Annotated in this window: 176 protein-coding genes (1 of these 176 cut by a window edge); 38 read left to right on the top strand and 138 right to left on the bottom strand. The window is 33.9% G+C overall.

What is annotated here, in order from left to right:
- From Q9R36_RS08100 to Q9R36_RS07890, 43 genes are all read right to left on the bottom strand, one after another.
- Positions 1–708, bottom strand: partial view of a DNA polymerase gene (locus Q9R36_RS08100; RefSeq protein WP_311224882.1) — the beginning only. It extends 1,593 nt beyond the left edge of the window; the window shows 708 of its 2,301 coding nt (coding positions 1–708); the start codon lies at positions 706–708; its stop codon lies beyond the left edge, outside the window.
- Between the two features lie 17 nt (positions 709–725).
- Complete coding sequence (locus Q9R36_RS08095) at positions 726–2,414, bottom strand: DHH family phosphoesterase (protein WP_311224881.1); 1,689 nt, start codon at positions 2,412–2,414, stop codon at positions 726–728.
- A 7-nt stretch (positions 2,415–2,421) separates the two neighbouring features.
- Positions 2,422–3,480 (bottom strand): DNA primase, encoded by a 1,059-nt coding sequence (locus Q9R36_RS08090; protein ID WP_311224880.1) that lies wholly within the window; start codon positions 3,478–3,480, stop codon positions 2,422–2,424.
- A gap of 14 nt (positions 3,481–3,494) precedes the next feature.
- Positions 3,495–4,997 (bottom strand): DnaB-like helicase C-terminal domain-containing protein, encoded by a 1,503-nt coding sequence (locus tag Q9R36_RS08085; RefSeq protein WP_311224879.1) that lies wholly within the window; start codon positions 4,995–4,997, stop codon positions 3,495–3,497.
- A gap of 12 nt (positions 4,998–5,009) precedes the next feature.
- Positions 5,010–5,606, bottom strand: a complete 597-nt coding sequence (locus Q9R36_RS08080; RefSeq protein ID WP_311224878.1) for a hypothetical protein — start codon at positions 5,604–5,606, stop codon at positions 5,010–5,012.
- Positions 5,607–5,670: 64 nt separating this feature from the next.
- The gene (locus Q9R36_RS08075) at positions 5,671–6,804 is read right to left on the bottom strand and encodes an AAA family ATPase (protein ID WP_311224877.1); all 1,134 of its coding nucleotides are present in this window, start codon (positions 6,802–6,804) and stop codon (positions 5,671–5,673) included.
- 13 nt (positions 6,805–6,817) lie between these two features.
- Positions 6,818–7,738, bottom strand: a complete 921-nt coding sequence (locus tag Q9R36_RS08070) for an NUMOD3 domain-containing DNA-binding protein (RefSeq protein WP_311224938.1) — start codon at positions 7,736–7,738, stop codon at positions 6,818–6,820.
- Between the two features lie 66 nt (positions 7,739–7,804).
- The gene (locus Q9R36_RS08065; RefSeq protein WP_311224876.1) at positions 7,805–9,151 is read right to left on the bottom strand and encodes a hypothetical protein; all 1,347 of its coding nucleotides are present in this window, start codon (positions 9,149–9,151) and stop codon (positions 7,805–7,807) included.
- Between the two features lie 30 nt (positions 9,152–9,181).
- Positions 9,182–9,538, bottom strand: coding sequence for a hypothetical protein (locus tag Q9R36_RS08060; protein ID WP_311224875.1), 357 nt, complete (start codon positions 9,536–9,538; stop codon positions 9,182–9,184).
- Positions 9,539–9,670: 132 nt separating this feature from the next.
- Positions 9,671–9,931: a hypothetical protein gene (locus tag Q9R36_RS08055; protein WP_311224874.1), complete on the bottom strand. Its 261-nt coding sequence runs from the start codon at positions 9,929–9,931 to the stop codon at positions 9,671–9,673.
- Between the two features lie 44 nt (positions 9,932–9,975).
- Entirely contained in the window at positions 9,976–10,185 is a 210-nt protein-coding gene (locus tag Q9R36_RS08050) for a hypothetical protein (RefSeq protein ID WP_311224873.1), read from the bottom strand.
- A gap of 1 nt (position 10,186) precedes the next feature.
- On the bottom strand, positions 10,187–10,555 hold the full coding sequence (locus Q9R36_RS08045; RefSeq protein ID WP_311224872.1) for a hypothetical protein: 369 nt from the start codon (positions 10,553–10,555) through the stop codon (positions 10,187–10,189).
- A 20-nt stretch (positions 10,556–10,575) separates the two neighbouring features.
- Entirely contained in the window at positions 10,576–10,806 is a 231-nt protein-coding gene (locus tag Q9R36_RS08040) for a hypothetical protein (RefSeq protein ID WP_311224871.1), read from the bottom strand.
- A gap of 40 nt (positions 10,807–10,846) precedes the next feature.
- Positions 10,847–11,467, bottom strand: a complete 621-nt coding sequence (locus Q9R36_RS08035; protein ID WP_311224870.1) for a DUF4230 domain-containing protein — start codon at positions 11,465–11,467, stop codon at positions 10,847–10,849.
- A gap of 39 nt (positions 11,468–11,506) precedes the next feature.
- Positions 11,507–11,797, bottom strand: coding sequence for a hypothetical protein (locus tag Q9R36_RS08030; RefSeq protein WP_311224869.1), 291 nt, complete (start codon positions 11,795–11,797; stop codon positions 11,507–11,509).
- Positions 11,798–11,855: 58 nt separating this feature from the next.
- The gene (locus tag Q9R36_RS08025; protein WP_311224868.1) at positions 11,856–12,713 is read right to left on the bottom strand and encodes an RNA ligase family protein; all 858 of its coding nucleotides are present in this window, start codon (positions 12,711–12,713) and stop codon (positions 11,856–11,858) included.
- 39 nt (positions 12,714–12,752) lie between these two features.
- On the bottom strand, positions 12,753–13,133 hold the full coding sequence (locus tag Q9R36_RS08020; protein WP_311224867.1) for a hypothetical protein: 381 nt from the start codon (positions 13,131–13,133) through the stop codon (positions 12,753–12,755).
- 33 nt (positions 13,134–13,166) lie between these two features.
- Positions 13,167–13,715, bottom strand: a complete 549-nt coding sequence (locus Q9R36_RS08015; protein WP_129612417.1) for a hypothetical protein — start codon at positions 13,713–13,715, stop codon at positions 13,167–13,169.
- Between the two features lie 15 nt (positions 13,716–13,730).
- Positions 13,731–13,928, bottom strand: a complete 198-nt coding sequence (locus tag Q9R36_RS08010; protein ID WP_129612418.1) for a hypothetical protein — start codon at positions 13,926–13,928, stop codon at positions 13,731–13,733.
- A complete protein-coding gene (locus Q9R36_RS08005; RefSeq protein ID WP_129612419.1) occupies positions 13,925–14,125 on the bottom strand; it encodes a hypothetical protein in 201 nt (66 codons plus the stop codon). Before Q9R36_RS08005 ends, Q9R36_RS08010 begins: the two co-directional genes overlap by 4 nt.
- Before the next feature lie 40 nt (positions 14,126–14,165).
- Positions 14,166–14,459, bottom strand: coding sequence for a hypothetical protein (locus tag Q9R36_RS08000; protein ID WP_311224866.1), 294 nt, complete (start codon positions 14,457–14,459; stop codon positions 14,166–14,168).
- A gap of 63 nt (positions 14,460–14,522) precedes the next feature.
- Positions 14,523–14,669 (bottom strand): hypothetical protein, encoded by a 147-nt coding sequence (locus Q9R36_RS07995; RefSeq protein WP_311224865.1) that lies wholly within the window; start codon positions 14,667–14,669, stop codon positions 14,523–14,525.
- A 65-nt stretch (positions 14,670–14,734) separates the two neighbouring features.
- Complete coding sequence (locus tag Q9R36_RS07990) at positions 14,735–15,151, bottom strand: hypothetical protein (protein WP_311224864.1); 417 nt, start codon at positions 15,149–15,151, stop codon at positions 14,735–14,737.
- Between the two features lie 50 nt (positions 15,152–15,201).
- The gene (locus Q9R36_RS07985; RefSeq protein ID WP_311224863.1) at positions 15,202–15,396 is read right to left on the bottom strand and encodes a hypothetical protein; all 195 of its coding nucleotides are present in this window, start codon (positions 15,394–15,396) and stop codon (positions 15,202–15,204) included.
- A gap of 331 nt (positions 15,397–15,727) precedes the next feature.
- On the bottom strand, positions 15,728–16,009 hold the full coding sequence (locus Q9R36_RS07980) for a hypothetical protein (RefSeq protein ID WP_311224862.1): 282 nt from the start codon (positions 16,007–16,009) through the stop codon (positions 15,728–15,730).
- Between the two features lie 44 nt (positions 16,010–16,053).
- Positions 16,054–16,296, bottom strand: coding sequence for a helix-turn-helix domain-containing protein (locus Q9R36_RS07975; RefSeq protein ID WP_311224861.1), 243 nt, complete (start codon positions 16,294–16,296; stop codon positions 16,054–16,056).
- Between the two features lie 50 nt (positions 16,297–16,346).
- On the bottom strand, positions 16,347–16,670 hold the full coding sequence (locus Q9R36_RS07970) for an IDEAL domain-containing protein (RefSeq protein ID WP_311224860.1): 324 nt from the start codon (positions 16,668–16,670) through the stop codon (positions 16,347–16,349).
- The gene (locus tag Q9R36_RS07965) at positions 16,657–16,812 is read right to left on the bottom strand and encodes a hypothetical protein (protein WP_311224859.1); all 156 of its coding nucleotides are present in this window, start codon (positions 16,810–16,812) and stop codon (positions 16,657–16,659) included. Before Q9R36_RS07965 ends, Q9R36_RS07970 begins: the two co-directional genes overlap by 14 nt.
- Before the next feature lie 96 nt (positions 16,813–16,908).
- Positions 16,909–17,064, bottom strand: coding sequence for a hypothetical protein (locus tag Q9R36_RS07960; RefSeq protein WP_311224858.1), 156 nt, complete (start codon positions 17,062–17,064; stop codon positions 16,909–16,911).
- A gap of 1 nt (position 17,065) precedes the next feature.
- Positions 17,066–17,329, bottom strand: a complete 264-nt coding sequence (locus tag Q9R36_RS07955; RefSeq protein ID WP_311224857.1) for a hypothetical protein — start codon at positions 17,327–17,329, stop codon at positions 17,066–17,068.
- Positions 17,319–17,558: a hypothetical protein gene (locus Q9R36_RS07950; protein ID WP_311224856.1), complete on the bottom strand. Its 240-nt coding sequence runs from the start codon at positions 17,556–17,558 to the stop codon at positions 17,319–17,321. The genes Q9R36_RS07955 and Q9R36_RS07950 overlap by 11 nt, the downstream gene beginning before the upstream one ends.
- A gap of 45 nt (positions 17,559–17,603) precedes the next feature.
- The gene (locus Q9R36_RS07945; protein ID WP_311224855.1) at positions 17,604–17,936 is read right to left on the bottom strand and encodes a hypothetical protein; all 333 of its coding nucleotides are present in this window, start codon (positions 17,934–17,936) and stop codon (positions 17,604–17,606) included.
- Between the two features lie 34 nt (positions 17,937–17,970).
- Complete coding sequence (locus Q9R36_RS07940; RefSeq protein ID WP_311224854.1) at positions 17,971–18,186, bottom strand: hypothetical protein; 216 nt, start codon at positions 18,184–18,186, stop codon at positions 17,971–17,973.
- 31 nt (positions 18,187–18,217) lie between these two features.
- Positions 18,218–18,475, bottom strand: coding sequence for a hypothetical protein (locus Q9R36_RS07935; protein ID WP_311224853.1), 258 nt, complete (start codon positions 18,473–18,475; stop codon positions 18,218–18,220).
- 20 nt (positions 18,476–18,495) lie between these two features.
- A complete protein-coding gene (locus Q9R36_RS07930; protein ID WP_311224852.1) occupies positions 18,496–18,720 on the bottom strand; it encodes a hypothetical protein in 225 nt (74 codons plus the stop codon).
- An 18-nt stretch (positions 18,721–18,738) separates the two neighbouring features.
- Positions 18,739–18,993, bottom strand: coding sequence for a hypothetical protein (locus tag Q9R36_RS07925; protein WP_311224851.1), 255 nt, complete (start codon positions 18,991–18,993; stop codon positions 18,739–18,741).
- A gap of 183 nt (positions 18,994–19,176) precedes the next feature.
- On the bottom strand, positions 19,177–19,347 hold the full coding sequence (locus tag Q9R36_RS07920) for a hypothetical protein (RefSeq protein WP_311224850.1): 171 nt from the start codon (positions 19,345–19,347) through the stop codon (positions 19,177–19,179).
- Positions 19,348–19,384: 37 nt separating this feature from the next.
- A complete protein-coding gene (locus Q9R36_RS07915) occupies positions 19,385–20,314 on the bottom strand; it encodes a hypothetical protein (protein WP_311224849.1) in 930 nt (309 codons plus the stop codon).
- 48 nt (positions 20,315–20,362) lie between these two features.
- The gene (locus Q9R36_RS07910) at positions 20,363–20,962 is read right to left on the bottom strand and encodes an HNH endonuclease (protein ID WP_311224848.1); all 600 of its coding nucleotides are present in this window, start codon (positions 20,960–20,962) and stop codon (positions 20,363–20,365) included.
- 97 nt (positions 20,963–21,059) lie between these two features.
- Positions 21,060–21,509 carry a ribonuclease HI gene (rnhA, locus tag Q9R36_RS07905; protein WP_311224847.1) on the bottom strand — a complete coding sequence of 150 codons (450 nt, stop codon included), beginning with the start codon at positions 21,507–21,509 and terminating at the stop codon, positions 21,060–21,062.
- Positions 21,502–21,807 carry a hypothetical protein gene (locus Q9R36_RS07900; RefSeq protein ID WP_311224846.1) on the bottom strand — a complete coding sequence of 102 codons (306 nt, stop codon included), beginning with the start codon at positions 21,805–21,807 and terminating at the stop codon, positions 21,502–21,504. Before Q9R36_RS07900 ends, rnhA begins: the two co-directional genes overlap by 8 nt.
- A 426-nt stretch (positions 21,808–22,233) precedes the next feature.
- Positions 22,234–22,419: a hypothetical protein gene (locus tag Q9R36_RS07895; protein WP_311224845.1), complete on the bottom strand. Its 186-nt coding sequence runs from the start codon at positions 22,417–22,419 to the stop codon at positions 22,234–22,236.
- 304 nt (positions 22,420–22,723) lie between these two features.
- Complete coding sequence (locus Q9R36_RS07890; protein ID WP_311224844.1) at positions 22,724–22,948, bottom strand: hypothetical protein; 225 nt, start codon at positions 22,946–22,948, stop codon at positions 22,724–22,726.
- A 229-nt stretch (positions 22,949–23,177) separates the two neighbouring features.
- Between Q9R36_RS07890 and Q9R36_RS07885 the strand changes: the two genes are divergently transcribed.
- Positions 23,178–23,399 carry a helix-turn-helix domain-containing protein gene (locus Q9R36_RS07885; protein ID WP_311224843.1) on the top strand — a complete coding sequence of 74 codons (222 nt, stop codon included), beginning with the start codon at positions 23,178–23,180 and terminating at the stop codon, positions 23,397–23,399.
- 335 nt (positions 23,400–23,734) lie between these two features.
- Here Q9R36_RS07885 and Q9R36_RS07880 read toward each other — a convergent pair whose 3' ends face one another.
- From Q9R36_RS07880 to Q9R36_RS07860, 5 genes are all read right to left on the bottom strand, one after another.
- A complete protein-coding gene (locus tag Q9R36_RS07880; RefSeq protein ID WP_311224842.1) occupies positions 23,735–24,748 on the bottom strand; it encodes a phage lytic cycle repressor MrpR family protein in 1,014 nt (337 codons plus the stop codon).
- A gap of 22 nt (positions 24,749–24,770) precedes the next feature.
- A complete protein-coding gene (locus Q9R36_RS07875; protein ID WP_311224841.1) occupies positions 24,771–26,102 on the bottom strand; it encodes a DNA sulfur modification protein DndB in 1,332 nt (443 codons plus the stop codon).
- An 85-nt stretch (positions 26,103–26,187) separates the two neighbouring features.
- A complete protein-coding gene (locus Q9R36_RS07870; RefSeq protein WP_311224840.1) occupies positions 26,188–27,660 on the bottom strand; it encodes a zinc-ribbon domain-containing protein in 1,473 nt (490 codons plus the stop codon).
- Between the two features lie 19 nt (positions 27,661–27,679).
- A complete protein-coding gene (locus Q9R36_RS07865; protein WP_311224839.1) occupies positions 27,680–28,711 on the bottom strand; it encodes a tyrosine-type recombinase/integrase in 1,032 nt (343 codons plus the stop codon).
- Positions 28,701–28,862, bottom strand: coding sequence for a hypothetical protein (locus tag Q9R36_RS07860; protein WP_311224838.1), 162 nt, complete (start codon positions 28,860–28,862; stop codon positions 28,701–28,703). The genes Q9R36_RS07865 and Q9R36_RS07860 overlap by 11 nt, the downstream gene beginning before the upstream one ends.
- Before the next feature lie 269 nt (positions 28,863–29,131).
- Between Q9R36_RS07860 and Q9R36_RS07855 the strand changes: the two genes are divergently transcribed.
- Both Q9R36_RS07855 and Q9R36_RS07850 read left to right on the top strand, forming a co-directional pair.
- On the top strand, positions 29,132–29,956 hold the full coding sequence (locus Q9R36_RS07855) for an ATP-dependent DNA ligase (RefSeq protein WP_311224837.1): 825 nt from the start codon (positions 29,132–29,134) through the stop codon (positions 29,954–29,956).
- A gap of 129 nt (positions 29,957–30,085) precedes the next feature.
- Entirely contained in the window at positions 30,086–30,307 is a 222-nt protein-coding gene (locus tag Q9R36_RS07850; RefSeq protein ID WP_311224836.1) for a hypothetical protein, read from the top strand.
- Between the two features lie 774 nt (positions 30,308–31,081).
- On the opposite strand, the gene Q9R36_RS07845 is transcribed toward Q9R36_RS07850, so the two are convergent.
- From Q9R36_RS07845 to Q9R36_RS07815, 8 genes are all read right to left on the bottom strand, one after another.
- The gene (locus Q9R36_RS07845) at positions 31,082–31,237 is read right to left on the bottom strand and encodes a hypothetical protein (protein ID WP_311224835.1); all 156 of its coding nucleotides are present in this window, start codon (positions 31,235–31,237) and stop codon (positions 31,082–31,084) included.
- A 50-nt stretch (positions 31,238–31,287) separates the two neighbouring features.
- The gene (locus Q9R36_RS07840; RefSeq protein WP_311224834.1) at positions 31,288–31,647 is read right to left on the bottom strand and encodes a hypothetical protein; all 360 of its coding nucleotides are present in this window, start codon (positions 31,645–31,647) and stop codon (positions 31,288–31,290) included.
- 38 nt (positions 31,648–31,685) lie between these two features.
- Positions 31,686–31,883, bottom strand: coding sequence for a hypothetical protein (locus Q9R36_RS07835; RefSeq protein WP_311224833.1), 198 nt, complete (start codon positions 31,881–31,883; stop codon positions 31,686–31,688).
- Entirely contained in the window at positions 31,880–32,071 is a 192-nt protein-coding gene (locus Q9R36_RS07830) for a hypothetical protein (protein ID WP_311224832.1), read from the bottom strand. The genes Q9R36_RS07835 and Q9R36_RS07830 overlap by 4 nt, the downstream gene beginning before the upstream one ends.
- Positions 32,068–32,259 (bottom strand): hypothetical protein, encoded by a 192-nt coding sequence (locus Q9R36_RS07825; protein WP_311224831.1) that lies wholly within the window; start codon positions 32,257–32,259, stop codon positions 32,068–32,070. Before Q9R36_RS07825 ends, Q9R36_RS07830 begins: the two co-directional genes overlap by 4 nt.
- Before the next feature lie 30 nt (positions 32,260–32,289).
- Entirely contained in the window at positions 32,290–32,613 is a 324-nt protein-coding gene (locus Q9R36_RS26120) for a DUF3920 family protein (protein WP_396137109.1), read from the bottom strand.
- Between the two features lie 162 nt (positions 32,614–32,775).
- Positions 32,776–32,964 (bottom strand): hypothetical protein, encoded by a 189-nt coding sequence (locus Q9R36_RS07820; RefSeq protein ID WP_311224830.1) that lies wholly within the window; start codon positions 32,962–32,964, stop codon positions 32,776–32,778.
- Positions 32,965–32,989: 25 nt separating this feature from the next.
- Positions 32,990–33,187, bottom strand: a complete 198-nt coding sequence (locus tag Q9R36_RS07815; RefSeq protein WP_311224829.1) for a hypothetical protein — start codon at positions 33,185–33,187, stop codon at positions 32,990–32,992.
- A 77-nt stretch (positions 33,188–33,264) separates the two neighbouring features.
- On the opposite strand from Q9R36_RS07815, the gene Q9R36_RS07810 reads away from it, so the two are divergent.
- Positions 33,265–33,603 carry a helix-turn-helix domain-containing protein gene (locus Q9R36_RS07810; RefSeq protein WP_129612450.1) on the top strand — a complete coding sequence of 113 codons (339 nt, stop codon included), beginning with the start codon at positions 33,265–33,267 and terminating at the stop codon, positions 33,601–33,603.
- 2 nt (positions 33,604–33,605) lie between these two features.
- Here Q9R36_RS07810 and Q9R36_RS07805 read toward each other — a convergent pair whose 3' ends face one another.
- The 14 genes from Q9R36_RS07805 to Q9R36_RS07740 form a co-directional block, all read right to left on the bottom strand.
- Positions 33,606–33,782 (bottom strand): hypothetical protein, encoded by a 177-nt coding sequence (locus tag Q9R36_RS07805; protein WP_311224828.1) that lies wholly within the window; start codon positions 33,780–33,782, stop codon positions 33,606–33,608.
- A complete protein-coding gene (locus tag Q9R36_RS07800; protein WP_311224827.1) occupies positions 33,782–34,003 on the bottom strand; it encodes a helix-turn-helix transcriptional regulator in 222 nt (73 codons plus the stop codon). The genes Q9R36_RS07805 and Q9R36_RS07800 overlap by 1 nt, the downstream gene beginning before the upstream one ends.
- A 138-nt stretch (positions 34,004–34,141) precedes the next feature.
- Positions 34,142–34,603 (bottom strand): hypothetical protein, encoded by a 462-nt coding sequence (locus Q9R36_RS07795; RefSeq protein ID WP_311224826.1) that lies wholly within the window; start codon positions 34,601–34,603, stop codon positions 34,142–34,144.
- Positions 34,604–34,633: 30 nt separating this feature from the next.
- Positions 34,634–34,894, bottom strand: a complete 261-nt coding sequence (locus Q9R36_RS07790; protein ID WP_311224825.1) for a hypothetical protein — start codon at positions 34,892–34,894, stop codon at positions 34,634–34,636.
- 36 nt (positions 34,895–34,930) lie between these two features.
- Positions 34,931–35,383, bottom strand: a complete 453-nt coding sequence (locus Q9R36_RS07785) for a macro domain-containing protein (protein WP_311224824.1) — start codon at positions 35,381–35,383, stop codon at positions 34,931–34,933.
- Positions 35,380–36,123 carry a tRNA(His) guanylyltransferase Thg1 family protein gene (locus Q9R36_RS07780; protein ID WP_396137105.1) on the bottom strand — a complete coding sequence of 248 codons (744 nt, stop codon included), beginning with the start codon at positions 36,121–36,123 and terminating at the stop codon, positions 35,380–35,382. The genes Q9R36_RS07785 and Q9R36_RS07780 overlap by 4 nt, the downstream gene beginning before the upstream one ends.
- A 32-nt stretch (positions 36,124–36,155) precedes the next feature.
- Complete coding sequence (locus Q9R36_RS07775; RefSeq protein WP_253617694.1) at positions 36,156–36,332, bottom strand: hypothetical protein; 177 nt, start codon at positions 36,330–36,332, stop codon at positions 36,156–36,158.
- Between the two features lie 340 nt (positions 36,333–36,672).
- Positions 36,673–36,879 carry a hypothetical protein gene (locus Q9R36_RS07770; RefSeq protein WP_311224823.1) on the bottom strand — a complete coding sequence of 69 codons (207 nt, stop codon included), beginning with the start codon at positions 36,877–36,879 and terminating at the stop codon, positions 36,673–36,675.
- A 141-nt stretch (positions 36,880–37,020) separates the two neighbouring features.
- A complete protein-coding gene (locus Q9R36_RS07765) occupies positions 37,021–37,167 on the bottom strand; it encodes a hypothetical protein (protein WP_311224822.1) in 147 nt (48 codons plus the stop codon).
- A gap of 28 nt (positions 37,168–37,195) precedes the next feature.
- Positions 37,196–38,341 carry an AimR family lysis-lysogeny pheromone receptor gene (locus Q9R36_RS07760; protein WP_311224821.1) on the bottom strand — a complete coding sequence of 382 codons (1,146 nt, stop codon included), beginning with the start codon at positions 38,339–38,341 and terminating at the stop codon, positions 37,196–37,198.
- Between the two features lie 351 nt (positions 38,342–38,692).
- Positions 38,693–39,124, bottom strand: a complete 432-nt coding sequence (locus Q9R36_RS07755; protein WP_311224820.1) for a helix-turn-helix domain-containing protein — start codon at positions 39,122–39,124, stop codon at positions 38,693–38,695.
- 4 nt (positions 39,125–39,128) lie between these two features.
- The gene (locus Q9R36_RS07750; protein WP_311224819.1) at positions 39,129–39,275 is read right to left on the bottom strand and encodes a hypothetical protein; all 147 of its coding nucleotides are present in this window, start codon (positions 39,273–39,275) and stop codon (positions 39,129–39,131) included.
- A 39-nt stretch (positions 39,276–39,314) separates the two neighbouring features.
- A complete protein-coding gene (locus Q9R36_RS07745) occupies positions 39,315–39,635 on the bottom strand; it encodes a type II toxin-antitoxin system HicB family antitoxin (protein ID WP_311224818.1) in 321 nt (106 codons plus the stop codon).
- Positions 39,636–39,683: 48 nt separating this feature from the next.
- A complete protein-coding gene (locus tag Q9R36_RS07740) occupies positions 39,684–40,373 on the bottom strand; it encodes a helix-turn-helix domain-containing protein (protein ID WP_311224817.1) in 690 nt (229 codons plus the stop codon).
- A 149-nt stretch (positions 40,374–40,522) separates the two neighbouring features.
- On the opposite strand from Q9R36_RS07740, the gene Q9R36_RS07735 reads away from it, so the two are divergent.
- Positions 40,523–40,684, top strand: a complete 162-nt coding sequence (locus Q9R36_RS07735; RefSeq protein WP_311224816.1) for a hypothetical protein — start codon at positions 40,523–40,525, stop codon at positions 40,682–40,684.
- A gap of 43 nt (positions 40,685–40,727) precedes the next feature.
- On the opposite strand, the gene Q9R36_RS07730 is transcribed toward Q9R36_RS07735, so the two are convergent.
- From Q9R36_RS07730 to Q9R36_RS07680, 11 genes are all read right to left on the bottom strand, one after another.
- On the bottom strand, positions 40,728–40,904 hold the full coding sequence (locus Q9R36_RS07730) for a hypothetical protein (RefSeq protein ID WP_311224815.1): 177 nt from the start codon (positions 40,902–40,904) through the stop codon (positions 40,728–40,730).
- Complete coding sequence (locus Q9R36_RS07725) at positions 40,897–41,217, bottom strand: helix-turn-helix domain-containing protein (protein ID WP_311224814.1); 321 nt, start codon at positions 41,215–41,217, stop codon at positions 40,897–40,899. Before Q9R36_RS07725 ends, Q9R36_RS07730 begins: the two co-directional genes overlap by 8 nt.
- 36 nt (positions 41,218–41,253) lie before the next feature.
- The gene (locus tag Q9R36_RS07720) at positions 41,254–41,451 is read right to left on the bottom strand and encodes a hypothetical protein (RefSeq protein ID WP_311224813.1); all 198 of its coding nucleotides are present in this window, start codon (positions 41,449–41,451) and stop codon (positions 41,254–41,256) included.
- Between the two features lie 57 nt (positions 41,452–41,508).
- Entirely contained in the window at positions 41,509–41,634 is a 126-nt protein-coding gene (locus Q9R36_RS07715; RefSeq protein ID WP_311224812.1) for a hypothetical protein, read from the bottom strand.
- The gene (locus Q9R36_RS07710; protein WP_311224811.1) at positions 41,635–41,838 is read right to left on the bottom strand and encodes a hypothetical protein; all 204 of its coding nucleotides are present in this window, start codon (positions 41,836–41,838) and stop codon (positions 41,635–41,637) included.
- A gap of 64 nt (positions 41,839–41,902) precedes the next feature.
- A complete protein-coding gene (locus Q9R36_RS07705; protein WP_311224810.1) occupies positions 41,903–42,058 on the bottom strand; it encodes a hypothetical protein in 156 nt (51 codons plus the stop codon).
- A 29-nt stretch (positions 42,059–42,087) separates the two neighbouring features.
- The gene (locus tag Q9R36_RS07700; RefSeq protein WP_311224809.1) at positions 42,088–42,297 is read right to left on the bottom strand and encodes a hypothetical protein; all 210 of its coding nucleotides are present in this window, start codon (positions 42,295–42,297) and stop codon (positions 42,088–42,090) included.
- A gap of 33 nt (positions 42,298–42,330) precedes the next feature.
- The gene (locus Q9R36_RS07695; protein ID WP_311224808.1) at positions 42,331–42,657 is read right to left on the bottom strand and encodes a hypothetical protein; all 327 of its coding nucleotides are present in this window, start codon (positions 42,655–42,657) and stop codon (positions 42,331–42,333) included.
- A gap of 33 nt (positions 42,658–42,690) precedes the next feature.
- On the bottom strand, positions 42,691–42,978 hold the full coding sequence (locus tag Q9R36_RS07690; protein WP_311224807.1) for a hypothetical protein: 288 nt from the start codon (positions 42,976–42,978) through the stop codon (positions 42,691–42,693).
- A gap of 28 nt (positions 42,979–43,006) precedes the next feature.
- Positions 43,007–43,300 carry a hypothetical protein gene (locus Q9R36_RS07685; protein ID WP_311224806.1) on the bottom strand — a complete coding sequence of 98 codons (294 nt, stop codon included), beginning with the start codon at positions 43,298–43,300 and terminating at the stop codon, positions 43,007–43,009.
- 133 nt (positions 43,301–43,433) lie between these two features.
- Positions 43,434–43,613: a hypothetical protein gene (locus Q9R36_RS07680; protein ID WP_101549977.1), complete on the bottom strand. Its 180-nt coding sequence runs from the start codon at positions 43,611–43,613 to the stop codon at positions 43,434–43,436.
- Positions 43,614–43,790: 177 nt separating this feature from the next.
- On the opposite strand from Q9R36_RS07680, the gene Q9R36_RS07675 reads away from it, so the two are divergent.
- Entirely contained in the window at positions 43,791–43,964 is a 174-nt protein-coding gene (locus tag Q9R36_RS07675) for a DUF8096 family protein (protein WP_311224805.1), read from the top strand.
- 27 nt (positions 43,965–43,991) lie between these two features.
- Here Q9R36_RS07675 and Q9R36_RS07670 read toward each other — a convergent pair whose 3' ends face one another.
- The 40 genes from Q9R36_RS07670 to Q9R36_RS07475 form a co-directional block, all read right to left on the bottom strand.
- Entirely contained in the window at positions 43,992–44,159 is a 168-nt protein-coding gene (locus Q9R36_RS07670; RefSeq protein WP_180827331.1) for a hypothetical protein, read from the bottom strand.
- A 17-nt stretch (positions 44,160–44,176) separates the two neighbouring features.
- Positions 44,177–44,323 (bottom strand): hypothetical protein, encoded by a 147-nt coding sequence (locus Q9R36_RS07665; RefSeq protein WP_311224804.1) that lies wholly within the window; start codon positions 44,321–44,323, stop codon positions 44,177–44,179.
- Between the two features lie 53 nt (positions 44,324–44,376).
- A complete protein-coding gene (locus Q9R36_RS07660; protein ID WP_311224803.1) occupies positions 44,377–44,616 on the bottom strand; it encodes a hypothetical protein in 240 nt (79 codons plus the stop codon).
- A 30-nt stretch (positions 44,617–44,646) separates the two neighbouring features.
- The gene (locus Q9R36_RS07655; RefSeq protein WP_311224802.1) at positions 44,647–45,081 is read right to left on the bottom strand and encodes a hypothetical protein; all 435 of its coding nucleotides are present in this window, start codon (positions 45,079–45,081) and stop codon (positions 44,647–44,649) included.
- Positions 45,082–45,110: 29 nt separating this feature from the next.
- The gene (locus Q9R36_RS07650; RefSeq protein ID WP_311224801.1) at positions 45,111–45,380 is read right to left on the bottom strand and encodes a hypothetical protein; all 270 of its coding nucleotides are present in this window, start codon (positions 45,378–45,380) and stop codon (positions 45,111–45,113) included.
- Positions 45,381–45,555: 175 nt separating this feature from the next.
- Positions 45,556–46,044 (bottom strand): hypothetical protein, encoded by a 489-nt coding sequence (locus Q9R36_RS07645; RefSeq protein WP_311224800.1) that lies wholly within the window; start codon positions 46,042–46,044, stop codon positions 45,556–45,558.
- A 65-nt stretch (positions 46,045–46,109) separates the two neighbouring features.
- Positions 46,110–46,292 (bottom strand): hypothetical protein, encoded by a 183-nt coding sequence (locus Q9R36_RS07640; RefSeq protein ID WP_311224799.1) that lies wholly within the window; start codon positions 46,290–46,292, stop codon positions 46,110–46,112.
- A gap of 37 nt (positions 46,293–46,329) precedes the next feature.
- The gene (locus Q9R36_RS07635; RefSeq protein ID WP_311224798.1) at positions 46,330–46,830 is read right to left on the bottom strand and encodes a hypothetical protein; all 501 of its coding nucleotides are present in this window, start codon (positions 46,828–46,830) and stop codon (positions 46,330–46,332) included.
- A gap of 38 nt (positions 46,831–46,868) precedes the next feature.
- On the bottom strand, positions 46,869–47,072 hold the full coding sequence (locus Q9R36_RS07630) for a hypothetical protein (protein ID WP_311224797.1): 204 nt from the start codon (positions 47,070–47,072) through the stop codon (positions 46,869–46,871).
- 558 nt (positions 47,073–47,630) lie between these two features.
- The gene (locus Q9R36_RS07625; RefSeq protein WP_311224796.1) at positions 47,631–47,843 is read right to left on the bottom strand and encodes a hypothetical protein; all 213 of its coding nucleotides are present in this window, start codon (positions 47,841–47,843) and stop codon (positions 47,631–47,633) included.
- Between the two features lie 29 nt (positions 47,844–47,872).
- Entirely contained in the window at positions 47,873–48,139 is a 267-nt protein-coding gene (locus Q9R36_RS07620) for a hypothetical protein (RefSeq protein ID WP_311224795.1), read from the bottom strand.
- A gap of 29 nt (positions 48,140–48,168) precedes the next feature.
- Positions 48,169–48,312 carry a hypothetical protein gene (locus tag Q9R36_RS07615; protein ID WP_483861644.1) on the bottom strand — a complete coding sequence of 48 codons (144 nt, stop codon included), beginning with the start codon at positions 48,310–48,312 and terminating at the stop codon, positions 48,169–48,171.
- A gap of 38 nt (positions 48,313–48,350) precedes the next feature.
- Positions 48,351–48,509: a hypothetical protein gene (locus Q9R36_RS07610; protein ID WP_253617733.1), complete on the bottom strand. Its 159-nt coding sequence runs from the start codon at positions 48,507–48,509 to the stop codon at positions 48,351–48,353.
- Positions 48,510–48,536: 27 nt separating this feature from the next.
- Entirely contained in the window at positions 48,537–48,737 is a 201-nt protein-coding gene (locus Q9R36_RS07605; RefSeq protein ID WP_311224793.1) for a hypothetical protein, read from the bottom strand.
- Positions 48,738–48,771: 34 nt separating this feature from the next.
- A complete protein-coding gene (locus Q9R36_RS07600; protein ID WP_101549998.1) occupies positions 48,772–49,149 on the bottom strand; it encodes a hypothetical protein in 378 nt (125 codons plus the stop codon).
- 37 nt (positions 49,150–49,186) lie between these two features.
- The gene (locus tag Q9R36_RS07595; protein ID WP_311224792.1) at positions 49,187–49,438 is read right to left on the bottom strand and encodes a hypothetical protein; all 252 of its coding nucleotides are present in this window, start codon (positions 49,436–49,438) and stop codon (positions 49,187–49,189) included.
- 192 nt (positions 49,439–49,630) lie between these two features.
- Positions 49,631–49,825, bottom strand: coding sequence for a hypothetical protein (locus Q9R36_RS07590; RefSeq protein ID WP_311224791.1), 195 nt, complete (start codon positions 49,823–49,825; stop codon positions 49,631–49,633).
- A gap of 59 nt (positions 49,826–49,884) precedes the next feature.
- A complete protein-coding gene (locus Q9R36_RS07585) occupies positions 49,885–50,046 on the bottom strand; it encodes a hypothetical protein (RefSeq protein ID WP_180827336.1) in 162 nt (53 codons plus the stop codon).
- Positions 50,047–50,168: 122 nt separating this feature from the next.
- Positions 50,169–50,363 (bottom strand): hypothetical protein, encoded by a 195-nt coding sequence (locus tag Q9R36_RS07580; protein ID WP_311224790.1) that lies wholly within the window; start codon positions 50,361–50,363, stop codon positions 50,169–50,171.
- Between the two features lie 298 nt (positions 50,364–50,661).
- Entirely contained in the window at positions 50,662–50,850 is a 189-nt protein-coding gene (locus Q9R36_RS07575; RefSeq protein ID WP_311224789.1) for a hypothetical protein, read from the bottom strand.
- Positions 50,851–50,862: 12 nt separating this feature from the next.
- Entirely contained in the window at positions 50,863–51,123 is a 261-nt protein-coding gene (locus Q9R36_RS07570) for a helix-turn-helix domain-containing protein (RefSeq protein WP_311224788.1), read from the bottom strand.
- Between the two features lie 151 nt (positions 51,124–51,274).
- Positions 51,275–51,538, bottom strand: coding sequence for a helix-turn-helix domain-containing protein (locus Q9R36_RS07565; RefSeq protein ID WP_311224787.1), 264 nt, complete (start codon positions 51,536–51,538; stop codon positions 51,275–51,277).
- Between the two features lie 55 nt (positions 51,539–51,593).
- A complete protein-coding gene (locus Q9R36_RS07560; protein ID WP_311224786.1) occupies positions 51,594–51,758 on the bottom strand; it encodes a hypothetical protein in 165 nt (54 codons plus the stop codon).
- 19 nt (positions 51,759–51,777) lie between these two features.
- Positions 51,778–51,969, bottom strand: coding sequence for a hypothetical protein (locus tag Q9R36_RS07555; RefSeq protein ID WP_311224785.1), 192 nt, complete (start codon positions 51,967–51,969; stop codon positions 51,778–51,780).
- A gap of 85 nt (positions 51,970–52,054) precedes the next feature.
- Positions 52,055–52,264: a hypothetical protein gene (locus tag Q9R36_RS07550; protein WP_311224784.1), complete on the bottom strand. Its 210-nt coding sequence runs from the start codon at positions 52,262–52,264 to the stop codon at positions 52,055–52,057.
- Entirely contained in the window at positions 52,254–52,448 is a 195-nt protein-coding gene (locus Q9R36_RS07545; RefSeq protein ID WP_311224783.1) for a hypothetical protein, read from the bottom strand. The genes Q9R36_RS07550 and Q9R36_RS07545 overlap by 11 nt, the downstream gene beginning before the upstream one ends.
- A gap of 292 nt (positions 52,449–52,740) precedes the next feature.
- Positions 52,741–53,088 carry a hypothetical protein gene (locus Q9R36_RS07540; RefSeq protein ID WP_311224782.1) on the bottom strand — a complete coding sequence of 116 codons (348 nt, stop codon included), beginning with the start codon at positions 53,086–53,088 and terminating at the stop codon, positions 52,741–52,743.
- 279 nt (positions 53,089–53,367) lie between these two features.
- Positions 53,368–53,715, bottom strand: coding sequence for a YgiT-type zinc finger protein (locus tag Q9R36_RS07535; RefSeq protein WP_311224781.1), 348 nt, complete (start codon positions 53,713–53,715; stop codon positions 53,368–53,370).
- A gap of 13 nt (positions 53,716–53,728) precedes the next feature.
- A complete protein-coding gene (locus Q9R36_RS07530) occupies positions 53,729–53,920 on the bottom strand; it encodes a hypothetical protein (protein ID WP_311224780.1) in 192 nt (63 codons plus the stop codon).
- Positions 53,921–54,151: 231 nt separating this feature from the next.
- Complete coding sequence (locus Q9R36_RS07525; RefSeq protein WP_311224779.1) at positions 54,152–54,343, bottom strand: hypothetical protein; 192 nt, start codon at positions 54,341–54,343, stop codon at positions 54,152–54,154.
- A 307-nt stretch (positions 54,344–54,650) separates the two neighbouring features.
- Entirely contained in the window at positions 54,651–54,869 is a 219-nt protein-coding gene (locus Q9R36_RS07520) for a hypothetical protein (protein WP_311224778.1), read from the bottom strand.
- Between the two features lie 66 nt (positions 54,870–54,935).
- Positions 54,936–55,085, bottom strand: a complete 150-nt coding sequence (locus Q9R36_RS07515; protein ID WP_311224777.1) for a hypothetical protein — start codon at positions 55,083–55,085, stop codon at positions 54,936–54,938.
- A 405-nt stretch (positions 55,086–55,490) separates the two neighbouring features.
- Positions 55,491–57,092: a DNA N-6-adenine-methyltransferase gene (locus tag Q9R36_RS07510; RefSeq protein WP_311224776.1), complete on the bottom strand. Its 1,602-nt coding sequence runs from the start codon at positions 57,090–57,092 to the stop codon at positions 55,491–55,493.
- Between the two features lie 66 nt (positions 57,093–57,158).
- Positions 57,159–59,027 (bottom strand): LPD29 domain-containing protein, encoded by a 1,869-nt coding sequence (locus tag Q9R36_RS07505; protein ID WP_311224775.1) that lies wholly within the window; start codon positions 59,025–59,027, stop codon positions 57,159–57,161.
- A gap of 157 nt (positions 59,028–59,184) precedes the next feature.
- A complete protein-coding gene (locus tag Q9R36_RS07500; protein ID WP_311224774.1) occupies positions 59,185–59,379 on the bottom strand; it encodes a hypothetical protein in 195 nt (64 codons plus the stop codon).
- 72 nt (positions 59,380–59,451) lie between these two features.
- Positions 59,452–59,619, bottom strand: coding sequence for a KOW domain-containing RNA-binding protein (locus Q9R36_RS07495; RefSeq protein ID WP_311224773.1), 168 nt, complete (start codon positions 59,617–59,619; stop codon positions 59,452–59,454).
- Between the two features lie 175 nt (positions 59,620–59,794).
- Positions 59,795–59,956 (bottom strand): hypothetical protein, encoded by a 162-nt coding sequence (locus tag Q9R36_RS07490; RefSeq protein ID WP_311224772.1) that lies wholly within the window; start codon positions 59,954–59,956, stop codon positions 59,795–59,797.
- A 149-nt stretch (positions 59,957–60,105) separates the two neighbouring features.
- Positions 60,106–60,408 carry a hypothetical protein gene (locus tag Q9R36_RS07485; RefSeq protein ID WP_311224771.1) on the bottom strand — a complete coding sequence of 101 codons (303 nt, stop codon included), beginning with the start codon at positions 60,406–60,408 and terminating at the stop codon, positions 60,106–60,108.
- An 84-nt stretch (positions 60,409–60,492) separates the two neighbouring features.
- Positions 60,493–60,762 (bottom strand): hypothetical protein, encoded by a 270-nt coding sequence (locus Q9R36_RS07480; RefSeq protein ID WP_311224770.1) that lies wholly within the window; start codon positions 60,760–60,762, stop codon positions 60,493–60,495.
- Positions 60,759–61,064: a hypothetical protein gene (locus tag Q9R36_RS07475; RefSeq protein WP_311224769.1), complete on the bottom strand. Its 306-nt coding sequence runs from the start codon at positions 61,062–61,064 to the stop codon at positions 60,759–60,761. The genes Q9R36_RS07480 and Q9R36_RS07475 overlap by 4 nt, the downstream gene beginning before the upstream one ends.
- 265 nt (positions 61,065–61,329) lie before the next feature.
- Here Q9R36_RS07475 and Q9R36_RS07470 point away from each other — a divergent pair, with 265 nt between their 5' ends.
- Entirely contained in the window at positions 61,330–61,743 is a 414-nt protein-coding gene (locus Q9R36_RS07470) for a YopX family protein (protein ID WP_311224768.1), read from the top strand.
- On the top strand, positions 61,740–63,062 hold the full coding sequence (locus Q9R36_RS07465; protein ID WP_311224767.1) for an ISL3 family transposase: 1,323 nt from the start codon (positions 61,740–61,742) through the stop codon (positions 63,060–63,062). The genes Q9R36_RS07470 and Q9R36_RS07465 overlap by 4 nt, the downstream gene beginning before the upstream one ends.
- Positions 63,063–63,295: 233 nt before the next feature.
- Here the strand turns inward: Q9R36_RS07465 and Q9R36_RS07460 are convergent, their stop codons facing one another.
- From Q9R36_RS07460 to Q9R36_RS07450, 3 genes are all read right to left on the bottom strand, one after another.
- Positions 63,296–64,813, bottom strand: a complete 1,518-nt coding sequence (locus Q9R36_RS07460; RefSeq protein WP_311224766.1) for a TOTE conflict system archaeo-eukaryotic primase domain-containing protein — start codon at positions 64,811–64,813, stop codon at positions 63,296–63,298.
- Positions 64,814–65,061: 248 nt separating this feature from the next.
- Positions 65,062–65,214: a hypothetical protein gene (locus Q9R36_RS07455; protein WP_311224765.1), complete on the bottom strand. Its 153-nt coding sequence runs from the start codon at positions 65,212–65,214 to the stop codon at positions 65,062–65,064.
- A gap of 508 nt (positions 65,215–65,722) precedes the next feature.
- Positions 65,723–65,899 (bottom strand): hypothetical protein, encoded by a 177-nt coding sequence (locus Q9R36_RS07450; RefSeq protein ID WP_311224764.1) that lies wholly within the window; start codon positions 65,897–65,899, stop codon positions 65,723–65,725.
- Between the two features lie 414 nt (positions 65,900–66,313).
- Here Q9R36_RS07450 and Q9R36_RS07445 point away from each other — a divergent pair, with 414 nt between their 5' ends.
- Positions 66,314–67,663, top strand: coding sequence for a hypothetical protein (locus Q9R36_RS07445; protein ID WP_311224763.1), 1,350 nt, complete (start codon positions 66,314–66,316; stop codon positions 67,661–67,663).
- A gap of 1,033 nt (positions 67,664–68,696) precedes the next feature.
- On the opposite strand, the gene Q9R36_RS07440 is transcribed toward Q9R36_RS07445, so the two are convergent.
- From Q9R36_RS07440 to Q9R36_RS07380, 13 genes are all read right to left on the bottom strand, one after another.
- Positions 68,697–69,044 (bottom strand): hypothetical protein, encoded by a 348-nt coding sequence (locus Q9R36_RS07440; protein WP_311224762.1) that lies wholly within the window; start codon positions 69,042–69,044, stop codon positions 68,697–68,699.
- A 40-nt stretch (positions 69,045–69,084) separates the two neighbouring features.
- Positions 69,085–69,759 carry a hypothetical protein gene (locus Q9R36_RS07435; protein WP_311224761.1) on the bottom strand — a complete coding sequence of 225 codons (675 nt, stop codon included), beginning with the start codon at positions 69,757–69,759 and terminating at the stop codon, positions 69,085–69,087.
- A gap of 29 nt (positions 69,760–69,788) precedes the next feature.
- Positions 69,789–70,967, bottom strand: coding sequence for a ParB/RepB/Spo0J family partition protein (locus tag Q9R36_RS07430; RefSeq protein ID WP_311224760.1), 1,179 nt, complete (start codon positions 70,965–70,967; stop codon positions 69,789–69,791).
- 298 nt (positions 70,968–71,265) lie between these two features.
- Positions 71,266–71,940: a hypothetical protein gene (locus tag Q9R36_RS07425; RefSeq protein ID WP_311224759.1), complete on the bottom strand. Its 675-nt coding sequence runs from the start codon at positions 71,938–71,940 to the stop codon at positions 71,266–71,268.
- Positions 71,933–74,128, bottom strand: a complete 2,196-nt coding sequence (locus tag Q9R36_RS07420; RefSeq protein ID WP_311224758.1) for an AAA family ATPase — start codon at positions 74,126–74,128, stop codon at positions 71,933–71,935. Before Q9R36_RS07420 ends, Q9R36_RS07425 begins: the two co-directional genes overlap by 8 nt.
- Positions 74,129–74,132: 4 nt before the next feature.
- Positions 74,133–74,321, bottom strand: coding sequence for a helix-turn-helix domain-containing protein (locus tag Q9R36_RS07415; protein ID WP_311224757.1), 189 nt, complete (start codon positions 74,319–74,321; stop codon positions 74,133–74,135).
- A gap of 230 nt (positions 74,322–74,551) precedes the next feature.
- On the bottom strand, positions 74,552–76,804 hold the full coding sequence (locus Q9R36_RS07410; RefSeq protein ID WP_311224756.1) for an FtsK/SpoIIIE domain-containing protein: 2,253 nt from the start codon (positions 76,802–76,804) through the stop codon (positions 74,552–74,554).
- Positions 76,805–76,819: 15 nt separating this feature from the next.
- Positions 76,820–78,082, bottom strand: coding sequence for a hypothetical protein (locus Q9R36_RS07405; protein ID WP_311224755.1), 1,263 nt, complete (start codon positions 78,080–78,082; stop codon positions 76,820–76,822).
- Positions 78,083–78,430: 348 nt separating this feature from the next.
- A complete protein-coding gene (locus Q9R36_RS07400) occupies positions 78,431–78,613 on the bottom strand; it encodes a hypothetical protein (RefSeq protein ID WP_129612497.1) in 183 nt (60 codons plus the stop codon).
- Positions 78,614–78,695: 82 nt separating this feature from the next.
- Complete coding sequence (locus tag Q9R36_RS07395) at positions 78,696–79,121, bottom strand: helix-turn-helix domain-containing protein (RefSeq protein ID WP_311224754.1); 426 nt, start codon at positions 79,119–79,121, stop codon at positions 78,696–78,698.
- A gap of 219 nt (positions 79,122–79,340) precedes the next feature.
- Entirely contained in the window at positions 79,341–79,931 is a 591-nt protein-coding gene (locus tag Q9R36_RS07390) for a M23 family metallopeptidase (protein WP_311224753.1), read from the bottom strand.
- Between the two features lie 187 nt (positions 79,932–80,118).
- Positions 80,119–81,240, bottom strand: a complete 1,122-nt coding sequence (locus Q9R36_RS07385; protein ID WP_311224752.1) for an FtsZ/tubulin family protein — start codon at positions 81,238–81,240, stop codon at positions 80,119–80,121.
- Positions 81,240–81,524: a hypothetical protein gene (locus tag Q9R36_RS07380; RefSeq protein ID WP_311224751.1), complete on the bottom strand. Its 285-nt coding sequence runs from the start codon at positions 81,522–81,524 to the stop codon at positions 81,240–81,242. Before Q9R36_RS07380 ends, Q9R36_RS07385 begins: the two co-directional genes overlap by 1 nt.
- Positions 81,525–81,723: 199 nt before the next feature.
- Here Q9R36_RS07380 and Q9R36_RS07375 point away from each other — a divergent pair, with 199 nt between their 5' ends.
- The 28 genes from Q9R36_RS07375 (at position 81,724) to Q9R36_RS07240 (ending at position 104,785) form a co-directional block, all read left to right on the top strand.
- Complete coding sequence (locus Q9R36_RS07375) at positions 81,724–81,960, top strand: helix-turn-helix domain-containing protein (protein WP_311224750.1); 237 nt, start codon at positions 81,724–81,726, stop codon at positions 81,958–81,960.
- A gap of 125 nt (positions 81,961–82,085) precedes the next feature.
- Complete coding sequence (locus Q9R36_RS07370) at positions 82,086–82,280, top strand: hypothetical protein (protein WP_311224749.1); 195 nt, start codon at positions 82,086–82,088, stop codon at positions 82,278–82,280.
- 48 nt (positions 82,281–82,328) lie between these two features.
- Positions 82,329–82,598, top strand: a complete 270-nt coding sequence (locus tag Q9R36_RS07365; RefSeq protein ID WP_311224748.1) for a hypothetical protein — start codon at positions 82,329–82,331, stop codon at positions 82,596–82,598.
- A 147-nt stretch (positions 82,599–82,745) separates the two neighbouring features.
- Complete coding sequence (locus tag Q9R36_RS07360; RefSeq protein ID WP_396137108.1) at positions 82,746–85,322, top strand: hypothetical protein; 2,577 nt, start codon at positions 82,746–82,748, stop codon at positions 85,320–85,322.
- Positions 85,323–85,566: 244 nt separating this feature from the next.
- Positions 85,567–85,860: an HU family DNA-binding protein gene (locus tag Q9R36_RS07355; protein ID WP_311224746.1), complete on the top strand. Its 294-nt coding sequence runs from the start codon at positions 85,567–85,569 to the stop codon at positions 85,858–85,860.
- A gap of 88 nt (positions 85,861–85,948) precedes the next feature.
- Complete coding sequence (locus Q9R36_RS07350; protein WP_311224745.1) at positions 85,949–87,184, top strand: PhoH family protein; 1,236 nt, start codon at positions 85,949–85,951, stop codon at positions 87,182–87,184.
- 95 nt (positions 87,185–87,279) lie between these two features.
- Positions 87,280–87,471 (top strand): YonK family protein, encoded by a 192-nt coding sequence (locus Q9R36_RS07345; RefSeq protein WP_311224744.1) that lies wholly within the window; start codon positions 87,280–87,282, stop codon positions 87,469–87,471.
- A gap of 8 nt (positions 87,472–87,479) precedes the next feature.
- Positions 87,480–88,703, top strand: a complete 1,224-nt coding sequence (locus tag Q9R36_RS07340) for a hypothetical protein (protein ID WP_311224743.1) — start codon at positions 87,480–87,482, stop codon at positions 88,701–88,703.
- A 72-nt stretch (positions 88,704–88,775) separates the two neighbouring features.
- Positions 88,776–89,351: a ClpP family protease gene (locus Q9R36_RS07335; RefSeq protein WP_311224742.1), complete on the top strand. Its 576-nt coding sequence runs from the start codon at positions 88,776–88,778 to the stop codon at positions 89,349–89,351.
- A 273-nt stretch (positions 89,352–89,624) separates the two neighbouring features.
- Positions 89,625–90,509, top strand: coding sequence for a hypothetical protein (locus Q9R36_RS07330; RefSeq protein WP_311224741.1), 885 nt, complete (start codon positions 89,625–89,627; stop codon positions 90,507–90,509).
- Complete coding sequence (locus Q9R36_RS07325) at positions 90,509–92,350, top strand: terminase large subunit domain-containing protein (RefSeq protein WP_311224740.1); 1,842 nt, start codon at positions 90,509–90,511, stop codon at positions 92,348–92,350. The genes Q9R36_RS07330 and Q9R36_RS07325 overlap by 1 nt, the downstream gene beginning before the upstream one ends.
- A gap of 30 nt (positions 92,351–92,380) precedes the next feature.
- On the top strand, positions 92,381–93,967 hold the full coding sequence (locus tag Q9R36_RS07320; RefSeq protein WP_311224739.1) for a hypothetical protein: 1,587 nt from the start codon (positions 92,381–92,383) through the stop codon (positions 93,965–93,967).
- 5 nt (positions 93,968–93,972) lie between these two features.
- Entirely contained in the window at positions 93,973–94,107 is a 135-nt protein-coding gene (locus Q9R36_RS07315) for a hypothetical protein (RefSeq protein WP_311224738.1), read from the top strand.
- Between the two features lie 37 nt (positions 94,108–94,144).
- Positions 94,145–95,623: a hypothetical protein gene (locus tag Q9R36_RS07310; protein WP_311224737.1), complete on the top strand. Its 1,479-nt coding sequence runs from the start codon at positions 94,145–94,147 to the stop codon at positions 95,621–95,623.
- Positions 95,624–95,675: 52 nt separating this feature from the next.
- A complete protein-coding gene (locus tag Q9R36_RS07305) occupies positions 95,676–96,125 on the top strand; it encodes a hypothetical protein (protein ID WP_311224736.1) in 450 nt (149 codons plus the stop codon).
- A 57-nt stretch (positions 96,126–96,182) separates the two neighbouring features.
- A complete protein-coding gene (locus Q9R36_RS07300) occupies positions 96,183–97,187 on the top strand; it encodes a hypothetical protein (protein WP_311224735.1) in 1,005 nt (334 codons plus the stop codon).
- 70 nt (positions 97,188–97,257) lie between these two features.
- Positions 97,258–97,989, top strand: a complete 732-nt coding sequence (locus Q9R36_RS07295; protein WP_311224734.1) for a hypothetical protein — start codon at positions 97,258–97,260, stop codon at positions 97,987–97,989.
- A 16-nt stretch (positions 97,990–98,005) separates the two neighbouring features.
- Positions 98,006–98,494, top strand: a complete 489-nt coding sequence (locus Q9R36_RS07290) for a hypothetical protein (protein WP_311224733.1) — start codon at positions 98,006–98,008, stop codon at positions 98,492–98,494.
- Entirely contained in the window at positions 98,487–99,161 is a 675-nt protein-coding gene (locus Q9R36_RS07285; RefSeq protein ID WP_311224732.1) for a hypothetical protein, read from the top strand. The genes Q9R36_RS07290 and Q9R36_RS07285 overlap by 8 nt, the downstream gene beginning before the upstream one ends.
- Positions 99,162–99,164: 3 nt before the next feature.
- Positions 99,165–99,662, top strand: coding sequence for a hypothetical protein (locus tag Q9R36_RS07280; RefSeq protein ID WP_311224731.1), 498 nt, complete (start codon positions 99,165–99,167; stop codon positions 99,660–99,662).
- Positions 99,659–100,378, top strand: a complete 720-nt coding sequence (locus Q9R36_RS07275) for a hypothetical protein (protein ID WP_311224730.1) — start codon at positions 99,659–99,661, stop codon at positions 100,376–100,378. The genes Q9R36_RS07280 and Q9R36_RS07275 overlap by 4 nt, the downstream gene beginning before the upstream one ends.
- Before the next feature lie 49 nt (positions 100,379–100,427).
- Positions 100,428–101,183, top strand: coding sequence for a hypothetical protein (locus Q9R36_RS07270; RefSeq protein ID WP_311224729.1), 756 nt, complete (start codon positions 100,428–100,430; stop codon positions 101,181–101,183).
- Positions 101,184–101,361: 178 nt separating this feature from the next.
- Positions 101,362–101,802 carry a hypothetical protein gene (locus Q9R36_RS07265; protein ID WP_311224728.1) on the top strand — a complete coding sequence of 147 codons (441 nt, stop codon included), beginning with the start codon at positions 101,362–101,364 and terminating at the stop codon, positions 101,800–101,802.
- Positions 101,802–101,963, top strand: a complete 162-nt coding sequence (locus Q9R36_RS07260) for a hypothetical protein (RefSeq protein WP_311224727.1) — start codon at positions 101,802–101,804, stop codon at positions 101,961–101,963. The genes Q9R36_RS07265 and Q9R36_RS07260 overlap by 1 nt, the downstream gene beginning before the upstream one ends.
- Before the next feature lie 57 nt (positions 101,964–102,020).
- Positions 102,021–102,542: a hypothetical protein gene (locus tag Q9R36_RS07255; RefSeq protein WP_311224726.1), complete on the top strand. Its 522-nt coding sequence runs from the start codon at positions 102,021–102,023 to the stop codon at positions 102,540–102,542.
- 15 nt (positions 102,543–102,557) lie between these two features.
- Positions 102,558–102,989 carry a hypothetical protein gene (locus Q9R36_RS07250; RefSeq protein ID WP_311224725.1) on the top strand — a complete coding sequence of 144 codons (432 nt, stop codon included), beginning with the start codon at positions 102,558–102,560 and terminating at the stop codon, positions 102,987–102,989.
- 11 nt (positions 102,990–103,000) lie between these two features.
- Positions 103,001–104,008, top strand: a complete 1,008-nt coding sequence (locus Q9R36_RS07245) for a tyrosine-type recombinase/integrase (protein WP_311224724.1) — start codon at positions 103,001–103,003, stop codon at positions 104,006–104,008.
- Positions 104,009–104,161: 153 nt separating this feature from the next.
- Complete coding sequence (locus Q9R36_RS07240; RefSeq protein ID WP_311224723.1) at positions 104,162–104,785, top strand: hypothetical protein; 624 nt, start codon at positions 104,162–104,164, stop codon at positions 104,783–104,785.
- Positions 104,786–105,000: 215 nt separating this feature from the next.
- Here the strand turns inward: Q9R36_RS07240 and Q9R36_RS07235 are convergent, their stop codons facing one another.
- Positions 105,001–105,459 carry a helix-turn-helix domain-containing protein gene (locus Q9R36_RS07235; protein WP_311224722.1) on the bottom strand — a complete coding sequence of 153 codons (459 nt, stop codon included), beginning with the start codon at positions 105,457–105,459 and terminating at the stop codon, positions 105,001–105,003.
- Between the two features lie 154 nt (positions 105,460–105,613).
- Here Q9R36_RS07235 and Q9R36_RS07230 point away from each other — a divergent pair, with 154 nt between their 5' ends.
- Positions 105,614–105,820, top strand: coding sequence for a hypothetical protein (locus tag Q9R36_RS07230; protein ID WP_311224721.1), 207 nt, complete (start codon positions 105,614–105,616; stop codon positions 105,818–105,820).
- Positions 105,821–105,862 lie beyond the last annotated feature (42 nt).

The following is a 105,862-nucleotide window of genomic DNA, read 5'->3' as shown; positions in this document are numbered from 1 at the left end:
TAGTTTTTCAATCTCTTCTGGAATCTTAAGCCACCTTTGCTTTCTTTCCCTTGTAAATTGATCCATCTCATTTCTCTTTTTTACTTTATAAGCTTCCTTTATTTTGCCAAGCCCCCACCCTATTTCTTTATAAGGTTTCAGCAATTCTTTTAGGATTGCTCGTTTTACATCATTAATCCTTTTTAATTCCTTTTTAACTTCCTTTTCAAATTCAGCAGCTCTGGGGTCAATGTACTTTTCCGATACCTTTTTAAGTCCTAACATATCCCCTCCGTCCCTCGCTGAAACTGCATCAAAAGACATTCTACAAATACCCATAGTATCAGAAATATTTTTCAGTCCATATACTATTTCTTCATCTAAACCTCCATTAATCAGCATGTGAAGGTCGTATTTTACGTTATGCCCCACAAGCATTTTTAACGATCTTGACATCTTTATCACCATATAAAGAAGATCAAGATTGTGCTTGAAGGCAAAAACTCTTCCTTTAAGATTTTCCTTTTGCTTTTCTTTTGGTAACATCCATCCAAAAACCCACATAAAAGGCTTATCCTTCTTAATATGCAGCCCAGTAGTCTCTGAGTCAAATACTCCAAGTTTAGGTTTATCTTCATCATAAAGCTTTTCTATTTCACTGAAGCTACTGACTAAATGCTTCTCATACTTAGCCGTAATTTCTGTTTCTAGCTTTGGTTTGATAATCAACTTCTCACCTCATTTACTTAAAACAATAGTCTATCAGTTACCTTATAATCCACAATTTCTATTTGTGGAGTTTTATTTCCATTCCATTCATTAATTGAGCATTTACCAATTACATCGAGGTAAAATGTTTCACCTAAATCAAAATTCACTTCAAACTCTTCTTGTTTAACAAAGAATTTAATAAACTCTATACCATTGCCAGTAAACTTCAGTGTGTTCTTTTTCTTACCAATCAAGGTAATATCACTGGAATCCACTGCTATATCTTTGTAAGCTAATTTTGGTTCAGGTAGGGTAGAACCCCACTCATTCTTAAATTCACCTACATTGATAACTAAATCTCTATTCATTTCTTCATAAGGTATCTCAAAATCAACTTCGATGCCTGAATCAGTATTAGATACCTCGCTCTTTTGCAGAAGTTCTTCAAGTAAAGGGATATTTTCAGATTTGATTTCTACCCCAAAAGAGTTATCGTGACCTTCACAGAAATTAAAAAGCCCTGTGTTAAGCAGGTACTCACGGAAATTTGAAATACCTCCTTTGTCGTAGCCCCTAGCTGATCCCGTGAAAATCCCCTTCTCTTTCTCCCTCAACAATAAGACAGGTTTTTTATGTTCTCTAGCAAGGTTGTTAGCGACTAAGCCAGTCAAGTTCTTATCCAACACTTCTCCGACTTTCACAGTAAGGAATGAATGTTTATCTAAGTTTTTTTCTTCAATTAAGGCTGCAATCTTATCAGCACCTTTGTCCCTAGCTGTATTTTGCCTGTTCCTTAGATTACTTAAATTTCTTGCAGTAGCCACTTGGATAGATTCATAGATGTCCTTCTTTTTGTAATATACTTTCTGCTCGGATTCCAATAGTGCTTCCATTAATTGAACCTTATCCTCTTTAGAGCCAAAACGGATACCTGCATTAATTAGAGGACAAACAAAAAATCCTACATTATGTATGTTAACGATACCCTTCATTGAGAACTCTTGTTTAATAAGTATTTCTTTAAGTAAAGGGTTTTTGATACTCTGTAACCCTTTTTTTACTAAGTAGCGTGTCTCTGGTTCCCTTAGATCCATCATGTCGCCTATATTCCCTACGGCTAATAAATCTAAATAATTGTCAGCATTTTGTAACCCTAACCTATCATCGAGTGCGACACAGAATTTATAAACTATGCCTGCCCCGGACAGATTTTTATTTGGGTACAGGGGGGATAACTGATTATTGACTACAATGGCATCTTCGGACTCTTTTTCACAAATATGATGGTCTAGAACAATAACGTCAATTCCTTTTTCTTTTAATGCTTTATGTTCTTCGAATTGATTGCTACCTGAGTCAGGGATAATTACTAATCCGGTATCATCTGGCACATTTTTAACTTTGACTCCATGTTGCTTGCCAGTAGGTAATTCCCAGATTAATTCTACATTATCGAAAGTTTTGTTTATATAATTAATTAGTATTGAAGTCGAACTATAGCCATCGCAATCTGGATCGGCTTGAACAAAAACCTTACTCCCTTTGTTAATGTGCTCAATCAGTTTATCTACTGCTATGTCTATGTTGCTAAGTAATTTATAATTGTGGCAGCAAGACTCATCTAAATTCAATATCAAATTTTTATTATTAACCCCTCGACTTTTAAAAATCGAGTCGATGGGGTTAAATAAGTAATCATTATCTCCTAATATCGTATAATTCATATTATCCCTACTTTAGCTTATATTGATACTTATTGTATAACTCTTCCCATACCTTCTTACCTTTGTCAGTTGGTGAATCCTTGTCTTCCAACAAATTATCACGGTCAAATATCCCGTACTTCATTCTTCCAGTTAACTTAGATGCTTCGTTAACAATAAATTCTGCATCTTTATCCTTGTCATAAGCAAAGATAAATTTTATATCTAGCCCCAACCCTTTTAATATCTGCACTTGGTAATCTGATAGACTGTCTCCTTCTATGCTAATACTGTTTGGGTATTTCCATTGATAAAGGAACATCGTAGTCTTTCCTCCTTCAACTACAATCACCTCTTTTTTCTTCTGTATATAAGGTAATGCTCTATGTAAATTAAAAAATTCAATTGACTTGTTACATGGTAAGAGATAAAGGTATTTGTATTGATCTTCTATTTGTTTGTCTTTGCCACAATACCTGCCTTTAACTCCAATCAACTCACCATTCTTATTATGTATAGCAAATGTTATTCGGTCAGTCCTAACATCAATTCCAACTTGAAATTCCTTTTGCGTCTGCAAAGTTAACCCTTCTTCATACCATTTCTTATAAGGGATTACTTGAAATCTTTCGTATTCGGAAGGATCATAAATCCTGTTTTGGGACTTTTCTACAGGCTTTTTATTTAACTTGTTAAGCCATGAGTTATACTTAGGCACTACTTGTGCGATATCGGATGTGACTTTATAAAACTCGTCTATGTATTCTTGATAATTTAATTTCTGACATATCCAAAATTTACTCTTTGGTAAGCAATCATCTCTTTTTTCTTTGGTGTCTGCATTGTAAATTATGTAGCTTACTATGTCATAAATATCTCCATCAATTCCTTTTGAGCGAATATGACTGGAAAGTTTTTCATTGTTTTTAATCTGCACACTTCTAGGATTATCTCCCTCTGGCAAACCAGCAACATACAATTTTCCACCTTGCTCAGTACCTATACTCCAGCAGCCTAATAATTCAAGAATATCTTCGATTTTTTCCTCACCATGTATTCGTTTCTTTATTTCCTGAAACTCAGACACTTTATCACCTGCTTTTACATTCCACCGTATCTTGGCACTTTAACGAATGCAACCTCTCTAAAAGAGTTTATTTCGTAATTGACTTCATAAATGATTTGCTCCTCTTCAGACCCAAAACGGTTTTTACTTAGAAAAAGAACAAGATAAGTTTTCTTTGGATCAAGTTTGTATTCTTCAATAATCCATTCTCCGGTGAACTCGTCTTTTTTGTAATTGTACGGCTTTAGTTTAAATTTGCTTTTTTCTTCCTGATACTCGTCAGCAAACAATAACCTGCCCATCATTACCACGGCTGCTACTTCATTGATTTCCATTGATTTACCTGTTGCTTCAAGGTCAAGGTATCTTGTTTCCTTACCTAATTTCAACTGAACTGTAGCCAATGTACCAACATTATAGTTATCTTCTTTAATAAGGTCGTGAAGGTCTTGTGCTGAGTTAGAAAATGCTTCCCAACGAGCTAAATCTGTAGATGATCTATCTGGCTTAAAAGTATCGATAATTAGCTTTGAATACCCTTTTGGGCGGTATAACTCGACTCGACTCAGAATATCCTCGACCCGATACCTTTTTAATTCCAACGTTTTTACTAAGCCTTGACCATTTTCTTCAGCCCATTGTTTTGCAGCGTTTAGCTTATTAAGTGTTTCCTGATTAAAATTACCTTCTTGAAGTTTTTCGCGGTTAATTGGCTTCTTGAGTATCTTTGAGCTAATTGTAGCTAATAGTAAGGTTCTCCATTTCTCTACACTTTCTTCATTGATTCCCAATAGAGCTTTTTCTTGATTCTCAAATAGACTGAGGATGAACTTCTCCATTGCAATTGATGATTTACCTACACCAGATGATAGTACAAGGTAATACAGTGAGCCATTTTTCCATCCTTTTATCTTTCTATTCAGTCTAGGGGCATCGTGTAAAGGTGATCCCATTGACTCTCCAGAGTTAAGCTTTTCAATCGTTGTGTCAAGATTAGCGACTAAATCATGTTCTACAACATCGCCTGAATTAATTTGAGCAAATGCTTCTTTATACTTAACAGTTATAAATAGCTGCACCTGTTTGAGAGACATTTTTAAAAGCTTTTCTAAAAGTACCTTATCCTCTACATTAATTAAGGAGTCCTTCTGTAGCTTTCTTAGACTCTCATACTTTTGAATCTCACTAAAATGGTACTCGTCATTTTGACCATCCTTTTTGCAAGCATCCATCAGCTCGGAGATTGTGTCATAGCCTCCAAAATCGTTGTATGCGTCAATGTAGCTTTTTTTATTCTTCTCTTTAGGTCTGGATACTAAGAAGGCATATGTTGTCTTATCATCAAAATCTCTGATTCCATTTTCAAACATTTGTTTGCCAACTGTGAAATAAAAGTACCAAACCGCTTCTGTAAATGTTTCCTGCGTTACTTTATGTGTCTTATACTTTTGGAATAAGCTCGGATTTGCCCATAAATAGCCGACAAGCAATGATTCGTGAATATAAGACGGTTCAACAAATTCCTTAATGTACTTCATTCTCTCATCCCTCTACAAAAAATCTGATATGTCCAATTCATCTTTCTTTATTGTTTTCTTAACTTGAATTTCAACTGTCTCTTTATTAACTTTCATATCTTTATAAATCCTTTCAGTAGTATCCCTCCTCTTTTCTGCTTGTTGAACAGTGTTTATGTTGTTCACCATAGTACCAAAAATATAAGAAAACTCATTCCACTTTTCTTTAAACTGGTTTGTGCTTAAAATGAAATCAATTTTCTGCTGGATAAATTGATACGTGTCCAGCATCAATGAATATCTAACTCCTTGTTTATACTTAACTATCTTTTTACCATTCAGTTTTACAGATCCATTCCTCAAATCCTGTATCTTTTCAATCATTCTTCCGTCCAATACATCTAAGTTGTGGACTTTGAGTAAATGCTGATATAATTCATCTAATTCTGTTAGGTCTTGCTGCTTTAATTCTCTATCCTTTTTGTATGGCTCATAACAATTGGAGTGAAAGTACTTTCGAGACATCTTTTCAGAGCCATTCTTATTGAACTTCCCAGTGCCTTTTTCTTCAACTTCCATTAGTGATTTGTTACCTTTATTTTTACACCAAAAGCATTTTACTTCCTTCATGTGCTCACCTTCTTATATGACTATAGGGCAGATAATTCTACCCACCCTACAGTTTTTAATTTAATTATTTATTTACAATACCGTTGACAATATCGAGAGCTTTCTTTAAATTCTCAACATTACCCTCTTCTTGCTTATAGTTACCGACTCCAAAAGCTTCCTTAAACTTTGCAGCAGCCTCAATCTTCTGTTCCTTAGCCATCGCATTAATCACTGCTTCGACTTTAGAGAGAATTTCTTTAGGATCACTCTCAACCTTTTCTACAAACTCTTTAGCTTTTTCTTCACGTTTTTCTACTTCCTCTGTCTTAAGCTCATCAACAGTTTTTGTAGTTTTCTTTAACTGACCTTTAACTGCATCTTTGAACACTTCCATAAAGTTATCTGCACTATATAGCACCTTCTCAGGAAGCTCTGTGAAGCGCCCTCCTGCAATTCCGATGTAGTTTGAAGGTAAGAAGTACATGTTCACTTCTGTTGTATGGTGCTTAGATGCAACTTCTTTTCCACTCTTATTTGTAATATTAGCTTCAAGTTCATTTCCTTCTTTGTCCAACACCTTAACTTCGCTATGTAATGTAACGGTTAAGTCAGCTTGAGAGGCAAAAATGTCTGATCCTGTTTTACTCATTTTCAACTCGATTGAGTTGTATTTCAGACCGTCAATGGTAGTGGTCTCTTTCTCTTTAGTCCAAGCTAACCAGAAGAACCCATAACCAGCATTCTTAAGTAAGTCAATTTGCTTCCAAACTTCTTGTTTTAGAAGAACGTATCCATTTTCACCTTTGATGTTCTCAGTAACTTCTTGTAAAGATTGAAGGTTTTTACCGTACTTTTTATTCAAGTTGGACAGTATGTATTCAGAAGCCATATCCATTAACCTATCAACAGTATCAATACCGATAACCTTTGTAATACGCTCAGTTTTAGCCTCTTCAAGCAAACCTTTTACTACTTCATTCTTAAAGAATTTCCAGTCATAATCGTGCATAGGGATTACTGAGTCCAATTCCCATGTATTGTATCCCGGCTCGAAAGCAAGCAAAGTGCCTGCCTCCGGTTCATTAGGATAGTGAAGTTCCATTACTTCTTTCCATAGTCGAGTTTTACCTGACTTAAATCCACCTGCTACTAATACGTTGTAAGATTGTAAATCCACCTTAGGAACCACTTTGCGAACTTTTGATCTAAATGACATAAATTTCTCTCCTTTAATTTCTTGGAATTTGTTTCCAAGTCCGATTTAGTTTAATTGCATTAACAGTTTCTTGCCTAACACCGTATATATTCGCTATTGACTGGCATGTTTTTCCTTCTTTAAGTAACTCAATTATTTTTATTACTTCAAGAGAATTAAGTTTGCTGCCACCCATTCTAGGCGGCACTTTTGAAATCACTTTACCAGATGTTACATGAGTCCAAGTTCGTCCTTCTTTAATTGCTGATATGGCTTGTTTAGTAACATTAAAGTCTTTAGCAATTTCAGAGGTAGCTTCTCCAGTCTCTAAGCGTTCTTTTATGATCAGCACTTCGTCTTCGATTAGTTTTGCAAAGTGACATTTCTCCCCTTTTGATGCAAGAGATATTTTTTGCTTTTCTTCTTCCGTAGGCACTCTCCCTTTGTTTTTCTCAGATATAATTCGTTTTGTTTCTTCAGAATGAGATTTGCCATAGAAGGGATTCTTTTCACCTATCAATTTTTTCTTACTGTCACTTAACTTTTTTCGAGATTCGTCTGAAAACTTTCTACCTTTCATTGGACTGTCATTTGTAAGATAGTAATTTTTCAATTTCTTAGATTGGTTTTCTTTTTGTTCATCAGACCAAGTAACACCCGTCTGTCTATTTGGAACCCTACAAATATTAAATCCGTAGGGTTCATAAGTCTTGAGTAACTCTATGTAGAATGATTCTCTTTCGATAAGTTTGGAGGTATCTTCTACAAACTCTAACACTTCAAAAACAAAGCAACTTTCTCCGTACTTATTCCAAGACCTTTGCAGATGTATATTGTCATGAGTGTTACTTTTCAACTTTCTCTTATGCACCTTTAATCGCCTAGTGATATCGATGGAGGAACCTATGTAACACTTAATTTCTTTATCTTCATCTACTCTGCTTATTTTATAAATTCCAGAATCAATCGCTCCTATAAAAGCCCACCTCCTTTCTCATTTTGTTTTGTTAAATTGTTTATTCTAGAAGGGCAACTCGTCTTCTGAAATGTTTACACTTGCAAATGGATCATCGCTTACAGGTTGGTCTTCAGAAATTTCCTCTTCTGTCAGTAGCTCTCTTTTAAAAGTACCACCAATGTATGTAAGAATCTCAAGCCCTTTCTTAGTTCCAGTTGAAACCTGTTCAAATGAAGTGGTTTTTTCCCCGACATCCTCAAATGGGTTATCGTCTTCTTCTGACTCTTGAACTTCGACCATTGCAAATTCTGCACGGTTATTATCTACGCCTTCTACAACTAGGAAGTCAAAACGGTTAAGGCGAGCAAATGCGTCAGCGAATGGCTTTTTACCTTCTTCAGCTTCTTTGTAGTAAACAGTCAATTCTACGTCTTTAGGAACACTCTTTTCTTTTCCATACGACAGGTATACTGCATTTACTTTAGTGTCTTGTGTCTGTTCGTCTTGATATGTGCTCTTAATGCCAATCTGCATTTCAAAACTATTAACCTCAGTGAATTCAGGAGACTTGAAATCTCGTACATAAGGCACGTATTTCCTCTTTCCGTCATCACCGATCATTTGAATATCTCCAGTAACATTATTTCTGACAATGATCCTATCTGTCTCAGCACCTGTGTCAGAGTATTCAACTGCGCTGCGTTGACCTTCTGTTTCTCCGTCTACTTTACAAACAAAGAGTTTACCTCCTTCTGGATTCAACCATCCTACCTTAATTACGGCTACTCCTTTTTCATCTGCTTTACCAAAGCCTAATTGATAACCTTCGGTTTCTGAGTCGTATACACGGAAAGTATCATCTTTCTTTAATCCTTTAATTTCAACTTCACCATTTTTAAGTGGGTAAACTTGGTCAATAATTCTTTTTACTGACTTAAACTCTTCCCCTTCTCCGTTAGTAAACTTATCAAATTCATAGTGACCTCTTACATCAACCCACATTTCTTCTTTAACATATTTGCTAATTGCTTCTGTTTTGTCCCATTCTTGTTGAATATAGTGGTAAGTGTCATCAGGATACGCTGCTTTATTTTCACGATCAGCCCAATCTACAGGGGCAGATTTACGATGTTTTGAGCTATAGATGTATGCTACTTCTTTCTCCATTCCAGCCAATTCAACTTTTAATTCGTTTCGGTACGCTGTTTCTACGTTAAACTGCAGAACTCTTCGATCCTTATTTGTTTGAGTTGTAGTATTTTGAAACAAAGGTACATCGAACCAGTTATCTCCATCCTGTTCTTTTTTCCTAACTGGTTTAACCAGTCCTACAAAGCGAAACTCGTTACGGAATTCTTTACCTTGATGCTTCTTATTTAGTTTGATCTCGTTTCTATTCTTCAATGCCATTTATAAATTCCTCCATTATTTAAGTTTATTTTATGATACTCTATGTTTCTTCTTTTTCTTGCTAAACTTACAATCGGTAATGCCCAAAATCTTATTCAATTCTATGTATCTCTTCTTTGGAAAATCCCAGTCATCAGGACGTTCCCGGTAATTCTTATGATTTACTACCTCAACCACCTTACCGAACCTGACTGTAATATCAAGGTTTCCGTATGAGTATTTGAGTCCTTTCCATGTTAAGGTGATTCTCTCTGGAGCACTTTCCTTCACCAGCTGCACATTACGAGTTAATTTCTTTATTGCCTCGTCTGTGCTGATCATCTTATTTCCCTTAACAGTTTCCTTGTACTGTTGTAATGCCTTCTGTGTTGCTTTGAGAAGCTTCACTGTTCTCACCCCTTTCGTTATCCGATATATTTATATTAACTTATTTTGTTTTGAACGTCAACTATATTAGTTTATTTTTTATTAAATTATTTTTTCTTTAATTTTTCCGGTAAAAGTATAGTTTGAATGGAATTAATAGCTAAGAGTAAGTGAATTACGCTTAATAATGTTCAATACTCTTCCAGCTCCTTCTATATTAACTCCTACTGCAATTTCATCTATATATCCCTCATAATACTCATCATGTACTTCGAATGTATCTAATGATATTAGAGCGTATTGATAATCACTATCAGGGTTAGAAGCAAACATAAAGTGCTCCTCTTTGTCAGTGATAATTAGATCCCCCGGTTCTACAACATTTGTTTCTGAGTTTTTACTAATAAATTTCATTGCTTCCTCTCCTTTTCCTATACAATCATCATTAGACGGTGAAATTATTCTCCAGTCACGCCTTCTTCAAAACCACGTTCATAAGCCTTATTAAGTAATTTCTCAACCTCTTCAATTGATACAATATGTAATAACTCATTAAGTTCAGATTCATTTAATCCTCCCTTCTGGTCTTGCCTATGATATACAAGTCTCCCTATTTCACGAAGCATCTTATAGTTAGAGTTGCATAGCTTTTGAGTTTCTAGGATCATTTCACACCTCATCTTTCCCTTTGAAGTATGCTGCTGTATACCTCTTATCCTTGCTCCAAACTAGAACATAAGGGAACCTGTGATTTGCTTGTTCAAAGTTAGAGTACCTGAATGGATGCTTCAGTGACTCCTTTAAAGCTAACTTCTTTAAGCTTTCCATTAGATGCGGATGTTCTTCTGACCAGCTCTTATTCTCTTTCTCAACTCGCTTTTGAAACCACTCATAGTCATTACTTATAATGTTAGAAATACTAAAGCACGCTTCAATTGTATGTATTCTAGATCCTGTAATAGTTGCCTTATATGCTGGTAATACAGTAAATGCAGGAACACATTCACCATTGCTTAGGTTAAAGTATAAAACCTTCATTCATTAGCCTCCTATTCAATTTATAGGCTCTTTGAAATACGTTCTTTAATCAACTCGTTTAAGTTTGAAGCATTTGCAAAATACTCATCTTGATCAAGTTCGATAAATCCATTTAGATAAATTGTATCTACTTGAACTGAAAATTTTACTGTGACCTTTTTAGGATTTTCACCATACAACGAGAATGTTCCAGAACCGTATGCTACTTCTTGTAGGTTTTTAAATGTTACTTGCTCAATTTGGATATTCATTTTTATTCCTCCAATTATTTTTTATATCAATCTCATCCATCTACTCAAATACCACGCTCTTAATCATCGGCAGCATACTCAGTAACTCCCTAACATGCTCCTGATTAAAAAGTTCAGCTTGCTTCAATACTTCCTTATTGCTCATTAATTCATCTCTTACATTCTTCTCTACAGCTTTATAAAACTGCTTCTCTTCCTTCTCACTCATACTAAGACGAAAGAATCCTTGTGACTTATCGAATTGAATCTGATCATATGGAATCTCCAGACTGACCAGTTTCGGCTTGCCTAACTTTATGTATATAATACCTGTTTCATTATCTATGTAATTAATTTTTATTGAACTCGTTTCCAAGCCCATTTTGAAACTACCCTTGATATGTATTTCAGTATGTCGCTTACCAAACAAATTATCATCAACGTCTGTATAAGTCTGATCAATACTCTGCTGCATAGATACTATTTCTGACTTCGATTGCAACTTGCTTAGAATCATCTGTTCATTAATTATGTAGTGAGTTTCATTTAATTCTTCTTTAGGCACAATCTTCACTGGATGAACTGATTGTGAAGTGTAGCCTTTTACTGTGTTCAGTGCTATGAATAGAGTAAGAACAATTAGGAGAGCCTTAAGAAGAAATTTAAGGTATGCAAATTTCATTCGTTTTCTCCTTAGCTTATTTAGGATAAGTCATTCGTTTCAAAGTAATCTCATGCTTCCTTCTCTAATTTTCTTTAACAATGAGCCCTTCTTACTCTCTCCACACCAAGCATATGGGTATGTGTTTTTGTTTGTGTTACGAAACTCTTCCGCAGACATGCCTTTCTTTGCTGCCACAAACTCATTAAAGCTGTCTAGGTTTACACGTTTCCAACAGTATAAAGTTTCTGTAGGATGATGATCCCACTCTTGAACAATAATGTCGTAAATTTTGAAATCATTGTGAGGATGAGAACCACTTACCCATGTTTGACCGACTTTAAGTTCCATTAAGTCACCTCTTTTTAAATAATTATTTTCGATTAAAAGGTAAGTTTTATTTAGTTATTTATTTTTGAGAAAGAATCTCTTTCACAACAACAGGTAACACTTTCCCAATTTTGGACTTCACGTGCTTCAATAATGTATCAAGCTCTTCTTCAATAATATCTTCATACACTCTCGTGCCAGCATTCTTTAAGATTGCTCCCATATCCGTTACATCGTAATCAGGCTCTAAAATTTGCTCATCAACTAATTTATGTAGGATCTTGCTAACCCTTGCTTGAGTAAGATTGGTGGCTACAAATTCATCAAGCAATCCTCCAGTTGGCGATACTCGTTGTTTCTTAACTTGTTTAACCTCAGCAAATTCATCTGACACAATCTTAGTAAATTGCTGCTCACCGTTTCTGTTCATTTCAAAGTCGTAATTTTTTACTACTACACCTTCTCCAATTTTACCTAAGAATGACTTCCCAACAAATGACATAATGTGTTCTAGTGATTGGAATTCACCTTTATAGAATACTGGACAAAGATTTAAATTAAGCCTATGAGCCTCTGATTCTACAATGTCAAAGTTAGCAAACTTCTGTTCCTGAGGATCAAAAACATCGAATAGATAAAACTTATTCTCATGTTCACCGTACTCTAGTTTGTGACGGACTAACCATTCCCCAAAATAAATGACGCCTTCGATCAAATTTGCAGGATTAATCGTTTGCGTCCACTGATAGAATCCCCTTAGATTATTGTGTTCATCTAAACGATTATTTCTTGAGAACGCAATTACTTTTCCATCTTCAAGTTTGAAGCTTGAATTAGCACCATCTAGCTTTTCCATTACAACGATGTCTGCACCTTCGTAAATAGAGTTATGAGTGCCGCCTTTTCCATGTCTGATGATCTTCATGTATTTTTGCATATTCCCTCTCCTTTTCAATATATAATATGACTTATTTGATTATTTCCTATAAATATGCACTGCCTGACCGTTAGATATCTCATACAATCCATTACTCAATTGAACTAATGTACTTCCGTCTTTGAATAGTTTCACATTTGATACGTGCACATCTGAATCGAAGTAAATTGCGTCATGGAATCTTTTTGATCTAAATACCTTCATTGCTTTGGTATCGTAGAAGTGATATTCACTAAACAGTGAGTCAGTATAGCCATTTAGCTCCCCAGTTTCCAAATCCAATGTATCTTCTTTTGCGTACATATGAATAATCGGGTTTTCAATGAGTTTCATTGAATCAACTGCTTCATATGATCCCAATGTATCAATTATGTATTGTCGGCTGTTTTTATGTATCGGTATGTTAAATCCAACATTCATTTCCTTCTCCCCTTTCTATTTAAATAGATAATTTTATTTAGTAACCGATACTGAATCCCAATCAAATGATTCAAGGATCTTCAACAGCCGTTCAACCTTTGGTGCTCTCCATGCTGTCATTGCGTATGTATGTGCTTTTGGTGAATAGTGATAATGGTTCATCTCAAGATGTCTCTTTGCTTCTGCTTTGGTTAGAAACATGGTATCTTGCTTTATATACTCCTCTTCCTTTACAAAGCAACTGGAGAAGTACCCATCTTCGTTTAAATTATCCTCAACATACTCCCACAGTTCATCAAGATCCCCATTTTCATTTGACAATAAATCCTTTAACTCATCATCGTTTTCAATATCTTCTTCGTAATATTCTTCTAGGAAGTCCTTTAACTCTATAAAAGTATTAAATTCTACATGATCTCCGTCATTAAAGAAATATTGTGTTTCCCCACTGTCATAGTCTGGATTACCGGGCACAGTCCTATAATCCATTATTGACCAAAATCTAGGTGCCGCTTGCCCGTCAATCTCCTGTGTGAGTAGTTCTTGTTGTAAATCTTTTAGAAACTGAATATCCTCATTCATTTAAACACCTCTTTCTTATGCCAAATCAGCATATCCATCATATAATTCATAATCATCTTCAACCAATGCAAGATAGTAACTAGATTGTTCATCCCAGTGTCTATCGTTCCATTCCTTAACCATCTGTTCACCTAGATATTGGTTAACATTTTCTGCAATTAATTCCTCAGTAAAGTAGTCTCGGCAAAAATTGTCCTTAGTGATAATTTTCATGACTCATCCTCCTCTGCTTTATTTGAGATGTAGTATTCTCTCGCTGCATTTTTTAGTTTATCAAGATTAGCAATGAAGCTATCTAACATTTCTTTTTCATAGAAGCATTCGCCATGATCAATATCACCTGCTATTTCGTAACCTAAGTTTGTAATTTGCTTTCTTAGTTCTAGGTTTTGCTTAGTTTGTGCGTCCATAGTTCCCTCCTTGTTCTGAATGAAATATACCCTTCATTAATTATTTATGTTCTTGCCATTCAGCCCAATAATCAAAATCAAATCCATTTGATTTTGGCGATCCAATTTCTTTTGTAAGCTTGTGATCTATTGCTACATTTGCTCTTTTGATTTCTTTTTCTGTTTCAAATTCATCATCCGATTCAACAATACTTACGAAGGATTCCTTAATGTTTACTCCATCAGCCATCTTACTTTCTTTAACTGATTCGTAAACTTTCTCAGCCTCTTCTAAAGTGCTATAGGCTTCAATCAAGCCATCCCAATCATCACGAACACCATAAACTTTATTCACTATTTCTCCTCCTTATTTTCCTTTAAAACTCAACTTTTAAAGTGAATTATATAGCCGGATTGTTCAGCAATCTTCTTTTAGTTCATTTGCTGATTTTATAATCTTCGCAGCTATAAATTCCATTTCTGCTATACTGTCAAATCGTAATGCCATATTATCTAAATGAATGTATATACCGTCATCTTCAACGGTAAAGCCTTTCCACTCCATTTAAAGAAACCTCCTTTGTTTATGTCGCTACATGTGTCAAGAGAGGATTAATCTCCCTAATTAAGTTAAGCCTGCTCTGCAAACAATGCATCAATTTCAACCTTAAATCGTTCATAACTCCCTTGAAGGATCACTTCAATTTGACGCTCAACTTCTTTAAAGGCTTCAGTTTCCGTCATACCATCGAGTTTCATTTGATAGTACTGCTCCAGCAAACTTTCAAGCTCCTTCTGTTTAGCGTCAACAGTCCCACTTAGTTCACTTTGAATCTTTTCATTGATGTCAGAATTAGCATCCTTTAATAGTTGCTCTTTCTTTTCGTAACCAGCCTCACCGATTTCTGCATTTGCAGTATTGATTGCGTTTGTCTGCCAATCCCCCGATGCCCCAGTTACTCCCATAAACTGACCTGAGAAAGCTGCTAATCCTGTGAATACAATTACTCCGGCTGCTACTGTGACTAATTTCATCGACTTTTTCATTATTCATTTCCACCTTTTATGTATAATTATTTTTTGAACTGATAAATTTCCTATAAATTAGCTTTCTTAACTATTGTGACTACTGTGATACCCACTAATGTACCGTAGAAGAGCAGTAAAGCAATTGTTCCGAGTATACCTGCAAATGATGTAGTGTCTGAGATGTTTTGGAATATTTGATTGAAGAAATATGTAATGGCTATTGTTGTAAATCCAATGAGGAATGTTATGATCAATTTGTTCATTTACTCACCACCTTTATCTGATTATATATTTATATTAGTTTATTTTATATTAGATTGCAAGTATTAATTTTATTATTTTCAGAGAAAAGACTGCTTTGATGTTAATTATCATCCACTTGGTCATAAGTAAATTTCTTAATATTGTCGATTGCATCATTAATGTTCATTACACCAGTAATATGGTTTGCTCCTAATGTACTGATAAGTGGACTGTTTGAGTCAAATTTCTCAACAAATCGTTTATGCCTACTGTCAAGATTAATTGATACCCACCCGCCAAATAGCCATATTTTTAAATTCATTAAATTATCTCTACTTTAAAATATCGTTCTTATTTAGATACCAACTCATATGTTTGCTTAAATATATCTTGTTTACAGGAATATACCTCACCCTGAACCCCTTTAATGACATAATCTCCACCATTACATCTCATGATGCCTTCTAATGTTTCAATCTCACAGTAAGCTTCTTCAATAGAATAACGGTTATAGTCACAATTAAATAGCCAGATATTATTACAAGAAACTTCGTCCATAAACCAATCTGGCATAGGCTCTACATAAAATTTAAAAGCTTCGACTTCAACCGGTTTCTTTCTATATATGGTCATAAATTATCTCCTCACTTTGTCTGCAAGGAAGCATTCCCACTCCCTCACAGACTAGGTTTATTATTTTTCCACTCTTCCCACTGATCACTAAATCCACTTATCAATTTCCCCAACTTAACCACATTCTCCTCAGATGGATTTATAGCCCCGTCTTCCCATCTCTGGACAGTATAAGTACTTACCCCTAACAAAGCTGCAAATTCTGCCTGACTGAACTTCTCTTGCTTCCTATATTTCCTTATTGGACAGTTAGCTTTCCATTCCAGCAACATCTTCTTATAATTCATCCTAATCACTCCTTAATGGGGAATGATACAGTATATGTTGTGGTGGTTGTTTAGTTTCCAAGAACATGCTGTATTAAGTTTTTTCTTCTTATTAAACTGGTAAACCATTCTTTATCCCCTGTCTGCAGAGATAAATCAATTAAACTGTAAATATCAGCAAGCATACTTTTAATCTCTTGTAAGTCAATTGTAGCCTTGTAGTAAGCAACGGGATAACCTTCCTTCTCGTTCTTTAGGAAAGTTTGCTTAGTTATCTTCCGTTTAACTCCCCACATATTTAAATCAGTCAGGTATACTTGCTTATAATATTCTTCAATCCCCAGATCCTCATTAACTTCACAGATGTATTTAACCTTTTGCTTAGATAAGTTCACAGCATTTCTCCACCTTTACATAGCATTTTTCACAATACAATTCACCTTTATTATCAATTACTGCAGTCCAGCAGTAAGGGCATTTATGTTTGGCAACCTCATTATTTATTAGATTGTTTAGTATTGAATCAAAGTTGTTCATGTACTATCTCCCTCTCGCTCTTGATAGTACATAGTATGTGGTTGTGGTGTATGTGGTGTTATATGCTGCGTAAAATGGGTTTATGCCTAATATGTATTAATGACTATCCGAATAAATTTCCTTCTTAATATGATGCAGCAATTCAATCTCAATATTAGCATTTCTCATTCCCAGTGATTTGAGTAAGCTAATATCCATTGATAGCCTGTTTTTCAATTCTTTTGTTATCTGTTCTTGTACTTCTGTGGTCAAATTAATATAACTCCTTCAATAACATGAGAATGTTTTCAGCATTAGTCTGTTTAAATTCCAGCATATGTTCATAGCCGATTAATTTCTTTTCATAATAATCGATTGCTTTATCGTCATTCTTAATGAATTGTTGTAATAGCTGATATATTTCTTCTTCAAACTTAACATCTGCCGATATATGCTGACTCGGTGGCTTATGCGGTCTCTCTGAAGTTGGGGGATCTTTTATGCCATGTGTTTCTTTTGTACTTGGTCTAAGCCTCATAATCTTTTAAGTCCTTATCCTCAAAGTAAATATCTGCTCCTTCGATTACTGGTCTTACTCCAAGATTTATGTAGTCTTTAAATGTATTCACAAAAGTCCATGCTTGCATTGAATAAAATCCATCCTCCTCAGGAGTAAGATACTTTCCTCTCCAATGGCTTGTTAAAACTTGTTCACCGTATTCAGTAAGTTTAAATTTAACTGATTGATTTAGATTAAATTGCTTCATACTATCCTCCTTATTTTCCTATATAAGAACTGTTGTATAGTGATTTTATTTTATAGATTCTAGTTCCTTTTCAACAGTTTGTTTCGCGTTGAAATTTTCGCTAAGTTTCCCTGCTAACTCAACTAGCTCATTTGTAATCTCATGTACAGTTAGAGCATGAGACCATACACGCTTCTTTCCTAGACTATATACAGTTTTAACTGAGCCTTGCTTACTTCTTGGATGGTCTGACTCTACAAGTTTATGTATCAATTCCAATAATTCATTGTGTCTCCTAGCAAGTTTAGTCTCCTCTTCATAAAGCTCTCTATTCCTATTTACTAATTCAACATATTCTTCAACTTTATTATTTCTTACTACCTCGATGGGAATATTCATTTTAACCTCCTTATTTTCCTAAAAAATAACTCTTTTAAATGGATTCTCGATAATACCTTTTTTCTATTTTTGCATAGTCGTACTCTTCTGGTGCAAACTGTTTAATCATATTTGCAGATGGATAGTGATCAGATGGTTTCGACTCATGAATAATCCCCTCACCGATATACTGATCTGTCCAGCCAAGTGGATTACTATATACTTTTGTATAACGTTCACCGTAGTATGCAATTACGAATTTTTCTTTCATTATTATCTCTCCTTTTCGATTAAAATCGGAATTAGATTGGAAAATACTTTCCTAATTGTTTATCAAATTCTTCTTTGGTATCTAAATTGACAAGTGTCCATTTAATATGACTATCCAATTCCCAGAATGCCACTTCATTTGCGTGTTCAAGTGTCTTATATTTCTGTGCTTCCGTTGCCTCATCAACTAATTCCCAAGGATACTCCACATAGTAAAGTCCTTCATTGTTAACTGTCTCACCTGTATGCTTTGCGTATTTTCCCGACTCCATATCTTTAATAACGTACACACTTTCTCCTCCTTTAATTTTTATTCTAAATCCTTAATCGTCAAACTCTCCTTAGAATCTTCCCAACCCTTCTTTAACCTGAGTTGATGCTTATTACAGGTATGGCATTCCCTCGCTGGTAGCTGCCACAAACTACAAGTACCGTCTAAGTTATCGACTACTGCACTGCCCCACGTATAGTATTCCCAGTCGTGCTTTTCATTGCTGCAGAGTAGTCTTGTTTTCAAGCTCTTTAATAATTTCATCGGACACCCTCCTTTAACTTACACTTCTTCAAAATTAATTCTAATGTCCTTAACTTCAATTGGAGGATTATCTTCGTCATAAATAACTAACAAATTTGTATTACCAGAGATTATTTCATTTAATACTCTATCTGCAGTTTGCTTATTATTAAACAAATCTGCATCAATAGATAGATCAGTAGTATTAATTTTGATTCTTTCCAGTGACTCATCAAAGTCTTGCTTCATGAAGTTTCCGTTTTTCAAACTAATTACAAACCTTGTTACTTCCATACTTTCCTCACCCTTTATTTTGATTTATTAATTTCCTCATACTTTGTAGACACTTTTCTATAAGCCAATCGAATGTAACTAAGCCTCTATTGTAATAGGAAAGCATTTGTTTCCCGTTTTCAGGCAGATTTTTTATGTACTGGTTATCATTCATATGTCCGTATCCTTTCATTAAATCGAACGTTATCTTTTAGTCGCCAGACCTTTACCATTTCTCACGTTTCTAATTTTATACTTAGTCTCTGTTGAATCAATAATTAAGCCAAATGATAAGTATGCTGCCCTTTTCTTATCTTTACCTACGTACTTATAAGATTCGTAGACAACAGGATAACCTTTTTTCAAGCTATTCATTTTTTAACTCCCCCTTAATCAAGATGAAATTCGCATTTTACTTAGAGTAATTCCCTTTCTCTAAATCATTAATAAGGTCTTTAATCCATCTAACTGCAGCGTTATACTCATCAATAGTCTTAACCTTAGGATCAATCTTTTGAACCTGCTTCAATATCCCATTCATCTTAGAGATAATATCCTGTACTGATGGTAAGTTCCTAGAGTTTTTAATAAATGCACTGACCTTCTCCTCAATCCATTCCTTATCTTCTTTATATTTCTTTTCTACAATTTCTAACTCATCACTGAAGCTTCTAACATTGGTATCGAAAATTTGCTTTCCTTCAGCATATAAATTAACCATTCCCTCATTATACTGATAAATCTTATATGTATTCTTCTTGCTTATTGAACTGTCCAGCTCTTCGAACCCTTTATCCTTCAGCAATTTGCGTGTGTAGTACTTGTAGAAGCTCCAACGATCATAAGTAGCAGCCTGACTAGTAATTCCCTTACCTATGTGTCTATGTAGTTTAATGTATGGATTATCTGATTCTACTTTTTCTTGAATGTTAAGTTCTAATGTCTGGACTAACTCTTCTTCCATTTTAGTGATAATTTTATAATCCCTTACAAACTTCTTGTACTCAAATTCGTCTTCTAAGTTGTCAAAAATCTTATACTCGTTAAATTGATCCCAAACTTTCTTTGATTCTAGCTTTGCTTTTTTCTCATCATATTCAGCAATTGTTAAATCAGATTGTCCTTCAATCAAACTTTTCGCTTTGACTTTTACAGTAGTTGTATCAAATATCTCAATCAATGGCTCAATTTCAGAAGTATATGATGCAGAACCTTTGACCTTCTCTCCGTTTATCTTATAGTAAGTTCCTGAGCTGTAACCGAGTGATGGTAGTGTGAACATATAACCATTCTCATTTTTAACTACATCAATACTTATATCTCTGTTTCTCCTTGGTATCATTATAATTTACCTCCGTTTATTTAATTATTTCCGAATGAAATGTATGTTTCAAAGTGATTTATACTTCCTATAATCCTCATCCAGCCACTTATGTATCTTAATTCTTCTTTCAAGACTGTATCCCTTGTTTGAATCATTATACCAATCTTCAAATTGTATATCGTGCTTACTAGAATTACATTGTTTACAACTTGGTACGCAATTGCTCAAGTCATTTGCACCTTGATCGTCCACATGTTCTTTATGGAAATCACCTAAAATAATTTTCCCACTGAACCTTATATAATGTTCTTCAATTGCCAGACCACAGTATGCACATCTATGATTGAAATATTTCTTGCAATCTTCCCACTCCAACTTAGAAATAATGTGTTTTTTAGTCTTATTTCTATCACCTTGATATTCTTTTAAAAGATGCTTGTTATCTGTTTCCCATCTCTTTCGGTTTAGTTCTCCTTTTTCACTATCCCTCCACTTCTTTTTCTGGTCTTTGACTTCCGGTAACAAATTTCTTGCTCTTTGTTTCTCAACATGTCTACTGTAATATTCGGGATCAGACTTTCTTCTTTCTGCAACCCGCCTTGAAGTACAAGACTTACATTCTGGATTATAATAAATGTATACTTCTTTATTTTTATTTTCTCTCACTGAACTGTAGAAGTTTTCATAAGGCTGTGGATTTAATTCTTTGCAATTAGAATCACTACAATATTTTGTATTCTCTATCCCATTTAAACACTCCTCATCATCGTAATTGATCCATTCCTTTATTCGCTAAAGCATCTGCCAACTCATTTAATTCAACACCGTTGTGTCCTTTTACTTTTATAAACACAACTGATGACTGCCTTTTTCTTAATTCGTTTAGTTGTATCCAAAGCTCTTTGTTTTCCACTGGCTTCTTGTTCGACTTCCTCCAGCCTTTTTTGATCCATCCAGCAATCCAGTCATTCATTCCATTAACAACATAAGCACTATCTATGTACATTTCTACTGGTATATTGGTAGTTTTAATACTTTCTAGGGACTTAATTGCTGCAGTTAACTCCATAATATTGTTGGTTGTGTTTCTTTCTCCACCACAAATTTCCTTAACTTTATCCTTGTATTGAAGTACGGCTCCCCAACCTCCAATATTTATATCAAACTGATTCCCTGAACATGCCCCGTCACAGTAAACAATGATCTTATCCATTATTTTTCTCCTTATTATCCAGCAACACCATAGCCTCTTCGATGAATCTTATAGCATTATTTATGTAGTGTTCTCTGTTATCATCACTTCCAGTTGTAAGTGCGTAACGTAACTCATCTATTGCGACTTCAAGTTTATCTTTATGCGTAAGTTCAATCTCCTGTTCATCAATGACACTTCTGACCAATTTCATGAAGTTTGAAAAATCATTAGACCCTTCCATTCCCCACTTAAAATTTCCAAGTAATTCGCTATTTTCCTTTTGTAAATAGTCTTTCAATCTCTCAAGCTTGTTCATTTATATCCTCCTCATTTATTAAGGTAAATTGCATCTTTGATCGTGAATTGTATTTTCGAATTGTGCATCACTCGTTTAAGAATTGATGTTCTCTGCAACCAAAATCTGCTTCGGTTTCAATGTAATTAACTATTGCGCCTTCATGACCTGTGATTAAATCTATTTCAATCTTTCTGCGTATTTCTTGGCATTTACCATAGCCGTATTCAGTTTGCTCCCAATGAATACATACATCACATCTCCGTTCGATTTCCAGCACCCCTTTGCTTAAATGTTCATTAACCTATTTCTTTTCATCTTCTTTTTTATTACAAGTATCACAAACAGGAATTACTCCATTCCAAACGAAATTACTGTAGGATTGACACTTTTCACACCAATAAATCGCCATTTTTTCAACCTCCTTTTAGTGAATGAGTTTCCCCTTTACTTCTCCCTTATCTCCTTCAACTCTTCCCTCAACAATATCTTAGCAGCCTCTAAATCATTCTCCAGATCCATTAAGCCTAATACCCTCTGCATATCTGCCTCAGTTAAGACTCCCTGCCGATAAAGCTCATAAGCCTTCTCACTGTCTTCCATAATCCTCTTTATGTAATCACCTGCAAGCACTGTATCTTCTCCTTTCATATTATCAACTTACATTTATATTAGTTTATTTTATTTTAAAAGTCAATTAAAATTACCAACTTATTTTAAATTGTTTCATCTTTATTCAAAACAATCACCAACGAATCATTCTCTCTAGCTGCTGATTCATTGGTGATCATTTACGAACAAATTGTGTCTTACTTGAAACATATACATACTTTGAATTCTTATTGACTATATGTTACAATTGCTTTGAACAGTTGAGCGACCAAACTAAACTGTACATAACTGTCTGCCATTGAGCATCCCATTGCTTAGTGGCTTTTTATTTATCTTCTTCATCACTATTACTATTATTCTCGAAGTCTTCAAGGCTAAATTCATTGATGCCAGCAATTGATGTCGTATGTACGCTGCCATCAGGTAAAGTGATTTGAACTTTTGCACCTACAATTACATCTGGATTAAAGTTAGCAAGTAGAAAATCTTCACTTTGAGATGTTTCAAAAAGTAAGTGGAATTGGGCAAAAAATTGAGCGATGTTCTTCATAATGTTTTTTCCTCCTGAAATTGGGTAATAATGATTTGTTGTAATCGTCCGAAATTTGTAATTCACCACCATAAGTAGAATGTATGTTCGCATCTTTGCTCGTATTTCTATTATAATGCGAACAGCGTTCGATTACAACTTTATCCTATGAATTATTTTCTTGTGTAAATTGGTAGCAATTGGTATGATACAGTAAGATTCATGACTTTTGTAATAGGAGGATTTTCCGATGTCAAAGGATATTGTCGGGAAATGCCTTCTCCTTAATCTACTAAATAAGCGATACATGACTCAAGTTGATCTATCAGATAAAACTGGTATATCTAAGCAGCAGATTAACGAATACATAGCCAACACCAGATTAATGACCATCTATAACGCCAAGTTAATTGCTGAAGCACTTGATTGTCATATTGATGACTTATATGAATGGAATATTGGGAGAAGGTAAAAGGGCTGAAGCTTTTGCCCTGCCTCACAATTCACGTTTTCGTGAACTTTTTTGTATCATTCTTACTACTTATTTACAGTTTACAACATATTTACCGTCTTGTCTTTGTCTTGTTTTGTCGAAACAAAAGAAGTCTTGTCGAACATGAAATCTTTTTATTGACAAATTGGATTTTATGTCCCACAACATTCCAATTATTTCGCCTAAAAAAATTGGATTATTTCTTAGATTAGGTTGATATTTTTAAAAATTATATAGTTGGTTAATATCAAATTAATTCATCTTATGTAGGCTAATATCCCTCACACTCAAGGGATATTTTTTGAATATAAAAATCAATCACTGTCTGAGCCAAATTCGATAAAGTCTATGCCATATAGTTCTTTAAGTTTTTCTGCATTTATAAATTGCTTCATTAGGGATCTATTATAATAACTATACTCTCTATTCTCAACCTTGGATGCTTGATACTTATCGCCGATAACTTTAATATCTTCTCTGGATAGCTTGGGATCTTCTCCATTAGCTATTTTCTCTTGAAGTATTTTGGCTGCAGTGTGAATCATACCACTTTGCTTAATGCTAATCGGTGTAAGGTGTTGAAGCAAAAACTCATTACGAATATTATTTAACCTATTGTATAGGGTTGCTGTAGTTACTGGAAGATTTTCAGTTTTAGTTCTAGGACTTTTAGGATTTTTAAATAAATAATCTGAATTAAGAAGGTCTCTCTCTTTGTGATCCCCAGTTTCGCTATCAAAATAACGATAAGTTGCAGCCTTATAAGCATTCTCCAAGTAGCGCATTCCTGCATCAGTTAACTCTATACTCTCGTCACGCTCTTTCACATACACTTCATTCTTATTCCAATTAATATCATTGTAAGTTAGGGCTTGCAATTGACTAAAAGAAGATCCAGATATCCCCTCGAATATTAAATACAACAATGCCTGATCCTGTGCATTAGGTAATTCTTCAAGCAAATCATAAAACTCTTCATCTGAATAATGAATCTTGGTTGTTTTATCTACAAATTTATTCATCCACTTTTTATCAATACCGTCTAAAGGGTGTAAATTATTTTCTCTATAACCATTTGAAATAGCCCAACTAATGTAATTCTTAATGAAGTTTGTGTTGCTTCTAGCTGAATTGTAAGTCAAGCAATTCATATTAGATAATACTTTTTCGATGTCTTCCTTTGAGAAATTATATAAATCAGTTCCCAGTACATTTTCTTCTGCTCCTCTAGATGCAGTAAAAATATAACTAATCGTTTGTCTAGAGTGCTCGTTCTTAATTCCTTCTAAATATCTCTGCTTAATTGCATTATTATAAAACTCAGCCATTTCCAACCCTCAACCTTCATGTTTATAGTTTGATTTCAGTAAAGAAATTCTCAATTCCTGCTCTTGCATTCCTCGTTAATCTTCCCTTTTCATCAAGCACATCTAACTCTGTCCATTGAGGATTATCTTTACTAAAATTAATACCATTAATATAATTTCTAACTTTTCTTGGTTCTATATCGCTATCTTTCATTCTAGAAGCTAATACAACATATCCAGCAAACATATTGTTATCTGCCATTAGAGATGATTTTTTGGTTTCAGAATAATTATTTGTGAATTCGTCTTCGTAATATGAAATCAATGTATCAAAAAACTCAATTAAATAATCTGAAGTATCAAATTGAGATTTCTTATCATTGAGTTTAAAATTCTTTTCTATTGCATCTGCTAAAGTTAGATATGTTACTAATTCTTTCCTACTAGTGGTAAGTCCTTCTTTTTTAGAAATTCTGTCTCTTAGTTCTGATTTAGAGTTCAACTCATCCATTACGACATCAACATTAGAATCTTTAGCCATACTTCTACGCTTAACTTCAGACATTCTTTCACCTTTGGATATTTGAGCTAAGTAAGCAGCTGCACGATCAACTGTCAGATTTAGAATTTTTAAATCAAATTCAAACTGAATATCTGGCTTTTCAGATAGGGCTAGCTCCGATGCTTTGATACGGTGGTATCCGTCAATAATATCAATCTTGACGCCCGGATTAACAAATAATTCATAACTATTTTCATCATAGGATACTTCTTCATCTGAGTCAGAAGTCCCTACAGAAGCGTTTAAGGTTAACTGACTACTAACTAGCTTACCTGATTTCAATAAATTCTTCATTTCCAAAACGTTAGACATGATCAGAGTAGCCTCTTCTACAATCTCACCTTGAACTTTCTTATAAGTGGCTTCACGTTGTGATTCAGGATTCCAATGAAGCTTTCTCCCTTTTAATAACTTAACTAACAAATTAATATCAATTTTAGTAGTCCAAGCATCTCTACCGTGCTGTATTGCAGGTTTAAAACCCAGTGGAAATTGAACTTCATCTTCTAAATAAACCTTACCTGAGTATTGTCTGGCTGTTTTTATTTCTGCAGGTGTATAGAATTCCTCTATATTAATGTTCTGGTCTCCGGTCTTACTATACACCTGCTCTGCAAACAGAAAAAGAAGCTTAGGGTCAATTTCTTTTAACTCTTCTGCAGGATTATTGATCCAAGATTGTACCGAACCATCAAATATCGCATAGTTTTCTGACAAATAATTCTTAATGTCCCTAACAACACTCTTTTTTCGTTTAATTTCTAATGTAGGTTTTATTAAATTTTGTTCTAATAATGATCTATCTTGTTTCATCTAAACACCTCACAGTTATATACGCATATTGAAATTATATTATATTATTTTTTATTTGTAAACGAATTAGCAATCCTTTTGTTCTTTATTCGTTTGTTTTATATAACCATTTGTATCCACCTGATGAATTTAATTTTCCACTGCATACCATGCCTATACCAGTTCTTTGAATCTTGAGTGCTCTTGCTGCTTCACTAATACTATTCCACTCATTTATAAACTGATTACATTTTGTTAATTGAATAATTGGCTTAGATTTAGCCCAATTAAATTCTTTTCTGACTGATTTTTTAGAATCATAATTACACCAACCTAATTCTACTCCCGTTTTTAAATATCGTACTACCGTACCTCTATTTAAACCCACAATTTTAGAAATAATATCTGTAGATCTTTCACCATTATTGTAAATATCACAAACGATTTTAACAAGCGAATTAGAAGCATACGATCCACATTTAATCCAGTCAACTTCTATTAAATCTAAGAGCACATTGAGTGAACTAGCTAACAAGCTACCTCTAATCCAGTCGATTTCTGAATTTCTGCAATCAATAACTACGTATCTTTCTATCCCATTTATTTTAGCTAATTCTTCTTTAAGAGTATCATTCATTTGCTCTTCTTCCAATGTTTTCCCGAAACTATAAAAACTATTATCATAATGTTGTCTACCATGAGTCTCTATAATGCATTTTAATGAAGGAAGATAAAAATCGTATCTTTTGTTTTGCGACCAATCAAACACTTTTTGAGTCTTATATTCTATACTTAATTGATTTAATACTTCAATCATGAATTTTTCTGGATAACTAAATCCATCAGAACATTTAGTGCAAGAGTAGCCAGCATTAACTACGTTTTTTATTATTTTTTCATCTAATGAACCACAGTCTGGGCACTTAAATGTAATTTTCTTCCCACTTTTGTCTGTGTACTTATACCCGTCAGTCTTATCATATAATATATTGATGATATCAGGTCTTCTATTCGCCAAACAATTTGTTTCATTTACTTTTTGTCCAGCACAGTATGGACAATTACTTTTAGTGAAAATCCTATTATTTAACGTGCTTTCATACTCACTCCCGCACTTTAAGCATTCCCATATTAGTTTTAAATTTGCAGAACTGTGAAGATTTCTAGGTGATATATTGTTTTTTTCACTTAACTCTTTTATTAAGTATTCTCTTCCGTTGCTCATAGCATAATGTTCTAAGGTTTTTTCATATGGAACAGTCTCTCTTTTTGTTTGCTCACCTTTTTTTCTTGAGCAAGCTTTACATCTGTCTTTTCCATCCCCTAGCTCTCTTTGCTTAATCAAATGTGCATACATAATATTCTCAGTATGTGTGCCACAATCATCACAGATCTTAGTAATACGTGAATGGCTTCCTCTTGACAGATCTTCCACTTTAATTTCCAAATCTATCCCCATGCGGTACTTTTCTATTCCTTCTTTAATATTGCTTTTTGGTATCTTGTATCCTAATTCTGACAAATATTTAATATTAGCTGAATTCACTTTAACAATTAATTTATTCTCCAATATAGCCATCCAGTCACCTCCCATAGCTTTATTTTTCTTTTAATACTTCCATAATCTTCATATTCAGTATAAATTGCTGATCCTTTTTTAACTTCCCAATCGCTGCCAATAATATCTCATGACTTACTTCCTTATAACCATCCATATTAACTTTACCATTAGATGAGACTGCTCCTAATGCACCATAGTCCTCTTCTTCAAGGTAAATCCTTGTTGTATCTAACCGGGAGTGTTTAGCTGCTCTCTGGGCTTCGAGGATGTCACCAGTAACTCGATATCTGAATTGAACTCCAGCTTTTTTTATAGAATGGAATACGATGTTTCTTTCTTCCGGTATATTCATTTTCTTAACTAATCGTTTAAACATCTTATCTACTGCATCAATTCCAATTTCAAATACCCTATCTGATTCTCCTTTGATGGTTAGTAACTCTCTATAGAAGTCCTTTGAAATACTTTCTCTAAAATCCTTATTTCCTTTATCTATACCTTTAACAATTACTACATCTTCTTTTTCAATGAAATCAGTCCATTTTAAATTCAAGAGAGCTGCTTTTCTCACACAGGTGTCTAATCCAAAAAGGATTAAAAGGCGCTTTATCTCACCTTTATTTCTTTCTTCTAATGCTAATTCAGCTAATCTAAATACTTCAGAGGCTTCAAGTACTCCATGATGGTTCTTAGTTTCTGGAAGGGATTTAATTAGTGGTAAGTATGATATATCCTTTACTAATTTCTTAGCTGCTAAGTATTTTATTAATCCCTTTACAGATGCTACTTTTCTATTGATCGTTTTATTTACGTACACCCTATTCCCTTGCTTATCAACCTTACTATGCATATATTCAATAAAGTCCTCAAAGTCATCATAAGTTAATTGAACATCTTCTTCAGTCAAATACTCAATTTCTTTCTTCTTTATAATTCCAAAAAACAATTCTATATCATGTTTATACGCTACTTTAGTTTGCTCACTGTTGTAGCCCAGTGTGGTTAAATACTTTTCAATCTGATCATATACTCGTGTACTGTTTAATCTCACAACATTTTCAGCCAACATACTGATTCGCCTCCTTAGGTTTAATATTGTTTAATTCCTTTTCAATCACATACTCCATTTGCTTAACTTCTTTCAACATTTTCTGTTTCTCAATATCATTCATATTTTTCAAGTTACGTCTTACCCATCCCAAAGTATCTTGAAGTAACATAATACTCGCTCCTTTACCGTCCCATATTTGTATTTTTCTCTCTAGGTATACCTTATTATTACTCCCTATAAACCAAAATAATTACATTTAATTATTTTATTTAATTATCTATACCTTTATTATATATAAAATGAATCAGAATTCAAGTATTTTTATGTAAATTTAACCATTAAAATTGATGAATTTATCAATTAATTCCTACATTCCCTATATCCCACTATGTAAATTAGCCCATTTTCTTATTAAAATTAACATGAGGTGAATTATAAATGTTTGTATCTCCTATGCTATTGCATAAATCTGATCATCCTTTTGAAGATGATTCATATATAACTGAGCTTAAACTTGATGGGATCAGAATGATTCTGTCCAAGATAAATAACAAAGTTAAAATATACTCCAGACATAACAACGATATTACTTCAAGATTCCCTGAGCTTCTTGACCTACCTGTTCCAGATGGAACTATCCTAGATGGTGAATTAATTGTTACTGATCAAGACGGTAAGCCAGACTTTGAGGCTATGATGGAGAAATTCCAATCCAAAAAATCAATTCATGAAGTATCTTATTCTGTATTTGATGTAATACAATTCAAAAATAAATCTGTTACTCATCTCCCTCTCCTTGAACGGAAGGCATTACTTGAAGAAATAATTCCAAAAGATACTGGTCAGTTCAATAAAGTTAAATGGCTTGAAGGAAATGCAGAGGCATATTTTGAATTGGTTAAGCAGCATGGATTAGAAGGTATAGTGCAGAAGAGGAGCAATTCAACATATCAGGTTAATAAACGATCACATGATTGGCTTAAGGTGATTAATTATCAATATGAGACAGTTTATATTACAGGACTAAGAAAGGCTGAATTCGGGCTTCTGATGCAATTTGAGGACGGAAGGTATGCTGGAGTATTGGAATTCGTTAAGCCTGCAGCAAGAAAGGAATTCTATCAGCAATATAAAACCTATGTAACCGAGGAAAATGAGAAGTATGTTTATTTAGATCCTAAATTGAAGTGCAAGGTAAAGTACAGAAACCTTACCAAAAAGGGATTACTGAGAATACCGTCATTTATGGAATGGGCTAATTAAGCCCGTTCTTTTTATTTACTTATTTATTATTGATTAAAAATAGAAATTATTTGACAAATTAGGTAAATGGAAATACTATTATTCTATAACTATCATTAGGATAGCTAAAAAATAATAGGAGGATTGTATATGTTAAGCGATTTAGCAGAATACAGAGTAACCACATTGTTCCGGTTTATCCAAGAGGGAAAGGACGAAAAGGAAATTAACCAGAAGGTAAGTGATGTAGGAGCAGAGATCAGAAACCTATTTCCTAAAGATGAAGAAGAAATCGTCATCCCCTTACCTTCTGGAAAGAAAGTTATCATCCAATTCGAGAGCATTAATGGTGTCCAAGCTCCTAATGAATAAAAAATTCTAATCTATAAAAGAGTGGCTATTGGGGTAGCTGCTCTTTTTTATGTCTTTAGGTTGGTTGGGTGGTTACTAACCAGTTTAAAAAAAATATACACTAATAGACAAATGTTAAATAAAGTTAATTCTATTAAATTCTAAAAGTTATTAATTAGAGTATATCTATTTTCTAGTGTTAATTCAACTAATTTGTTGACGAACGAAAACATTAGGGTATATTTATCTATCTTTCTAGGCATAGAGAACCCTCAGAAAGTCACTCAATTTTTTTTGAATGTTTCTTACTACTTATATTAATAAAAGTTGTAAACTTTGTCTACAATAAACTCTGTAAATTCTTCTATAGTTTATAGCCAATTGTTGAAATCACAAAAATAACTACTCACAATAGCTATATGAGTAGTTGTTAGGCAATTCTTATTCAACTCTTTTTCAATGCTAGTTGTCTCCAATATAATTTTTCCTTTTCACTAACTTCACTACATTTAGTCCCATATTCAAACATTGCACATTGGATATCATGTAGCAGATCCTTTGGTAATTCACATTCTAATTTAGTTTGTATGAAATATTGTAATCTGTTTATGTATGGCTGAGGAGTTATCAAATTTATCACCTCATTTAGATTATTTTCTATGTATTTCATTATGTACAAAAAGTTTGTGAAATATAACCTCTCAAAAACGTTGATAAATAAAGGTTTTAAACTAATTTCACAATCTATTTTAGATTAAAATCCCTCTTTTATTGTGAATTACATTTTCGAAATGTTCAGTAGTGGGTTATATAAATTGGCGAACCTTCGTCATCTTCATTATCAGGTTCCACACTTTTTATATCTCTGAAAACCATCCCTTTATCAACAAAAACGTCTCTACCTTGACCCTTGTACTTTACCAATTCTTCAAGCAAATCATCTAGTCGCATTATTTTCCTCCTTTAAAATAGTGTCAATAGTTCTCCTATAAATCATGAATTTATTTTGACTGTTCTTTGTTCCAATCAAAACGGACATCTTTATTCAATTTTTTAATCTCCAAGAGAATATGTAATTTACAAAGAACATAACTTACTGGATCTTTCATATACATTCCTTTGTCATTAAATTTGAATACATCAGCATGTATATAGCCTCCAGTATCACTAAAAAGTGAATCTTTAAACTCTCTAATCTCCCATTTATGTTTTGCAAATTCTCTTTTGAAATTTCTATAACTTGCTTTTCCACTTACTTTACAGTGGTCTTTAACCATGAATATATGTACTACCCAAGCAACCAATATTAGTACCAATGGAAGGGCTGCAACATACTTTAATATTTCAATAATATATTCCACTTTCTTATTCCTCCTTAATTTCCAATCAAATAAAGAATTTATATTGACTTATAATCCCTTTTAATTCTCTCCATCATTAACTTTAGCCTCCAATTATCAGCATCAGTCCATTTGCTCTTATCACACTTAGGGCAGTATAGAAGTATCTCGTTAAATTTAACTCCTTCTATGTACATTGATCTGGTGTCTACTTCTTTGAAGTCATGTTGGCATCTGTTAAATAACCATGAAATCATTCATATCTCCCCAATTGATTATTTAGTTTTACAGACAACAAATGCAACTGCCTAATTTTATGATCTTGCTTATCCTTAATTTCCTCGTGCCTTACAATCTTTTTAAACTTCATGCAACTCTCAATGTCTTGGTCAACTAGTTCTAAAAGAGCTTCCAGATCAGTTTTATCAAGTTCATTTAGGTTCATTCATCATCACCCCAGACTTTTAGGTTAAATTCTCCACGTTCAAGGGCTTCCTTCCAATACTTCAACTCTCTATACCTAATCAAAGTATCGTGAGAATTCCCTCCAAAATCACGATCAATCATATGCTGCAATGATTCCATCCTACCTGTCATTTGGCGTAATATTGAATTTTTATCTACTACATTCACCCTATATTCTCCTTTATTTAATTATTTTGTTTAACCTTTAACATCCCAATCTGGATAAACATTTAGATAGTCACTAAACTTATCTCTATGCTTAATCATCATTCTATTCGCAAACTTGTTTGCATCCTTTTCAATTGGAGCTGTGGAATAGCCTTCATCTGTAACCTTATATGTATGTTTCATATTCCAATACTTTGTGTTCTTTGTATGCTGATAACAGTGTCTTAACTCATGTAGTAAAGTATGTAGTACGCATTGCTTTAGGTATCTCTGATCAAATTTATGATTGAATACGTAAAGATGAATCATCTTACTTTCTGAGAAATAACACCCTAGAGACTTTCCTTTTAACACTTTTATAATTTGAGCAAAGTCAGTAAATCTATTTACAATTGACCACCTTAAAAGCTCGAATTTACTGTAGAAAATATATATGTCGCATGTGTCTCTGTAGTCCTGATGGAGAAGGTCTAGGCACTCGTATAGCTCTTTGTTAAAGTTGCTGATCACTTTACCTCACTTCCTTTGTTTTAGCCTTGTTAAGTCAGATATTCCCCATACCTCATAAGTTTCATATTTCCTTTTATTGAACCTGCAGAGCAATTTTAAAGCACCTCTAGCCATTCCTTCAGTTAGATATATTTTGTTGTGCATTGCACAGATCATGTTGCCATCTACTGCTGCTAAAACGTAATATCCAGTCATATCTCACTTCCTTTGAGTACATTATTTACACAAATACAGTGCCAGTTCTTTGCTCCCTACACTCTGTAACTCCCTCTATCTTCAAGATTGTTTCTTGACTTAGATAAGTTTTCATTATGATAAACTTCAACTCCTCAAACTTTGGCTCAAAAGATATAATTCCAGTCTTCTTAATCTCTTTTAGTGCCTCATCGTTTTCATAACTGATAATCCATTCATTCATATTGACTTCCCCCTTTTTCCAGATAAGTTCGTTCTTTGATTTGAATTTATTGTGTTAAAATATACTTGGTGATAAATATGACAATTACTTTTGGTGAATCATTTAAAATTATTCGTACATCAAGTGGCTACAAAAGTGCTCGACAACTAGCAAATAAAGTTGGAGTTTCTAATGCCACCATTTCTCGAATAGAAAACAATTCACAAAAACCAGATCCTGAAACACTTAAGCTTATCTCACAGCATCTTTCAAACACATCCTATGATGAACTTATGAGACTTGCTGGCTATGTAAATACCTCTAATGACACTTCAAAGAACCTAACTCCTAAAGAAAATGAATTGATTAATAAAGCAAGAAGGTTATCTGAAGACCAACTTGACTTAATCCTGAGAATAATGGGTGAGATGCGATAATCTTACCCATTATTTTTTAGCCTAAAATATTCGTCCTTATTGTACCTAACCCTATCCCCAATAAAGTAGAATAAATTGTACAAATTAAGATCCTGCTGCATGAGTTTGTATACTTCTAATGAGTCTAATTGATTTGATTCTATTAATTGAATTGCTTTTGTTGTTGGATTTATACTCATTAATAGCCCTCCTCTTCCCACTCATATAAATCTTCAATATTGCACTTCAAGTATTTAGCTATTGTTTGGGCATGATCTAGCCGCAGTGTACCTCTAAAATTAGCTTTGTCATTAATAAAGGTTACTGAGTATCCTAAGTCTTCTGCCATTTGTCTTTGAGTCTTGTAGTTCTTGTGTAGTAATTGCTTTATTCTGCAGCCCTTAACCTTGAATCTTTTCATTAAAGTCACCTCACTTTAATGATATAAGTCGTTTAATTTTCTAGCAAACTCGTTTTGTTTTCGTCAAAGTGTCGCCAATAAAACCTCTAGCACAATTAATACATGTAATTGTTTTATATTCACTATAAGATCTACTTTTCATATCAACCCTAAATAATGTGCCTCAAGTGCATCTTTTAAGTACTGACCACTTTCTAGTCTTAGTAGCTTAGGGAAAGTTTCTTTTTCAATTTCTAAAATATATTTCTCCCAGTTGTTTTCAATATGTTCAATGAAATCTTTGCTACTACCTCTACTTTTATATCTTTCAATGTATTCTTCTTTAAGATCTATTGACGGATAGACCAATACGTAATTTAAATTGTTTTCTTTTAATGCTTTTCTGACCACATCATGAGAAGAGATTAATATATTATCTACGAACCCTAAATTGTTCTTAATGTGTCTCATATAATTATCAGGAAACTGGGGATTGCGAACTAAGTTGATCCAAGAAAATCTGCTGCTATCAGAATCCAATACTGCCAGCTTTTCATTTGTCTGATATAAATGGCTTTTACCTACTCCGGGAAACCCAGATATCACAAGTGTGTCTTTCATGTTCTCCTCCTTATTTGTCCTATGAAAGGATCATTTCTTCGTAAAATTAATCTCTAATTCTTCAACTTGTTCAGGTGGATTGTCATCTTGATAAATTACCAGCAAGTTTGTGCTTCCAGATAGCACTTCTTTAATAAGTCTTTCTGCTTCTTTTTCACTTCTGAACAAATCGGAATCAATTGGATTATCTACCGACCAGATTCTAACAGTATCTAACCTTAAATGATCAAAATCTTGTCTTAAATAATCCCCGTTCTTCATTCTAACTACATAGCGAGTAACCTTGTTCATTTGATTATACATCTCCTTTCCAATAGAATTTCTGTTTCAATTGAACTTATAAAGCACTACTTCATAATTGTGAAACACTCCATCAATAATTGCGTAAACATCCTCCCAATCACCGCCAGCAAGCCCACAACCAATGCCATAAGGAAGTGCGACAGACAGACCATGTTCTTTAGCAAAGTTTTTAAGATCTCTAAGTGCATCCTCTAAAGCTCCATAATGAGTGTACACAGGCTTTCTTCTGCCATAGCTAAACTGACCAAACAAATTAGCTACCCATTTATTTTCACCACAAGTGACCAGTTGCATCTTGCCTAGCAAAAGTTTGTTTCTGTATTCAGCTACAAATTCTTTATAATTTGTATAGACTTCTGGATACTTACTCCTGATCTGTATAGCAAGACCTGCTCCCATGACTCCCTGACAGTTTACCTGATGACCAATAATGTTCTCTGGTGCATTTAGAATATTTCCTTCAAGCATTCTAATCATATTTGTAGCTCCTTTACCTCTTTTAAATAAACGTACTTCTCAATGTATTCTCTATCCTGAGAAAATATAGGAGTCTCATGATCAACTTCCCACTTACTCCTCAGTGAACCATTCTTATCGTAATATTTCTTCACTACACACACTCCACGCTTCTGCCATATCGGAGTGTCATTCCAATTAACACCTTTTTCAAGCATTAGTTTATCTTGCATTTGCTTGCCATTTAAGCCTTGAAGTTCTTTATGCGAGAAGTTCGCCTGAGCTACCATAGAAATACTGTTCTTAGTTGCATCTTGCTGCCTCCATAAGAAGTAATTACATACTTCATCATGAGGTATTACCCAAGCTCTACTATCAAAGGTTGCAAGTTGTTTATCTGGATATTTCTTTCTCATCACTTCATTAAACTTTGCAGTAGCCATAGATGCAGAAACAGAAACAAGCTTCTGCAGGTTATTATCAAACCATGATTGTGTTGTTAATTTGTCATAGTTAGTCAGTAAAAGGCTAATCTCATCAGATTGATGATATACAACTTTACAGCCCATAATGTTTTCAGCTAAATATGTACATGTTTCCCAGAATGCATTAACCAAATCTTCATCAAAAGGTTTGCTCATTCCTCGTGTATATGTATGAAAGTGTGTTCCGTCAATCCTTAGTATTACTGGCATCCTTTTCGGTAAATTGATCCTGTACGAATTCTCATAAACTTTCATTCTATCCCCGAAGTTTCCCATAATTATCTCCCTTTCACGATAAGTGTATGAATTTATACGACTTCTAAAGCTTTATATGTATCCTCAGTGATGACTTTTACTTGTTCTGAACTTACACCTTTAAAATGCAGTCCTTCCTTCTTCAGAGCCTTAAAAAGCAGCTTAACAAATTCCTCGTGTGTTAGATCAACATTAACTTCTATTTGCCCATTAATATCGAATACACTCACTTTTATTCACCTCCTTTACATTCAATTAACTTGTTTTAAGTTGCTTTTTAATTTCCACAGGTGATTTAGGGGCTGAACCGCACAATTTCAAGCTGTAATTGAAATAGACTGGGTTAGAATAGAACTCACGATATTGTTTTTCCATCTTCTTATATTTTAATGATACAAGTTTACTTGACATTGAGACAGCCTCCTTGACTAAAACAGTTATCTTATATTTCTTATTATATAAGCACTTAGTCTCAATGTAAAGTATTTAATTGTTTTATTTTAAAAATATATAGTTAAATAAGCAGGTGTTAGATTGTTTTCTAATAGTACCTGCCTATGACTATATAATTCACGCATATTGTAGCTCTTCTTCAGTGTAGTTTGTATCTGGCTCTGTGAGGTTAATGAAGGAGTCTGAAGCTAAATCATGATCACATTTACAAAGTGTCTTCCAGCATAAGCAGCATTGTTCTTCTTTAGCTTCGTATTTGAGGGTAACAGGCAGGTAAGCATATTGAAGGCGAGAAAGTGAGTAAACTTCATTTGATTTTTTCATTTTAGTGTTCCTCCCTAATTTTAGTTCCAATTTTGGCTTATCCCAAAGTTGGAATCTTTTCTTTAAACTATTAAAGGGCATCCAGTGGAATTAACCACGGACACCCTTTAAAAGTATGTATTGCTATTTTGTTTTTAAATCCTAGCTTGGTGGTCTAACTCCGCCACCCGGATCAACCATAGGCTTAACTTCAGCCGCTGTATCAACTGCGTTAGGAGCAGAAACTGCACCAGCAACACCTGCTACCAAAGCAACAGCTAGAGTAATTTTTAAAACGATCTTTTTCATGTATTTCACCTCCTTTCAAGCATATATTTTATGCACTTAGGGCTTCTAGAATAAATTTGTTAACCCCTCTAGATTCCAACTCTGTAAGTGGAAGTTGTTTGTAAAACTTTTCTCCACACTGATTAAAGTACTTAATAGATTGATAAAACATATTTGTATCACTAAATAAAATTCCTTGGTAATAATAATTGAATCCTTTTTCTTGATCGCTTAGTGCTTCAATATCAATCTTATTTAAAGTTTCAATTGCTAAATCCTTCAGTCCTTGTTTGGCTTGAAAAAACAATTCGTTGCTTAGAGAACCATCAGACTCATATTCGTCAAATTTGTCCCATAAGATCGACAAGAAGTTGAAACTCCTTTTAATTTGGACTTTCGTACTCTCTGAAGAGCACTCCATCGCTCTCAAAAATAGGTCTCTTGCTTTCTCATAGTTTGTCATCATGTATGAGTTACCTATTTGCAAATAAGCATAAGCTTTAAGTGGATCTAAACAGGCATCCACGAAGAATAATTTCTCTTTAACTCTTGAAATTGTTTCACTATGCAGATCTACGCTTGTTTCAATTAACATTAACCGTGTGTAGTAAGAACTCTTAGTAAAATTATTTTTAATATCTTCAATGTCCACTTGAATATCATTATACAAAGTAGTCATCATATTAATGTTTCTCATATCATAGAAACTATAAAATTGAACGATTTTACCATACACTTTCATTTCTGGACTCACATACTTCCTTTGTGAAAGTTGGTTTATAGCCTCAAACCCACCAATTTCTTCTACAATCAGCTTGTGATCTATATTGTAGACAAAAGCCCAATCCTTACTTTCATCATTATCCGAATCCGCCAACTTGTTAATTAACTCTATCTTCATATCTCTAAGTCCATAAAGTGCTGCATATTCTATCATAAATCTAGCTGTCATTCTGTTAGGGTTAAGGGATTTAGCAAACTCAAACATTAGATCAAATTTATCTTCAGGGAATAACTCATGAACAATGCGAACAAAGCCATCAAACTTCTCAATGTCACCATCGACCTTACGAAGAACTTTCATTAATGCACCGCTGCTTGAGTAACCAGCTAACTTAGCCATTTTTGTTGGCAGCCCTCTTTCAGATTCCAGACGATTGATCAACATTTGTCTTAGCCCTTTTTGTTCTTCCATTTCCCTCACCCTTTTACAGATTTGTAAATTTCTTGTTAATATAAATTTACCATCTTTCTGGGTGTTTGTCTATATGTTTATTAAATTATTTTTTCTTTAGATGCTCATATGCCTAGAATAATACCTAATACTGAAATACAGAGGATTCGTAAGAAATAAGCTGATTATCTACCCAATATCGCAGATTTTGACCAAACTCATTCTTTAACTCATTGACCTTTTTCCTCTTGTCAAACTGATCTGCAAATTCAATAGTCCCAAAAATTATGTATTCTTTCATCGTTCCCTCTCACCTTTCTTATTATATCTATTTATTTTATTTTGGCAACCGGAAAAGAAAACTTTTCCAGATTATTTATTCGTCTTAGTATTATAAGCTTTGTGCAGCCCCTCTAGGTATCCTTGGAAGTATTTAAGATTAGAATGATAACTTATATACTCCTGCAACTTATTAATATCTAATTCGGGTTCTTCTTTCTTAGTTTCCTCAACTATGCCCTCTACATTTCTGATCAAATTATCGAGTTGCTTGAAATAATTATCCATCTCAACTTTCATATGTACAGTTTTCATCTTTTCTTCTGAAGGGTTGAGGCTAAATAAGTCTTCAAAATCGACATGTAAAGCTGTCATAAATCTATTTACTGTCCCGAAGGTAGGATCAATTCTTCCGTCTTCAATTTTTCTTATGAAGTCTGGTGTTACCTTTAACTTAATTGCCAATTGAGTAACTGATATCCCTTTTATTATTCTTGCCTTACTTAACCTTATTCCAATATGCACAATATCATTCCTCAATTACAATCTTAGTGTATGTATCCAATACCTGCCCTGCCAGCAAGCTCCTTAATACATCATTCTTACTGGCAGCCATCATGACTTCATCGTAAATGCAGTGATAACCGTTATATATTTTTACGTAATAAGTATTCATGTTTTTGAGTTACCTCACTTATCTCAAAACAGTATTTACTCAATGATCTATTTCCCTAAGCATTGCTTTCATTTTTCTAACTGCAGCAAAACATTCCTGTTTTTCTTCATCACTGTATTCACCTTGAATTTCCACAATCAGATCAGTATTTAGAGGCTTAGGAAGCTCATCCTCAAATTCAAGTTTTACTTCGATATAGCCAATCATTGCTTCTTTAATATTTCTTATTGCTTCCTTTATCGTTACACCGTCAGAAATACAACCTTGCAACTCTGGAACTTTTGCAATAAAATATTTTCCGTCTTGACCATTCCATTTCTTCAATGTGATTTTATAAGGATAATCCTTCAAATTAGTCATTTTCACACTCTTTCTTTACCTAAAAATTTTCAATATGAAATCACTATTTTAATTACTGTTCAATTTAGCAAGAATTCTTTCGCTTTCCTTTTCAGCAGCCTCTTTAGTTCTAAACGTGCCATAGTACCCTAAGAAGCCTATATCCTTACCAAATAGGGCAACTGCAGATTCTCCAAGTGAGTTTTGTATCTCAGTGGTGAATGGCTTATAAGGCTCAATTACATAATCATCCTGAAAATTACCAAAAGGCATTGAATCAATGGTCACAATATAGTCATAAACAGTATCTGCAATTTCTCTTTCCAAAGAGTCTTTTCTTGATTGGATTTCATCCACATTTGATAATATTTCATCTAAATTATTTGAGACCTTAATTGTATCAGGGTGTTCAAATCCTTTTTCTTTTGCAGTATTCAGTACTTTTTCTCTGACTACATTTACTAAATTAAAGATATCAGTCATCTCTAGCTTTTGTTCAGTCAGTACAGTAGAATACAGACTAATTTTCTCTTCTAGATTCTCGACTTCTTTCACTATGTTACTTCTCCCTAGAAGAAAGTCAGCACTTACATTAAAGAAATCGCACAGGATCACCAATACATCTAGCTTGGGATCTCTTTGGGACTGCTCGATCTTTTGGTAGCCACCAGTACTCATTCCTATTTTTTCAGCAATATCTTTTTGCGAGTATCTCTCTTTTTCACGCAACCACTTAAGCCTCTTAGCTAGAACTTCCATCCCAATCCTCCACTAACCCAAAACGGGCGACTAATAAAACACAATTCGTAGTTGTATTATTTCCAATATGTAGTTATAATGATTCCATAACGTACCAAGTTATGAACCATATTTGTATTTTATTATACCCGGAAGGAAGATTGCAATTAATGGATGAACTAAAAGGTTTGTTACTGCAAGTATTCGGATCTGCTGATTTAATGGACAACTTAGAAACTGCTGTTGGATTAAAGCTTATGATTACTACTCCTGCTGGTGAAACTATATATCGTGAAGTATTTCATGAGGTTATTGATAAGATAGAAGAATAGTAGAATATGTACCTGCTTTAAGTTGCGGCTTAGAGCAGGTAATTTAATCTAAATGCTTTCCTTCAGCAAAGTCCTTTATTTTATCAACTAACCATACAACAGGATAGAGAACGTAAGCTGCAAGTATTAAGATAGCATAGAATAAATAGACATCCCACAATAAGTAAACTGATATTAGAACAACAATAGGGAAGAATACGAATTTCACTAACTTATCCAAAGTTTTCCCCCTTTACCTTCTTAATAAATGCCTCAAGCAGCAATACATCTTCTGGCTCTAAATCCTGAGCTTCAAACATATCAATGACTACTTGCCACTTACTATAACGCTCATTATCCTGCTCAATGCTTTCAAACACATCTATTTCCAATATTGAACCTAACTCAGTCAATCTCTTAAGGCTTATAGGTTTCTTACCACTTTCTAATTTAGACATGAAACTTTTAGTTACTCCAAGTTTATCGGCTAATTCAGTCTGTGATAAGCCTAATTTAATACGCTGATCTTTAATCATTAGTCCGATGTTTTTCATTTCATCATCTCAATTCCGGTAAATCAAATAATTTACTCACTCTTCTTTATGAAAGGTTAAAAAGTTAAACATCCCTTTTTGAAGCCAAAGCTTAGTCATCATCTGTTCCTCAGAGTTTTCCGATTTAACTATTATGTGACCTTTTGTTTCTTTTATGATGTAATATTTTTCGCCAGCCTTGAAAACTCTATTACAAAATTCCTTGTCTTGATCAATAGTGAAATAACCTTTCATGACTGCCTCCTCCATTTAAAACTAAAATTATATTGCATTTTTCAATTATGATACTGCTTATTTTTCAGAATGTCCTCGTCTCTCTTTTAAAAATTCTCTAGCAGTTTTCTTCGGCAACCTACCTTCGCTCATTAACCTTACTTCTTTTAAAGCTTGTTTTATTTGTTCTTTTATCTCTTTCATTTAAATTACGTCCTCATCTTCGTCACTTATTAATCCGATATTTCTCAAATCGTAATCGTCACAGTTTTCTCTTAATTCTTTTTCAGTTATTCCAGATTCCTTTATAATCTGCTCCGAATCACTCCCATATCTAGCAACAAGCCCAGCAGCATATGCGACACCTTGAATGAAGCCAATATCTCTTTCATCTTTTTTCTTTTTCATATTCATCACCTTTCAAATGTACTTATTTTCCTTACTTGATAATTGTAGAATCGCTTTCCAGTTCTTACCAAGTATTATTTTCTTTATTTGGTAAAAGTTTAATTATTAATTTTGGATTATTTTTGTCCGATTGGTCAAAAGTTACTTCGTTGCCTTTAAAAGATAATGACAATTCTTTTCCATCTATTTTCCCTGTTCCATTAAAGCAAATTTCATTCATTTTTAATCACTCCCTATCAAACGATTCTTTTATTTAGTAGTAATTCTATTCCTTGCTTCCTTTAGCAGTTGCGTGAATTCCTGCTTAGTTTCATTGCATAAAAGATTAAAATTACCCAATTCTTCTGCCGATAGTTCTGTATCCCCGTTCTGAAAAGTACTGGAGATTGACTTAATTTTTGTCTGTATCTCGCTGAATTTATTGAAAAACTCTTCATCAGATTTAACAGTAAATTTCATGATCTCTACTCCTTTCTATATAAAATGATTATTTCAATTGTATTTTACCCAATCTTTTCCAAAACCTTCTTTGCAATATTTCCCTGTTTCAAAAGACATAGTGTGTAAAACAATTTGCAAAACAGTTTCCATTTCTCTATGCAGCGTCATATAATGCTCCTCTAGACTATGAATGCTTTGCTCTTCCAAATGACTCCCAGTTAAAATAAAATGGATGTCTTGTATAACATCACTATTCCCATAAGGTCTTTTGGGATCAATTCGAGGTGCTCCTGTTTCAATATCTCTCCAGCCTACATACATATTTTGCAAAAGCTTTAAATGCTCTGATTTTAGTTCGAAAGATTCTCTAAACTCCAACACCTACCCCCAACTCCTTTTAATTGTATGCCATTAGGAATACATCTCTCTTAATTCTTCATTAATTTCATTTAATTTTTGCTCATCCGGTAACGATAAGTGCAATTTAGATAGTAAATCGAATATCTCCACATTTTGTTCTCTTGATGTTAAAGAGTATTGCTGTTCAGTTTTCTCTTTAATAATTTCTAGAATTGCTCGAAGTGAATCTGTTTGAATTGTGTTCATACTATTGAAAAGTGCCATAGCCTTATTTTGAAACTTCACTATTGCCCTCTCATGATCTAATTGAGATTCCAATTCCGTTATCCGTTGTTTCATGTTATCACCTTCATCCTTTCTATATAGATTATTTCTTACCGAATGTCATTGTGATCAATTCGCCTACCTGCTTCTCATCCATTCCTGAGTCCAACATCTGTTGTCTAAGTCTCTCAATTGACTTCTTACTAGCAATGTCTTCATTCTCTTTAAACTCCTCTAAATGAGCATTACAGTAATACTGGCTGCTGTACCTATAACCATCATTCCAGCTTGCAGGTGGTTCACCTATTCTAACCTCCATTGTAGCTGTTAAGTCACACTTCCAACATTTAATGTCTCCGTGATAAACTAAGTAAGTAGTGTCTCCACAGGGTGGCATCTGATCTCTCCCTTTCCAAATAACTACTTAAATTTTACCTTATTCCTTCCAGTTATCCCACAACAATTATTTATATTCTAACTGCAAAGAACAGCTCCCTTATTTATTATATTAGTTTGTTTTATATTAAATGTCAACCAAATTTTGCTATCCATAATACATTTTCTTTTCCCGGTTCCCAATCTGCAGTCAGTGACCTTTTCAATATGTTAGGATCTGCTGCCACTTCAACTTGATAAGGCTGTGATTCCATAGTTAATTTATGCTGCAGCTCATACCTCTCAGGTTCCTTCTTAACAATTAACGCATACATTTAACCACTCCTAAACCATCTTATTAACCCACACATCAAACTTAACTGGCGGAATACCCATAGCACTGCACATTGATTTATAAGCCCTATATTCTTCTCTGAGTTTAATAATTAACATATCTATTAGCTCCTCTTTCTGATATTATATTTTAAGTAAATCAAACTGTAGGTGATTGTATGAATAAAGAATTCAAAGGATATGATACAACAGTCATTCACGACTTTAAGGATTTTCCTGATGTTAAGTCAGGACGCTGTGACAACTGTGATTCCACAAAGTTTAAAAGCCAAATTATAGATAGAATGTTCGTCCGTGAATGTACAGTTTGCGGTATGAAGAAAAGTATTTGATATGTAGCCCTGTATCCACACAGGGTTTTATAATGATTTTAATCCAAACCTATTCTTCAAATGTTTCTTCTTCTCTATATCCTTTTCTAAGTCATTCCTCTGGGCAATCATTAAAGTTAACTCTGTTTGCTTCTGTCTGATCAAGGTGTTGAGTTCGTTTAGCTTTTCTGATTGCTCTTTAAGTTCTTCACTCACACAATCACACCTTATATTTAATTATTTAATTTGTCCGAAACATGAATTCCTTTATCTTTTAATTCTCCAATAAGTTGTACTACTAGGTCTGTAAGCATTGTAACTTGGCACTCCAATTGAAAAATCCTATCTTCATTTGTTTCTTCAGGCATAAAAGGTTTCATTCTAATTCCCTCCTTACAATTTTGTGTCTAAAATTCACCATAAATCTTTCATTTTATCTTGGCTTCTTGTACAAATTTAAAGAAGAAATATCACTGCCTTTAACAATCCCCTGCCCCATTTCTTCTTTATCAGCAACGCTCCATGACCTCTTAAAAGTGATATAATCTCTTTTTATTAACTTATCTACACCTTCTCTAGATAGTTCATCATAACTTTCCTTTGTTATAGAATAGTTGAAAGCATTTCTATGTGAATTAAAATAACCACTAATATAGTATTCAAATCCATTCACTCTGTACCATCCTCCCATGAAATATAATTTTTAACTGAATTCTGATTTACTCCAACAATATCCATCCTTATCTTCAAAATCCCCTCTAAATTTACCTTCATTTAACCCTAGAAATTCTTTCTCTAATTCTTCCCATGTCATCACATATCCATATTCATCTACGACTTCATATTTATCTTTGTTTTTATTATAGAAGGATCTCATTTCTGAAACAGTGTTGTATAGCTCATTGTTTGTCTTAAGTAAAACTTTCCACCCATATGCAAACTGCCCTATATGAATCAGACATTCTTCATCGGATATTTGAGTAGCGTTCTCAATATCCATCTTCTTAAAGACTAAATCTCTTTCAAAATTCTCTTCCAAGATGGAAAATATCTTATTTACATGTTCTTTTATCTGGCTGTTAGCCTTGTTAATTCTGTTGTATCCTTCTTTATCTCTAAAGTAATAATTTGTACTCACGCTTTTCAACTCCCTTTAAAAGATATTTTTCATAGCGATTCCTTTAACACAATTTCTTCTCCATCCAAGCCAATTGTAAACAATCCGTTAATCTGGGTTGATTCTACTCTTAATGTCTTTCCAACGTATTTCAGTAAATTAAGGTACAATTCCTCATTACCTTTTGTATTTCTGATTCCGTATGACCTAGGAAACCTCAATTTCTCAGGTGATGAGGAATATACAAGATCACTCATCTCAAATAGACCAATATTAAGAATAACCTTTCCGTCTTTCTTTTTATTCACTTGAACATCCATCTCTTTACACCCCCTAAGCAAAGATATATTGTAAGATTATTTTTTATTAACCATCTTTTCAATGCATTCCCTTATGTAAGGGGACTTTGAGGGAAACACAATGTCCTTATCTTTCCCTCTTTTTGTGAAGTTTGCTGCGTCCCTGAACAACTTTTCAAAATCAAACTCCTGATTGTCAAAAGACTTCATTCATATCCACAATCGAAATTAGTTCAAGATTCTGGCTATTGAGTTTGTAGAAAGGTAATTTAACTTTCTTATCCATATTAAAGGCATCATATAGGACTGTTTCAAATTCTACTTTCTCGGCATCTAAGCCAGCTTCCCTGATGATTTGAGTTAATTGATCAAACAGCATGAAGGTATCGTCAATTTTTGAAATTGGGTTTGAAAATCTTTTCATGATGTTGCTGTATGAGATACCTGTCTTTTTAAGAAGGGACGAAGTATCATTGTGACTATATTTCTTTTCAATGTCACCGAAGCCATCAATAAAATATTCAATAATGCTTGAGCCTTCAACTTTTACGAAATCTCCAGTCCATAAGTCGCCATTAATTTTAACCACAATCCTAAGATCCCTATCGTAAAGTTTGTTCTTGTTATCTTGGATAATCCTCTTTAGTAGATAATCCATCATCTGAAGCTCTTTCAGTTGAAACATTCAATCACTCCTATTCTAGATATATAGCTATTTTACTACTAATTAGAATATTTATCCATTTTAATCTAACTAACCTCTTCAATATTCACCACTGAATAAGTAATTTCCTCATCATTGCCGATCAACTGACCCACAAGATAACTGTCATCAAACTTCAGTTTTCCTGCTGCTACCGCTTCTTCCTTAGTTTCAAAACTCTCATTAACCCATTCACCTTCAGTATCTGCAAAAGTCCATTCCAGATTCATCTTTGTATCCTCCTGTTTTCTGGATAAATTCAATCTTTTATTCTAATACTTCAATTCTGACCCTTTTGCCAAAATTAGCCCTCAAAATGTCATTTACATTTACTCCGTTCACAACGTACTCCTCACTATAGTAAGAGGGATCATCATATTCTTCTACAACTCCCTCGTGTAATTTTTGGAAGGGTGCATAGTATTCCTTTGTTAAATTTTCAATTAAGTATTCTTTAGTGTATCCACCTTGTGAACCTCTACTATAGTTTTCTCCTATCTGTCTCCCATCCTTAGTAATTACTAAGTCTACTTCTTGCCATTCAACGTAATTCCTTTCTATTGTGTTGGGATCTCCATCCCATCCTATACTTGCTTTTGCTTCTTCAACCTTTACTTTTAATCCAGTGAATGACTCAAATTCTTTTACTGCCTCTTGAACAAGTGATTCAAAGTAGTTTGTACCACCTTTTAGATTAAATTCATGTTCAAGACATTCTCTCTTTGATTCGAAAATTGTACCGTCAGTAGCCTTATAAATTTGTTTCATTTAATTGTCTCCTTTTAATTTAATGAAATGGTTACTTCTTAGTAAAATTTATCTGTTTTTGTTAACTCTCTATCCTTCCATTTTTCAAACCATTCATCTTCATAAAACGGATGCCAGTATCTTTCCATAGGATATTTTGATAACAAGTTTTTTCCATCAAACACAAGTTTGAGATTATCAAAGTAATAAATCCTATTTACCTCCAAGTCCCTATAGTCTTTTAATGTTAATGTGTTTACCATACTTCCCTCTCCTTTTTTAAATGAAATTAGAATTAGATTGTATTATCTTAATCAATGTATGCCTTTAGCAACGATTATTGTTTTATTCTTCTTCGTTGTCTCTGTATCAGATGAGCTATCAAAATTTTGCCAGCAATGATCTGAACAAAACATTAATTCTCCATATTTAGTTAGATATGACTTTAAGTTTAAACCGAAGCTTTTCCCTTTTGCACAATACATACAATAATCACGAGTGCCAACCATTGTTATCCATCCCCTTTTTTATTGAGTATATGCATCATTTCACCCCAACCCACACAAACTAACCATATGAAAAAGTTCATCGTATACTCATTACTGTCCATCAGTTTCTGTCTCTGGGTTGCATTAGTTATAAGCAACTTCCTATTCACCTTATTACCGCAAATCACCAAACTGTTTCACTAACTTATTTCATCTTTAACGAACCAACTAACAAGATCAATCTCAAAGTATTTAGTTACTGCTATTGCTGCTACAATTAACACGAAGAATATTTCCATGAACATTATGTATCCCATGACTGACCTCCTTAATTTAAAAGCTCATTGCCTGTTCCTGTAAGGCGTAAAACTTAGCTTTATCAAATCCATATTGCTTTTCTAACCGCTCAAATAATCGCTGCATCTTAGCCTCATATTGACCGTGAATAACTTCAATTAGATGATCATGAGTAAAGTTAAGGTTCCAGCACTGAAACTTGATATCGTCCATCCATTTGCGTATGAGTAAGGCGTAGGTTTTTAACATAGTTATTCTCCTTTGTTTGATTGTTTTATTTAGTTATTATCCGATTTTGTTACCATATTCCAGTTCTTTTCAAGAATATCGAGTTCATTATCACTAAAGTATTGCCACCAGAAATCTTCTTCTGAATTGTAATTTGCTGTATATACCGTCTCATCTGAGATATCAGGAATGTTTAGTTTAACAACATAGTCAAAAGTAAGATTTGTCATTTTAATCTTATTAATTATTTGATGTATCACACCTGTCGTTCGGGTATATGGATTAATTACAACTTTGTCACCTATATTCCTTTTCATCTGCCGATCCTCCCTATACAATAGTTATTTTACTGTACTTCCATTTCTTCTATAACTAATTGTCTGTTCTTTCTTTTTTCAGAGTCTACATACTCATCTGCCTTTGCTTTTGTTGAAAATAAACCCAATACATCAATCCCACCATCACTAAATAATTCGTATACCATGAACACTTTCAATCTTATCCCCCCTTTAAAATTGTCAATTTATATTAAATTCTATTTATTATTTCTATTTCTATATCTGAGATAATATCATCATAATCATCATTCCCATGATTGAGAATTACACATTGTTTGTAATAAACCAATAAATCCTCAAGTAATAAATTGGCTAAGTCATCTATATGCTTGATTTTAAATTGTTCCATATATTTCTCACCTCTTTTTAAATTGGTTTACCACTTAAAACCTCTTTGATTACAATATCCAGCAATTTCTTTTTTGAAATCCTCACTTTTAGAATAGGTCACACAAGCCATTGCCATATGGTCTAAAATCAGATCCTTGATCATTTCCTTTGTTTCTAGGTCTGCTAGAGCATAATTAGCTATTTTAGTTGCTAATTCATTTAGTCTGTCAAAATCTAATTCCTTCATTCAGTCTCATCACCTTTCCAGTCAATTACTTCTTTTATTCGATCTCTTCAGGGTTAAAGTTAACATTTAATATTCTTGAGATATAAGTGACTGCATCAGTTCTTCTATTATCATATTTATAACTTAGGCATATCAACACTGCCTGATCAAATGTCATTGCCATTTCATGCAACGGCTTATAGTTAATGAATGTTGGATAGAGCCATTCTGCTGCAATGTCTTTTCTTTTAACTTTTGCAATCTGGTAATCATTCATCTCTGTTATTTCCTCGACTGTATAATGCTTACTAAGGTACTCAGTAATTGGTTTAAGTCTCATTTCCCTTTCTTTATTTTTATCTAAAATATTATTGTACTGTACTTCCTGAACAACATTTAGATTTTTAAAATCTCTTCCTTTAGTTTGCTCCATTATGTTTCCTCCTTTTTATTCGTATGAAAGACTTGCTTTATCGTAAATTCCTTACTTCTCTGAAACCTTGTTCTAGATATGATTGATGAGCAATTGTTCCTTTGAGAGCCTTTCTACGCTCTCCTTCATCGTTTACCATTGTTGTACTATCTTCAAAAGGTTCTTCTTTATTATTCTCAATTGCTTTGTTTATTGCAGCTTGCCTGTCTGGTGTAAGTGTCACTTCTTTTCCTGAATTGACTGCAGATCCGAGGAATTGAAGAATTTTGAACTCATCTTTTGTTAACATGTAGTACCTCCTATTCTCCGGTACAAGAGAAGCTTGATTCGAATTTCAGTTTTCTTCCCCTAAAAACTCATACTCATCATTATGACAGTTGTAACAATAATTCTCCTCGACTTCAAAATCTTCCATTTCAACTTTGCAAAAAGGGCATTTATTCATTTTCGCTTCCTCCTCATTCCCTACAAAAGGGAAATCTTATTCTGAAATATGCATTAGTTCCTCAATGAATTCTAAAACCAATCGCTTTTCTGCTTCTAATGTTCTTAACTGGATTTCTTCGTTAATGCTATTTTCATTATCATTTTTGTTGGTAAGTCTATCTATCATTCTGTTGATACGATTAAGCCGATTATTATAATCTGAAATTGCAGCATTAATTTTATCATTCATTTTAATCACTCCTTGAAAGAGGAAATTCCGTTCCCATTTAACTAATTATACCAGCTACCCTACAAATAGTATTCATTCAAATCATAACCGATTTTACTGAGCCACTTTTCAATTTTATCGAAGCTGCTTTCAGATATCAGATCCTCGATTTCCTCCATATCCATTCCACCCGAATTATGATGTTCCTTGAATACATCCAGCACATATTCTTTGTAAGTCATCGGCTCACTCCTTTTATTGTTTCCTTGTTTTTCCTTACCCTTATTTTAATACAAAACAAACTAATAATCAATAGTTAATTTTGTTTTAAAATAAAAAAAAACGAGCCGATAATATCAGCTCTTCAGTCTTGGAAATCAAACATATCTTCATAATTGAATTCCTTCATTTCTTGCTCATTCGTTTTGTCCCAACCAAGTATAAAAGTTCCCTCAATCACTTCTAAAAGAGTCCAACCAGCATTAAGATGTTTGTTTGCCAATTCAGGATGTTGTGTCTTTGTTACTTTAATCATATTGTGATAATTAATTTGTGACATAGAGTAAACTCCTTTTTTTGAGTTAATTATAGCATAGAGGTTATGTTCCCATGAAACTTAGTGTTTATCTTGAAATTGAATCATTGTAGTTTAACTTAGGTTAGTATTGTATTAGTTTTGACATTGGTAAAAAGTGCAGTTATAATTAATCTAAGTTCCACCAAGAACTTTTAAACCTTAGAAATGGTTGATTCAACGAATCATTTCACTTTTCCAAGGTTTGCCTCAGTTCGGATACTGAGAAGGAAGACAGGGGAATTTAATTCTTCTGTCTTTTCTTAATTTCTCTAAAAATAATTTAAATTTCATACTTTTCACAAGTGCTAATTTCCCAATATTCATAATTAGCAACATGACCATAGTGATCAATAATCCAAGTTTCTAAAACTTGCTCACAGTCTGGATTGTTTGGTCTATTTACATCTTCCTTTACAGTTACTACTATAGAATCATGCTCTTCAAATACCACGAAATATTGTCTATTCAATTTATTTCCTCCTCAATTCTTGTTTTTAAGCTCAAATTCAATTTCTAACGCAAACAATATTTTCATTAAAGTGTCTAATCTAGGTATCGCATCCATTGTCATCATTCTGGATATTGCAGGCTGCTTAATCCCACTTATTTCAGCCAATTCTTTTTGCGTAATATTCTTCTCTGTCATTTTAATCCGTATTTGCACGATACAGTTACTATAGAAATTGTAAAAATACTTCTCAAACTCACTCATATTTGTGTTTTTCCATTCTGACCAATTCACATATATCATCCCTTTATAACTTATTGATGATATTTTATTACATATTAGTTATATTTACAAATCATTAAGATAAATAGAAATGTTATTCTCACCATTAATACATTTTTGTGCAAATGGTTGTAGTATAGTTTTATAAAAAAGAGAACTATCTCTAGTCCTCCTGATCTTCGACTAAAACAATACTCATTCCTAAAGCATTAGCAAGTTTACCTAACGTTTCAAGTGTCGGTACGTCTATTCCATTCTCAATCCTTGATATAGTCTTCTGGGCGACTCCTGACAACCTAGACAGTTCTCTTTGTGAGATACCCTTTCTATCCTTAGCTGCCATTAACCCTCCCACAATCTCAAGTGTAAAGAATAATGAGGGATCTTCTTTTCTTTGTTCATTTCTAATATCGTCAAAGTTATTCATTTAAACACTTCCTTATATAAGCATGTCTATTTTATTATACAAGAAATCATTTTAATTAATCATCTAAATTCTTAAGCATATCACCATATTCAATATCCAGATCAGCCAGTAGCTCGTTAAATTCCTTGTCATTCTCAATTTCTTTTGCTGCCTTTTCAAACTTTTCTAAATCCTCTTTGCTGGCAAAAGTAAGTGTCTTTTTATACTCATTCCATTTCATTAAATTCACCTCCTACAAATTAGTCATTAAGCCAATTCAACCTATTCACAAAGCTTTTATTAAAAGGTTCAATTGTGTCAAAATCTAATCCATAAAGTTCACATTTGGCAACTGCTTCAGCGTGAGAATCATTTCTGTCTATTCCTTCAGATTCAATTATTACGTCATAGTCCATATCTAATCCATAAACAATCCATTTGAATTTTTCCAACAACTATTCTCCTTTCAAAAAACTGGACTACCTAACTCCGTACTACACTTGCCTTGGCTTCGTAACCCTTGTTCGGCAGATAACTTTACTTATTAATGTTTTTTATTTGCTTAATTCCTTTAGTAAAGTGCTGTTTTGTTTTATATAGACTAAAAGCAATTAAAGGTATAAAAACCAAGGTAACACCTAAAATAGATATTGATTTTTCTGGTAAAAATAACGTACTCCCAGTTACAAGTAGTATGGAAAGAGTGTACCAAGTATAAACGGCATCCTTTAGTGCTCTATTTTTCAAAATTCCATCTCCTATTAATTATTTTTGAATTATCAATATTCACTTCTGCAATAATCTTATCGTTACCAGTAACACCCTCATCATCATAATCTATATAAATCTCAATATGGAAAGCTTCTGGATACTTCTCTTTTAGCAAACTCTCCAATTCCTCTTTACCTAATACTAATAACTTTTCTTTCATATTCACACAACTTTCTTTAGTTAGTTTAATTGTTTTTAGGTGGATCAAATATCATCATAGGCAACCAAAAGACTGTAGTTAAAATGAACATGAACAATATAAAATTCTTCCCACCCATTGCATTAATTACCCTTTTACTTGATTCTAATGATTTTATATCCCCTTTGTCCATTAACTCCTCATTCTCGTACTGCTCAATTTTTTTATCCGTCCATTTGAATACAAAGTAAGAAAATATCATTCCTACAAGTAAATATGTAGAAAGTAGGATACTGAACAATTTATCACCCTCTTATAGCGATTCTTTCGCATTCTCAATTAGCTTATACAACTCAGACATTTGATCCTCATTCACTTCTATCTTATTTATCCTCCCATTAATAGCAGCAATAATATTGTAGTTGTTAATTATTCTATTGTTCTCTCCCACTGCTTCACCAGAATATTCTATAGTGAAATTTTTTGATTTCACCTCAATTTTATCATTGCCATCAGACCAGTTATTAATTAGTTTTGTTATCTCAACATACTTACATTCTTGACTATCAATAAGGCTTTGGTAGCGTTCCATTGCTTCAGGTTCCTCTTCAAATCTCTCTATGCATTCATTATCATTTATTACATAAAACACTTCGTACATTTAATTTATTGCCTCCTTCTTTCAATTGTTTGCTTTAATTGCTATGTAAAAGATTGGAGACATAACAAAAGGTGTAATTAGCATTAGCAATGTTGATCTACCAGTAAAAATAATGTCTCCAATTACCCATATGACCATAAACATTACTTGATATTTAAATAAGGTACTTAGAAGCTTATAGTCCATTTATTACCTCTTTCGGTCAACGTTGTGACTTCCAATCTAAATAAGAAATTTCCTTTAGTTTCAAAGCTCAACTCACCATCTCCCCTTTTATTTTTAATCTATAAGACTTACTTCACTAGCTCCATCCACATAAGCTCTTTCCAAACTCTCTTTAACCAGCACCCTAGTCTTTCTATCCAGTCTTATATGATCCATTTCACACGAATAAACTGGCACGTTTAGAACTGTAATTTGCTTACCTTTGTATTGAGTGATGACGCTGTTTATACTCTTCTTTAATTCCCTTCCACAGTAGCAATTCATTACTGATTTTACTTCTTTCGAGTGCTCATCGACTCGCTTATCCCAACAATTATCACAAATGGCTTCATAGCTTTCATGTTCTGTATAACCCAACTTCTCGTTTAGTTCTTTGCATTTGCTGCATTGAGCGTCACCCATATGCTACTCCTTTCTACTCTAATTTATTTCTCACCTTAGTCAATTCACTAATCAACAATTCCAACCACTCTTTGTTAAATGATTTAGGGACTATAGGTGGAACTAATTTGTTTGATGGATTTAAACCCGTCATGATAAATCTACCTGTCTTAATATTGCCACTTACTACTCTCCCTTTAACAATTGTTTCTTTAATGAACTCCAATAGTGTAACCTCCCTAATTTATGAACTCCGTTTTACTCCCGAATGCTCACTCATACTCTTGTTTTCATTAACTTATTTCTCATAAAATGTGTATTTCTTCGGAATCAATATATCTCTTCAGTGTCCTGATTGATCGTCATTGTCTTAATAAATTTGTTATTCATATACAGAGCTAGAACTAAATATTCTTCATACTCAGCAATGACTTCACTCCTTATTGATACTTTAAGTTTATTTTTCATTGCTTTTCACCTTAAACTCAGGTTGTTTGTAATCTGCCTTTCTTTCATAGATGACAGTACCCTCAACTAATTCCCCTTCTTCTGTATCAACCAGTACCTTCTGCCCTACTCCACTCTTTGAATACTCAGGTAAATAATGAGGAATTCCATTTTCATCCCACATTGCTGTCCAGTACCTCATAATATTATCTTCTGGTGGTACAAGAATATCTCTAATACCGTGCATATTAACCCATGTCCAGCCATGTCCTTTACTGCAATTTCAGCATCTTTTAGTCTAGTCATTGTTTTTCTTCCTCCCTTAGTGAATAATATTCGTAATATCCGTATATTCAAGATCCTGACTAACAAACCAACTGATACACTCAGCAGGTGTGCATTCAATCCAAATTTTACTCCTATGCTGCTCACTAGGCTCAGTTAAACTGGCGACAATTTCAAGCCATTTGCCAACGTTATTTTTAACTAGGTATGCTCTTTCGTTCATATTACTCTTCTGCCCATTCTTCTGGATTCTCAATATAAGCATCTACAACCCTTTTTAAATCCTTTATCCATTCCCTAACTGTATCTGTCGATTCGCTAAAGCTATCTTTGAGGAAATATCCTGTCTCTTTTTCCATTACATAGTAATATGTAGAATCCCATCCGCCCATTGATCTTTCACGCTCTACATTTATTTCAAACCCCTTGTAGTTAACTTTCATTATTTATCCTCCCTTTTCAACGTAAAAAGTCACTTTTATGGTGAATCACACTTTTCGGATAGTTAATTATTCTTGATTAGCAAACCACAGCATTCTTTCTAGATCTTGTTTGGGTATTTTCATTTCGCACTCTTCTTCCCCAACCTTGAAAACTAAGACAATTTCACCTTTTAAAGTTGGTTTAATGTCATACATGAAGTCATCTATCTTTTTCATTTTTCACCCTGCCCTTCGTTCTCATTTTAAGTCTATAATCCCTTAATAAAATTCAAGCCAGCAATAAAAACTCAGTTGTGTTATATAGATTTTCAATTTCCTAAAAATCCCAGTGATAAAAAGGTCGTGCTGTTATATGCAATTTCATAAAATTAGCCCGTGATCCAAACACTCGGCTGTTATACAACATTTCCAAATTCAAAAACTCATCAACAAAACTGCATAACTCAAAGCGACAACTCCAGAAAAAATTAAAGTGTATGAATTATTCTTAACAAATGTTTTCACGGTCTCACCTCCTGAAAAGTCCAGCTCGAAAATTGGCTTGCTGTTATATGGCTTTTTTGGGCTATATAGGAAGGAGTTTCGATCCTCCCTGCATTGTAATATGTAATTATTTTTTAATTAAGATGTTAGCCTTAACAATTCCTCTGTCTGAACAATGTAATAGTTTCTATTCCTCATAACATCGTTATAAGATTTTTCGCCTTCAAAGTTGTCAATTACTTCCCTTTCTTCGCTTGTCATATCGTTATATGATGCCTTTCCGTATGAAGGAGGTAAGAAGCCTTTCTTCTGGCTGCCGAATAGGTTAAATTTCTTTAATAGTTCCATGTCTTTAAACTCTATATGAGTAGTGCCTTTTTTATAGAATGTTACATAGAAATACTTCAGATCAATTTTTCTAGTTTCCTTATAATGTTCAGCCATTTTTAAGGCTTGTTCTAGGTCAATTTCTTCCGTTCTTCCACTGTCTAAGTAATTAAATACTTTCTCTATATCCTTTAACTTGTCTTTCACTTGATACCTTGTAGGATTATAAGGATTACTCATCCAGCCATCAAAGCCACTCAAAGGAATGATAACTTTTTTATTGATTTTGTAGGCTTTGTTAGTTTTCCAACCGTTATACATATGGATATTTTTAGAGCTTTCATCATAGTAATGCTTGTAACTGAATTCCTCGAACAGGTTTAAAATTGTATCTTCTACGCCCTGAATCATTTCTTTATTTAATTGAATCCTAATTGTATAGATATTATAGAAAGAGAAATCATAATCTTTAAGCTCTTCCACTTGCTGCATATATTTCTGCTTGAGGTTACTTGTAAACAGTCCCATAAACTGTTCATTATTAAATAGTGCCTTCCAATATTTCAACCTTATTTGCTTTATATATCCATTCTCTAAGTTGCTCCCGTCTTTGTCTTCATATTCTAATCCAAGCTTTAATACTGGGTTACCGTTATCCTTAAAACTCCCCAACATGTAAGGCACTAATGAATTATATTCCTCAATAAGTCTTAATCCTGCTTTAACTTCATAATTATATTGCTGGACAATTCCTCTTATAAAATCTGACTCTATTAATTTGTCGCTGTTATACTCGCTTTTAGCCTTGTAAGCTTCTTCTTGTTTCAGTTCGTCAAGGATTACACTGCTATGTTCAATTTTAGGAATGTCTATAAAGATAATTACCGTTTCTACATTTGTTTTTCTTTCTGCTTCTGTGAATGCATCCTGTAAAAATTCAACTTCTGCATTATATTTGTCTAGTTGAGCTATTAAATCTTTTCTTGTATTGCTGTATGGGTTTCTTAGTGTTTCAGCATTAAGGAGACAAACAATCTTTCCACCATTTTTCTGCATCTCAATTGCTTTTAATAAGTGCTTATCACCATTGCTAAAAGGTGGATTCATAATAATTGCATCATACTTTTTGAAAGTGTCATAGCTAAGATAATCATCATGCACAAGCCTAAACTTCTTGCCCTGTAAGATATGCTGCAAATTGTTATCTACCTCAATGGCATCTATGTCATACTTTTTATTGTTATAGTGTCTATTCTGGTGATATTTAAACTTTTGTGTTATAGCCTCTATTAGATCCCCTTTCCCTGCACTCGGCTCAAGTACAGAGCTTATATATCGAAAATCAATTTTGTTTAGCATCTTACTTATAAGACTCTTAGGTGTTGGATAGAAATCTGGATTGTCTTTAAACATCTTCATAGCCTCCTAGCAATATTCAGGGGTTTTTGTTATGGCAGATTCCCCTAAACTGCTGCCGACTTATAACATCGGCTTATAAGTGTTCACAATCGGCAAAATTTCCTGCTGCTCAAAGTGATTTAGTATCTCATCATACTGTCTGTTATCGCATGAATGGTATTTGCTCTTAGTGACTAGGAAGCCTTTTGTTTCTTCCTGCTCATGTAAAACTGATGTTGGGAGCGTATGCCACCCCTTATAGACCAACACGGTAGAATAGAAGTATTTATAATGTAAATTTCTCTTTTTCTCCGGTTTAAAGGTCAGTTTAACCGCATTGTCATATTGTGCATACTTAGCATTTTCCACGCTATCAAATGTTATTCTATTTGTTACAATGGAACCCCAATCAGAGATATAGAACAATGTAACCTTATCCCCCTGCTGAATCTCTGCCCGTTCAAATTGATCTTGTATTCCGTCAACTTCAGTTAATAGCTTATACATTGCTGTTTTAATTGCTTCTATATCTAACTGCTGGATAACTGACTTAGTTAATTTAAATTCATATCTAATTAATTTTTCTTTCATGTTTTTCTTATATTCGTTCCAGCTTTCTTTTTCCCATGTTGCCATAATGTCTAATTCTTCAATAACCTGTGTAGAAATATCGGCTAAAGTTTCTGCCTGTAATTTTAGTGTTTCTAACTCTTCACCGGAGACAACTTGATCAGGTGTTACAGTCTTTTCAATTTGTACATTGTCTGTTAATCCTACATATCTAGCATATGAATATCCTTGAGCATCTACAACAAACTGAAGGTTTCCTTCAAAGTAAATTGCCACTCCTTTTAAAAACCATTTAACCGTTTTCCTTTCAAACTCATCCATGTTATAGAAGTCTGTCATCGAATTAATTCTATTGTCTTCTGTGAAGCTGCCGCCTGTGTTAGTTAAGAAATCAAAGTCATTCATTAGCATGTTAGAGAAGTTTTCTAATGCTTCTGCATTGTTGAAATGTATTTCCTTTGTTACTCTTACATCTTCCAAAGAGTAATCGCCTTTTAAAACTTCCTCTTTGTATTTATCTAGTGTGCAATTTTTGTTAAGGTCTGCAAACTCTGCACTAGTGATAAAGTATTGATTGTTTTCGTCCAGTTCGGAAATTTCAATGCTGTTATAGATGTTTTCAACTGCTTTCTTTTCCTCTTCTTCACGCTTAGCAAGTTCGGCTTGCTCTGCATCATATTTTCGACTCCATTCTAGATATTCCCGATGCTTTCTATCTTCTTCCGCTTGTTTAGCTGCTTCTAGTTTAGAATCAAAATCAACCATATCCTTTTTAACTTCTTCTGTTGCTTCTGTTTGTGTATAATCATAGTCAACATCTAAACCAGAGAAATAGAAGTTATAGCTTGCAGGAATATCAGAATAAGCGTCACCAGCATCGTAGCAAACTCTATAAGCATAGATCAGGTTATTTACATATGCTTGAATTGCTTTTAAATATTCGCTATCCTTCGCATATGGTGATGCTTTAATATCTGCATTAATTTCTTTATAGTAAGGAACACGTACAGAAAATTTACATTGTGGGAAACGTTTCCTGATGTGTGAACGAATTTCTTTTGCCATGTCCCTAATATCTTGCTTTGAGTCTACTTCTATTTCTGTCCATTGTGTAGATTCCCAAAGGCTCATAGTAACCTTTTTAGCTTTTGTTTGCTTGTTTTCTTTTGCGACTTCAGGTGCTGCAACTTCTTCAGATCCTGTTAAAGTGTTAGCAACTTGGAAAGCTTTTTCGGATTGCTTTGTATACCAGCATTTTTTGAAGTTAGACCAGCGAAAACCGTTAGATTTTAACTCACTTAAAATATTTTGTTGTGGCTTAGTGTTAAAATACAATTCGATTCCGTTTAGTTCCTCATTGATCTTCATAGCTACTGACATTTAAAACACTCCTTAAAAGTTTTTTATGTATTATTTAACTACCCTTATTGTAACATGGTAAAACAAAATAATCAAACATAAATTAACTAATTTTATAAATTTTTTCAATTGTTTTTTTATAAAAGAAAAAGCAACCTTTCAATGATCTGGCTGCTCTCTATATCCCATATTCCCTTTTAAATGCCTCCAGTACAGTCCTTTCAGCCTTGCATAACTCTTTATACTCCTGATCATCTATAAGCCTCATATCAGCGTCTAAAGCCTTATAAAAAGAAGGGTGCTGCTCCAAGTATCCAATTGTATATGTAATTCCTTTGATGGTGGATTTTAGTTCTATAATTGTTGGGTTCATGGTGGATTCTCCTTCTTTTTATGAGATTGTTTTGTGTGATTATTTCCTTTCAAAGAGACATTTGATCGGGAATTAAAATTCTAATTCAAACTCGTCAGTATTTAACCAGATAATTGCAGTTGGTACTTCTTCATTCATATGATACAAAGCCACCTTAACCTTTTCTTTATTAGTGCTATATTTCATTAGCTTCCCGTACCATCCTTTAAATGCACCGTTCAAAACTTTACCAAAGTTCATCTTTAATTCCTCCAATTAATTTATGTATTTGTTTAACTTGTTACCCTTATTTTAATACAAAACAAACTAACAAACAAGTATAAACTAACAAATTAACCTGAAATATTTAAAGTTTTTTCTGCTGCTGGATTACAAAAAGAAAAACACTCCCTTTAACAGAAGTGTTAAGACTGGATTACACTAGCCAAGGATATTGCTTTTTAGCTTCTTTTTTATCTAACCAGTGTTCATAAAATTTTACTCCTGTCATTCCTTTCTTTCTCATTTCCTCGAATGCTTCAACAGTAAAAGCCAACTTTCCATTATCGATAAAGTGAACCATGATAATACCTTCCAAAATAACAACTCCTATTAGTTTATTTTTTAATATATTCAATCTCTCGAATACTCTTATATACTCCCTTATGCTCCTGTTTTCAACTTAATGTATCCCTTAAAACTACCCTTTTATGGGGAATTATAGAAAGGAGAGCCATCAAAGTGCTATTATACGCCTAATTTATTCGGTTTAATACTTTGCCATGCTTCCTCCATTGCTTCATTCATTAGCTCAACTGGACATACTTCTAACATCTTAATAAATTTGTATTTTTTTCTTTCTTCAATACTTAATGATCTATAACTATAATCATTAGTCATATTGGTTCCGCAAGTAAAAGTGAATTTTCTTTTTCCTTTTGGCTTTACTCCAATATCATCTAAAATAAATTGTTTTTCATTTATCCTAATTCTAATTTCAAGTTTTGTTCCGTCATCCCTTACTTTTTCAATCCTAAATTGATTATCCATTATGTAAAATTCCTCCCTCTTTTAATCACCTATATACATTTTATCTAGCTTCTTATCTTCAGATTAAAGTTATTCCTATATAAATTATAGCCTCCCTGCATCCTCAATAGTTTGTCTTTTTGTTCTTCTGCCGATGAGCAAATATTTACTGTAATCAATATCATAAAGGTTCCAGTGATTCCCCATAGTTCCCTCAGTACGGAAAACAAATACATTCTTTTGGCTTGGAGTTGTAAATGAATTACCTTTATAATTAACTCCATCAATTGCCAGTATAGACTTATGTAAAACCGGATTAAATGTTTCTAATTCATCAAATTTATACAGGTCTGAAATTTCATCATAAGCAATCATTGTGCAATTGCCTCCTTAGTTATAACTGGCTTAATATCTTCGATGTAGCAGTCAAATTTTAATTCTTTTTTATTTGTGAATTTATAAACATCAAACAGGAAAATTTGCTGCCCATCTTCATTGATATATTGTTTTTTAACTGGCTTTCTAATTCTTATATTACCTCTTGATGGTAAACAAGCTTCAAACATTGCTTTTTTGCCGTTATTTTCAATTATCATGAACTGCCAAACATTAGGTGTACAAGATCCTTTTTTAAATAATTCCTTACGAATAAGATCATATAATAGTTGGTCAGTCATTTTTAATTCCTCCAGTTAAGTTGATTAATTTGTAAATCCCTTACTAATTATTATTTTACATTAGTTTGTTTTGTATTGCAAGTAAAAGTTGGTGGATTTATGGGTTTTTTGATAAATTTGTTTATAAATTTTGGGTCTTCGGATTATTTAGTGGAAAACCTATTTTAATATCTTAATAACAATTACATCATAAATCGGATTATTTGGTGGAATAATACTTTAATAAATGGTACAATTAACCTATCAAATGATAGGAGTGGTAATAATGAGAAATTTAAAGTTTCGTGCATTTGTTGATACCTATTCACATTGGCATATGACAACTGACATGGCTATTAACGCAGATGGTTCTTTCTTTCACAAGGGTCTTAACAGCAAGAAATATCCAGAATGGAAACTAATGCAATTCACTGGTTCTTTTGATGTCAATGGAACAGAAATCTATGAAGGGGACATCGTAAGAGTTTTTGTTCCAACTGACCCTGAGATGCCAGAGTATGTCTCTCATGTTTTTGATTACTATGGTGCTTTCACAGTTGAATGCAAAGGCATGGACATTTACACTGATTACTTTGTATTAGGTTGGCTTGAAGAGTATGAGTTTGAAGTAATCGGTAATATCTACGAGAACCCTGAAATCGAAATGCCATACAACCAATGGGAAGCCATTATCCGATGACTGACTTATTATTCCTACCAGACCTTACAGCAGTGGAACCACCGCAAGAAAATGAAACCGATATGATGTTTAAAGTTGAAGCAATAGAACCACCAGAGCGTTGTCCTGAATGTGGTTTTGACAAGCTATACAAGCACAGCTCCCGAAAGCAATTGATTATGGACTTGCCCATTCGTTTAAAGCGAGTGGGCTTACAATTGAATCGCAGACGATATAAGTGTCGTGAATGTGGATCTACCTTCTGGGAACGTCTTATATCCATTGATGAAAAGCGTAGTATGACCAAAAGGCTTATAGAATCCATTGAAGAGCAATCTATGTCTAAGACCTTTGTAGAAGTCGCAGAAAGCGTTGGTGTTGACGAGAAGACCGTCAGAAACGTCTTTAAGGACTATGTGGCATTCAAAGAGAGAGAATACCAATTTGAGACTCCTAAATGGCTTGGGATTGATGAAATACACATTATCCGTAAACCACGTCTTGTACTCACTAACGTTGAGCGTAGGACTATCTATGACATCAAGCCTAACCGCAACAAGGAGACTGTCATTCAACGTCTTTTAGAGATTGAAGATAGGTCTTATATTGAGTACGTCACAATGGATATGTGGAGACCTTACAAAGATGCTGTCAACACCGTTCTGCCACACGCTAAAGTAGTCGTAGATAAGTTCCATGTTGTCAAAATGGCTAATTCAGCTTTAGACGGTGTTAGGAAGGCTCTCAAAGCTAAAATGACAGCTAAAGAAAGGCGTACCCTTATGCGTGAGAGGTTTATCCTCCTAAAGCGTAAACACGACCTAAATGAGCGTGAATTATTCCTCTTAGAGACTTGGTTAGGTAGTCTGCCTGATCTAAAAGAAGCCTATGAACTAAAAGAAGAGTTCTACTGGATATATGATACCGATGATCCAGAGGAAGGCAGAAACCGTTACATCCAATGGAGACACCGTTGTATGGCAAGTAACTCTAAAGACTCTTATAAAGACCTTGTGAGAGCCGTAGACAACTGGCAAGATGAAATATTCAACTATTACGATAAAAAGCTCACTAACGCTTATACAGAGTCCATAAACAGCATTATTAGGCAAGTAGAACGTATGGGTAGAGGTTACTCATTTGATGCCTTACGAGCCAAAATACTGTTTAATGAGAAGCTCCATAAGAAACGTAAACCACGATTCAATTCGAGTGCTTTCGGTCACGCTATGTCAAACTTCAACTTTGATTGGGATGAAGTGACAGACCACGACATTACAGATAACTTTGGTGTCGATTTTTCCACACTTATTAAGATTTTGGAGAAGGGTGGCTTATAAGCCCTTTTCCACCATAAAATCCGAATGCCCTAAATTTTGAAGACATTCCAGCCTATAGAATTGAAACTAGGACACATTCTCCCTAAATAGAGCTTGTGTCCCGGAGTTATGAATTATTAAGTTTCCCATACTGTCGTATAATAGAATTATTTAATTAATTTATAATAGAGTTGAGTTATTAATAAAGCTATATGATACAGTATATTAGTATGTATTAATGCATAGTTAGTATATCAATAGTAGTATTCAGCATTATCATGCATATCCTTGAAATCATAATATTGTCGTTTAGGTAATAATCCTTTTAATTCATCTAAATCAAATAGTGACATTACAGCAGAAGTATATAAAAATTCGTTTGTTGGATTAGTCTTTAAGAAATTAGAATTAATTGTTATTACCTTTTTATTTTCAACCTCTGAAACAACACATCTATATTTGTTCGGTTTCTTAAATTTACTTTTACTTTTTCCTGCACTTATATTCCTTTCAATAATCTCGATAACTTCTATTTCTTCTAAGTATTGAATTCTTCTCATGCAAGTTCGTTCACTTAATCCTGAAATTGTTGCCATCTGATTATAAGTCATATAGAAAATGCCATTCTTATTAGCAAATCTTTTACTGTGCATCAGTATTCCATATGCAATTAGTTTATCATTCTGATTCTTAGCTTTAAGTATGGTTAACATTTCATTATAACTGATTTCAATTTCCTGATCCGTATTTACTAATCCTATATTATTATCATATATGTATTGGCATATTCGTTCTATGTCCCTCTTACACTCTTCTAAAGGTGTAGTATATGTATTCCTATCCTGAACCAATAACCATTCGTAAAGCCTTGTTTCTGCCTCCTGTTGAGCTAATCCAAGATAGTAATAGTAACGGCAAAGGAAGAAAGTTTTATTATGTCTGCTGCCTTTATGCGTCAATCCTTCATCCTCTAATTTGATTGCAGCTTCTATAGTTTGCTCAGGATCAACATTTATATTATAGATTTCTAAAGGCTTATACTGTAAATCTATATTATCCTTTTCTGCTTCAATCTCTAGCCCATTTTCAACTTTATTAATATGTACTGGTTCGGTTAAATCCTTCATTGACTCGAATATGTTGGTTAGAATATCAGTGTCAATTTGTTCAATTGTCAGTATGTGATTGTAATTCGTGATTGGTTCAAGTGTAATGGTGTCTACATACCAGCAGATATTTGTGAAAGCATCCTTGTTCTTAAAGTTACGTCCTAAAGGTATCTTAACACCTTGTTGGCTAGGTCTGAATTCAACTTTACCGTCATTAGATACAATGTCACCTTGCTTTATAACAAGCTCAAAGAACCGTTTACAGCCCTCTAATTCTATTAACTTATCAAAGTATATTTCTACATGATAACCCTTATTTCCGCTTGTTGAAACGTGTATGTATTGCTTTGGTATGCCTATATCGACTAATGTATCAATGACTTTGTATGTATGCCATTTAGCAAGATCCCTGTCATGAAAATCAACATCAAAGCAGATAAATTTTGTAAGGAAATCACCTGAGAAAACGCCAATAGTTTCTTTACCTTCTAAATGCCTCTTAATGTGATAATCGTTTAACTTTCTAAATTTGCTTGTAACGGTTGCGTTTGCCTGTATGTATTCACCATTTTTAGTGAGGATTAAATACTTGGAGCGTTTAGTTATAAACAGTTTGTTAAATTGTTTTGTTAATAGTTCGAGAGTCGTATCATTAAATTTCATTTATTTCTCCTTTGATTATAAGTATTGCTAACTGATTAGAATATATAATAGATTACTTCTTATTAGCATTAAATTCGTTAATATGTTGTTGCATAGTCTCATTTACTAAGAACTGAGCAAAAATTTTATTAGTCTTTATGTGCCTTGCTCTGGTCAAATACTTATGTCCTTTACTCAAAAGGAAATTAACTAAATCTAGATCGTATGTATAGAAAATATGTAAGCCGTGATTCTTATCTAACATTTGTTTAACCTCCAAGCTTTATTTCTTCATTGGTGACTGTGATATTAAAGTATCCTCTTTCGAGAGCTTTCTTTGAAAATACTAATGCTGCCCATTCATGATCATATACATTGCAATAACGATATGTTGCATCCTCATAGTATACAAACCATTCCAATAAGTTTAACTCCTTTCATTAGTTTAATTTGTATAGAAACAAAGTCAACCCAAAAAATCTACAGACTACTCCCTTGGTTTTGTTCCTACTACTTAATTATAGCACATATGGGAAATTGTACAATAGGTTTTGTGAAGTTTTTTAATTATTTTTTAATAAATTTTAGTTTTGGGTGGATGATAGAATAAGTGTAAAAGAAAAAAGACCAGCTGGAATGCTGATCCTTTGAGTGTATTAGTTAGATTTCTTTAGGTTGATGAATGGAGCTTTCTTTAGGTTAATGAGGTTTCTTTTAGTAAGATTGATCATTGGATCGCATCTCCTTTCTGGTTATGTGTGATTGTTTATTATTGGTTTACTTTGTTAGTTTAGCTACATACTTCCGGTTAACAGTAGATTTAATACTTATTGTGTCGTCTAACCATTTGGATAGTTTGAATACTTTTTGAGTTGTCATGGGATTATTCCTCCTGTTTGGTGGATTGTTAGTTAGATTGATTAGCATTCATTAGCTTAATTCAACAAAGCTGCAGTTCATATACTCGATGACTTCATCATTATAGACAATCTTTGTTGATCCTTCACGCTGATATCCTTCATATACATTTACCTTTGTACCTTCTGGAATGTAAGTTTCAATTGTATCATCAATGTATACGTCAAACTTGATGGTTAGAGTTTTCATTAGATTAATTCCTCCTTAGCAAATTGGATAAAAGTAGACTGGAAAGTGTGATTGATTCGGATATACTCAGAGATGAAAGCAAATGTTTGATTGTGGAAGTATTCGCTTAGGTAGATAGATACTGTTAGTGTTAGGAAGATTAGAGTTGCTAGGATAGTGCAGATTAGGAAAGTTAGGGATGGGATCATTTGAGTGGCTCCTTTGGCTGATTGCCGTTTAATTTGATCTGGTTTATTTGTTTAACTTGTTTTGTTTATGTAACCTTTATATATAAGTAATTATAGCATGGATGAGGTTGTTTGTATAGTTTTATTTGATTGTTTTTTATTAAAACCAGCATTAAATTTTCCTTCTGTTAATACAAATTAAACTAATATATGTTATAATTAGGTATAAAACAAAAGGAGGAATTGAATGGAGTACACAGAGCAAGAACTAAATTTAATGGAAGGATTGGAGGATTTACCTAAGAAACCGTGCAAAGTTTGTAAAAAGATATTTCCAGTCAGTGTTGTATTTTTCTATGCTGAGAAACGGCAGAAAGATGGATTTGAAAATAAATGCAGAGTTTGTAGAGGTGGCAATTATCGAACTGGTATTACTAAAAAAGGATCTACATGTATTGATGAAAGCTTAAAACATCTAAGTATTGAAGAAGCTTATGAAAATTTTAGAGTTAATAATACCTTACCATACCAATCGTTTATCCTAGATAATCATATGTATATTTTTTATTACATGATTGAAAAAGAAAATGTTGATACAAACACCTTGAATACTATAGATAGAAAATGGTTTCAAGACAGAAGATTATACAGCTCATTATTAAGACTATATAACGGAAGCATATTCAAGTTTATTGATGCAGCTTATCCTAACAAGTTTAATGCATGGGATTTCATTACTGTTGGACGAAAGTATTGGAAGGTTAGGGAGAACAGAGTTGAAGCCATTAAATGGTTAATAGATCAAATATTAGATGATGGTACATTGGAGAGTATTGATGATATACCTAAGATAGTAACTCTTACATTGTTCAATGATAGATCAATTGGAATGTTACTTAATTATTATGACTCTTTACATGATGCTATTGAAGAGATATATCCTAACAAGTTTTATATATGGCAATACAATAATAATGCAGAAAGTTTCTATGATAGCAAAGAGAATAGAATAAGATGTTTAAAGGAATTAGTACATAATTATTTAAAGTTAGATGTTAGTGATATACCTAAAGTGTTGAGCTATGAATACTTTAATCAGTGTTATCATGATAAGTATCTAATGAGATTTAAATACATACTGGATAGATACTATGATAGCTTATATGATTATGTAGATGAAGTGTTTCCTGGTGTCTTTGATAAGAGAGACTTACCGTATAAGAATGGGTACAGTACATTGGATAATATAAAGGTTAGATCAGAGCCAGAAAGAGCCATACATCATTACTTAATGGAGTTAGGTATTAATTATAAATATGGTGATTACGTTGGAAGGATGAAATTAAACGGAGTGAATGTACTGCCTGATTGGTACATATATAAAGGTGATAAAATTGTACTGGTTGAATATTATGGGATGCTAGATATGAATAACGTGGACTTTGGATATAATGATAAATATGAAAAGAAAGAGAAACTATATAAAGAATTGTGTGAGTTAGATAATACATATGAGTATATGGCAGTATATAAAGAGGACTTGGAAAATGGATTCACTGGATTTAAAGATAAATTAATTAAATATAATATTATCTGAGATGGTGCTAACTATCTCTTTTTTTTGTGTAGATAATTATAAGGTCAAATGAACTTGAAATATTTAGGTTAAATAATTAAATATGAGTAGATATATGTAGTATCGAAAACTATGTAATATAATATAGATAAACACATAAGCAAATACTTATATAAGAGATGAAGCAATGCGGCAGTGTTATATGCGATTTCCTTTTAATTATAAAAATATGAGCTGCAAAAACTGGATCATCTGGAGAATTAAAAAATTTAAGCTTGTACAATCAATATAATCGGCTGAGATGCTGCTGGAATAGGTATAAATGAATGGCTATTCACCAATTAATGGTGGAATGAATCTTCTACGTACAAAAATAAGGGTATAAGGGGGCTTGGTTTACATTTCTAATTGATATTCATTCTCAGTTAGAAGGGGCAGCACATTTGGTCACACACCCTACCTAAATTTGGATACGATAGAATTTTTATTGAATCGTCTTCGCTATCGTCCCAACACGATTCAATCCCTTGATACTCCTACGTTTTCAATTTTCACCTCATCCTCTATTCACCTCAATTTCACCCCTGATCACACCATTTTCACCTATTCATCCTCAATAAATCCCATTAGATCAACGTTTGAACGATTCCACTCCCCATCTAACCTATCCAACTCTCCATTTCGTCCACTCAAATCCCCTCCAAACCCTTACCATTCCTACATTTTCCTCACCTCTATATCACTCTCCTACGCCCTCTAACGATAACATTTAATCGTACCTATCCTCATTTACCTCACATTTCACTTAAATCACCCACAAATCCCTCTACATCAACGTTTATCCAACTTTCCACCCTAATTTCCTACCCAATCCATTCTAATTTTCACTGGTACGATAACAACTTTTTTACGCATATTTCACCCTACACTATCCTAATTATTTCCAATTAATATCCATCCACCTCTGATCAACCTACCGGGGGGATTAATTTACACCAAAATAAAAAGGCAGCCTGTATAGACCACCTCAAGATTTTTATATTAGATTAATTTATTAAAAAATATCCTCAAACATTGTATAAAGCTTAAAGTTTTCCTCTTCCTCAAATAACAAAATCAAATTTTTGTTGTTCTCATGCTTTTCAACTGGTATAAATCTATGGTTATCATATTCCTCAACGTAGATAACCGGATATGTAACTCCATTTAGTTCCACTTCTTTAATATACATTTGATCAAAGTTTATTCTCAATGAGGACACTGAGTCTTTTAACACAACGTAGCTATCAGTCAATTCCTCAATCTTTCTTGTCCCAAGTGAACTTTCTCCACTTAGCCTTTTAAAACGAAAAGTAGATACATATCCTGCCCATGCTTTTTCAAATAGTTCTTTCTTATTCATTTTCATCATTCTCCTTTAAGTTTAATTGTTTTTTATTAGATTATGAAAGTAAGTTTTTATCGCTGACTAGAGACTCTTCAAGCAATTCTCGGATGTCAATTTCTTCTTGTGAAATATGTTCCACTGGAGTAAACGGTTTGATTACTCGGAAATCAGCATTTCTAAATGCCTTATAATCATTAATTGTTAGATTATCAATATAGTCTTTAGCAGAGTCAAACAGTGTAGATTTAATATTCTTATAGCTTCCTGAACTGCTTCCATTAATGTTTCTCTTGATGATGCTGTATAGACCAAATCTTACGTAGCCAATCTTCTTGCTGAATTCCTGAGTTCCATATAATTCTGGATACAATACTTTAGCAATATAGGTGGATTTTTCTCCAACTAGTGCTGCAATTTCTTCTGCTTGAACATCTGAAATTTTTACATGTTTTTGAATTTCAGCAACTTTATTATAAGCTAACTGCGCTGACTTGATTGCAATTTCCTCAGATCGCTTACTCCTAATCTCTGATTCTCTGACTTCATCCCTTGTGTTTTGCATTTCTGCCCAGAACTCTTGGAGTTGCTTAACATTAACATCGTTAAATCCTGATTGGTTTTCTGTATACTCCTTTAGCATTTCCCCTTGCATTTTAATCTTCTCATTTTGTGACACCAGTGTACTCATCATCATTTCAAGTAATTTTTGGTTATTTTCATTTGTACTCATTTATTTTCTCTCCTCTTTTTAAGTTAATATTATTCCCCTATGTATTCAATTACATTTTTTGTTTCATCCATAGAACTTATTTCACCTTGAAGCATATCTTTTAAATTATCGGTATACTTTTCTAAAGCCTTGACAGTTTCCATCATTTCTTTCCTTACAGTTTTATCCGCATAAGCCATGGCTCCTTGTAAATATATACTTGGAGAAGCTTCCTTAATAAACTTTTGCACCTTAATTTGTAGATCGAACATACTTATGTGTGCCTCTGATCTCAGAGAAGCTTCTTTCTTCTTTTTTTGGTCAATATTGTATTCATCTGAGTTAAGTATTCTTTCTAACTTCTTTTTTTCTTCTTCTAAATCACCAAGCATTATCTGCAGCTTACTTTTACTTTCTTCTTCAACTTTAACTCTGTTTTCTAGCCTCCTCAATTCGTTTTCAATATACTCGGGAACAACCTCTTTTTCAACCATCACCTCCTTAACAGGCTTTTCTTTTTCTTGTTTAAGTTGATTCTTTAAAACATCAACCTGTTTCTGTAGCTCTAGCAATTCCTGTGTTTGTTTTTGAGTCATACCTGATATCTCTTTGCCACCTATTTGCTTAAAAAACCTTTCTTGTTCTTCAAGTGTTAACTTTGCCCAAATATTGTAAGCAACAGTAAATTTCAAGTTCCCTTCCTCTAGCATATCTTGTAGTTCAGGAATAAGTTGTGTTAGCTTTTTATATCTCGTAATTAAAGTGTGATCCACTCCAATATCCGAAGCAAGTTGTTTTTGAGTTTTCAAATATGAATTATTCATATTTGATTTTCTGTCACCTCCCTTCTTAATTCCATAAATCCGTTCTAACTCAACAATACATCTAGCCATTTTCATAGGATTAACATTACCTATGCCTCGTTGAAGAATATTGGTGCTTATTAAATCCTCAATAATCATATCTTCTTTTTTAGTACCAGATTGAGGGTCGCTCTCAGGATAATGCGTTACTCTACAGGGTACTTCAAGAATTCCTAACTCCTTACAAGCTCTAACCCTTTGATGACCAGATACAATTGTTAAATCCTGTGACGTAACTACCCCCTCAACTACTCCCCTGCGTACAATCGACTTTTTAAAGTCTTCCCACTTATCACCAGTAATATCATCAAAGAATTCACTGTTTCTTGGATGTGGTTTTAAATCTTTAATCGCTATGTATTGCAATTTTCTTTCCCCTTTCGATATGTTTGATTTATTAGTTTTTATATTAGTTTATTTTTTATTAACTGTCAACACTATTTAATTATTTTTTCTTAAATTTCTTCAAAATCAACTAGGTGTATTTCATTTAAGATACTCCTGTATTTCATTTAAGATAAATGGAATTTCATTTAGGATAGAAAGGTATTCCATCTTACATGAAATACACGCTAGTAAGAATATAGATAAAAGATATAAAAGAACCAGTATAAAGAGTTAAAAGAACCAGTATTTCAATTTGCAAAACGAGTTTGCAAATCGTTTAAATCTCACTCAGCTTCGTATGTATTTTTTCAAACTCATCGGCTCTTATGTAATAGTGATTGTTGTACTTGGAGAATCCCTCTTTTTCATTTCCAAATTCATTAGGCAGAAATTCTCCTGTACTCTCAATCTGATGTTTAACTATTTTTATCAACTTATTTTTCTTTAACTTCCTCAGATACTTATCAATCGTCTTAGGATTACTCCCGATATCAGCAGCAATCGTATCTCTGGAACAAAAACAAAACTGATCATATCTGTTAATGTAACTCTTCAGATAGTACAGCAACCTCACTCCTTCATATCCAACTGTGTCCAAGATGCATTTATCCATAAGGTAGTAAGGTAACTGTGCAAATTTGAATCCTTTATTGCTGGTGAGCATATCTCCGTTCAACTCAATCTTTATCAACCCTCTTTTAGGCAGACTGTCTAATTCTGTATTAACCAAGCCATATTCCTTCAACTGATTAATACATTTCTTAAAGGTTTGGTTACTTTTTATATTGGAGTAGAACATGAACTTCTTATGGTCAATATCCAACACTACCTCCTTAGCTTTTCTTACATAGTAATGTTGGATCAATTTCAGATAGACGTAAAAAGTATCATGGGATATCTCTGGATTTCTAATTAATTCTGTTGGAACCTGTATTTGAAACTGTTTAGTCAACTGTAACCTCCTCCATTAACATATCCTTCAAGAATGTATTACGCTGCAGATTCGCAATTTTCTTCATGGCAAAGTTAATTGTTTCTGCTTGGCTAACAATTACTAAATATTCTTCCGGGCGTGTTACGGCAGTGTACAATAGGTTACAATTAAGTTGATACTTATGAGCCTTATCTGCAATTGCTATGACTGACTTATTTGATGACCCCTGCATTTTGTGCATCGTCATTCCCCATGCATGTAACAGATTGCTCAATGAATCATATCCCATTGGTACAACAGCAAATCCAAAATCAATAAGAAGCTCTTCTTCCTCATCATCAACTTTAATAACTTTGCCTATATCACCATTTACAATATCTACATATCTGCCTCGTTCAATTTCCACATCATATGTATTCTTAGTATTGATCACTAAGTCACCTTCTCTGAACACTACATCGTTCCCATACTTACGTTGTGGCTTCTCATTATCTCCATTTACAATTTCCTGTATGTGTTTATTTATTTCTACTGTACCTAATTCAGATTTCTTAGTTGGAGTAACTACTGTGACTTCCTCACTTTTATATTTCTCTAGAAGTTTATTAAAATAGTACTGATATCCACCTTTTACTTTCTCTTGAGGAACACTTGCTACAATACAGTTATCACCAAATTCATATATCCCCACATCACTGTTCTTAAGAAACTTCTGACCCAAACGCAGCCTCGTGGCGATATCAATGATCCCGCCTTCTTTTTGACGGAACACAATATCCAACTTCGTAGTCGGAATCACTTTACTCTCCAGCATATCATGGAGTACATTACCTGCAGACACAGAAGGAATTTGGAATGGATCACCAACGAATAATAACCTTAATTTTCTATGTCTGCATTTCTGTAGTAACTTGTCACAAAGGAAAACATCAACCATTGAATGCTCATCCACAATGACAAATTCCTCTTCAATGAAAATCTCGTCTTCCTCATTCTTTGCTTCCCTACCTTGACCAATGGCTCGATGGATTGTTTCAGCAGTCCTCTTTGTGTAACCTGACAACACCTTAGCTGCTTTCCCTGTGGGTGATAGTAATCTATAGCTAATCCCTAAACCCTCCAACAAGTCAATCAACAATCCAGTTACAGCTGATTTCCCACAACCAGCAAATCCTGTCAATATATTTACATTTGATTTTTTAATATTAAAGAAGAATTCTTTCTGCTGATCAGTTAAGGTCATCTCCCTTTTCTCTTCCTGTTCAGCAACAAATTTCTCTGGGTCAAAGTTTAGCTTAGTTGATTTACTAAGCAATTCTTTAATCCGTTTCGCTATTCGAGCTTCTGCATTATAATATTTCTTTAAGCAGATGTTCTCACCAACTAATTTAACTTCATCCGTATCTTCCGTGTATTTATATATTAGATTCTCATTAACTCCAATTAACTCCATTACTAATTCAGCAGCTTTATCAATTTCACAGTATGTATGTCCATTATTCGCTTGGTCATTAAGCACAAAATCAATTGCAGATTGGATTCTATCCTTCCCATTAGGGTCATTCCCCATTGACATAGCAATTGCATCAGCTTTCTTAAATCCAATACCGGATACTTTCGTAATTTCATACGGTGTCTGCTTCAATGTGTTAATAAGGACTCCAGCAGACTTATAATATCGTACAAGTTTGATGATTAGATTATTACTGATTCCATACTGACTTAGTACAGTGAACGCTTCCTGAAACTCAAGATTCTCAACAATAGCCTTTTTGATCTTAAGGAAAGACTTCTCACCTACTCCATGAACCTTGCTGACATCAAACTTGCCCTGCTGGACTAATTCAATAATATCCTGATTAGGGTAAGCCTTGAAAATAGCATCTACTTGATTAGGTGTTAGGATTGTTTGCAAATACACTCTTTGGCTTTCTGAATCCTTGGGAATCTCCTCAAATATGGAAACTATCTCGTACCATGCTCCCCATTGCTTATCTTGACGTTCAATGAGTTTAGCATTGTATTCCTTTTCAAGTGTAAGCTCAACTGTATTACCCTTTATAGAAAATGTATCCCACTTTCGGTCAACCATTACCTTTCCTGCTTCTTTTGTTTTACAGAGGTATATTCCGAAACTTGATTTGTCATCATAAAATCTTTTCTTACTGGGACTAAGTTTCAACTCAATAATGTTCTCTTGACTCATTCTATCACTCCTCATTTAATTTATTCATTCCTAAATATTCCGTCCATTTCTGATACAAATGTGAAGGTATGCCCTGTACTTCATTCTCCATTTTGCTAACATAACTCTTATGTACACCTAGTAAACTGGCAATCTGAATCGCTTTAATGTCCAATATTATTCTTTTAATCTTAAGTTGTTTCCCAGTAAGCATTATAAACCTCCTTTCAACAAGTTGATAGCTTTATATTAGTTTATTTTATATTATAAGTCAATAATAAACAAAATAATTACACAAAAATTGTTTCCTGATTTTTTATTATAATACTAACATTTCCTCTGCCTCACAACCTTCTCCGCACTATTGGTATTCTCGGATATATTCCTTCTGAGTTTCCCTTACAATAATAAGGAAAAATAGAAAGAGAATGACAACTACACATGTCACTCTCTCCATTTAACCAACTCATCTTCATCTGCTACAATGACAAATCCTCTTCCCTGTTTCTCCAACCAACCTTCATCCACTAATTCCTTAACCAGATCAGATACAATATTTATCCTTATCCCCATTCTCTTCTGCAACTCGCTTATTCTCGTTTCCCCTTCAGTTGCTATTATCTTCTTTAGTTGGTCAATCGGCTGCTCTTCTTCCTTAATTTCAATTTCTTCATGTGGCTCAATTCCATCAAACAACAACTTCATCCTTTTGAATATTTCCTCTTCCTCATTTTCATCTAATGTAATAACTGGTGTTTGGAATCGCTCATATTCCTTCTGCTGTCCTTCTAACTGACAAGCTCCATCTCCCTTCCCTAACAATGTGTAAGGGATTCCTTTACCAAACACAGTCATGTAATCTGAGGATGTTTTAAGTCTAAAGCTAATCGCAGACGGCAGATTACTCTTCAACACACTTGTAACAATAGTAGCTAACGGTTTCTGTGTAGCAATGACCAAGTGAATACCCGCAGCTCTCGCTTTCTGACTCAACCTAACTACATGATCCTCCACTGCTGGATTAGTCATCATCAAATCAGCGTACTCGTCAATGATACACAATAGATAAGGCATCTTGATTTCACTTTTACTATTGTACTGTTTAATATTTCTTACTTTAGCTCCAGCAAGAATACTGTACCTCTTCTCCATTTCTATACATAAGGAATTAACCAATTTAACTGCTAACTCAGGGTCAGTTACTATTTTACTTACCTGCGGAAATCCTTCATATTGACTAAACTCCACCTGCTTAGGATCTATAAGCATGATATGCAATAATTCAGGAGGCACAGATGATATTAAGCTCATTAGCAATATGTTAAGGAATACTGACTTACCACTTCCAGTAGCACCTGCCACTAGCAAATGCTTCAAATCAGCCAAGCAAGCAAAGTTTAACTCCCCGGATGTATTTTCACCTATGACAAAAGGTAACTCCACTTCATCTGCATACTTCTGAAATTCAGGTGACTCCAAGATGTTTCTCAGATAAAGAACGTCCCTTTGTTCTCTAGGTAGATAAATGTTTACTGTATCCGGTTCATCTCCAATTTCAATGCTAATGGAATCATCACCTAATGCGGCTTGAATATTTTTTACGTTCTTCTGGATATTGGAAAAGTTAATATCGGACGGAATCTCCGCAGTAACCTTGATTAAAGTTGCACCTTGGAACACACTCTTTATTTTCAATGGTTTCTTGGATATACTAACTCGTTTGAATGCAGTCTTAAGTTGCTCAAGTGTTTGGCTGTCAATATTCTCTTCAATTCTCTCACCCTTAGGTAAGATATCAATAGCCCTAGATATATAGCTACTCTTCTGGATTTCCTTGAAAATACTTGTTACAGGCTTAACTTTGCTAACTCTATCCGGTACTGCAATATCCGAACTTCCCTCACTACCAATCAAACTATATATCTCCTCAGCAGAGAGTATCTGATTAACTGAATCAGTCTGAAATGACCTATTTTCAATGTTTTTTACAATTTGCTTCTTACTTTCAGCATTTTTTAACTTAATTTCATTAAATAATTGTAAGTCTTGAAGGATTTTAACCATTTCCTTCTCAAAATAACCCTCATGCTTTTGCTCAAATAATACAATCCTACACTCAAATCTGTAATTATCCTGCAGTATTTTCCTTTCCATTTCTTCAATTGGATCTCTCTCCAACTTGAAATTCCCTATTCGATTCAACACTTTGAGGAAATTATTCTGAACACTCCTCATTATTTTACTGTCTACAGGATTATCACTACCTTTCAAGTAATCCTCATACTGACTGATTGCTTCTTCTCTCCAATTGTCCATCCTTTTTGCTATTAATATCTGAGTGAGCACAGAAACCTTATCCAAACTTGCAATTTTCTCTAACAGTTTGATGTGATTATTAGTATCTAGGGGCATAAATATCGGCTTAGTTAGGATTAACTCATATACAGTCACCTCCTTTAACTCTTGCGTGATACTCCAACTCTTATCTGTATGAGGGAATTGAAATTTATCAAATGAAGGAGTACAGATATACTGCTCCGAGTAATCAGTCATGGAAAATTGCTCAATTAGATATACCCCTTCACCAATAAATCTGCTGCTAATGATCTTGTTTAAGAGTTGATTATCAATTTCAGATACTGAGTAACAATTTGACCTTTCATTTTCAATTGGTGTGCGATTCAATAATCTACTCAATGACATCTTATCTCCTCATTTCAGTAAGTCTCCAACAAACCTGCGACCATTTTCTTTTCTCAGTTTCTGAGTTTGTGTTAATTTATTTTGTTTATTCTTCCTCATAACCTGCATTGGCTTAAAGTTTTTAAGTGTAAGGGTATTATAAAGACTCATTGCTGAATTTTTAGTGTCAGTAAACATTGTATTTATGTCTCCATCACCTCTTGAGTAAGCTTTTACAATTTGCGGTGGATTGAGCATGCTTGTTAATGCTCCGATAATTATAAGAAGCTTTATTAAGAAAAAGTCTGCAGATAAGAACCTTGTTCCGTAAATGAACACGCCCATGAGAACAATGAACGTAGCGTAAACAAGTTGAACAACTGACAATCGTTTAATACTGTTCCACCATTGATCAAACATGTGACTGTGTCTATCAAACATCCACGCAGTTAAAGCTAATGGTGATATCGCAGACAAACAGAGAAGTGACCACCATCGCTTGCCATTCTGCAGAAGTATAGGGATTAATAAACCTAATAGTGTCACATCAAAAAGTAACAGCAAGAGCACATCTATATCTCCAACAGACACTATATTTGCAAATGTTTTACCATCTAATACCGCACCGCCTACCTGATTAATTCCCTTGGTCAACTTATTAATCATCTCAAAGGCTTTCTGGAATAAATAAGGAGCAAATCCAGCAGCTCCTATTGCTATTGGCATTCTTTTTAGGATTGTAGGGAAATCAGTGTGCTTTTTCTTCAGCATCTTCATTATCATCTCGTAAATTGTAAGTAATACTATTATGCTAACTGAAATCATTGAGAATGTAAGGGAGGTATTTTTGATGTAAGGATTATTGAAGATCATTAGTGGAGTATGCAGTACAACATTGACCAAAGTTTCGTAAGTAAATGACAGTAAATCAAGTGACCACTGATAAATATGTTCCTTAATATTCCGTATCCAATCGATTGCTGAGTTAATATCTTTTACAAATTGGCTAATTTCAGAAAGTGATCCTCCCCTATTTTCAATTGCTTCCCTTGAAAAGATTCCATTTCTTACATTTCCCCTTGATGTAAATGATTCAGCATGTGCAAATCCAGTGAATAAGAATAGAGATGAAACTGCAGTTGCAGGAATAGTAATCCTTTTGAAGAAAGTTAGAATGGCTTTAGGAACATCTGAAAGTTTCCTAGTAGCAAGGTGACTACGTAATACAGTAAGAAGATTAGTGGCGTTGAAATTAACACTTGAAGAAATCCTTTTATAATGTCTGTCGTCCATTCGCTTGCTTCCTTCTTCTTTCTCAACTGCCTCATTGTTCCTGCTGCAATCAATAGGAGAACCGATAATAGGACTGATCCTCCTATTGCTAATTTGATTAATTCCATGATTGGCTCCACTAAATCTACAGGTAATCCGGTTGTGGCTAACTGTGGTGTCTGTGTATTTAACGTAGCTGCCATTGATTTTGATGTTAATGTTAGGAAACTTGTTGTGGTAGCTAGAAATATTCTTGCTGTTTTGATGTATTCTTTTCTCTGTTTCTTGGAAAGACTCTTCACCTCCTCTACGTTTATTTGAAGTGGAAAATTTACATCTTGATTAACCTTGAATGTAGAAAGGTGATAATTAAGATAGGCTTCTGGCTTTTTCACGCAAAGATTCACCGTTAGAGTTGTCATTTTTATCACCTTTCTTCTTGAATTTGAATTCAACTTCATGAAAATATTTCATTAGTCCACTTGCTCCAATCCCCAAACCACAAGCACCTGCCAACTTAACAACCGACATAACAATCAATGTTGTTCCCATGTTGTTCACTCCTTGTTGTTGATACTGTAGTATATTCAAAGATATTCGCCTAGAAAATTGTCCTATTCCATTAATGAAATTTTTATTCCGGTTTTGGAATCCGATGCAATAACCAGTTTAACGGAGGGCATCCTAATGTAATCCAGATCCGCATGAAATGTTCAAGACTTGGTTGGTTCTTATTCTTAATGTAATTATTGATATTAGATGGTGCTATCCCTGTTTGCTCAGATAGTTGAAGTTGTGTCATCCTTTTCTGCTCAAGTAATTCATGTAGCCTATTCTGAAGTATCTCATTGGAATTGATCATACTTATACCGGATAAATCAATTGTCCCTTTTATTTGTCTAAGGTAGTAGCAGACACAGCCGATGACAAATTCTTCGACATTTACATAACTATCCTCATCATCAAATAGGAAATCCTTCAGGTTCTTATACTCCACAATCTTCCTGATGTCATCTACAATGTCTTTCCTTAAATGTATAACAACCCTTTCATACTCCATGTATAACACACCTTTCTGTAGGACAAGATATAGTAAACGTTATTAGTGGAGGACTTCTAATATGTCTAAACGAGAAGATACAGATCGACTTATAGATGAAATAATTGACAGCTCAAGAGACAATGACGACAGGGAGAGATAAAAATGACATGGTTCACTGATGACCGATTAGCTTGGAAAGTTGAATTTGAAAAGTTAACGAAGGTTGATTTTGACCGATTAGGAATTGAGAAAGATAAATTGGAGGATATTCTGCAGAATCTTTACGACTGGAGAGTAATCAGATAGGGCTACAAAGTGAATGAAATTTACTTTTAGGTCTGTTAAAGCTCCACCTAATAAATTCATATGCTGCTGAAAGTAATCAAAGAAACTAAGTTTAATTTCAACAGACTGCTGTACAAGTTGGTTTGCTGAATTATTCATATTCTGTATATCGGGAATATAAGGGGAAGGGTCTAAAATTTCCCCATTCTCCCCTTTTAGTCCAAAATGAAGGTGGTTTCCATTCGCACCATAGACTGACCCACTATGTCCACTAAAGCCCAAAATATCACCAGTGCGAACGGAATCACCTTCTTTAAATTTGCCGAACACCGATAAATGTCCATAAATGGCGGTCTTACCATCTTCCCATTTCACCTTCACACATTTCCCTGCGTTTATATTTCCATAGTCAAATATTTTTTCAATTGTTCCATCTCTAATTGATCTCAAAGGTGTTCCTTCTGGCATCGCAAAATCTATTCCACTGTGACCAGAATTTCTAAATGCTTCATGCTCATGAAATTTAGATGTTATTTTATACACACTAACCAACTCACTTTTATCAGTATAGTAAAATCTAAGATGATTACCCAGAAAGTGAAGAGTGCCAAATCATGATTACCGGGTATTGGGTAAGTTACCGAAGGGCGGTAAGAATCAAGGGTAACGAAAAGTACAAGTAATGGGTAACAATCGGGTAATGAAGAACCGTTATATAAGAATAATAGACCTAGCGTTTAAACTTACTAATTAGACTGCTTATATCCTTCACCTTACCTTGTCTCTGAGCGTTGTTTATTGTTGGGCTACTATGAGTCAAATGGTTCGATTTAAACGCCACAGGCTCGTTTATAGAGCTTAAGACAGCACTTGTATTAGTGAGTAAATCATCTATCTGTTTAAGGCGTGTATTGCACCAAGGCAAGCCAGAAAGGACTGTCATAACCTTGCCCCTATCTCCCGTATAATAGCCCTCAAACAAGCTTATAGGCATCTTATTTTGGAAGTTATTGAATACCTTCTCCATATTAATCATTTCCATTAATCGCTCTTGACCATCAAAGATGAATCCTGCACTCACTACTCTCTCCACTTCTACATCTGCGAAGAATGAAGTTATCCATGATTCTTTAATCCGATTGGCAAATCCTATTTCACTACTATCATGCTTAGGTGATAATGCACTCAGGTCAGTCTCACCTATAGTTGCCATTCCGGGTTGAGAAAAAATTGTCTTCAGATCCTTCTTATCTAATATTCCATATTTAGAATGTCTGTCTGTGTAGGAAATCAATGACTCAATTAAGTCAACTGTTCGCTCATTCACCTTTTTATACAATTGATTTTTGCCATAGTTAGGAATAGTTGATTTAGCCTTTTCATTGTCTATAGGGAGAATGGATATACCAAGTTGAGATAAGTCCTCAAATGTTTCTAAGGCATTTCGTTGGTTTGTGTAAGCTTCCTTTAAGTCAGGTAAGATCGGTGCTGCCACAAATATCTTTTCAGGCATTGCTTCAGTAAGGAGGCTTAACAACACAGGAGCCATTCCTGCTCCACTCCCTCCTGCACATGAAAATGGAATAAGGATGATTTCAACTGATGAGTGTGAGAAATTTTCCTTTACAAAGTTGACTGCTAAATCCCAATTATTATTCATTAGAGATAATGCATCTGCTCTTTGTTTACCTATCCCCTCACTGCCGATTAATTTGAGTCGCTTTTCAACATGCTCAAGTGAATTTAAATCAGTTGATGAAAAGTTAATGGCTGCAGTATAGAAATCCCTCTTAGCAAACTCATCAGCAATATTACCTCCTGCTTGCCCTAAACCGATTACAGATAAATACATTATGCATTTCTCCTCTCATATATAGTGTGAATGGCATTCTGTCCGTATTCAGTAACAAACATAAGGTGTTCCTTGCTACCTGATACAATTTCAATGAAGTTCATTGCTTCAAGTCTATAGAGGATTTTTCTAAACTTAGCTTCACTTAATTTTGTTTCCTCCTGTACCTCTTTCTTAGTTCTTGCTGAGAATCTGTTTGAAGCTTCATTACTGGTAAGGGAATTAAGAATCTCAATTTCTTCTAAACTTAGTCTTTCTGTTAGAGATAAGAAATACCTATCCATGAATATCCTCCTTTATCGTTATAGATATTTGCAGATATTTAAATATCTGGGCTTACTTGAAACCATTATATGCCAAAGTTGATAAAAGTTACAACTAATATTGATGAATTTATCATTATTTATAAGGGTATTAAACAATTAATGACTATGTAAAGGTTATTTGGTATCCTATTTATATAGAACAAAGACGGGTGATTATATGAAGATAAGAGTTAGAAGTAACCTTGGAGAATATTTAAGAAGCCGGGGAATTAAGAAAGTTTGGTTGGCTAATCAGATTGGAGCTGATAACAGTCAGTTAAATAGATGGTGCAAGAATGATACTAAAGGAGAAGCATTTAGCACCCCTTCCGTTGCATACTTACTGAGGATCAAGAAAACACTTAATTGTAACTTAGAGGATATATATGAAGAAATACCTGACGAATCAGAATAAATGGTTCGTCTTTGCTATGTGTGATTAATAGTTTGAAATATCTATAAAATAACTCTTGCTTAATACAAAACAAACTAATATAATAAAGACAAGAAGTTAAATTGATTGACCGGGAGGTGAGAACAGTGTTGGAGAAAGTAAGTTTTCGTACATCTGATGTGATTGCATACTTGGAAGAAAAGATTGCAATGGGATTATCTACTCAATCAGAAGATGATCTGTACAGTGAGTACAAGTGGAACAATAAGATTGATAAGAAGGATTTTACATTTAAAAGGCTGCTTAGGGAAATGAGAAATACATATGTGGGAAAAAATTAATAAAAAATAATTATACATAACCATTAAATTAATAAGGGAGAGTTATAGATGGCAGGTTATCCTAGAGAAGAGCAAGAAACTGTCTTAGTCTTTGAAGTAGAAACTGGTGAGTGGATGGTTTACTCTACAGTACCTAAGCATATTAGAAAACTAATGAACTTAGGCGATATGGAAGTCACTCATTATGATGAAGATCGTCCAATCGCCATTAAAGGTAAGTTAGAAGAAAAACAGGTGTCCATGAAGAAAGTCAGGGAATATTCTGAAGAGGAAAGAGCAAGAATGAGCGAACGAAGTAAGGCAATGCGTGCCAAATAATACATATTGAATAAAGCTAATAATTATTAAAGAAAAATTAATTCAACATACATATAGTGTAATTGGTCTAGGGAGATATTTCTTTCTGACTTTTTACACGTACAGTAAGTAAAAGTAAGCTTAGAATTTTAATAAGGGGAGATATAGATATTGGCGAAAGGATTGGATAAACAGGTATATATTTTTTCTTTAGACACCAGTGCTTTTTATTTTGATCAAGAAAACAACATACATATTAAATTAATTAAATTATATAGAATTAAAGATTCACTGAATAATAAGCTTAAAGAGTTGAAGGAAAGCAATGACTCCGTTAGTGATGAAAAATCTAAGGTGAGACAAAAGAAACTCAAAGCAGCTAAAAGTAAATGTGTAAAAAGGATTAATGAATTAAAATCTGAACTGACTTCCTTGATTAGCAATAATGCCGAAATACGGACATTGCGTAACGATGCACTAAAGGAAAATAAAATTATAGGCATGTTTGATTCAGCCCTAACTAGAACTATTGGAATGAAGACAAATGAAACCAGTACTGAAATGTTTGTGGTTAGGGTTTATTACTATCAATTGCTAAAGGGATTGATTGAAGACGGATTTTTCTTCAATGGTGAAAAATACATTTATTTCTCTTCATCTGCAGGACAAATTAGAACTAAAAAAGGCGTATTCATCAAAGAGTCCACATGGTTGCAGCATCAAGGGGCTTTAACCTGTGGACTTACATTGGATGAGATTAATGAAAAAGGCGGGTGTAATGTAAATAAGTTACTTGCATACAAAGCTCTAACCGCCTCTGCCTCAATCGAATGGAAAGATTTTGACATTGATAAGACAATTGTAGTCCCTGATTTAGAAACTAATGTAACTGCAATGTTCGACTATATTGACCGGGATACATATGAGATTACTCCACAAGAAATGAGCGTCCCTATTGAGCACACTGATGGATGTGGAATGATCTTACCTAAGAAAAGTAAAAAATCGTTTATGGTTAGGTTGCCTTATGTTAAGGGGTTGCTTGTCCCTTTTGCTTTCGATAAGTTTGCTGAGAAATTCGGCAGCACTAAAGTAAAAGACATCTACGGCAAAGAATGGGACATTATTGATGACAACATCCAAGTCATCTTTACTGCGTCACAATTCAAGATGAAGAAGTATTATGACGGGTGGGATGATTATAAGAAACGGTTTAAAAAGCACAAATGTCAGGCAGTAAAGTTGAATGAAGAGGATATCGGAGAGAATGCTACCCTCAATTATCAGATGTTGCAAACACTGACGGACATTACTGATAAGGAACTGAAGGCATTAGCCCAACCAACCATTGATGACATTCTCAAGTTAGATTCTGATAAAGAAACAATGCTTCGGATACTTGGTGCTACAAAAACGAATAAACAAAAGAATTACTACCAGCAAGCATTATTTATGTATCCAGAGATGCTTAATGATCCTCACTCAAAGAAGATTATTAAAGACAAAAAGAAATCAATGGTTACTGATGCTAGGGCTGGTAAGTTAAGAATTAATGGTAAGTATACATACATAGTTCCTGATTTATATGCTTTTTGTGAAAGGTTGTTTCTAAATGAAGTACATCCAAAAGGGCTGCTTAAAGATGGATTTGTGCACTGTAGTATTTATGATGAAGGTAAAATAGACATACTAAGAAGTCCTCACCTTTACAAAGAACATTCTATAAGAAGAAACATACATACCGATGAAACAAAAGAATGGTTTATCACTAAGGGTATCTACACAAGTATCTTTGACCCTATTTCCAGAGTCCTCCAATTTGATAACGATGGAGATAAGGTACTTGTAATACAAGATGACCTGTTTGTGAAGATAGCTGAACGGAATATGGAAGGGATACTTCCCCTCTTTTATGAAATGGGATCAGCAAAAGCAGAAAACATCACTAACACTAAAATCTTTGATAGTTTACTTCTTGCATTTAAGGCTAATATTGGCGAAGTTAGCAATAATATAACCAAAGTTCTTAACAGTGACAACATTGACCTCAGAGTAGTCAAATGGCTCACGGCAGAGTCTAACTTCACAATTGATTTTGCCAAAACTTTATATATGCCTACCAGACCTGAATGGGTTGATAAGATTATAAAAGGATACATAAAAAGTAAAGTCCCTCACTTCTTCATCGAAGCGAAAGGCAAAGAGAAGAAAAATGTAGAACCGATCAATAGTAGCACAGTCAATCGTCTTAGGAAGGTTATTCCCAATAGAAGGATTAAATTTGAAGATGTTGCTGGAGAGTTTGACTATAAGAATTTAATGAGTGACGAAGTAATTAGACTAGAACAACCAATCGTTAAAGCATATGAAAAGTTAGATCGATCCAAGAAATGGATTAGTCAAACCACGGAAAGCGGAAAGTCGAATAAGAAGATGTTTGTTTACGGAAAAATTAGAGAGGAGATATCCACCTTACACCCAGAAGAAGATAAGATAGTTAATAATTTGGTTGAATACTTGTACAATAGAAAGGATAGTAGCTTTAAAGATACTCTATGGTGGTCATTTGGTGATATTATTCTATCAAACATTAGGTTTAACCTCAAAGGAACTAGACAATGTGAGAATTGTGGTGAAAGAATTGAATTGATTAATAACAAAAAGAAATACTGTGATCCATGTTCAGTGGAAGTTAATAGAATAAAAACGAAAGAAAACTTAAGAATCAGAAGAGGTATTGTTTGAAATAGAAATGGCTCAAATGCTTGATATACATAGGTCAGACTGAGTTAAGCAAACAGTGTAAAACCTACAAACCTTGATATATCAACGTTTTTAAGGTGTTTTCCTTAATAGTCTACAAAGGAAGAAAAAGCTAAAGTACAAGTAAAAGGGTCAGTATCTTCCCTTCTTCTAATAAAATAGCTGTTTTACAAAGTTGTTTTATTACAAAATAAACTAAAAAGGGATTCGAGGAGGAGTTTTATAAATGGCAGCAAATAAGACAGATTTAGTAAATGCAGTACAAGAACTACTAGCTTCACAAGAGGTTGAATTTAACAAAAAGGATTCTACAAAACTTGTGGATGCTGTAATAGATTCAATTATAGGTTTGACAGGTGAAACAGGAAAACTTCAATTAGTCGGATTTGGTACTTTTGAAGTTAAGGAACGTGCTGCAAGACTCGGAAGGAATCCTCAGAGTGGTCAAGAAATTCAAATTGAGGCTAAACGAGTTCCTACTTTTAAATCTGGAAAAGCATTTAAAGACTTCGTTAAATAATAAATAATTAAACATATATGAGTAGGGATAATTCCCCTACTCTCTTTACCTAAAATAAAAAATCTACCCATGAGAGGTATCTAATCCAATGACAAAACGCTATGCCTTGGATACAAATTTATTTTTACGTTTTCCTAATATATTGGAGATGCTGGATGAATATGAACTTTCCGTTCCATCCATGATTCTCCGTGAATTAGAAAAGTTTGAAAATCTTAAGTACAGATACGGTAATGAATTAGCCTTTGCAGCAAGAGAAATTAGAAGAGGTCTAAAGAGTGCAAAAGATAAAGTTTACATCGATCTTAAAGATTACATTTGGGATGTAAATGAAGACTACTCTTCTGATTACATGGATAACTGCATTCTTAAATATTGCCTTTCTACAGGTGATGGATTAATAACATATGATGGATTGCTCTATGAGAAGGCAATTGAATTAGGCATAGACGTAGTAGATATTGAAGCAAACATGGAAGTTCCTGATGATAAGTATACAGGATATAAAGAAGTTTTCATGACACAAGAACAATTAGATGAATTCTACAACGGAGTAACTAAAAATACTTATGGACTACTTGTAAATGAATATCTAATTGTTAAGGATAAATACTCTGAAGAAGTCCTTGATGCTTTCCGTTGGGATGGCAGCTACTATCTAAGCACAATTAGTAAAAACTTTAAGACTGATATGTTTGGTCAATTCAAACCAAAAGATATTTATCAGAAATGTGCACTGGACAGCTTGGCTAATAATAAAATTATCATGATCAAAGGAAAACCCGGCACTGGCAAATCAGTAATCGGAATCAATTATGCTATCCACCAGCTGGAGAAAGATAAAATTGACAAGATTATCTTCTTTGTTAACCCAACACTTGCTAAGAATGCTCAAGCTCTTGGCTTCTATACCGGAGACAAGGATGATAAGTTGTTGCAAAGTAGTGTTGGCAATATGCTTTCAAGTAAATTCGGTAGCAAGAGTCAGGTAGAAGCAATGATTCAACGAGAGCAAATTGTTCTTCTTCCATTCGGAGACATTCGAGGATTCGATACAACTGGAATGAATGCCTTGGTGTATGTGATCGAAGCACAAAACTTAGATAAAGAATTGCTAAAGCTTGGTATCCAACGTTTAGGTGAAGACAGTAAGATGATTATAGACGGAGATTTTACAGCTCAAGTTGATAGTAAAGCATATGAAGGCAGAAATAACGGCATGAGAAGAACAAGTGAAGTTTTCCGTGGTGAGGATTACTATGGAGAAGTTGAGCTTCCGATTATCTACAGATCAGAAATGGCTAAACGTGCGGAGCTAATGTAATTGAAAGGATGGTATGGCGGCTAAAACTATACCTCACGCAGCGTCCTACTCTCAAAACAAAATAAGTTATAAAAGGATTATAAGGAGGAGTTATAATGGCTAGTAAGAAAGTAAATCAGGTAAACCTTAAAGGTATATTTGAATTAGATACTATGGAAGTTACTGAGCAAACTAAAGAAGCAGAATATACATATGATTTTTTAGAAATCCTTCGTGATTTTAATGGGAAGAATATCTCTGTATCTATTAAAGAAGAGAAAGAGCTTCCAGTTAAGGATCAGGAATAGGTGATTGAATGACAGATAATCCTATTCTTAAGCAGCGGTCAAATGAAAGTGACTTGGATTTCAAAGTAAGGTTATGCGTTGCTAAACTTAATAGAGAAATAGATTTAGATTGGTCAGAGATAATTGACCTACTCAAATTAGAATGTAGCCCAGACCATTTGAGAAAGTTGTCTTATGCTTACAAAGAAGTTTCAGAACATCTTGAAACTAAGTATTTACCTTCCGAAGATGAAGAGTTTTTAGATAAAATGACTCAGAAGAAGTTAGAATTACAAAAAGAACGAGTTAAACTCCAAGCTGAAAAAACTGAAATTAATAAGTGGATTCGTGAACAAGGTCGCAGTGAGCTATTCTATGAGAAATACTTAGATATATTATCTAAACGCCCCCTCCCTTCTGTACCTGAATATAGGAAGCCTATTGAAAACACTGAATTTGATTGGCTGCTCAACTTTGCTGATATTCATTATGGTAAAGAAGTAAAAATTATCGGGCTTGAAGATGAAATTCTTGCTGAGTACAATGTTCAAATATTTGAAGATAGAATGTGGGATATGCTTAATCAAGTCATAGAGAAGATCGAAAAAGATAGTATCGAGCATTTGACTATCTTCAACTTAGCAGATAGTATTGATGGAATTCTTAGAATGAGTCAACTTCAAAGTCTACAACTTGGAATTATTGATTCTCAAATTGGCTTCGCTGACTTTATGGTACAGTGGTTAAATGAATTATCTAAGTATGTAAATATTGATTATTATTCTTGCCAAGGAAACCATGATGAAATTCGTCCCTTAGGCAGTAGTAAGGGTGATTTTGCATCTGAGAATGTAGCTAAGGTTATAGACTGGCATCTAGGTAGAATGCTATCTGACAATAAAAACATTACTGTACATAAGAATAAATCACTTCAATATGTAGATGTGGTTGGAACGAAAATCCTTGCTGTTCATGGTCAGGATGAAAGAAATCTTGAGAATTCAATTAAAGATTATACAAATACATACGGTAAGAAAATACATATGCTTCTAACAGGTCATTTACATAACACTAATACTAAAACAGTTGGTATGGATGGAATGCAAAATATTGAATTTTATCAGCACCCTTCCCTATGTGGTATTGATGAATACAGTATGAAACTCAAAAAGACAGCACCTGCTGGAGCAGTCATGATGAAAATTGTTAGAGGTCAAGGACGTAAAGAAGTTTACGATATTAAACTAAAATAATTTAATATTAATTGGTATGATGAATTAATTCATCCGATGCCCTCCCCAAATATTAAGTCGGAGGTAAATGAAATGATTGATCTAGAGATTAAAGGTATGGGTGTACTTGAGCAAATCTACATTGAGAATGCCAAAGAACGAAGATTGATTCTCAATGAAGAAATTGATTCACAGATTTATGATACTATCGCAATGCAAATTAAGAAATTCAACAAAGAGGATGAAGGAAAAGCAATTGAAGACAGACAACCAATCGAGCTGCACATTAATTCTGTAGGCGGCTCAGTGTATGATGGTTTTGGTTTGATATCAGTCATCCTTGCTTCCAAGACTCCAGTACATGGCTTTTGTGACGGATACGTTATGTCAATGGGGTTTGCTATATATGCAGCGTGTCATGTACGTTTTGCAGGTCAGTTCTCTAACTTTATGTATCATGAAGTATCTACAATGAGCTTCGGTAAGAATACTGAAATTGAAGAAGTGACAAAAGAAAACCGTAGATTGCAGAAAATGTATGATAAGTTGATTACTGATCGAACTGAATTAAAACAAAATAAACTAAATTCAGTTAAGAAAAATAAAAAAGACTGGTTCTTTGGTGTGGAAGAAGCACTAGAAAATGGACTAGTTCACAAGATTCTTTAATACAATACTTATTTTATCTGAACACACTTCTCTTTCTGAAATGATTGAGGAGTGTGTTTTTCATTTTAAGGAATTTTTGTATTGCCACTTTGGAAAAGGTTTTCCCCCTCTCCCTTCCCTCCTTCTGAGGTGGTGATACAAAAATTCTTTATTGGTGTATTTAAAGAGGATGTCTACGGAGTTTTGGTTTTAACTCCTCCCTCCTTTTACAAAGCTCAATAGACATTCTCTTTAAACATATCAAGGAAACAAAAAATTGGAGGTGTGTGCATCATGGATAAATTAATGTGCACAGGATGTGGAAGCGATCGGAATCCGAGGGATTTTTATAAATCATTCTCCCCTTTTCATGCTGCCACAGAAAAATTAAATGTATGTAAACATTGTCTAGACAACTTTATGAAAAAGAATGAAAGAGATCCTGAACTCTTCAAGAAAATGATGAGAATGTTAGATAAGCCATTCCTTACTCACCTTTTTGAGTCAGCAGTAAAGAGAAAAGCATATATAGGTGAGTATTTTCAATTAATAAATTCTAAAGACTTTAACACACTCACTTGGGATGATAGTGATTTCTCATCACATAAAAGTACTTCGGAAATGAATGCTGAAGGCGCTATTGATGAGAATGACGAATCTGAAGAAATTGATCCTGAAATTCACATGTATTGGGGTAGAGGTTATTCAGATTGGGAATATTCATTTTTAGAAGAAGAAAGGCATAAATTAATGACTAGTTTCGAATGCCCAGATTATGGAATGGAAATGATTATGAAGGATATATGCTTCCTGAATCTTGATATTGAAAAGGTAAGACAAGAAAAGAATGCTAATAATCAAAAGATAGTTACAACTCTAATAGAAACTAGAAGCAAGTTGATGAATAATGCCAATATGAACCCTATTCAATCCACAGGTGCAGAAGGTAACGATCAGATCACTTTTGGTACTTTAATAAAGAAATGGGAGAATGAAAGACCTGTCCCTACTCCTCTTGAAGATGAAATGAAAGAATACATTGATACCTACATGATTGGTCACTTGGCGAAAATGGAAGGTTTGAGTAATGAATTAACAGAGAAATATGATAAAGCCCTATCAACCTATACAATTGACTTCAATGAAATTAATAAAACAGATGACGAGTATGAAGACTAATGGGCGGATATAAAAATTACTCTGTTAAGAGAAACAAACATAAAAATGCTGTTGGAGCATTCGATAGGCAAAGAAAATTTAACAAGGGTTCTGATAATTTAACGAAGTCTGAGAAACTAATGGAAGGCGTAGCTGCTTGGGCTGCATATTATATTTCTCGACCAGATATATTTGCGGAAGATTATCTTGGATTATCTCTAAAACCATTCCAAAAAATATTGCTTTACGTAATGATGCACTACAATTACACTGCTCTCTTCGCAAGCCGTGGATTAGGGAAGACATTCTTAACAGCTCTATTCTGTGTAATCATATGTATTCTTAAACCCGGCACAAAAATAGTTATTGCTGCAGGTCAAAAAGGTCAGGCAATGAAGATTGTAACTGAGAAAATACCTGAGTTAATGAATATGTCTAAGACAGGAATGCTCAAACGAGAAATTAAAGGCTCTATTAGAACCTCTATGAATACTGATGACCCAAACGTTGAATTTCTCAATGGTTCGTGGATTAAAGTTGTAGCTGCTACTCAAGGAGCAAGGAGTGCAAGGGCAAACCTGCTTATTTTAGATGAGTTTAGGATGATTGATCCTAAAATATACAGAAACGTTTTGAGACGTTTCCTCGCATCATCAAGACAACCAGCATACTTAGAAAAACCTGAATTCAAAAACAAACAAGAGTACTTGGAGCGAAATAAGGAAATTTTCCTCACATCAGCCTATTACAAATTTAATTGGTCTTTTGAGAGATTTAAGGTTTTTAAGAAAGCAATGCTGAATGTTAGAAAATATTTTGTTTGTGGATTCCCTTATCAGGTAGCTATAAAAGAAAATCTTGTGAATAAAGATCAGTTACTGGACGAATTAGCAGAGGACGATATAGACGAAATCGGTTGGCATATGGAAATGGATACACTCTTCTTTGGAGAAAGTGAAAAAGCTTACTTTAAGACCGAGGAAATACAAGAAACTAAAGTACTCCAATTTCCTATTTATAAAAAGGAAATTCAGGAATTAATCAAAAATAAAAAGATGCTAAGTAAAAAATCTGATAATGAATTACGAATATTGAGTTGCGATATTGCACTTTTAGGGGGAGATGCGAATGACTCCTCTGTATTCACTTTAATCTCTGCTAAAAAATCAAAGAATGGCACACGCTATAAGCGTGAATTATTAAACATGGAGGCACATCAAGGTCTTCACCCTGAAACGCAGGCACTTATGATAAGAAGACTTTTTGATGATTACGAATGTGACTACATTGTTCTTGATAGGCAAGGTAACGGTATATCTGTGTACGCTTTCCTTTGTAGAAAGTTATTTGATAACGAGCGAAAAAAAGAATACGGTGCATTTTACTCAATAAATGAAAAGGATGAGCCGAAGCTATCTGGTTTTCATATTGAAGACACATATGAAGAAAAGATATTTACAGTTTCAGGAACTGAAGAGTTCAACCATGATATAGCAATTGATTTAAAGGACAAAATAACAAGTAAGAGACTAAATTTACTAATTTCTAAAAATGATGTAAGGGAGTATTTCTTTTCTGAGTCTTGGTTTAATAACCTTTCTGTTGAGGATCAAGTAGAAATCCTTAACCCTTACTTACAAACTGCATTATTAGAAAATGAAATGGTGCTGTTGGAAAGAATTGAACACTCTAAATACGTAAAGTTGAAAGAACAGAGTGGAAAACGTAAGGATAGATACTCTAGTTTGGCATACGGAAACTATTTTATTAGCCAATTAGAGAAAGACTTACAGGGGAAGAATGAGGAAGTAGACTTGTCATTAATTCCTGCTCAAGTATCTGCACTAAACATCACATTGTAAAATATTTAAATATAGAAAAGAGGTGAATAAATGTCCGATCAAATTATGTCTCAGGTTGACCAAGATACCTTTGTTATCACCTCTGAGAAAAATGACAAGGAAGCACTCGAAAAAGCAATTGCAGCCTACAGTGGAAAGAATGACTTCCATTCCACCTACTTTAATGAAAATAGTAGCATGATCAATTTTAAAGTAGAAGACATTGATAATCTTGCTTTCAATGCTCAAAACAGTCTAACAAATATCATGAAGATAAATAATATAATTCGATTCTTTGTAAATAAGAACGATATATTAGGTAAGGTTTATGAGGCAATTGAAACTAATATTAATTCTGTTTGGGAATTAACTTTCCCCTACTATAAGGAAGAAGACAAAGAAGTATTTGAATTTGTCGAAAATCTCATAACGGACTTCAATGAGAAAATTAATCTCAAGAATTTGATTGTTGAGTCTATACCAATGACTTATTTGGAAGGAAACTACGCATTATATCTTAGGAAAAATACTGCAGAAAAATCTTATCAGGTGGACTATTACCCATTGGGAGTTTATGAAGTAGCTGATTATACTGCTTCTGGAGAACCTTACCTTCTAGTCAACATTAAAGAACTGGATGCCAGATTGAAGAAAGTGTACAGAAAGAATAAGAAAAACAAAGCACTTTTCTATAAGAATGCTGATGAAGAGATTAAAGATACGTATCCACCAGAGGTGTATGAAGCTTATAAGAATAAGGAACAGTATGCTGTGCTTGATATTAAAAGTACTGGTTTGATGCGTGTTAACAATTTAAAAAGAAAATATGGACTATCCCCTATTTTCAAATCCCTAAAGCCAGTTGTTCGTTTGGAGAATATAGAGCTTTCTGATGATAAAAATACACTTGTTCGTAGTAAGAAAATTATCTTCCAGAAGCTCATTAAAGAATTAGTGACAGATTCTAAGAGTATGTCAGGTATCACTTGGAGTAGTGCTCAAGCAAAAGCACACGTAGACTTAATGGCTGCCCTTTCTGCTAAAGGTGTCACAGTATTCACTGGACTCCCTTGGACTGAATCTGTATCTTATGTAGAGAATAAGATTGAGCCGACAAACGTACAGGTCAAAAAGAGTTACAGGGATCAAATTATGGCTAGTGTTGGCATCGGTTATCTCGCTTCTGACAAAGGCTCTTTTGGTGCTGCACAAATTAGCATTAATGAATTACTTAAGACGATAAATCGTATTGGTGAACAATTAGAAAGCATTCTGGAAAAATGGTATAGAAGTGTTCTTAAGGATCATAATATCGATGACTTTAGATTCTGTCCCAAGATTAAAGTCTTAGATTCAGAGAAGCTAAGTGTTGAATTATCTATGCAAATTGCAAGGATGCTCAATAATGAGTTGAATGCTTCACTTGAATCAACTTTTGCTGCATTAGGACTTGATGTTAAAACAGAAGCCAAACGTAGACAAGAAGAAGAAGAATTGGGTTATGAGAAGATATTTACTCCTCGTATGACTGCTCATACCAATAACGGCAAGAACGATGGTGCTGGCAGACCTTCCGACAGTAAAAATCTTGATAAACAGAATGAAGACAAGCAATATAACCTAGAAAATGATAGGTGATTAGAATGGAAATTAAAGTGAAATGCCCTTGTTGTAACGAGGAAGTAACTATTCATATTGATGAAAATAAAGTAGAAGTTTCTTCACAAGTCAACAACGAAAAAGAAATTTTGTCCCGGTTAAATGTAGAACTAGGTTGAAATTTATATCCCCTTTAAAGGAGGTGATTAGTACTAAATGGAAAAGTTTCTTCTCTCTAGTACTCCTATTGAAATAAGTGAATTTGCTAATCATAAAGAGGCGACTTTCTTAATTTCAGTATTAGATGAATACAACTTAAATGACGTCTTAATTGAAAAAGATGAAGGCGAAAAATATCATAGTTCTATTATTGGATATCCTATCCTTGCATATCTGAAATATGATAAAGACGGTAAACCAAATGACTTTGGTGGACATGAACTAAGAGCTAAGTATAACTCTGATACAAAAGAAATTGATTACTATTTTGCCACATTCCCAATTGGCTCTGTTACAGAATCATGGATTGAAGAACGTGAAGTTGACGGATATGAAGGTCTTAAAAATGTAATCATGATTAAGACTAAGCTTTGGAAAAGTAGATTCCCTGAATACTTCAAGGTGTTCGACAAACTTTGGGAAGATGGAAATATATCTAGCTCATGGGAAATCAGCTCATCTGAGACAAAGAAAACTAAAAAAGGCAAAGTTCTAAAAGTGTTTGAGTTTATCGGTAACTGTCTCTTAGGAAGTAATGTTCAAGGTGCTGTAAAAGGCGCTGGTGTATTAGAAGTAGCAAGCAATGATGAAATGAATTATGATCTTTCAAATGCCCTACTACATGATATACATAATAATACGGATTCTGCTGAACAAGTGGATGAAAATAATCCTGATGAAGGAGGAAATGAAGAAATGCCAAAAAATAAAGAAAATGAATTATCGGCTATGACTGATAATGATATTTACACGAAGGTAAGAAAAGCTATTAATGCAAGCAACGAAGATAAGTGGTTTTATGTGGCTGCATTGTATCCTTATGATTATAAAGCAATCGCATACACTTGGGATCGTGCTTCAGATGAAGACTATGTTCAATTTAACTACACAGTGAATTCTGATGAAACAATCAGCATTACTTCTCAAGAAGAAGTTAAAATGACTTTCGTTAAGAAAGAAGAAGTAGCAACCCAAATTTCAGAACTTGAAGATAAATTGTCTTCTGCTGAAAAAGATATTGCTGAAGCTGGTAAATCAATCACTGAACTTAGCAAAGAAAAAGAAGCTTTGGAAACACAAGTATCTGAACTTGCTAAATACAAAGAAAAAGTTGAAGAACTTGAGAAGGCTGAATTGGAAAAACAATTGGCTGAAAAGAAAGAAGAGCTCAAAGCTTTTGCTCTCGAAGATGAACTCATTGCAGGTGAAGAACTAGAATCTGATGAAACACTTTCTACTATTATCTCTGAGTTGACTCTTGATAACTATGAATTAAGCCAAGAAAAAATTGAAGTTATCAAAGGTCGCAAGGCTATTGCTAAATTCAAAGAATCAAAAGTAACTTCTCAAGAAGAGAATACTGTAGAAGTTAGTGAGTCCACTCCTTCTGCTAAAGGTAAAACTGATTTAAATAACGCTGGTGAAGATGGTATCTTGACTGCTAAAGATGTTGTAATGTCATGGTTGAAAAAGTAATTCATAATTACTTAATTAAATATAATTATACAATTCCAAGGAGGAACTATTAATGCTACGTAACGTAATCGAATCACCTAAAGTTGTTGAAATCTATACGGTTTCTGAAGATGTAAAGCGTGGACAATTGGTATCTAAGAATCTTGCTACTAAAACTGCTGGTAAAGCTAATGACGAAGGTGTACAAGTACACATTGTTGACTTTGACGCTCAAACTTCTGGAGATCTTTCTGATGTCTATGTATCTCAGTATGATGCTTCTATGGACACAGTAAAAGCAAATAAACAAGCAGTTCTCGTAACTTATGGTGTAGGTGGGCAATTTGCTACTGACCAAACAACTGGGACTTTTACTGTTGGTAAATATGCTGTAGCTGCAAACGGTCTATTCTCACCTGCTGCTGTTGGTAAAGTAAGCAAGTTTAAATATGTTGGCGAATACCTTGACGGAGACAAAGTTCTTAAGCAATTCCAAGTCGTTGACCCTGTAACTGTAGCTTAATAAAAAAAATAATTATACAAATAACTATAAGGATAAATTCCAAGGAGGAAATATTTAATGTCTAAATTGTACACTACTGAAGTGGCTTCTGCCGTTTCCGAAAAGAATATCATTGAACTATCTGAAAAGGCTCGCCTGAACACTCTTCAAGCTGACGACAGGGAAGCAATTGAAATCCTTGATAACTTTGCTTCTGAAATCGGCACGTCTGGTAAAACATCTGAAAATACTGTTCTAGTTTCTGAGCTAATCAAGAAAACTGTTGAACCACTTCTTTTCACTCCTGATAACAGCATCCTGTCTGAAATCTTTGATATGGATAGCATTGGTGAGTTTGACGAAAAGAAATTCACTGGTCTACCTAAGAACACAATTAAAGTTCATGATGCTGTTCGTGGTGGTAACGTCCCTAAGAGTTATGTAGATCCGGGTCTATTTGAAGTTAAGAAAATTGCTCTTCAAGCAGAAACTGAACTGAGCTATGCTGACCTTCGTAAAAACGGTTGGAAGTCTATCGCTAAAATGTCTGAGCTTACTCGTAACGCATTCGAGCAGGAATTATTCTCTCGTCTGTTTGCTGGAATTGACGCTGCTCTTGATGCAACAACTGGTGATCAAAACATTGATACAGGTTCTGCCCTTACTCCTGCAAATGCAGAAATTCTTGCTCGTTACCTGCGTGACATGTCTGAAGGAAATCCTTTCATGGTTGGACTTTCTAAATACATCGACAGCCTTCAACGCATTCAAGGTTATGAGTCTTTCTTGAGCAATGAAGTTAAGAATGAGCTTAACCGTGTAGGTCGTCTTGCAATGTTTGACGGTGTGGCACTTTCTTCTATCCCTACTGCTAAGAAAACTGCTAAAGGTCAAACTCTTGTTCCTGACAAGCGTATCTTCGGTATTGCTGGTAAAATCGGTGAAGCTGACCTTCGTGGTGAAATGAGAATGTATGAAACTTATGACCACAATGCTGAAAAAGTTAGCCTGAAGTTCACTGGATTTGATTTCGACTACGCTATCTACTACCTAGATAAGATTGCTCGTATTAAATTTGCATAATAACTATCAAGTTTGAGGGTTAATCATTGATTAGCCCTCTTCTTATTTTAAAAGGAGATGAGTGAAAAGTATGGATTTACTAAATGGCAAAGTAAGAGTTTATAACTATGAGTTATCACCTGTTGGCTTTCCTAGTCAACACAACGCCCAAGGAGTTTTTGTTCGTGGTCGAGATGAAGATGAGGAATTTGTAGTTGAGCGAGTATCCTTGGATGATATCGAAGCAGAAAACACAAAATCTGATTTGTTCAAAGTTGGGCGACTTCGTTTTAATCCTGAAGAGGAAGAAGAAGTATATAAGAAACTTGGAATTGAAGACAGGGAAAACATTAAAACGGATGTAGAGTTAATTGAACAGCTTAAAGATGACTCAGTTGAAAACATTAGAAAAATAAGCAATTTAAAATCATCTACTCTTCTAACTAGGATGAAGTCTCTTCTCTTTAGAATGGAACGGGCAGGATCTATTCCACCTCATACTGTTTCATCAGTAGTACTTGAAAGAAATAATGAGCTTAAATACGGTGGTAAGCGCAATCCTGACAGTGAGATTAACCGACTTCTAGATGCAGATAAGAAGAAAAATGATGACGATGCTCTTAAGAAAACAGTTGCTGAACTGTCTAAGAAAATTGAAAGCATGGAGAAAGAAAAAGCTGCTGATAAGCAAACTATTCAGGAGTCCACTAATGCCATTCAAGACCTTCTTAAAATGGTCAATGATTTGAAATCTAATACCCCATCGGTTGAAAAAGAACCAGAACCTGTTAAAAAGGCTGGCAGACCTAAAAAGAATAGCTAATTGAGGTGATCTAACAATGAGTACCCCATACAATGCTATCTTTGATAAATTCATCAGGAAATTAAAGGGCGATAATCAATTCTTTAATTATAGAAATTTATCTGAGGACGAAGTAAAAGTAATCCTAGATGACCATATGACTTCTTTACTCGAAAGAGCCATAGATAAACTTTATTCATATGGGCTACCAGATATAAATTTCTATGATAAAGATGATATTGGGCAGTCCTTCACTGAGTCATTAGTTCCTCAAGAAATCAGCTTACTTTCTGACTTAATGTATCTAGCCTACATAGAGGAAGATAGGAATAAACTCAAAGCTTATGGAATGCAATTTAGAACCAGTGAAATCGATGTCCTCTTTAGCCCTGCGAATGATAGAAAAACATATCTGGATATGCTAGAAACAATCGAAGCTTCTATCTTTAATTCTATGGTGACTTATTTCAGTCGTGACCGTTTAACTTGGAAAGAGAAAAGTATCTATGGTGGTCAATATGAGTGATTACTTTCAAACTTTCAAGGACTTAGTGAACCAAAAGCAATTTCAATCTGACAATTCACTAATGGATAGGAATAAGGAAGTCTTTGCTGACAATTTTGACACCTCTCCCCTCTCCACAACTATAACGGTAAATGATGTAAATACAGTTGCAATGATAAGGCAAGAAAAAGATAGCAATAAGAAGAAATTAATCTTTAGACCTGATACCAAAATAGATATCGGTTCAGTCATTAGGATTAACTCATCATACTATCTAACATTGGATTTCCTTTCTGAGGGAATAAATGAAGTTTACCCGACTGCTAAAGTCCAACTATGCAACTCCACCCTACCTATCCAATCCGGTAAAACAAGAGTTTTAAAGAGAAATTCCAAAGGTGAAGTCATGTACAATGACCTTACTGGCGAACCACTTACTGAGTGGATTGAAGGTAAAACGGAATTAATCCCTTGCATAGTTGAATCAAGTTACAGGGTGAATGAAAATAATGACCAAATTTGGCTTCCTGAAGGCGAAATCTCAATAACTCTCCCCTACCATTCAGAATTACAACTTGGATATGAATTTAACATGTATGGTGCGAAGTACAAAGTCTTGAATTTTGACATGTCTAAGGTGATAAATGGAATTGGAATCTTAACTTTAAGGGCAAAAATGGAGGTGTAATTAATGGGTCAATATGAAAACATGAGAAGTTTCGTTAAAGTTATAAAGAATGATGAAATATTAAACCGATTACTCTACTACCCTACCATTTATAAAAGTTCAGATGGATTAGATCCCCTTGATGCGAGTTTACCAAACATCCTCGAATTAGACCCTGAGACATTGAAGGACATACGTGAAAAAAGGTTTATGCTCGTTCCAAAGACTGAAGACTTAGATAGAGAACCTCTATGTAGGCTATATATCTATGCTGGAGGTAGAAATCCTGAAAGTAGTTATCACTTGGCTTGGCAAGAAATAGTCATCGATATTCTATGTCATATGGATTATGAGGAAGATCTTCGCTCCATGAGGATTGGGGATAGGCTGAACGAGTTACTTGTTCGTGAAAAAATCACAGGTATAAGTACCGTAAACTATGTTCAAGGCTCTCCCATTGGTACTGTTCCTAACTACGTCCAATATCAACATGTTTATAAATTCAAAGTGGGAAGAAAATGAGTCTAGCTAACATCCTGCAAAAACCATCACAAATTGATTTGATAGGTGATGTTTATCCAGTAAGAGTTAAAGATTGGGATGAGTTTGAGTCTTACTTAAGTATTTTAATGATATCGAAAAAACATTTTAACAAAGACTTGGACATTCCATTGCTGACGGGGATAGTTATCAACTTGAGAGATGAACCGATTGTAGAAGTCTTATGTGGAATATTTAATATCCTAACAAGAACAGATTCATTCACAATGGAGTACTTAGAAGACAGTGTATACTTTGAAAACAAAAATAAGCAAATAATTTGTGACAGCAATTATGATTTATTGAGAGAAGTTGCACTTCATCAAAACATAATATTTGAACCAAAGATATATAAAGATCCTCTAATGGCAAGATGGGCAGAAAAAGCTTTGGAAGCAAAAAGTAAGAATGCTGCCAATATAACTTTTGAAGATATGATAACCACTATTGCCACATATTCTAGTAAACATTACTGGGATATTGAGAATTATAGTATCTATCAACTGAAAGCTGAGTTTCAAAGGATTACAAGGTTGAAGGTTTATGATACCAATTCCTTAACTTACGGAAACTCAAATGTAAACCCAAGTGAAGTAAAACTTGATCATTTTGCTGAGTCCTTCGATTTATATGCTGATCCTTATAAGGATTTGTTTAAAAGCAAAGAAAACCTCAACATTAGTAAAGCTTTAGGATAATTCCTAATTCAATAAAAAATAATTAAATATTCTTAGGAGGAATTTTTACATGGCAGTTATCGCTGATGTATTTGAAATGATTTTAATTGACAATGACGGTGATGTAATTGGTACTACCACTCTTCAAGACGGTAATATCGAAGTCGCTGTTCAAGAGCAAGACGTTCGTGGTGCTCGTGGAAACCAACTTTTAGGGGTTCTTCACTCAGACCGTGATATCAACATCTCTACAAATGATATTCAATTCCGTTTCGATTGGATGGCTAAACAATTTGGTCAAGATATCGTTACTGGTGCTGGTAAAGCATACGCTATGCCTAAATGGTATCTTGTCAAAGACAATAATGGAACTGTAGAAATTGAACTTGAGAATACACCTTCAACAGTTAACGAAATGGCTATTTACAACGAAGAAGGAAAGAAAGTAACAGGTTTCTCTGTAACTGATAATAAAGTTACATTTGTATCTGCTTCTCCGACAGTTGCCATTGGAGATGAAGTTGAGATCCGTACTTATGTATATGATACCCCTGCTGAAACTCAAGAATTCAAAATTGATAACTCTGTGTTTGCTAAAGGCGTTAAAGCAGTTCTTGAGACTGTTGAAGTAGATGAGTCAGAAGAGCGTGTAACTCACAAGCTTCAATATGAGTTCTACAAAGCTGTTCCTACTGGAAACTTCAGTATCAACACTGCTGCTGAACGTTCTGCACAAGCTCAAGCCAACAACCTGCGTGTAGTTAAACCAAGGACTTCTACTGAAGTTGGAGTTGTAAAACGTATTCCGGTTGACGTCACACCCTGATTTCGCCACATATGGCACATCGTACATAACTTGGTAGCACATTGAAGAATATTCTTCTCTGTGTCAACAATGTGGCTTGCCCAGCCTGATATCTTAGTAAGATTGTCATTTTCCATATTGAAGAGGGAGACTCTATACTCTCCCCTTCTACATTACAAAATCAAAGGAGGAGTTATCAGTGCCTAATGAAACAGAAGTTTTGATTAAGGATAAACAAGGTAAAATTCCTGTTCCCCAGTTTAAAGATAAGCAATCAGGATTAATGAAAACACACTTAGGAAAAGAAGCTCCGTTTTATCAACTTTTAGACGAAGCCGGGAACTTGGTTGGCAAAGTTAATCCACTTTCAGTACAAGGTAATGTCCAAATTATCGGCACTAAGGTTGAAGAACAGAAAACACACACTGATGCGGTTTCAGGAACACTCACATTCTCACAACCTATTCAATCTATAGGGATTTACAATAGGGACGCTGCTAATGATGGCGTGTTTAACGTAAATGGCATTAACCTAACTATTCCTAAGGGCGAATCTGCAGAATTTAATGTCGGTGGAACTCCTAGTAAAACAGTTGGAGTAACTGGATCAGCGGCTTATATAGTGACGAGGTATGTCTAATGGGATACGGAACAAAAAAGAATGCACCATTAGTCACAGTAGATAACAAAGATTTATTACAAGAGATAGCAGATTTAAAAGAGCAAGCTTCTAATTCAATAGTTATAGGGAATACCCCGCCTGAGGGGAAACCTTGGATTGATACTTCAGGTGATAATTAATTTAATGGTAGGTTAATATTCCCCACTATTTTTTAGGATTAAAAGGAGGATAAATAAATGGCTAAGACTGATATTAAATTTTCTCAGATTAAGAAGAAAGCAAAAGAAATAAATGAAACAGAAGTGTTTGAATTTGAAACTGGTGAGACGCTCACCTTCCACCCTGTGTTCCCACCTCAAATGATTGAAAAAATGCTCGAAGAGATGGCTTCTATGATGAAATCTAAGCCAGAAGAATTAGAGCTTAATGAAAATATGACTCACAAATATGTCCTCTTTATGTGTATTAAGCACTTTACCCACCTTAAAAACCAACTAAAAGCTTCTACACTAATTGGACAACTGAACGAGATTGAGTCTCTTGTTGATTCAGGTTACTTTGAGCAGATTATTGAAGAAGTTTTCCTTCCACAAGAAATCCAAAAAGTATTTGATCAGTTAAGTAAGTTTGGTAGCAATTATCTGTTCCTAGAAAAAATGAATCAAAAAATGATTAATGAAGTTGCAAACTTAGAGTTGAAAAATAAAGAGCTGTTAGCTGGGTTTAATGCAAGAGCAAACAACAAAGTTATTCAATAAGTGAGTTGATATAATTTGACAACATTTAAGAATTTGCAGGATTTAGAGAAGCAGTTTTCAAAATTGAGCAAGAAAGCTATGGATCAAGGTAATGGCGTTAAAAATACAGTCATCGAAGCCGGAAAAAGACACGTTCAGAAAGATGTTTATGATGTGTATACACCTAATCCAAATAACCCTAACTCTTATAAGAGGACATATGAACTAAAGAACAACTGGAAGTCTGAGCCTACTGCAGATGGAATTGCTGTATACAATGATAGGCGTGACGGAAATAGATATGTCGCTGAAATTGTAGAAACCGGAATCGGCTACCAATACGAATTCCCCTATGATGGAAAGGCTCGCCCCTTTACTGAAAATACACGTAAAGAGCTTGATGGCAGTAGTCAATTGAAAGAGGGATTACGTAAGGATTTAAGGAATATAGGACTAGATGTTAAGTAGGAGGTGAAATAATGACAAGCAAGCGTGGTAGAGTATATAACTATATCTTTAACGAAGAAGAATGGAAATTAGTCAATAACGAAAATAAACTAATGATTGAAGATTTCCTTGAAGAGTATCGTCAAAGAAAAATTAAGGACTCCACTCTAAAACAATACTTCAATGACTTAAGAATCGTTATGCTATACATATATAGAAAATTAGGCAATAAAGCCATTACTGAATTGAATAAGAAGGATTTCAGACGCTTTAGTTTGTACCTGTCAGAAGAATTAAAAGTAAGTAATGCTAGAGCAAACAGGTTAATGTCTGCTGTCAGGTCACTTCTCACTTATATTGAAGATGATGATGACTATGAGTATGACAATAATATTGCAAAAAAGGTTAAGGGATTACCTAAAGAAGCAGTAAAAACAAATGAGGATGACTTCTTCCTTTCATTTGATCAAGTAATGAGACTTCGTGAGGAATTAATTAGCCGCAACAAATTACAGGATGCTACCCTTCTTATGCTTATGTTTGATAGTGCTGCAAGAAGAAATGAAGCTTTTCAGATTACTAAGCATGGTCTATTAGATGGCAACAGAACTAATGAGGTTGTTGGTAAACGGGGAAAGAAATATAAGCCTGTCTACTTGAATGATACTAAAGAGTTAATTGGCATGTATCTTGAGCAACGTGGCGAAGACGATATTGATTCACTATGGATTATGGGTAAAGGTGAAAATAAGAAGCCTGTAACTTATGGGGCTTTGTATGATCGTGTCGTTGCAATGAGTAAGATACTCAGTGAAATTGAAGGTAAAACAATTGAATTCTTCCCTCACTCACTGCGTCACTCTAGGATTGAATGCTTGCTTCAAGGACAGGACACAAGGATTCTAGATAAAGAAGGTAAGCCGAAAAAGTTTACTCTTGAAGAGGTTCAGGTATTCGTTAACCATTCTGACCCCAAGACTACGCAGAGCTATGCCAAGGATCACACTAATGAGATTGTTGATAATATGTTCGGTTTTTGAGTAATTGAAATTCAACTTTTATTTGAATCAGTGCAGCTGAGTTTATCGGCTGACTGCTTGAAATTGAAGTAATAAAACCTCCCATTTATCTACAACAAATCTCCTATAATTCTCGAAATATGGTAAAATATAGAGAAGAATGGGGGAGAGGTTTTGGGGACTTTAAGAAATAGTGATCAAAAGGACTATGTAAATGATTTAATAAAAAGTATATATGGGATACTTCTTGATCGAGATAAAGATTTTTCTGTAAATTACTCAGAATGGGTGTTAAAGCTTTTGAAGGATGGGTATCATAACAAAAAGCAAATTGAACTAAATAAAGAAATTCGCCCACTGAAGTTTAAAACTGATGCTGAAAGTGTACGCAAATTTAAAAAACTGAAGCAAAAAAGAAGTAGGCATCTACCAACACTATATCCAAGTAATTTAAAAATTGGGGATATAGTGAATGTTGATTTCGGTTCAGGTTATTGTGACGAATTAGATAGCGACCATTACGGTATTATTTTATCCAATATAGTCGGTAGTATGTATCTAATTGCGCCTCTTACAAGCGTTGAACCAAAAGGTGGAGAAATTTTATATTATGACGACTTAAGATTACCGAGTAAAAACCCTTCGATAGTCAAAAGCTATATACTCTTTAATCAGATTAAATTTGTACATTTCAGAAGGCTTGAAAAAATTGATGGTATAAAGAGTGGTAAAAGAAACGTTGATCCAGTTAGAGTTAAAGAAATTTTAGATAAATTTAATTCCATAATTGCTGAATAATGTAAATTACCTCTTGACGAATAAGGAAATCTGGTTTAACATATACTTATATCAAACATTATCGACTGCGGAGTGGTGGTCGACAACTGAATTACTTACAGAATTCAAACAGAGATCCCTGCCTTTTTGGTGGGGATTTCGCATTTAAAAACACTTTAAAACACACTTCCCTCTTCCCTACTCTGGGTTGAAGGAGTGTGTTTTTTGTTGTGGTTTTATTTTAATTTATCAATTCGGTCACTCAACGCAATGACAAGGTTACTTAACTTCTTCTTTTCTTCATCTGAAACATACTCACTAAATGATACACTCTTTGGTTGACCGTCTTGGTAGAATGTCGGCTTTATTATATCTCTCTCCAGCATTGAACTAAGGAAATTAGCAACTTCTTTCATATTATCATCAGTAAGGTCTGGTATATCCAATTGTATATAATTAGGATTTTCTTCTATTGTGAATAGATCCTCAATAGATACCCCAAGTTCTTTACTTATTGACACCAGTGTATTTATGTCATATCTGGTTTGATTATCAAAACGACTTATTGTAGGTTCCTTGACACCGACTAATCGTGCAAGTTCTTTTTGGCTGCCGATCTTCTCTTTAATCTTTTTGGACTTTAATAATTCCTTTAATTTAGGCTTTGCTATATATCTTGTATGAGTTTCAGCCATACAATCCTCCCTACACATGTGTAATTACTTAATTCAATATTACTTTTGATAAATTTCTTTGTCAATAACTGTTGACTTAATAATTACGTAAGTGTAATATCTAATTAACAACAAGTTACACATATGTAATTACACAATTAGAGGAGGAATATAAATGTTAAATGTTCACGGCACTTTGCAGTTAGACGTTTCCCTGCCTTCCAAGTTTAATGATGAAACATTAGCGTTGATGGATGTTGGTTACAGGACTCACCCAGATTTGATAGTTAGCTATAAAGTTGTGGCAACAGACTGTAATGGTAATGAGATTGAGTTGGATTGTCACAATGGAAAAGTAACACTCGATGAGGTTACTGATTAATAAGGTTGATAAATTGATAGCTGATGAGGCTACATATTGTGG

It is taken from the genome of Bacillus sp. AG4(2022) (genome assembly GCF_031844465.1).
Taxonomy (GTDB): Bacteria; Bacillota; Bacilli; order Bacillales; family Cytobacillaceae; genus Bacillus_AB; species Bacillus_AB infantis.
This window is presented reverse-complemented; position numbering and strand designations above follow the sequence as displayed.

Excerpts from the sequence above, each read along its gene's own strand:
- Q9R36_RS07865 (WP_311224839.1), bottom strand. The coding sequence starts at position 28,711 with ATGTTGGCTGAAAATGTTGTGAGATTAAACAGTACACGAGTATATGAT.
- Q9R36_RS07985 (WP_311224863.1), bottom strand. The coding sequence starts at position 15,396 with ATGAACAAATTGATCATAACATTCCTCATTGGATTTACAACAATAGCC.
- Q9R36_RS07705 (WP_311224810.1), bottom strand. The coding sequence starts at position 42,058 with ATGAATGAAATTTGCTTTAATGGAACAGGGAAAATAGATGGAAAAGAA.
- Q9R36_RS07625 (WP_311224796.1), bottom strand. The coding sequence starts at position 47,843 with ATGTTAAAAACCTACGCCTTACTCATACGCAAATGGATGGACGATATC.
- Q9R36_RS07980 (WP_311224862.1), bottom strand. The coding sequence starts at position 16,009 with ATGACCATATATAGAAAGAAACCGGTTGAAGTCGAAGCTTTTAAATTT.
- Q9R36_RS07715 (WP_311224812.1), bottom strand. The coding sequence starts at position 41,634 with ATGAAAGAGATAAAAGAACAAATAAAACAAGCTTTAAAAGAAGTAAGG.
- Q9R36_RS07280 (WP_311224731.1), top strand. The coding sequence starts at position 99,165 with ATGGGTCAATATGAAAACATGAGAAGTTTCGTTAAAGTTATAAAGAAT.
- Q9R36_RS07925 (WP_311224851.1), bottom strand. The coding sequence starts at position 18,993 with ATGGAAGTAACAAGGTTTGTAATTAGTTTGAAAAACGGAAACTTCATG.
- Q9R36_RS07640 (WP_311224799.1), bottom strand. The coding sequence starts at position 46,292 with ATGAATCTGGAATGGACTTTTGCAGATACTGAAGGTGAATGGGTTAAT.
- Q9R36_RS07735 (WP_311224816.1), top strand. The coding sequence starts at position 40,523 with ATGGATGAACTAAAAGGTTTGTTACTGCAAGTATTCGGATCTGCTGAT.
- Q9R36_RS07375 (WP_311224750.1), top strand. The coding sequence starts at position 81,724 with ATGAAGATAAGAGTTAGAAGTAACCTTGGAGAATATTTAAGAAGCCGG.
- Q9R36_RS07930 (WP_311224852.1), bottom strand. The coding sequence starts at position 18,720 with ATGAAATTATTAAAGAGCTTGAAAACAAGACTACTCTGCAGCAATGAA.
- Q9R36_RS07880 (WP_311224842.1), bottom strand. The coding sequence starts at position 24,748 with ATGGCTGAGTTTTATAATAATGCAATTAAGCAGAGATATTTAGAAGGA.
- Q9R36_RS07230 (WP_311224721.1), top strand. The coding sequence starts at position 105,614 with ATGTTAAATGTTCACGGCACTTTGCAGTTAGACGTTTCCCTGCCTTCC.
- Q9R36_RS07815 (WP_311224829.1), bottom strand. The coding sequence starts at position 33,187 with ATGAATGAATGGATTATCAGTTATGAAAACGATGAGGCACTAAAAGAG.
- Q9R36_RS07450 (WP_311224764.1), bottom strand. The coding sequence starts at position 65,899 with ATGAAAACTCTAACCATCAAGTTTGACGTATACATTGATGATACAATT.
- Q9R36_RS07485 (WP_311224771.1), bottom strand. The coding sequence starts at position 60,408 with ATGGATAATCAATTTAGGATTGAAAAAGTAAGGGATGACGGAACAAAA.
- Q9R36_RS07325 (WP_311224740.1), top strand. The coding sequence starts at position 90,509 with ATGGGCGGATATAAAAATTACTCTGTTAAGAGAAACAAACATAAAAAT.
- Q9R36_RS07870 (WP_311224840.1), bottom strand. The coding sequence starts at position 27,660 with ATGGCTATATTGGAGAATAAATTAATTGTTAAAGTGAATTCAGCTAAT.
- Q9R36_RS07700 (WP_311224809.1), bottom strand. The coding sequence starts at position 42,297 with ATGAAATTTACTGTTAAATCTGATGAAGAGTTTTTCAATAAATTCAGC.
- Q9R36_RS08040 (WP_311224871.1), bottom strand. The coding sequence starts at position 10,806 with ATGAATATCCAAATTGAGCAAGTAACATTTAAAAACCTACAAGAAGTA.
- Q9R36_RS07275 (WP_311224730.1), top strand. The coding sequence starts at position 99,659 with ATGAGTCTAGCTAACATCCTGCAAAAACCATCACAAATTGATTTGATA.
- Q9R36_RS07245 (WP_311224724.1), top strand. The coding sequence starts at position 103,001 with ATGACAAGCAAGCGTGGTAGAGTATATAACTATATCTTTAACGAAGAA.
- Q9R36_RS07590 (WP_311224791.1), bottom strand. The coding sequence starts at position 49,825 with ATGAATGATAAAATTAATGCTGCAATTTCAGATTATAATAATCGGCTT.
- Q9R36_RS07635 (WP_311224798.1), bottom strand. The coding sequence starts at position 46,830 with ATGAAACAAATTTATAAGGCTACTGACGGTACAATTTTCGAATCAAAG.
- Q9R36_RS07710 (WP_311224811.1), bottom strand. The coding sequence starts at position 41,838 with ATGAAAAAGAAAAAAGATGAAAGAGATATTGGCTTCATTCAAGGTGTC.
- Q9R36_RS07415 (WP_311224757.1), bottom strand. The coding sequence starts at position 74,321 with ATGCTTACTGGGAAACAACTTAAGATTAAAAGAATAATATTGGACATT.
- Q9R36_RS07820 (WP_311224830.1), bottom strand. The coding sequence starts at position 32,964 with ATGACTGGATATTACGTTTTAGCAGCAGTAGATGGCAACATGATCTGT.
- Q9R36_RS07765 (WP_311224822.1), bottom strand. The coding sequence starts at position 37,167 with ATGAAAAAGATCGTTTTAAAAATTACTCTAGCTGTTGCTTTGGTAGCA.
- Q9R36_RS07545 (WP_311224783.1), bottom strand. The coding sequence starts at position 52,448 with ATGAAAGAAAAGTTATTAGTATTAGGTAAAGAGGAATTGGAGAGTTTG.
- Q9R36_RS07900 (WP_311224846.1), bottom strand. The coding sequence starts at position 21,807 with ATGAACAAGCTTGAGAGATTGAAAGACTATTTACAAAAGGAAAATAGC.
- Q9R36_RS07255 (WP_311224726.1), top strand. The coding sequence starts at position 102,021 with ATGGCTAAGACTGATATTAAATTTTCTCAGATTAAGAAGAAAGCAAAA.
- Q9R36_RS07940 (WP_311224854.1), bottom strand. The coding sequence starts at position 18,186 with ATGAAAGAAAAATTCGTAATTGCATACTACGGTGAACGTTATACAAAA.
- Q9R36_RS08080 (WP_311224878.1), bottom strand. The coding sequence starts at position 5,606 with ATGAAGGAAGTAAAATGCTTTTGGTGTAAAAATAAAGGTAACAAATCA.
- Q9R36_RS07380 (WP_311224751.1), bottom strand. The coding sequence starts at position 81,524 with ATGGATAGGTATTTCTTATCTCTAACAGAAAGACTAAGTTTAGAAGAA.
- Q9R36_RS07795 (WP_311224826.1), bottom strand. The coding sequence starts at position 34,603 with ATGAAAGACACACTTGTGATATCTGGGTTTCCCGGAGTAGGTAAAAGC.
- Q9R36_RS07645 (WP_311224800.1), bottom strand. The coding sequence starts at position 46,044 with ATGTTTCAACTGAAAGAGCTTCAGATGATGGATTATCTACTAAAGAGG.
- Q9R36_RS07445 (WP_311224763.1), top strand. The coding sequence starts at position 66,314 with ATGGAGTACACAGAGCAAGAACTAAATTTAATGGAAGGATTGGAGGAT.
- Q9R36_RS07805 (WP_311224828.1), bottom strand. The coding sequence starts at position 33,782 with ATGAGTATAAATCCAACAACAAAAGCAATTCAATTAATAGAATCAAAT.
- Q9R36_RS07785 (WP_311224824.1), bottom strand. The coding sequence starts at position 35,383 with ATGATTAGAATGCTTGAAGGAAATATTCTAAATGCACCAGAGAACATT.
- Q9R36_RS07835 (WP_311224833.1), bottom strand. The coding sequence starts at position 31,883 with ATGATTTCATGGTTATTTAACAGATGCCAACATGACTTCAAAGAAGTA.
- Q9R36_RS07320 (WP_311224739.1), top strand. The coding sequence starts at position 92,381 with ATGTCCGATCAAATTATGTCTCAGGTTGACCAAGATACCTTTGTTATC.
- Q9R36_RS08030 (WP_311224869.1), bottom strand. The coding sequence starts at position 11,797 with ATGGAACTTAAAGTCGGTCAAACATGGGTAAGTGGTTCTCATCCTCAC.
- Q9R36_RS07920 (WP_311224850.1), bottom strand. The coding sequence starts at position 19,347 with ATGAATAGCTTGAAAAAAGGTTATCCTGTTGTCTACGAATCTTATAAG.
- Q9R36_RS07295 (WP_311224734.1), top strand. The coding sequence starts at position 97,258 with ATGGATTTACTAAATGGCAAAGTAAGAGTTTATAACTATGAGTTATCA.
- Q9R36_RS07350 (WP_311224745.1), top strand. The coding sequence starts at position 85,949 with ATGACAAAACGCTATGCCTTGGATACAAATTTATTTTTACGTTTTCCT.
- Q9R36_RS07955 (WP_311224857.1), bottom strand. The coding sequence starts at position 17,329 with ATGAGGCTTAGACCAAGTACAAAAGAAACACATGGCATAAAAGATCCC.
- Q9R36_RS07315 (WP_311224738.1), top strand. The coding sequence starts at position 93,973 with ATGGAAATTAAAGTGAAATGCCCTTGTTGTAACGAGGAAGTAACTATT.
- Q9R36_RS07810 (WP_129612450.1), top strand. The coding sequence starts at position 33,265 with ATGACAATTACTTTTGGTGAATCATTTAAAATTATTCGTACATCAAGT.
- Q9R36_RS07800 (WP_311224827.1), bottom strand. The coding sequence starts at position 34,003 with ATGAAAAGATTCAAGGTTAAGGGCTGCAGAATAAAGCAATTACTACAC.
- Q9R36_RS07855 (WP_311224837.1), top strand. The coding sequence starts at position 29,132 with ATGTTTGTATCTCCTATGCTATTGCATAAATCTGATCATCCTTTTGAA.
- Q9R36_RS07270 (WP_311224729.1), top strand. The coding sequence starts at position 100,428 with ATGGCAGTTATCGCTGATGTATTTGAAATGATTTTAATTGACAATGAC.
- Q9R36_RS07290 (WP_311224733.1), top strand. The coding sequence starts at position 98,006 with ATGAGTACCCCATACAATGCTATCTTTGATAAATTCATCAGGAAATTA.
- Q9R36_RS07760 (WP_311224821.1), bottom strand. The coding sequence starts at position 38,341 with ATGGAAGAACAAAAAGGGCTAAGACAAATGTTGATCAATCGTCTGGAA.
- Q9R36_RS07610 (WP_253617733.1), bottom strand. The coding sequence starts at position 48,509 with ATGGAACAATTTAAAATCAAGCATATAGATGACTTAGCCAATTTATTA.
- Q9R36_RS07845 (WP_311224835.1), bottom strand. The coding sequence starts at position 31,237 with ATGCGACTAGATGATTTGCTTGAAGAATTGGTAAAGTACAAGGGTCAA.
- Q9R36_RS08035 (WP_311224870.1), bottom strand. The coding sequence starts at position 11,467 with ATGAAATTTGCATACCTTAAATTTCTTCTTAAGGCTCTCCTAATTGTT.
- Q9R36_RS07330 (WP_311224741.1), top strand. The coding sequence starts at position 89,625 with ATGGATAAATTAATGTGCACAGGATGTGGAAGCGATCGGAATCCGAGG.
- Q9R36_RS07665 (WP_311224804.1), bottom strand. The coding sequence starts at position 44,323 with ATGAAACCTTTTATGCCTGAAGAAACAAATGAAGATAGGATTTTTCAA.
- Q9R36_RS07600 (WP_101549998.1), bottom strand. The coding sequence starts at position 49,149 with ATGGAGCAAACTAAAGGAAGAGATTTTAAAAATCTAAATGTTGTTCAG.
- Q9R36_RS07860 (WP_311224838.1), bottom strand. The coding sequence starts at position 28,862 with ATGTTACTTCAAGATACTTTGGGATGGGTAAGACGTAACTTGAAAAAT.
- Q9R36_RS07605 (WP_311224793.1), bottom strand. The coding sequence starts at position 48,737 with ATGAAGGAATTAGATTTTGACAGACTAAATGAATTAGCAACTAAAATA.
- Q9R36_RS07525 (WP_311224779.1), bottom strand. The coding sequence starts at position 54,343 with ATGAGGTACTGGACAGCAATGTGGGATGAAAATGGAATTCCTCATTAT.
- Q9R36_RS07340 (WP_311224743.1), top strand. The coding sequence starts at position 87,480 with ATGACAGATAATCCTATTCTTAAGCAGCGGTCAAATGAAAGTGACTTG.
- Q9R36_RS07720 (WP_311224813.1), bottom strand. The coding sequence starts at position 41,451 with ATGAAAGGTTATTTCACTATTGATCAAGACAAGGAATTTTGTAATAGA.
- Q9R36_RS07685 (WP_311224806.1), bottom strand. The coding sequence starts at position 43,300 with ATGCCACCCTGTGGAGACACTACTTACTTAGTTTATCACGGAGACATT.
- Q9R36_RS07850 (WP_311224836.1), top strand. The coding sequence starts at position 30,086 with ATGTTAAGCGATTTAGCAGAATACAGAGTAACCACATTGTTCCGGTTT.
- Q9R36_RS07975 (WP_311224861.1), bottom strand. The coding sequence starts at position 16,296 with ATGAATTATAAGAAGATGTTGCTGGAATGGAAAGCTAACTGTCCAATA.
- Q9R36_RS07480 (WP_311224770.1), bottom strand. The coding sequence starts at position 60,762 with ATGATTGCTTATGATGAAATTTCAGACCTGTATAAATTTGATGAATTA.
- Q9R36_RS07435 (WP_311224761.1), bottom strand. The coding sequence starts at position 69,759 with ATGAGTACAAATGAAAATAACCAAAAATTACTTGAAATGATGATGAGT.
- Q9R36_RS07310 (WP_311224737.1), top strand. The coding sequence starts at position 94,145 with ATGGAAAAGTTTCTTCTCTCTAGTACTCCTATTGAAATAAGTGAATTT.
- Q9R36_RS08075 (WP_311224877.1), bottom strand. The coding sequence starts at position 6,804 with ATGTCATTTAGATCAAAAGTTCGCAAAGTGGTTCCTAAGGTGGATTTA.
- Q9R36_RS07915 (WP_311224849.1), bottom strand. The coding sequence starts at position 20,314 with ATGATACCAAGGAGAAACAGAGATATAAGTATTGATGTAGTTAAAAAT.
- Q9R36_RS07395 (WP_311224754.1), bottom strand. The coding sequence starts at position 79,121 with ATGGAGTATGAAAGGGTTGTTATACATTTAAGGAAAGACATTGTAGAT.
- Q9R36_RS08095 (WP_311224881.1), bottom strand. The coding sequence starts at position 2,414 with ATGAATTATACGATATTAGGAGATAATGATTACTTATTTAACCCCATC.
- Q9R36_RS07345 (WP_311224744.1), top strand. The coding sequence starts at position 87,280 with ATGGCTAGTAAGAAAGTAAATCAGGTAAACCTTAAAGGTATATTTGAA.
- Q9R36_RS07510 (WP_311224776.1), bottom strand. The coding sequence starts at position 57,092 with ATGTTTAAAGACAATCCAGATTTCTATCCAACACCTAAGAGTCTTATA.
- Q9R36_RS07595 (WP_311224792.1), bottom strand. The coding sequence starts at position 49,438 with ATGTTAACAAAAGATGAGTTCAAAATTCTTCAATTCCTCGGATCTGCA.
- Q9R36_RS08045 (WP_311224872.1), bottom strand. The coding sequence starts at position 10,555 with ATGAAGGTTTTATACTTTAACCTAAGCAATGGTGAATGTGTTCCTGCA.
- Q9R36_RS07780 (WP_396137105.1), bottom strand. The coding sequence starts at position 36,123 with ATGGGAAACTTCGGGGATAGAATGAAAGTTTATGAGAATTCGTACAGG.
- Q9R36_RS07440 (WP_311224762.1), bottom strand. The coding sequence starts at position 69,044 with ATGAATAAGAAAGAACTATTTGAAAAAGCATGGGCAGGATATGTATCT.
- Q9R36_RS07580 (WP_311224790.1), bottom strand. The coding sequence starts at position 50,363 with ATGTCACAAATTAATTATCACAATATGATTAAAGTAACAAAGACACAA.
- Q9R36_RS07965 (WP_311224859.1), bottom strand. The coding sequence starts at position 16,812 with ATGAACAACTTTGATTCAATACTAAACAATCTAATAAATAATGAGGTT.
- Q9R36_RS07335 (WP_311224742.1), top strand. The coding sequence starts at position 88,776 with ATGATTGATCTAGAGATTAAAGGTATGGGTGTACTTGAGCAAATCTAC.
- Q9R36_RS08010 (WP_129612418.1), bottom strand. The coding sequence starts at position 13,928 with ATGAAAATTATCACTAAGGACAATTTTTGCCGAGACTACTTTACTGAG.
- Q9R36_RS07515 (WP_311224777.1), bottom strand. The coding sequence starts at position 55,085 with ATGAAAAAGATAGATGACTTCATGTATGACATTAAACCAACTTTAAAA.
- Q9R36_RS08025 (WP_311224868.1), bottom strand. The coding sequence starts at position 12,713 with ATGCAAAAATACATGAAGATCATCAGACATGGAAAAGGCGGCACTCAT.
- Q9R36_RS07460 (WP_311224766.1), bottom strand. The coding sequence starts at position 64,813 with ATGAAATTTAATGATACGACTCTCGAACTATTAACAAAACAATTTAAC.
- Q9R36_RS07945 (WP_311224855.1), bottom strand. The coding sequence starts at position 17,936 with ATGAATATTCCCATCGAGGTAGTAAGAAATAATAAAGTTGAAGAATAT.
- Q9R36_RS07495 (WP_311224773.1), bottom strand. The coding sequence starts at position 59,619 with ATGAACTTTGGTAAAGTTTTGAACGGTGCATTTAAAGGATGGTACGGG.
- Q9R36_RS08065 (WP_311224876.1), bottom strand. The coding sequence starts at position 9,151 with ATGGCATTGAAGAATAGAAACGAGATCAAACTAAATAAGAAGCATCAA.
- Q9R36_RS07420 (WP_311224758.1), bottom strand. The coding sequence starts at position 74,128 with ATGAGTCAAGAGAACATTATTGAGTTGAAACTTAGTCCCAGTAAGAAA.
- Q9R36_RS07990 (WP_311224864.1), bottom strand. The coding sequence starts at position 15,151 with ATGAAAAAGTCGATGAAATTAGTCACAGTAGCAGCCGGAGTAATTGTA.
- Q9R36_RS07475 (WP_311224769.1), bottom strand. The coding sequence starts at position 61,064 with ATGACTGACCAACTATTATATGATCTTATTCGTAAGGAATTATTTAAA.
- Q9R36_RS07750 (WP_311224819.1), bottom strand. The coding sequence starts at position 39,275 with ATGAATACTTATTACGTAAAAATATATAACGGTTATCACTGCATTTAC.
- Q9R36_RS08015 (WP_129612417.1), bottom strand. The coding sequence starts at position 13,715 with ATGAATGAGGATATTCAGTTTCTAAAAGATTTACAACAAGAACTACTC.
- Q9R36_RS08050 (WP_311224873.1), bottom strand. The coding sequence starts at position 10,185 with ATGATCCTAGAAACTCAAAAGCTATGCAACTCTAACTATAAGATGCTT.
- Q9R36_RS07830 (WP_311224832.1), bottom strand. The coding sequence starts at position 32,071 with ATGAACCTAAATGAACTTGATAAAACTGATCTGGAAGCTCTTTTAGAA.
- Q9R36_RS07520 (WP_311224778.1), bottom strand. The coding sequence starts at position 54,869 with ATGAAAGTTAACTACAAGGGGTTTGAAATAAATGTAGAGCGTGAAAGA.
- Q9R36_RS07300 (WP_311224735.1), top strand. The coding sequence starts at position 96,183 with ATGTCTAAATTGTACACTACTGAAGTGGCTTCTGCCGTTTCCGAAAAG.
- Q9R36_RS07950 (WP_311224856.1), bottom strand. The coding sequence starts at position 17,558 with ATGAAGCAATTTAATCTAAATCAATCAGTTAAATTTAAACTTACTGAA.
- Q9R36_RS07650 (WP_311224801.1), bottom strand. The coding sequence starts at position 45,380 with ATGGATGTTCAAGTGAATAAAAAGAAAGACGGAAAGGTTATTCTTAAT.
- rnhA (WP_311224847.1), bottom strand. The coding sequence starts at position 21,509 with ATGGATAAGATCATTGTTTACTGTGACGGGGCATGTTCAGGGAATCAG.
- Q9R36_RS07540 (WP_311224782.1), bottom strand. The coding sequence starts at position 53,088 with ATGTACGAAGTGTTTTATGTAATAAATGATAATGAATGCATAGAGAGA.
- Q9R36_RS07620 (WP_311224795.1), bottom strand. The coding sequence starts at position 48,139 with ATGAAAAGGAATATAGGTGACAAAGTTGTAATTAATCCATATACCCGA.
- Q9R36_RS07500 (WP_311224774.1), bottom strand. The coding sequence starts at position 59,379 with ATGAACCCAACAATTATAGAACTAAAATCCACCATCAAAGGAATTACA.
- Q9R36_RS07505 (WP_311224775.1), bottom strand. The coding sequence starts at position 59,027 with ATGTCAGTAGCTATGAAGATCAATGAGGAACTAAACGGAATCGAATTG.
- Q9R36_RS07725 (WP_311224814.1), bottom strand. The coding sequence starts at position 41,217 with ATGAAAAACATCGGACTAATGATTAAAGATCAGCGTATTAAATTAGGC.
- Q9R36_RS08005 (WP_129612419.1), bottom strand. The coding sequence starts at position 14,125 with ATGGACGCACAAACTAAGCAAAACCTAGAACTAAGAAAGCAAATTACA.
- Q9R36_RS07405 (WP_311224755.1), bottom strand. The coding sequence starts at position 78,082 with ATGGACGACAGACATTATAAAAGGATTTCTTCAAGTGTTAATTTCAAC.
- Q9R36_RS07675 (WP_311224805.1), top strand. The coding sequence starts at position 43,791 with ATGAATAAAGAATTCAAAGGATATGATACAACAGTCATTCACGACTTT.
- Q9R36_RS08020 (WP_311224867.1), bottom strand. The coding sequence starts at position 13,133 with ATGAATGTTGGATTTAACATACCGATACATAAAAACAGCCGACAATAC.
- Q9R36_RS07630 (WP_311224797.1), bottom strand. The coding sequence starts at position 47,072 with ATGGTAAACACATTAACATTAAAAGACTATAGGGACTTGGAGGTAAAT.
- Q9R36_RS07365 (WP_311224748.1), top strand. The coding sequence starts at position 82,329 with ATGGCAGGTTATCCTAGAGAAGAGCAAGAAACTGTCTTAGTCTTTGAA.
- Q9R36_RS07465 (WP_311224767.1), top strand. The coding sequence starts at position 61,740 with ATGACTGACTTATTATTCCTACCAGACCTTACAGCAGTGGAACCACCG.
- Q9R36_RS07585 (WP_180827336.1), bottom strand. The coding sequence starts at position 50,046 with ATGACTTACAAAGAATATGTGCTGGATGTATTCAAGGAACATCATAAT.
- Q9R36_RS07535 (WP_311224781.1), bottom strand. The coding sequence starts at position 53,715 with ATGGGTGACGCTCAATGCAGCAAATGCAAAGAACTAAACGAGAAGTTG.
- Q9R36_RS07745 (WP_311224818.1), bottom strand. The coding sequence starts at position 39,635 with ATGACTAATTTGAAGGATTATCCTTATAAAATCACATTGAAGAAATGG.
- Q9R36_RS07690 (WP_311224807.1), bottom strand. The coding sequence starts at position 42,978 with ATGAAACAACGGATAACGGAATTGGAATCTCAATTAGATCATGAGAGG.
- Q9R36_RS07560 (WP_311224786.1), bottom strand. The coding sequence starts at position 51,758 with ATGAAATGGAATGAGTATAAAAAGACACTTACTTTTGCCAGCAAAGAG.
- Q9R36_RS07770 (WP_311224823.1), bottom strand. The coding sequence starts at position 36,879 with ATGAAAAAATCAAATGAAGTTTACTCACTTTCTCGCCTTCAATATGCT.
- Q9R36_RS07305 (WP_311224736.1), top strand. The coding sequence starts at position 95,676 with ATGCTACGTAACGTAATCGAATCACCTAAAGTTGTTGAAATCTATACG.
- Q9R36_RS07385 (WP_311224752.1), bottom strand. The coding sequence starts at position 81,240 with ATGTATTTATCTGTAATCGGTTTAGGGCAAGCAGGAGGTAATATTGCT.
- Q9R36_RS07470 (WP_311224768.1), top strand. The coding sequence starts at position 61,330 with ATGAGAAATTTAAAGTTTCGTGCATTTGTTGATACCTATTCACATTGG.
- Q9R36_RS07740 (WP_311224817.1), bottom strand. The coding sequence starts at position 40,373 with ATGGAAGTTCTAGCTAAGAGGCTTAAGTGGTTGCGTGAAAAAGAGAGA.
- Q9R36_RS07875 (WP_311224841.1), bottom strand. The coding sequence starts at position 26,102 with ATGAAACAAGATAGATCATTATTAGAACAAAATTTAATAAAACCTACA.
- Q9R36_RS07260 (WP_311224727.1), top strand. The coding sequence starts at position 101,802 with ATGGGATACGGAACAAAAAAGAATGCACCATTAGTCACAGTAGATAAC.
- Q9R36_RS07680 (WP_101549977.1), bottom strand. The coding sequence starts at position 43,613 with ATGTATGCGTTAATTGTTAAGAAGGAACCTGAGAGGTATGAGCTGCAG.
- Q9R36_RS07995 (WP_311224865.1), bottom strand. The coding sequence starts at position 14,669 with ATGGAGTGGAAAGGCTTTACCGTTGAAGATGACGGTATATACATTCAT.
- Q9R36_RS08055 (WP_311224874.1), bottom strand. The coding sequence starts at position 9,931 with ATGAAATTTATTAGTAAAAACTCAGAAACAAATGTTGTAGAACCGGGG.
- Q9R36_RS07885 (WP_311224843.1), top strand. The coding sequence starts at position 23,178 with ATGTCAAAGGATATTGTCGGGAAATGCCTTCTCCTTAATCTACTAAAT.
- Q9R36_RS07285 (WP_311224732.1), top strand. The coding sequence starts at position 98,487 with ATGAGTGATTACTTTCAAACTTTCAAGGACTTAGTGAACCAAAAGCAA.
- Q9R36_RS07565 (WP_311224787.1), bottom strand. The coding sequence starts at position 51,538 with ATGAATAACTTTGACGATATTAGAAATGAACAAAGAAAAGAAGATCCC.
- Q9R36_RS07790 (WP_311224825.1), bottom strand. The coding sequence starts at position 34,894 with ATGAACAAGGTTACTCGCTATGTAGTTAGAATGAAGAACGGGGATTAT.
- Q9R36_RS07890 (WP_311224844.1), bottom strand. The coding sequence starts at position 22,948 with ATGAAGAACATCGCTCAATTTTTTGCCCAATTCCACTTACTTTTTGAA.
- Q9R36_RS07400 (WP_129612497.1), bottom strand. The coding sequence starts at position 78,613 with ATGGGAACAACATTGATTGTTATGTCGGTTGTTAAGTTGGCAGGTGCT.
- Q9R36_RS07235 (WP_311224722.1), bottom strand. The coding sequence starts at position 105,459 with ATGGCTGAAACTCATACAAGATATATAGCAAAGCCTAAATTAAAGGAA.
- Q9R36_RS08085 (WP_311224879.1), bottom strand. The coding sequence starts at position 4,997 with ATGAAGTACATTAAGGAATTTGTTGAACCGTCTTATATTCACGAATCA.
- Q9R36_RS07355 (WP_311224746.1), top strand. The coding sequence starts at position 85,567 with ATGGCAGCAAATAAGACAGATTTAGTAAATGCAGTACAAGAACTACTA.